This is a genomic window from Lysinibacillus fusiformis, from assembly GCF_003049525.1.
Taxonomy (GTDB): Bacteria; Bacillota; Bacilli; order Bacillales_A; family Planococcaceae; genus Lysinibacillus; species Lysinibacillus fusiformis.
Map to the genome: position 1 here is coordinate 230,686 of NZ_PYWL01000003.1, position 115,343 is coordinate 346,028.

Genomic DNA, 115,343 nt, shown 5'->3' on the forward strand with positions numbered 1-115,343 from the left:
GATACCATACTCATCTTTATAAATATCACTTGTTTGAATCGTTCCAGTGTTTATAGCTTCACGCATTTCTACACTAAATTCATAATCTTGTTGATGATTGTCCGTATCACTTAAAGCAACGATATGCTCTTTCCCATTTGCATTAGAAAGCACATAGGCATTTTCAATATCGTATTTTTTAACTGTTGCATTCAATTGATCTAATAATTTTTTATATTTATCAGGACTACCATTATCCGCAGCCTTGACATCATTTTTATCGATATTTTCAAATATAGTGCTCGATGTTATTTCTAATGTTGATTCAAATTGTTTAATAACAAAATTGTCGATAATGCGGTATGAAACAGCAAACATGACAATGCTAAATATCAACGAAATAATGGCTATCGGAATAGTAAAGCTAGCAATATATTTATAGAGTAAGGAACTCTTAAATTTATTGACGATACGCAATTTGAGACGCCTCCAATACTTGAAGCTTTTTCTGTAAGAATTGAATCATATTAGGGATATGCTCAGTCTCCGTATAAGGTGAAATGGAGAAGAACTTTGCCGCAGCCACTGGTACAAGTTGTGTTGTATCATTTGTACCAACTGTGCAAACTCGAGTTGTATCACCAAAGAATACTTCGTCTCGACCTTCTCCGATAATCTCAAATAAAGAAGCATTGATGGCATTAATACGTTCAATTTGATCTTGTGAATAGTGACCAGCCTGTTCTGCTTGCCAGTTCAAGCCATCTGGGTATAAACGGAAGGCAGTGACTGGACCAATATTCATTTCATTGACAACCTGTAGGCTTGGTATTTTAGCAGCTAATTGTGCACGGAATGCTAAATTCACGCGTACATAATTGGCTAGTATTTGTTGATAGCCTTCCTTACCGAATGCTTGTAAAGCAGCCAAAATGGCAATAGAGCTACCCATGCGAGAGCATTCTAACGTATAACCTGTATGATAGGAGCCGTAGCCACGATTACCAACATAAGGTGTGTCAAAGTCCTCAATATCTAATAGCTGTAAGCTTTTTCCGTCTTTAATTAAGAATAAGCTAGTTAAATAAGGGGTTTGTCCAAGCTTTTGGAAATCAAAGCAAAGGCTATCTGCAATTGCTAGATGCTGCATACGTTCATGGATTTGTGACAGACCTTGTAATACATCCTCTTCGAATTGAAGAGGGTTTTTTTTGAAATCATAATCATTGAAAAATGCATAAAAACCACCTAAAGCTGAGTCAGCGTGAATATGTACTGGTTGTAGGTTGTACTTTTGCTCAAGGCTAGTTGTAACTTCTTTTACAGCCTTTACATCATCAATGCCAAATTGATCTGTTGCCCCTGTAGTTGCTACGACATAGACAGGAATACCGCCTTTTTCAATGACCTCAGTCATGCGTGCACGTAAGTCTTCTACATCCATGGAGTGATCTTTGCCTGCTTTTACACGTACTAGATGTTTACTGCCAATTCCTACTGCTTCAATAGATTTTAAAAGACTATAATGCGCGTTTTCTGAAGCAAAACAATATAAATTATTAGGAATACCATCTTCTTTAGCGTGTGGGAATTGCTTTGCAATAGCTAGACGTAATCCACTGAAAACAGCCCCTTGTCCACCCCATGTAGTATAGCCGAAGCTTTTTGTGTAATCATAGCCTACTAATTTAGACATCATAGCTACTACCTTTACCTCACACTCAGCAGCAGCAGGTCCATAAACATCCCATAAGTTATTGCCATTCAGAAGGGCATTTGTAAACTGACCTAATACGCCAGGAATGCTGGCCATTGGCAAAACATTTGTGACAAAGTTACGTGTATGGTAGGGATGCCCTTGCATTAATTCTGTTAATTCTTCTACCACTTGATCGAGGCCAACGCCAGTTGTCGGTACTTGATGGTCCTGCATAAGCTCTTGATAAAAATTAGCAGAGCGGTCTTTCATTGGACCTAGTGTCGTCTTATTTGGATCCTTTAACTTATCTAATGAAGAAACAATTTTCTCTAATAAGGATAAAAAATTCTCTCTTTGTTGAATATTTCCATCTTCGCTCTGGAATAATTGTTGGATTTTTTGCATCATCATCATCCTTCGTAGTTCATATTTCCTCTATTTTCAATTAAATAAAAATAGGTCCTTATACTAAAAGTATAATAGCATATTTTAGCAGAGATGGTGATTATATTTTACTGAAAAAATATATATTAACATTTCCGAAAAATCTAACATTTAGGAATTTCGTTGTTTAACTTTGTAATAAGGGAATATAGGATGTGTAAAATTTGTAAAAGTGGAATGATAGGAGAGTAAATAATATAAAATACTATAATGTTAATATTATAGTGAATGAACATGATATTGCTGCTTCATGACTATTGTTGACTAAGGAATCTGTCCTATAGTAGGCGCAGACTCCTAAGTATTTTTTTATTAATCGTTTTTGATGGTTAAAAGTTCATTAATCGTTACAAATGTGTAACCTTCGTCCATTAATGTCTGTAAAATCTCCTCTATGGCCATTAATTCATTACCCGTAGAATCATACATAGGGTGCATTAAAATAATGGAACCTGGTCGAATGTTTTCTTTTACATACCTCACTTTTTCATCAGCCTGTGTGAAAAACGTATCAGGTTCTAAGTTCCATGTAATCGTCTCTCGCTTATGTTTATTTAAATAATAGGGGAATCCAATTAGTTTTTTGCCGTATGGTGGTCTTACTACGATTGATTCCGTATAGCCAATATCGGCTATTAAGTCATCGGTTTTTTCGATTTCATGTTTAATAAAGGCAGGACTTTTTAATACCATACGCTTGTGTGAATACGTATGATTTCCAATTTGATGACCAGCCTCAGCAATTTTTCTCGCCTCCTCAGGCTGTCCTTCGAGATCCTTTCCGATTAGAAAAAACGTTGCTTTCACTTGATAATCGTCTAGTAACGATAAGATAGCATCGGTATTTTTAGTTGGTCCATCATCAAATGTCAACGCAACAACTTTGTGATTTGTCTCAACATGAGAGGTTATGTTTCCAAACAATTGATAATTGCGGGCATTCATTAGTTTATAGGCTGAAAATGCTAAAGCGAGTATTATTACGATGACAATTCCACTATAGGCAAGCTTACGTTTCATTGATATCTCTCCTTCTGATATGAATTTGCGTAGCTGAATTAATTGTTTTAAATGTATGTGATCACGTATTCTTTTTCAACGACATTTTTTGTTTGAATAACAAAAAAGTAACCATACTATATCGGAGGTGAAGACATGTATAAATTACTATCACATAACGATTTAGATGGCGTAGGCTGTGGGATTCTAGCCAAGCTAGCGTTTAACGATCAGGTGAAAATACGATATAACTCTGTTACAGCACTTGACCGCGAAATCGAGTTCTTTTTGGAAAATGAACAGTCCAAATCTTTTTTATTTATTACAGATCTTTCTCCGAATGAGGGGAACGAAAAAAGAATTGATGATTACTTTCAGGCTACTGGGAATGTGCAGCTTTTAGACCATCACCAAACAGCCCTCCACCTCAATCAGTACGAGTGGGGTAAGGTTGTACTGGAAGATGAACAAGGCCTTTTAACGTCTGCCACATCTTTATTTTATCAATATCTTGTCATGCATGGACTATTAGAAAAAACAGATGTTCTTACAGAGTTTGTGGAGTTAGTGCGACAGTATGATACATGGGAATGGGAAAGGAACGGAAATTATCAGGCGCAACGATTGAATGCACTCTTTTTTTTAGTGTCTATAGAAGAATTCGAAGAGAAAATGCTGGATCGTTTAAAAGGTCAGTCTCATTTCCACTTTGATGAATTCGAAAAGAAAATTTTAAGCATGGAAGAGGAGAAAATAGAACGTTATATTCGCCGAAAAAAACGTGAGCTAATTCAAACAAATTTAGGTGACTTCTATGGTGGGGTTGTTTATGCGGAATCTTATCATTCTGAACTTGGCAATGAATTAGGAAAAGAAAACGTGCATCTTGATTATATTGCCATGATTAACATGGGGAGTAAAAGGGTTTCCTTCCGTACGATACATGATCATATTAATGTGGCGGCCATCGCAGCCTTGTTTGGTGGAGGAGGGCATCAAAAAGCAGCTGGGTGCTCATTAACAGTGGAGGCATACAAGCAATTTGTGCTAGAAACTTTCCACTTAGAGCCCATTCCTGAGGACGCAAAAAGAAATCGCTATAACCTTAAGGGCACCACCTTTGGAACCTTCTATAAAAATCACCACGATGAATTATTTCTTCTCTATTCAAATAATGAAATGGATTGGATTATTGAAATAAATAAAATTCCGCTTGAGCAAACCTTTATGAGCTTTAAAGATGCCGAATGGTATGTAAAGCGATATTACCAGGCTTGGCTAGTAAGGGATGATCTATTCGTGGACTATTTAATGCAAGAAGTAAATAAGGCTCGTCATCTAAAATAAAGGGATTGAATAATTCCTTTAAATACATATTGATTTTGTCCAACCTTCTTTCTATTCAGGTTATATAATGCTTCTTTCCTAACTACAATAAATCATAACTATTTATAAAAAAGAGGTGTACTTGTTGTCCGATGATATCTTTCGAGTTGTAGATTTAAATAAGGAAAATCGAGGACGCAAAAAATGGGGAATTGTTGTTGTATTCTTATTAGTCTTAGTAGTTAGTAGTTCTTCTTTGCTGTACTGGCTATGGGATAGGGAAGTGGATTTTGAAGCTTATAAAACAGAGGTAGGGGAAACAGCTAACAATAGTCTTGGGCGTTTAACGTTAAATGAAGTGATCATGGATGACAATCAAATTTTATTGAATGCGACCTTCGAGCCTGTTAAAGAGTTTAAGCCAGATCATCAGGTGTTTTTCTTTCCTCAAATACTTGTTAATGGTAAAGATTATATGGTTCGTAATGGAGGTCAGTCTATTGCAAAATCTGCAAATGTTTATACCATTTATAATAGCATCAAAATGGATGATTTCCCGACAGATGAAATTTTAGAATTGGACATTCGTTATAAAGATTGGAATGTAGAAACACGCATTGAAAAGCCGTGGGAATTTCAAGTAGAGGCATCACAAGAGCAATTACAAGAAGATCGACATGTTTTTTCAATCGATAAAAAAGTCAAACATATTGATCAGCAAGAGTTAATGATTGATCGTGTAGTTTCCACTCCTATCTCAACTACCATTTATTTTCATTCGGAGAAAAGTATCGTCAATGAGGCTCTGCTCTTTAAAATTCAGTCTAAAGGTGGGCAGTCATGGACTTTTGAAACACCCTATCCTTTAAATAAAGAAGGGACAAAGTGGGGAAGCCGTGTGGATGGACTATACTTATCTGAGAAAAATTATACGTTAGTTCCTGTCGATAAGGATGGGAGTAGACTTGATTCCACCATTAAAATAAAAAAAGATTAACGATGCATGAAAATTTACAAACTCTTAATTTGAAAGAATCACCTTTCCATGTATGATGAAAAAAAGATATGGAAAGTAGGTGAGAGTTTGCGAACGCTATGGGAGATTTTTTATGTTTCATTAAAGTTAGGTTGTACGTCGTTTGGGGGACCAACAGCTCATTTAGGTTATTTTCAACAAGAATACGTGCAAAAACGTAAATGGCTATCTGCCCAAGATTATAGTCAGCTTGTTATATTGAGTCAATTTTTACCAGGACCTGCATCTAGTCAGGTGGGTATGGGAATTGGTTTATTAAGGGGTGGTTTATTAGGGAGTGTACTTTCATTCCTGGGCTTTACACTACCCTCTGTGTTGTTATTGATGGTATTTGCCTATTTTTCCATGTATACAGAGTTAAAAATGGATTGGATACATGGTTTGAAGTTAGTAGCTGTGGCAATTGTGGCACAAGCAATATTTGATATGAGTAAAAAATTACTATCGACAAAATTACATGGGTTGATCGCTATAATGGCGCTTATCATCGTGCTATTATGGGTCCATCCGCTGGCACAAATAACAGCCATTTTACTAGCTGCTTGTATCGGCTTTCAACGAATAAAAAAAAGTAACGAGAGCAATGCACCTTTAGCGATTCATATGCCTATTTCTAAATCCACTGGTATTGCTTTATTAAGCCTTTTCTTAATATTGCTCTTTGGGTTACCGATAATGAGTACTTTGTGGAATCATGAATGGGTAACGATGCTTGAGAAGTTTTATCTAGCAGGGGCACTGGTATTTGGTGGAGGTCATGTAGTCTTACCCTTATTAGAGGCACAGTTTGTTCAAAGTGGACAAATGAGTACAGCGGACTTTTTAGCAGGCTATGGTATGACACAGGCAGTTCCAGGGCCATTATTTACATTTGCAGCTTATATTGGGATGGCTATTGCTGGTGTGCCAGGAGCGATTATAGCCATTTTGGCAATTTTCCTACCAGCATTTTTATTAGTAATAGGGGCCCTCCCTTTTTGGTTCAGCTTGAGCCGTAATATCCGACTAAAGGGAGCTATGTCAGGAGCCAATGCAGCAGTCGTCGGAATTTTGGTCGCTGCCTTTATCCATCCAATTGTGACACAAACTATTCAAAACGGATTAGATATTGTCTTTGTCGCTGTATTCTTATGGTGTTTGATGCGCTGGAAGATGCCACCATACTTATTGGTGCTTTTAGGTATAGTAGTCGGTATTGTTTGTTATACATGAATTGAACTAGTAGGCTAGAGGAATTTCTTTGGCATACTAGTTTTTAGTTTGTAGAAAAAATAATGGGGAAAAAATATGTGTAAACCCACTAGATGGTTTCATAGCGTTCCTTCTATTGATTCGTTATAATGTAGAAATGGAAAAGACTTAACGAGAAAGAAGGGAAAGCTATGGCACGAGGTGTTTACATTCATATTCCTTTCTGTCATCAAATCTGTAATTATTGTGATTTCAATAAATTTTACTTTAAAAATCAACCAGTGGATGAATATATAGAAGCACTTGGGAAAGAAATGGAGCTTGCAACACAAAAAAATCCCGAAAGCTTTTGTCATATCGAAACCATTTTCTTGGGTGGAGGTACACCAACAGCATTATCGCCACAGCAATTGGACAAACTTCTAACATTAATTCGTACGTATATTCCAATGAATAGTGTGACAGAATTTACATCAGAGGCGAATCCAGATGAATTGTCTGTGGAGAAATTGCAAGTTTTGTTTGAGGGCGGTGTCAATCGACTAAGTATGGGCGTGCAATCCTTCGATCAGGGACTGTTACAAAAAATCGGACGGACACATAGTAACGAGCATGTGTATGAAACAATTGCATTGGCTAAAGAAATCGGCTTCCAACATATTAGTATTGATTTAATGTATGGATTGCCAGGCCAAACAATGGTCCAATGGAAGGACTCTTTAGAAAAAGCATTAGCCCTTGATTTACCTCATTTCTCTGCTTATTCCCTTATTGTGGAGCCAAAAACGATTTTTTATAATCAGTATGCAAAAGGAAAGCTCCTTTTACCAACAGAGGATTTGGAAGCGGATATGTACGATGTTTTAATGCAGCAAATGGAACTGCATGGTCTTCAACAATACGAAATTAGTAATTTTGCAAAGCCTGGTTATCACTCGGAGCATAATAAGATCTACTGGGATAACGATGAATATGCTGGCTTTGGTGCTGGTGCCCATGGATATCTAGCAGGTGTACGTTATTCCAATCACGGACCATTAAAAAAATATATGGAAACTGTCTTCGCAGGGGAACTTCCAATTGTCCATGAGCATGAAGTATCACAGGCTGAAAAAAGAGAAGAGCAAATGTTTTTAGGACTGCGTAAAACTGAGGGAGTTAAGCACAAAATATATGTAGAGAAGTTGAAGGTACCGATCGTAGCTCATTATGATTCTGTCCTGAAAGAGCTAGTATCAAAAGGACTTTTAGAACATGATGATGTGGGTGTTCGCCTCACAAGAAAAGGGCGTTTTGTGGGTAACGAGGTGTTTCAACAATTTTTGCTAGAAGAATGAGCGATATCGTTGACATAAATTGTGGGATTTGATAATTTAATAATAGTATTAGCACTCCTCTTAGTTGAGTGCTAACAGAGGTGATAATCATGCTAACAAATCGGCAGTTACAGATTTTGCAAGTAATTATAGATGACTTTATTTTATCTGCACAGCCGGTAGGTTCTCGCCAAATCTCCAAAAAACAAGGGATTACATTTAGTCCAGCCACAATTCGAAATGAAATGGCGGATTTAGAGGAATTAGGCTATTTAGAAAAAACGCATACTTCCTCTGGTCGAGTGCCTTCGGAAAAGGGTTACAGATTTTATGTAGATCATTTGTTGAGTCCTCAAGGTATTAACTCGAGAGACATACAACAGATCCAATCGATTTTCAATGATCGACTTGTAGAAGTAGAGCATATTATCCGAAAGTCAGCCAATATTCTATCAGAGCTGACATCTTACACTTCCATACTATTAGGACCTGATGTTCAAAGACATCGTGTCAAAAGATTTTCGATTGTACCACTGTCTAGTGATACAGCAGTAGCAATTATCGTGACGAATAATGGACATGTTGAAAATCGCTTATTTAATTTACCACCTGATTTTACCGCTTCGGATTTAGAAAAAATGGTCAATATCTTGAATGATCGCCTAATAGGTGTGTCATTAGAAGAGCTCCATAAAAGCCTTGAAGCTGAAGTGTTGGCAGTTTTACAGCAACATGTTCGATCAGCGGATGATTTTATTCATGCACTCGTAACAGCGACCATGCAAAATCCAGAAAGTAAGATTTTCTATGGTGGTAAAACGAATATGTTTAATCAGCCTGAGTTTCATGATTTAAATAAAGTCCGCATGATATTGGACTTAATGGAAACGACCAGCCAAGTGCAGTCATTATTCCATCCAAATGAATCAGGCATTCATATTCGAATAGGCTCTGAAAATAAACAGCTAGAAATGGAAAATTGCAGTGTCATTACCACTACTTATTCTATTGGTGATGATCAACAGGGAGCCATTGCTATTATTGGCCCAACACGCATGGATTATAAGCGTGTGGTGGCATTATTAGACGTAATACGCTTGGACTTAACACAAGCATTTTTGAAGAATCGTAGTGAGTGATTATGAGGAGGATTCAAGTGACGGAAACAACTGAAAACAAAGAATTAGTACAAGATGATGTACAAGCTGAAACGACAGCAGAGGAAGTAGAACGCACAGAGGTTCAAGAAGAAGTTGAATTATCAGTGGAAGAACAATATGAGGCGAAACTTGCTGCATTACAAGCAAAGCTAGATGACGAGGAAAACCGACACCTACGTTTACGTGCAGATTTCGATAATATGCGTCGTCGTCAACAACTAGATCGTGAGGCTGCTGAAAAGTACCGAGCGCAAAGCTTATTATCGGATTTACTGCCAGTCCTTGATAATTTTGAGCGTGCATTACAGGTGGAGACAACTTCTGAAGAGACTGCATCTATTATTAAAGGAATTGAAATGGTGTATCGCTCGTTGCTAGACGCAACAGAAAAAGAAGGTCTGCAAGTGATTAAAGCAGAAGGTGAGCAATTTGATCCAAATATTCACCAAGCTGTTATGCAGGAACAGGATAGTGAAAAAGAGACGGGTGTAGTCTTACGCGAGCTACAAAAAGGATATATCTTAAAAGATCGTGTTTTACGCCCAACAATGGTATCTGTGAACGAATAGTCTTAGCACTATTTAGTCAATTAAAATTAGTGAAAAAACGCATCCCTTGCGTCGAATTAATAGGAGGAAATTTTAATGAGCAAAATTATTGGTATTGACTTAGGAACAACAAACTCTTGCGTTTCTGTACTTGAAGGTGGCGAACCAAAAGTAATTCCAAATCCAGAAGGTAATCGTACAACACCATCTGTTGTTGCATTTAAAAATGGCGAACGCCAAGTTGGTGAAGTAGCAAAACGTCAATCAGTAACAAACCCGAACACAATCATCTCTATTAAATCAAAAATGGGTACAGCTGAAAAAGTAACGGTGGAAGACAATAATTACACTCCACAAGAAGTATCTGCTATGATTCTTCAATACTTAAAAGGTTATGCAGAAGATTACTTAGGTGAAAAAGTTACGAAAGCAGTAATTACAGTTCCTGCTTACTTTAACGATGCACAACGCCAAGCAACAAAAGATGCTGGTAAAATTGCTGGTCTTGAAGTTGAGCGTATCATCAATGAACCAACAGCTGCAGCACTAGCTTATGGTTTAGATAAACAAGATCAAGATCAAAAAGTATTAGTATTTGACCTTGGTGGCGGTACATTTGACGTATCGATCCTTGAGTTAGGTGATGGTGTCTTTGAAGTATTAGCAACTGCTGGTGATAACAAACTAGGTGGGGATGACTTCGATGACGCAATTATCGAGTATCTAGTGGCTGAATTCAAAAAAGAAAACGGCATTGATTTATCAAAAGATAAAATGGCCATGCAACGTTTAAAAGATGCTGCTGAAAAAGCGAAAAAAGACTTATCTGGTGTAACATCAACACAAATCTCTTTACCATTCATTACAGCTGGTGAAGCAGGTCCATTGCACTTAGAGATTTCTTTAACACGTGCGAAGTTCGATGAAATTACTTTACCATTAGTAAATCGTACAGTAGGTCCAGTACGCCAAGCATTATCTGATGCAGGTCTTTCAACTTCAGAACTTGACCAAGTTATTCTAGTTGGTGGTTCTACTCGTATTCCTGCTGTACAGGAAGCAGTACGTAAAGAAACTAACAAAGAACCTCACCGTGGTGTAAACCCAGACGAAGTTGTAGCAATGGGTGCTGCAGTTCAAGGTGGCGTTTTAACAGGTGATGTGAAAGACGTTGTATTACTTGACGTAACACCACTTTCACTTGGTATTGAAACAATGGGTGGCGTGTTCACGAAATTAATTGACCGTAACACTACAATCCCAACATCTAAATCACAAGTATTCTCTACAGCAGCTGACAACCAACCAGCAGTAGATATTCACGTACTACAAGGTGAACGCTCAATGGCTGCGGACAACAAAACATTAGGTCGCTTCCAATTAGCAGATATTCCACCAGCACCACGTGGTGTACCTCAAATCGAAGTAACTTTCGATATTGATAAAAATGGTATTGTATCTGTAAAAGCGAAAGACCTTGGTACAAATAAAGAGCAAACAATTGTAATCCAATCTGATTCAGGTTTATCAGAGGCAGAAATTGAACGCATGGTAAAAGATGCAGAGGCTAATGCTGACGCAGATGCTAAACGTAAAGAAGAGGCAGATCTTCGCAACGAAGCTGACCAATTAGTATTCCAAGTGGATAAAACAATTACTGACCTAGGTGAGCAAATTACAGAAGACGAGAAAAAATCTGTAGAAGATGCTCGTGATGAATTGAAAAAAGCACTTGAAGCTGGCGAATTAGAAGGAATTAAAGCGGCTAAAGAAAAATTAGAAGGTGTTTTACAGCCATTAGTTATGAAAGTTTATGAACAAGCGGCAGCAGCTGCTCAAGCAGCACAAGGCGGAGAAGCAGACGCTGATGCTGGTAAAAAAGATGATGGTGTTGTAGACGCTGATTTCGAAGAAGTAAAAGACGATAAATAAGAATTAAACGCACAGTAAAGTGAAAAAGCCAAAGACCGCTTGCGGCTTTGGCTTTTGTCATGATGTAAGGTTATCTTCCTAGTAAAGGTACCAATTAAGAAATATGCATACGTTAACACCGGTAGGAAGTAAAGACCTCAAATTTATACAGACGAATACTCAAAAAATAAGGCAGTTTTATCGACTGCATGTTACAATAGATTTTATGCAAACAGAGCGGAGTGTGAATCATGGAGAAACGCGATTATTACGAGGTGCTTGGCCTAACAAAATCGGCAACAAAAGATGAAATCAAAAAAGCATACCGTAAACTATCAAAGCAATATCACCCTGACCTTAATAAAGAGCCGGGTGCAGATGAAAAATTCAAAGAAATCGCTGAAGCATATGAAGTATTAAGTGATGATCAGAAAAAAGCACGCTACGACCAATTTGGTCATGAGGATCCAAATGCTGGATTTGGTGGTGGCTTTGGAGGCGGCGGCTTTGGCGGCTTCGAGGATATTTTCAGTTCATTCTTTGGCGGTGGTGGACGTCGTCAGGACCCAAATGCTCCACGCAAAGGTGACGACCTGCAATATCGCATGAATATTAAATTTGAAGAAGCTATTTTTGGGAAAGAAACAGAAATTGAAATTCCTAAAGATGAAACGTGTGAAACTTGTCATGGCTCAGGAGCAAAGCCTGGTACACAACCTGAAACATGTTCGACATGTAATGGTGCTGGTCAAATCAACCAAGCAGTGGATACACCATTTGGTCGTATGATGAACCGTCGTTCTTGTACAACTTGTCATGGGACAGGGAAGATCATTAAAGAAAAATGTTCAACTTGTCGTGGAGAAGGAAAAGTTCAAAAACGTAAGAAAATTAAAGTGTCCATTCCAGCTGGTGTCGATGATGGTCAACAAATTCGTGTATCTGGTCAAGGTGAGCCAGGTATAAACGGTGGACCAGCAGGGGATTTATATATTATGTTCCGTGTTCAAGGTCATAATGATTTCGAACGTGATGGGGATGATATTTATTTCGAGTTGAAATTGACATTCCCACAGGCAGCACTTGGAGATGAAATTGAAGTACCAACTGTTCACGGTAAAGTAAAACTACGCATTCCAGCTGGAACACAGTCAGGTGCTCAATTCCGTTTAAAAGATAAAGGTGTAAAAAATGTTCATGGCTATGGTACGGGGAACCAGTATGTAACCGTGAAGGTGATGACGCCAGAGAAATTAACGGAAAAACAAAAGCAATTATTACGAGAATTTGCAGAAATTAGTGGCGATATCCCTGAAGAGCAAGGAAGTTCACTATTCGATAAAATTAAGAAAAAATTCCAAGGTGAATAATTAGAGGAGCTGAAGAGCTACGTGAAGTGGTCAGAATTATCCATTCATACAAAAAATGAAGCGGTAGAAGCAATTTCGAATATTTTGCATGAAGCAGGAGCAAGTGGTGTTGTTATTGAAGATTCTGCAGAGTTTGCGAAGCCACGTGAAGATCAATTTGGTGAAATTTATGCGCTAAATGAAGAGGATTTCCCGAAGGATGGCGTCATTGTAAAAGCTTATTTATCGGAGTCTAGTTTTTTAAATGAAACAGTCGAGGAAATTAAAGCAGCCATTACAAATCTAACGAACTTTAACATTGATATTGGTGAAAATGTAGTATCCATTGTTGAGGTTAATGAGGAAGATTGGGCAACTGCATGGAAGCAATACTACCATCCTGTCAAAATTTCTGAACGCTTTACCATTGTCCCAACATGGGAGCAATATACGCCTGTCTCAACAGATGAATTAATTATTGAATTAGATCCAGGTATGGCATTTGGTACTGGAACACATCCAACTACAGTGATGTGTCTACAAGGTCTTGAAAAGGTCATCAAAGAAGGCGATACGGTTGTTGATATTGGAACAGGGTCAGGCGTATTGTCTATCGGAGCGGCACTACTTGGGGCTAAAAATGTGCATGCCCTTGATCTAGATGAGGTCGCAGTTCGCTCTGCACAAGAAAATGTTGCCTTAAATAAAGTAGAGGACAAAGTAGCTGTTTTCCACGGTAACCTATTAGATACGGTTAAAGAACCAGCAGATGTGGTTGTCGCAAATATTTTGGCAGAAATCATTATGTCCTTCACTGACGATGCATTTACAATTGTGAAACCAGGTGGATTATATGTCACTTCAGGCATTATCGGTGCCAAACGCGATGATGTTAAAGTAGCTCTGGAAGCTTCAGGCTTTATAATTGAAGAAGTATTATTAATGGAAGATTGGGTAGCGATTATTGCTCGTCGACCACTATAACTTGATGGAGGAAGCGCCAAATCGTAAGCCATGTGCTGGCGATTTGGCGCTTTCATTTCTTGCTAGAAAGGATTGTGAAGCATATGCAACGATATTTTATTGAAACAGCCATAGAGAATGCACGGATAAGTGGAGAAGATGCACGGCATATCGAGCGAGTGATGCGCATGAAACAAGGCGATCAGATCGTTGTTGTTGCACAAAATATTGCTCATATTTGTATGATTACAGGATTTGAAGGTGATGAGGTAGTGGTTGACGCTACTGGCGAAACTATCCCTTCATCGGAGCTACCTATTCAAATAACAGTAGCTTGTGGCTTACCAAAGGGCGATAAGCTAGAGCTGATTACACAAAAAGCGACAGAGCTTGGTATGTTTGCCTTACAGCCATTTGAAGCGGAACGCTCGATTGTGAAATGGGACAAGAAGAAAGGGGCTAAAAAGCAAGAAAGATTGCAAAAAATTGCAAAAGAGGCGGCGGAACAAGCCCATCGTACACATATTCCAGCAGTGTATGAACCTGTTACATTTAAACAATTGTTACATGAAATAGACCAATTTGATGCTGTTTTTATCGCAGACGAAGAGGATGCAAAAGCTGAGAAACGCACACGATTTGCGGACAAGCTTAGACTTGTGCATGATCAAAAATTAACATCAATGCTTATTATTTTTGGTCCAGAGGGTGGCATTTCCCGTAAAGAGTCAGAGGCCTTGTTACAAGCAGGTGCTCAAACCATGTCGTTGGGACCAAGAATTTTACGTGCAGAAACAGCACCACTGTATGCGTTGTCTGCCATCTCATATGAATTTGAATAAATGCCATGTTAATGATGAGTAATAGGAAGCCACCTAATTTAGGTGGTTTTTTGAGTTCCTTTTTGAAAAGGAGTCAGTCAGATTTATAATTCAGGCTCAAAAGTTCCAAATAAAATATGGAAGAGAACAAGTTCAATGTCCATACATAGTTTTTATTGCTACATATTCTAGCGATAGGAGAGCTCACTAAAACTATAAATTGAAAAGAGGTAATTTTTTTGAGTGAACAATTTGATAGTCAGATTCAACCTTGTCCAGTAACATCAACTGAACAAATCCCATTAACGAATGATTTTACGCAACTAATAGCTACACCCGTAACAGCGCCAACTATTAAAATTCCAGTAGTATTGGCAGAGCCAACTTTACAAATCGTTGTAGAGTCAGATATTACACTAACTCCGGCAGCAACTGAGATCAAACGAGTGAAAAAACATGTCTTTCTCAATCAAGTGAAACTGGTACCAGTTAACTTTGCACGAATTGCTGGCACAGACTATTTCAGAGTAACAAGAGCTAAATTATTTGTAGCAGGCCATATTCGTAAAAATATCGAATATGCTTCATCAGCATGTAGTGGGGCACTTCGTGACAGAATTGCTGACGTTCCATTTTCTGGGTTTACAGATCTTACTTTCCCACAAACAATTGGGGGCTCTACACCAATCTTAGGAATTTCCGAGTTTGCGGAAGCGAACTTCCTTAATGAAGCGACTCAAATGGATGCTCGTCTTGATAAGGCTTTCTTCCAAAATCTTGTGAAATACAATGAACAACCATTTGGTGAATTAGTAGCAGCGAACTTCTTTGAACTTGATTTTTCACCAATAATGGCAGCCCCAGAATGTACATTTAGCACATTACGTGAAAAAATCGTATTAGAATTAACTGTAAAAGTACTGCAAGTTCAACAAATTCGTTTGGGAGCTGGAAGTAGCGTAGTAACTCCTGTTCTTCCAGGACTTACACCACCAGTTTCACCACCAGGTAATCCTACTCCTCCCTCTGAATTTTGTTAATCTCAAATATTGAGTAAAGTCATAATAAGGCACTGATCAAAATTCATCATTTTAGTGGGCAGTTGACAGTTCGGGTTTTATTCGGACTATTAACTGCCTTTTTACATCCAAAAACGTATGGACCATGCAAAACGTCTCAAGCAGAGACTTCTGTGACAAATAGAGAAATCAAGCATACTATAAATTGTAATTAGTATGGCAATCTTACCATTAAAAACGAATGGATATAAATGTACCTAATATTGTTTGGGAGTGAACGAATGAATACTCCATGGATTAACTTTAGAGAGATGAGAGAAGTATCCTCTAAGCAAAATAAATATTTGGATTGGGCGTATCAGACAAAAGATAACGAATCTCCAGGAGATGGAGAGGAAAGCAATCCTCGACTTAGTGAAATAGAAGATGAATCACCTACAACGGATTCTATAGCTATCCATCAGGACATACCTAGTCCAACAGAAACAACCTTTGAACCTCCACTAGGTAACGATAAGAATCCTTTGGAGGACCATGTAGCGTCCGATCAAGACTTAGTATTAGCTGAAGGAGAAATCGAATATTTCCTACATAGTGTTCAGAACCTTGAAGAGAAAATAGCTTTAACAGAGCGATCGGATGCCAATGAAGACCTACCTATTTCAGCAGAGACGAATATGGAGGGAGAAATCGCACCTTCGCCAAATATTGAAACTGGTGCTATAGAGGAATCGATTTTAACAAAACATGTACTCGTACCTACAGAAACGAATAGGGAGGACGTTGAAGAATTCCCATCTGATTATGATGAATCCCGTGTGGAAGAACATGATTTAGCAACTCACTCAGATGCTGAATCTACAGTAGAAAATAAAAGGCACTTTGAGGATACTGCGGATACGGAGAAAAACAATCCCATTCCAAAATCGTTGTATGGAGAGATATACTCTATCACTAAAAAATGCCCGTTTTCTACGTATGTAGAGATTAATAATTTTCTTCATGCTCCTATTTATGGTGAACATGTTCAAAATACTACATTCGAATTTCTGGATAAAAACGATCATCTAACTCCACAATTTGAAACAAAGCTTTTCCATACGACAGCAGATTATCCTGACCATCCTGAATGTCGTTTAGTTCGCTCAGACATTAATCAATTGATTTCAATCATGAAAACTGATACGGATGATAAAAATAAAATGAAGCCTCATCTTTTTCAATCAGTGGTCACTCCCGTACATTACTCACCATCAATCGAAAAAGGGGAAGCCAGCACTTACGCACCTAATTTAATACATATTCGAGCACCTGTTGTAGTTGGGGAATATAAAATTGAACTATGTCTTGAAGAGATTATGGCATTTGAAAAAGGGATTGTAGGGATGAAAGAAATCTCGAATAAGGTAATGATTACCAACTGTAGATTTATACCTATTCGTTTATCCCAATCATTAGGGAATGGAACATGTACAGCAATAAAGGGAAAGTTATTGATAGAAGGCTATATACAGCAGAATATTGAATATACATCATTGGATAAACAATATGAGTCAATAACTCATGCCAATCGATTATGTCAGAATATAGTATTAGAATTAATTATCCATATGTTACAAGTACAAAAAATCCGAGTTCTATATGACAGTCCACGCCTTGGGCAATAATAGAAGTTTTTTCACTCAGCATAAAAGTTCCTTTTCTAATATATACGTCTATATATAGTTTGGATTACTACATATTCTAGCGATAGGAGAGCTCTCTAAAACTAAAAATGAAAAGAGGAAATTTTTTTGAGTGAACAATTTGAAAATCCAAATTTACCTTGTCCTGTAGCATCAACAGAACAAATACCATTAACGAATGAATTTACACCAGTAATCACTACACCGGTTACGGCACCAACTATAAAAGTTCCCGTTGTACTGGCAGAACCAACATTGCAAATCGTTGTAGAGTCAGATATTACACTTACTCCAGCAGCAACTGAAATCAAACGAGTGAAAAAAAACGTATTCTTAAATCAAGTAAAACTAGTACCAGTTAGCTTTGCACGTATTGATGGTACTGACTTCTTTAGAGTAACTAGAGCTAAATTATTTGTAGCAGGACATATTCGCAAAAATATCGAATATGCTTCATCAGCATGTAGTGGGGCACTTCGTGATAGAATTGCTGATGTTCCATTTTCTGGGTTTACAGATCTTACTTTCCCACAAACAATTGGAGGTTCAACACCTATCTTAGGAATTTCCGAGTTTGCGGAAGCGAACTTCCTTAATGAAGCGACTCAAATGGATGCTCGTCTTGATAAGGCTTTCTTCCAAAATCTTGTGAAATACAATGAACAACCATTTGGTGAATTAGTAGCAGCGAACTTCTTTGAACTTGATTTTTCACCGATTATGGCAGCGCCAGAAGGTACGTTTAGTACTTTACGTGAAAAAATCGTATTAGAATTAACTGTGAAAGTATTGCAAGTTCAACAAATCAGATTAGGCGTTGGAAGTAGTGTCATAACACCAGTTCTTTTTGGGCTCACGCCTCCTACTAGCCCTTAATAATTGCTAGTTACCTTAAAAATTCAAATGAACCAATAAAATGGGTTGCCTTTATTACCAGGCAACCCATTTATTATTTAACTGTCTCTAAAACACGTACAAATTGTCCTTGTGAATGTGGGTAGCCTGCTTGTGTAATTTTCACCTTTACAAGCTGTCCGATGAGACTTTCAGGACCCTCAAACACTACTTTTAAGTAATTATCTGTATAACCCGTTAAAAGGCCTTCTTCTTCACTGCCATCATGTACAAATTCTTCAGGAATAACTTCTAGCACTTGATCTTCAAAGCGAGAAGCATACTCTTTAGCAAGTTGATCATTTAAGGAGATGAGTCGGTGTACACGCTCATTTTTTATGTCTTCATCAATTTGATCTTCCATACGTGCAGCAGGAGTTCCTGTACGTGGAGAGAACGGGAAAACATGTAGTTCAGAGAATTTATGATCGCGAATAAAGTTGTATGTGTCCATAAATTCTTCTTCTGTCTCACCAGGGAAACCGACAATTACATCAGATGTAACAGCTAAATCAGGTAAGGCTTCATGTAATTTCGTTAAACGTTCGCCGAAAAATTCCATTGTATATTTACGACGCATACGTTTTAACACCGTATCTGATCCAGATTGAATTGGAATGTGTAAGTGATTCACGACAATTTTAGATTCACGTAATACGTCAATTACTTCATCAGTCAATTGGCTAGCCTCAATAGACGAAATACGGAGACGCTTTAATCCTTTTACATTGGCTTCTAAATCACGTAATAATTGGGCAAGGTTATAATCCTTTAAATCTTGACCATAACCACCCGTGTGAATACCTGTCAAAACTATTTCAAGATAGCCTGCATCTACTAATTGCTGTGCTTGATGTAATACTTCTTGTGGATCACGAGAACGCATTAAGCCGCGTGCCCACGGAATAATACAAAACGTACAGAAGTTATTACAGCCCTCCTGTATTTTTAAGGAAGCACGTGTGCGGTCTGTAAATGCTGGTACATCTAATTCCTCATACACGCGATTTTTCATAATGTTACGTACAGCATTAATTGGCTGACGCTCAGCACGATATTGGTCAATATAACCAAGTAATTTTGTGCGGTCCTGCGTACCAACAACAATATCGACCCCAGGAATCGCCATAATTTCTGCTGGCGAGGTTTGTGCGTAGCAACCTGTTACACATATTACTGCATCTGGATTTTGACGAATTGCTCGACGAATCACCTGACGTGATTTCTTATCTCCAGTATTAGTAACTGTACATGTATTAATGACATAAACGTCCGCTTGTTGATCAAATTCAGTGCGATCATAGCCTTCATCTTTAAATAGTTGCCAAATGGCTTCTGTTTCGTAGTGGTTTACTTTACAACCTAGAGTATGGAAACTCACGATTTTTGATCGCTCGTTACTCATAATTTATATCATCCTTTCAACTTCACATTACCTTGTGTTTCTTCACATTTAAATTATTTTGTAGTGTACTTATTTTAGATACGTGATTTATGATAACATAATCCTTTTAAAATCAATACTTTAAAGATTTTTTTGTGAATGTTTTTGTCCTCTTTTTTAGGGGACTAATTGTTTTACTAGTGGGTAAACTATACGGAAATGAAAGCAGTTCAAGGATACCATTGCTTGAATAGAACTTCATGTATCTATGAACAAAAGCTAATTTCACAAGAACAACACCAGTAATCATTTAAATAGAAAGAAATTAGACGGCAACGTGAAAAAATGGTATGATTCGAAGAGGTACGTACATCTTGATTAAAGAAGGAGCGTTAAAAAATGGAACAAAATTTTGCGCGTATGATCGATCATACATTATTAAAGGCTGAGGCAACAAAGGAACAAATTGAAAAACTATGTGCAGAAGCGAAGCAATTTAATTTTGCCTCTGTATGTGTAAATCCTACTTGGGTAAAACAAAGTAGCGAATTATTACAAGGTTCAGACGTGTTGGTTTGTACGGTTATTGGATTCCCTCTTGGAGCCAATACACCAGCTGTGAAAGCTTTTGAAGTAAAAGATGCAATTGCGAACGGTGCAAATGAGGTAGATATGGTCATTAATATTGGTGCATTAAAAGATAAAAATTATGATCTTGTACAAGCTGACATTGCTGCAGTTGTGGAAGCAGCTAAAGGTAGTGCACTTGTAAAAGTCATCATTGAATCATGTTTATTAACAGATGAAGAAAAAGTAAAAGCATGTGAGCTTGCTGTGGCAGCTGGTGCTGATTATGTTAAAACATCTACTGGTTTTTCAACTGGTGGCGCAACTGCAGTAGATATTGCCCTAATGCGTAAAACAGTAGGTCCTGATCTTGGTGTTAAAGCTTCAGGTGGTGTTCGTAGCTTAGAGGATATGAAAAGCATGGTGGAAGCAGGAGCAACTCGTATTGGTGCAAGCTCTGGCGTAGCCATCATGAATGGATTAATCGCAGATTCTAATTATTAATTATTAATTATTTCTTTCAGTATATATAAGCTACTAGCTCAGTAAGAAGCTAGTGGCTTTTTTTCATATAGAATAATACCTTCAACGATCACATATACTCCACTGACGATTTTGAATACAGAAAGGAGGATGTCATGTTTACACAATATAAGTATTGGAAGCCTTATATTAGTCCCTTTGATCCCTGCAAACCCATCGAAGTAAAATATTATGCTACACCACCACAATTATATATGGGTTTTCAGCCACCTGGACTTCCCCAATTCCAAACTCCAAGAGAGGCACTTATGGCAGGAACACTATGGCCACAATTATTTAGTCCCTATCCATTTCCAACTAAAAGGAGGGATGAAGCATGACTAAAAAGATGCCGCCTGAATTTTATACCCTACTTGAAGAAATTCAGGCAATTGATTTCGTCATCGTTGAGTTAAATCTCTATTTAGACACACATCCACATGATTATGCAGCCATTCAACAATTTAATGAAAACACTGAAAAAAGTATGAAACTCAAAGTCAACTTTGAACAAAAATTTGGTCCATTAATGAATTTTGGAAGAAGTTATTCAGATTATCCTTTTAATTGGGTTGATACCCCATGGCCGTGGCAAGTATAACATATAATTAGGAGGAATTTATTCTTGTGGTATTATGAAAAAAAACTTCAATACCCGGTAAAGGTTAGTACTTGTAATCCTATGCTTGCAAAATTTTTAATTGAGCAATATGGGGGTGCTGATGGGGAATTAGCAGCAGCACTTCGTTATATGAATCAACGCTATACGATTCCTGACAAAGTGGTTGGTTTATTAACGGATATAGCGACTGAGGAATTTTCACATTTAGAAATGATTGCTACGATGATTTACAAGCTGACAAAGGATGCTACGCCAGAAATGCTAAAAGAAGCGGGATTAGGAGATCATTATGTAAATCATGACAGAGCTTTATTTTATCAAAATGCCTCTGGTGTGCCATTTACAGCAACTTATATTCAGGCAAAAGGGGACCCAATAGCAGATTTATATGAAGATATTGCCGCAGAGGAAAAGGCACGTGCCACCTATCAATGGATTATTGATTTATCTGATGATACCGATTTAAATGACAGTTTGAAGTTTTTACGTGAACGTGAAATTGTCCATTCCCAACGTTTTAGAGAGGCGGTAGAAATTTTAAAAGATGATAGAGATCAACAGAAAATCTTCTAAGAAAAAGTGGCTGGCTGTATCAAGGGGTCTTGAAACAGCCTTTTTGTTGTTATTGTATGTTTGAAAAATAAGCGAGATCTTTTCGATGGCCAATCATCACTAAAATATCTTCCTGTTCCATATTTTGCTCAGGGGAGGGGGAAATAATGATTTCTCCTTCTCGAACAATAGCAATAACACTAACGTTATATTTCGCACGCAAATCTAAATCTCGCAGATTTTGCCCAGCCATTTTTGAAGGGATCATAATTTCTTCTATACTATATTCCTTAGACAATTCGATATAATTCAGCATATTCGGAGACAATAGCTGATTTGCCACGCGCTCTCCCATATCTCGCTCAGGATAAATAATCCAATCAGCACCTACTTTATCTAAAACTTGACCATGTCTTTTACCGAGAGCCTTAGCAATAACTTTTTTTATCCCTAGTTCTTTTAATAAAGATACTGTTAAAATACTTGACTGCATATCGTTACCTATAGCCACTATAACGCAATCAAAATTTCCTATACCAATAGAGGTTAAAGCTTTTTCTTCAGTTGTATCAGCTACTACAGCGTGGGTAACATAGGGCTCTGCATCCTCCACTCTTTCTTCATTAATATCAATTCCTAAAATTTCTTGTCCAGCTTCATGTAATCTGCGGGCAACACTTGTGCCGAACCTTCCTAGGCCAATAACTGCATATTGTTTAATAGCCATAGCTATAGCACTCTCCTCTAATTTTTTATCCAATCATAATATTACCTTTAGGATGTCGAAAGGCTTCTGTTTTTCGTCGTTTTGTAATAGCGAAAGCAATGGTTAATGGACCTAGTCTTCCGGCAAACATCGTTAAAATAATGAGAATTCTACCAGTAGGGGATAACTCAGGTGTCAACCCCATCGAAAGACCGACAGTACCAAATGCAGAGGTTGCTTCAAATAAATACATCATGAAACTATGACGTTGTTCAGTAATGCTAAGAATGATTGTCACAACAACAACGATAAGTACGCCACACATTGTGACAGTCAAAGCCTTTAAGATAGTCTCAGTGACAATTCTACGTTTAAATAAAACAACATCTTCTTTCCCCCTGATTTGTGACCACATTGTAGCAACTAATACTGCGAAAGTTGTTATTTTTATTCCACCTGCAGTGGAACCAGATCCAGCTCCAATAAACATTAAGAGAATTATTAAAAATAATGTGGAATGTGTTAAGTCACCAATAGCAAGTGTATTGGAACCTGCTGTTCTTGGTGTAACAGCTTGGTAAAAAGAACCTAATACTTTGCCCCATTCAGTTAATGGACCGAGTGTTTTATCATTTCCAAATTCAAACACAAATATCAAAATTGTAGCGGTAACCGTTAAAAAAATTGTAAACGCTAATACAATTTTCGTATGGACGGATAGTCTTTTAGTAAATCGATATTCATATAGTTCATTCATGACAATAAATCCTAAGCCTCCAAGTGTAATGAGAGCGCAAATTGTTAAAACGACGAATGGGTCATCTACATAAGCTGTCATTCCGTTAAATCCGCCCATTAAATCAAAGCCTGCGTTATTGAAATTAGAAATTGCATGGAAAAAACCAAAATAAACAGCTTTTCCTATTGGCATATCAAAAGAAAAACGAATAGATAAAATAAGACCACCAATCATTTCAATCAATGCTGTAAAGAGCAGTATTCTCTTTACTAATTTTACAAGGCCGGCAATGGATATATTATTAAATGCTTCCTTAAGCAAAAGTCTTTCTTTTAAAGATATTTTTTTCCCAAGTAGTAAAAATAACAATGTTGCAAATGTCATGAATCCTAAACCACCAATTTGGATTAAGAATAAAATGACTACTTCTCCGAAAACTGAAAATGTATCACCTGTATCGACAACAATTAATCCCGTTACACAAGTTGCTGATGTAGCGGTGAACAATGCATCTAAAAACGAAAGTCCCTTTCCATCTTCTGTAGAAAGAGGTATCGTTAAAAGAAAAGTCCCGATGATAATAATAAGTGCAAAGCCAAGTACAAGAATTTTGGGAGGATTTAATGTGTTTCTAAAAGTGTTCATCTTGTTCTCCTCTATAGATGTAAAATAACTTGATTTTAAAAATGCATAAAAAAAGACCAACTAAAAAAGCATGTAAAGGATAGTAGAAAACATGCTAATAATGGTGGTCGAATAGGACCTCCTTCGCTTTAGCCGACGAAGTTAGCTGACGGGTAGGATGGCGAAAGAGTTTCTCATCCTTTCTGTATTTCAGAATTAACCCCAATATATTGGGTCCTCCGTTCTCAATGTTTGAGATTTGGCCATTATTAAATTGAATGTGATTATTCTACGCCCATATTCTATTTTCTGTAAACCCCTATATTAATAGAAAAATGCAATTTTTTTTTTATTGTGAGCAAAATTTGATCATCTAATTCCAATTAGAAATAAAACCAAAAATTCACTTGATATTTTCGCACACTTTCTATTGACCATTATTAGACAATACGATATAATTTTTTAGTACACAACAGAAGGTTATTTGCCTAATTGTGTATTGACGTGTGTTCGGAGGGAGGGAAAGAGAGATGTCAAAAACTGTCGTTCGCAAAAACGAATCGCTTGAAGATGCTCTTCGCCGCTTCAAACGTACTGTATCAAAAAGTGGTACAATTCAAGAAGTTAGAAAGCGCGAGTTCTACGAAAAACCTAGCGTTAAACGTAAAAAGAAATCAGAAGCTGCACGTAAACGTAAGTGGTAATTTAATTTCCCATTAAAAATCCCTACGTTCATAACACGCAATCGTATGATTCACTGAGCAGACAAAGATATACCTGGAATTAATTACAGCTGTAATTAATTTCAGGTATTTTACATTGCTCGTTTTACGTACATATGAAAAAGCCGGATGGATATCATGTAGATTCATTCGGCTTTTTTGTGTAATACTACGTAGTATAAGCAACAAGTACATATAGCTGAAATAATTTTTTAGATTTGTGAAACTTTTTACATGTTCGACCGTATATACAGAGGAGAAGCATGTTAGAAGGGAGGGAAAAAGGTGCGAAAACGGAGAATCCTTAGTTACTTACTAGTGATATGGGTGACTTTTTTGTTAGCGTTTCCATTAACTTCGGCTTTTGCAAGCAGTAAGGTCTACCACGTTCCTATTCATAATGAAGTGGAGCGAGGGCTTCACGCATTTTTAGAACGAGCTTTTAATGAGGCTAAAGAAAACAATGCGAAAGCGATTATCTTAGATATACATACGCCTGGCGGATTTGTAAATGCAGCAAGTGATATCGCCATGCTTATGGATGCAACGGATATACGGACGATTGCTTTTATTAATAAGGATGCCCATTCAGCAGGTGCTTTTTTAGCCTTACATGCGGATGAAATCTACATGGTACTCAATGGAACAATCGGTGCAGCAGCTGTTATCGATTCAGCAGGTAATGCGGCCGATTTGAAAGCAAATAGTGCATGGCTTGCTCAAATGTCGGCAGCAGCGGAGACATCAGGTCGAGATCCTAAGTATGCTTTAGCAATGGCTGATTCGAGTTATGAATTGCCGGAATACCGTGCGGAAGGAAAAAATCTATTAACGCTTTCAGCATCGGAGGCATTAAAGGTCCAATACTCAGAGGGTACCGTGAAAAATTTTCAGGAACTTTTAGAGAAAATAGACTTACAAGAAAGTGATGTCGTTCCAATCGAACCAACATTCTCTGAGAAATTGGCTCGTTTTATTACAAATCCAATTATTGTTCCAATTTTATTATCCATTGCAAGTCTAGGTCTTGTAATGGAACTCTATTCGCCAGGATTTGGAGTTCCAGGTATAATGGGATTATCAGCACTTGGTTTATTTTTCTTTGGACATATGGTTGCAGGCTTTGCTGGCTATGAATCCTTATTGTTATTAATTATTGGTTTAGCACTTGTAGTTGCAGAGTTTTTTGTTCCTGGTGGAATTGTCGGTATTTTAGGTGGTGTTCTCATAATACTAAGTTTATTACTGGCAGGTGCAAATATTATGCAAATGATAATAGCAATTCTCATTGCGCTTGTAATAGCGATTATAGGAATGGTGATTCTGATGAAATTTTTCGGGAAAAAACTGCATGTCTTAAACAGGCTGGTGTTAATGGATGCAACTACGACAGAAGAGGGCTATGTATCCAACGTCAATCGCACAGAATTGTTAGGAAAAGTAGGGACTACACTTACTCCTTTACGTCCATCGGGTACAATGGTTCTTGGCAGTGAACGCATTGATGTTGTATCAGAGGGCGGCTATGTCGATGCAAATAAACATGTAGAAATTATTAAAGTTGAAGGCTCACGCATTGTCGTGAGACAAACAGAAAAAGAGATGGAGGAATAGAAAATGGGTTTTGATTTAGCATTAATTGGTCCTATCGCTGGACTGGTTATTTTATTCATTGTACTAGCGGTATTCTTTACCTTTGTACCAGTAGCACTATGGATTTCTGCACTGGCTGCAGGCGTCCGTGTTAGCATTTTCACATTAATTGGGATGCGTTTACGTCGTGTAATTCCGTCTCGAATTGTAAATCCGTTGATTAAAGCACATAAAGCAGGTTTACCTGTTACGATTAACCAGCTTGAAAGTCACTATTTAGCTGGTGGTAATGTAGACCGAGTTGTCAATGCATTAATTGCTGCTCACCGCGCGAATATTGAATTATCATTTGAGCGCTGTGCCGCGATTGATTTAGCTGGGCGAGATGTATTAGAGGCAGTTCAAATGTCTGTAAACCCAAAAGTTATTGAAACACCATTTATTTCAGGTGTAGCGATGAACGGGATTGAGGTAAAGGCTAAAGCCCGTATTACGGTACGTGCCAACATCGAGCGTTTAGTCGGTGGTGCTGGTGAAGAAACTGTTATTGCCCGTGTAGGGGAAGGGATTGTTTCTACAATTGGTTCGGCAACTAGCCATACAGAAGTATTAGAAAATCCGGATATGATTTCACAAACAGTTTTATCAAAAGGTTTGGATTCAGGGACAGCCTTTGAAATCTTATCCATTGATATTGCTGATGTAGATATCGGTAAAAACATTGGTGCAGAATTACAAATTGAACAAGCGCAAGCAGATAAAAACATTGCCCAAGCGAAGGCCGAAGAGCGTCGTGCAATGGCTGTAGCGAATGAGCAAGAAATGATTGCCCGTGTTCAAGAGATGAAAGCGAAAGTTGTAGAAGCTGAAGCAGAAGTACCTCAAGCGATGGCGGAAGCATTACGCTCAGGTAATCTTGGTATTATGGATTACATGAACTATCGTAACATTCAAGCTGATACGGCTATGCGTGATTCCATTTCAAAAGTAAGCAACGACAAACCTGAAACAAACGAACCAAATGTTTAATAACGGAAAGGAGCGGAACTAACATATGGAACAATTAATTATTTTTGCAATAATTGCCATAGTCAGCTCTATTTTCGGAAAATCAAAAAATAAGAAACCACAAAAACCGATGCCTCCTTTTAATAATAAGGATACACGTGTAGAGTCACCTGTTTTGGAAGAAACTCCGCAACGTCATCAAAAACCGCAAAGTTTTGAAGATTTTGCTCGAGAATTTATTGGGGATTGGATTCCAGAAAATGAAAAGGTTCAAGACACTAAAAAAAATGTTGAGGAACAAGTGAAGAAGGAAGTACCAAGCTATGTTGCGCCACCTGTCATTCCAGCTGATGTGCCACACCGCTCGTCTACTCGAGAGCGAAAAGGACGATTAGCAGCTGGGAAGGAAGAAGTGAAAGCAACTGGGACTCATTCTCCTTTTCAAGTTCCACAATCTAAAACGGCTCTCATGCAGGCTGTGGTAATGGCTGAAATATTAGGTCCTCCAAAAGCAAAAAGAAAATAACTAGCATGTCCTCCTTTTTCGATGCATATATTGCCGAAGAAGGAGGCATTTTTTTTATGAAAAAATTATTTCAATTAACGCCACTACTTGAATTGTCCGAATTTGAATCATTAAAAATCATTGGACCTTATCGTTTTATTCATGCAGATGCAACGACATGTTCGTTTGCTTATGCAGATTATCATATTACTGTTACTGCGGATCTGGTGAAGATTCATGCACTAAAAGAAGAAATGCTTCATCTTTCTGTTGAAAATTTACAAGAGATTCATATGAAAATGACAAAGAATATGGGTGTGAGCTAAAATGTGGAATAATCGGCCAATCATTATACGTATAAAGCGCCATGAAAATGTTCATCCTTTTATTCAAGCATTGCACGCACAACATGTTCCATTAAAGCGTGTTGTCTTTAGAGAACAAGAGGTTTCATTTGAAACAACGATGCATCATTTACCAAAAATTCGCCGTATACGAAGAGGCTTTCGTTTGAAAATGGCTGTTTTTTATGCGGATGAGCTGCAAGTTTTCCGAGCTCAGGTTTGGACTTTGATTGGTTTGGCTTTAATGATTGCCATCCCAATAATTGGTGCGCAAGTGATTTGGAAAGTAGACATTGAAGCCGCGACACCTGAATTGGAGCAGCGCTTAGGTAAAACCTTTCATGATACATTTCAAATAGAAACACCACTTTCTAAAAAAAAATTACCTTCTAATACTGTTATACGCCAAAAGCTACTAGAACAGCATCGAGAACTTTCTTGGGTGCATATTGAAAAAAATGGAGGACGCGTGGTACTAAGACCACAGGAGTCACCTAAACAAACGAAGCAGACAAATGAAAAATTGGCATCGCAATTAGTAGCAACGAAAAGCGGTATTATTACTCACTTTGATATCCAAAATGGGGAGCGGAAAATTTCAGTAAATGATACAGCCTATGAGGGGGATGTTCTTGTTAGTGGTGTGATTGAAAGTGGAACAAATCATGTCTTTGTTGGCGCAAAGGGCGAGGTTTATGCAGACTATTGGCTAGAATGTACTTTTAAAATTCCTACAAAAATTACAATGGAAACCTTGCAACAAAAGCAATGGCGAGTATTGGTGAAAGGTATTCATCAAGAAAAAGTTGATTATGTGCAAAAAAAGGATTTACCGAATTGGCTAGACCCTTATGTGTCAATTGTGGAGGAACAGCAAACGAAAACGATGCAGGTGGAGCTTGATGAATCGAAAATTGAGACTTTACTCATCCCACTCCTGCATGAAAAAGTAATACGTTCGTTACCTGCTAAATCCATCATCAAAAAAGAAAACCTTTTACAGGCAAAGTGGGGTAATGGTACAGTTGAAGGGAAAGTTCTATTTTTAGTCAATGAAAACATTGCAAGTCCAATACATGGCCTACAAGGAGAATGATTATGTCAGAACAGTTAACTGTATTACAAGTGGATAATCCAAACGAAGCGGTTATGCTACTCGGAATTTCCGATGCAAATATGAAGCTGGTTGAGGAAGCACTTAATGTTCATATCATTACCCGTGGTGAACAAATTCAACTTGCGGGTGAAGAAAGTGCTAAGGAACAGGCAACATATCTGCTGCATGCATTATTGAAGGTCATTCGCAAAGGTATTAATATTGATCAACGTGATGTATCTACAGCTATTGAAATGACTCAAAAAGGTACCATTGAATATTTCGCAGAACTTTATGATGAAGAAATAGCACGCACGACAAAAGGTAAACCAATTCGTGCAAAAACAATTGGTCAACGAGAATACATACAAGCAATCCGTCATAAAGACGTTGTTTTTGGTATAGGTCCAGCCGGTACTGGGAAAACGTATTTAGCGGTAGTCATGGCAACGCAGGCACTTAAAAATGGGCATGTCAAGCGCATTATTTTAACTCGTCCCGCTGTTGAAGCAGGAGAGTCTCTAGGCTTCCTTCCTGGTGATTTAAAGGAAAAGGTAGATCCTTATTTAAGACCTCTCTATGACGCCTTAAACGACATCTACGGGTCTGAACAGACCCAACGATTGATTGAACGAGGAACGATTGAAATTGCTCCATTGGCTTATATGCGTGGCCGTACATTAGATGATGCTTTCGTTATTTTAGATGAAGCACAAAATACAACTCATCAACAAATGAAAATGTTTTTAACACGATTAGGCTTCGGTTCGAAAATGGTAATTACAGGTGATAAAACACAAATCGATTTGCCTAAAAATACGGAGTCTGGCTTAATCGTAGCAGAACGTACATTAAAATATGTAAAATCAATCCATTTCCAAGTGCTAGAACAGGGGGATGTTGTCCGTCACCCAATAGTAGCCAAAATCATCCAAGCCTACGAAGAACAGCAACTTTAGAATGGCAAAGCCTTTCTAAAGTCTGCCCCGAAAGCGAAGCGACAGGGGCAACAGGGTTAAACAAGTCTGCCCTGTAAATGTGAATGATTAAAATATGGAAAAAAATGTGACAGCTATACGAATTTGTATAGCTGTTTTTTGCTTTCTTATACATTTTTCGAGAAAAATGTATGTTGAATTGGTATGATAGAAGGTAGATAGAGGAGGTGCCAGATGGAGAAACAACTTCGAAAATTTACAGAGCTTATCGGTTTTCGCTATTTTATTATCATCATTCTCATTTTAACAGGATGCCTACAATTTGGATTGATGTATGGCAATGTTAAAGGAGTTACATATGATTTCAAACCTTTACAGTTAGCCCCTGAAACCGTACGATCTACTAAAACAATAGAAGATACCTACAAGACACAGCAAGAGCGGGAAAAAGCCGCAACTGCAGTAGGCCCGGTCTATCAATTTTCGGAGGATGTCGCCAAGCAAAGAGCAGCGATTGTCACATCGTTATTTGATTATGTACTTGAGGTAAAAAAGGATGTGGCAAATAGTAAGGAACCTATTGCAATTGCCGATCAAGTAGGGCAGCTTCGCAAAAAATTTGAATCGCTCGATGAAGATCAAATGCCACTCATCTTCACGGATTCACAGCTAGAAGGACTTTTAGTGCAGAGCGATGAGGATTTAAATAGAACAAGTATCCAATTATCCAAAACCGTAGAGGAATACTTACAAAAATCCATTCGACCTGAAAATGTCTTTGTTGCTCAAAATGACTTTGAGACGAAAATTCGAGGACAAAGAGGGTATCCAGATAAAATATTCAATACGGTTGTTTTAATTGGCCGTACAAGCATCATTGAAAATGAAACCGTTAACGAAGAGCAAACGAAAATAAGAAAAGAACAAGCGAAGGAAAGTGTAGAGCCTACAAGAATTTTACAAGGTCAAATTATTGTGCAGGAAGGCCAGATTATTGATAAAGAGGCATTTCGACAATTAGAGCTTTTAGGGATGATTAGTAATCAAGCTTCCTTAAAACCAATTGCAGGACTCATAATTTTAACACTGCTCCAAATGGTGTTTATGTATATTTTATTCGAGCGTTGGGAGGCTAACGAACGAAAAAAACGAAATGCATTATTGGTAACAGTGATTGTTTATAGTTTGTCCATCTTGCTAATGAAATTTATTAGCTTAGTTTCTGGCGGATTTGATGTGACCATTGCCTTCCTTTTCCCAACAGCATTGGCTACGATGCTTGTCCGTCTATTGGCAGATGATAAAGCAGCAGTGCTTGTTACAGTTATGACTGCTGCTTCGGCTGGCGTTATTTTTCAAGAAGGCTATTCATCCGTTATGCAAATGGAAATTACGCTTTATATCATTTTCGGAGGGTTTGCAAGTTTATTCTTTTTGCGTAGTGTTGAGAAGCGGTCCCATATTTTACAGGCAGTTGCGGTTATTTCTCTTGTAAATATGGCTTTTATCGCCTTCTATTTATTAATGACACAATCATCCTATGGTTTACCAGAATTAGTGTTTTACTTTGTAGCGGCTATGTTATCTGCATTGCTTTCTGGTGCATTGACAATGGGTCTTTTACCATTCTTTGAGTCAGCATTTAGTTTATTATCGTCATTACGTTTAATTGAGCTATCCAATCCAAATCATCCATTATTAAAAAAATTACTAATGGAAGCACCAGGAACATATCATCATAGTGTGATGGTCGCAAACTTAGCTGAAGCTGCCTGTGAAGAAATAGGAGCAGATGGGTTACTAGCTCGTGTAGGGTGCTACTATCATGATATCGGAAAAACAAAGAGACCAGCTTTCTTCATTGAAAATCAGATGTCAGGCATTAATCCGCACGATTCTTTGCCTCCTGAAACAAGTGCAGAAATTATCATTGCTCATACAACTGACGGTGCAGACATGTTAAGACGCTATAAAATGCCTCAGGAAATTATTGATATTGCGTTGCAGCATCATGGGACAAGTTTGTTAAAATTTTTCTTGTTTAAAGCGAAAGAGCAAGGGAAATCCTTTGATGAGGCTACGTTTAGATATCCTGGCCCAAAACCGCAAACGAAGGAAGCAGCGGTTATAAGTGTGGCAGATAGTGTAGAGGCAGCAGTACGTTCAATGAAAGAGCCGAATGCTGAGAAAATTCATAAGCTAGTACGAGCTATTATTGACGATCGAGTACAAGATAACCAGTTTGATGAATGCGATATTTCAATAAAAGAGTTAAAATGTATAGAGAGAGTACTTTGCGAAACGTTGAACGGGATTTTCCATTCACGTATTGAATATCCAAAGGCAGATAAGTAGGAGGATCTATGATTTTAACAATTGATTTTACAGATGAAACAAATGAAGTGGCGGCACAACATATAGAGCTTGTAGAAAAGCTTTTGCAACATGCAGCGAGTGTAGAAAACATCGAGCCAGAAACAGAGGTTTCTGTGACGTTTGTCACAAATGACACGATTCAAGATATAAATCGCGAGTATCGCGGGAAAGATCAACCAACCGATGTCATTTCCTTTGCATTGGAGGAACTAGGTGAAGGTGAAATGACTGTAACTTTTGAAGGAATGCCCCGTATACTAGGCGATATTATTATTTCGACAGATCGTGCAAAAGAGCAAGCTGAGGAATACACTCACTCCTTTGAAAGAGAATTGGGTTTTTTAGCTGTCCATGGCTTTTTACATTTACTCGGTTATGACCATATGGAGCCTGAAGAGGAAAAAGTGATGTTTACAAAACAAGATGAAATATTACAAACTTTTGGTTTAGGACGAGATTAAATGGATTTGCGTAAATACTTGCGATCATTTGGCTATGCGTTTGAAGGCATTATAACTGCAAGTAAAGAACAAAATTTAAGATCACATATTGTGAGTGCAGTCATTGTCATACTGGCTGGTTATTTTACAGGTTTGTCTCGAACGGAATGGTATATTGTGCTACTATTAATAGCACTTATGTTTGCATTGGAAATGATAAATACAGCTATTGAAAGAGTAGTGGATTTGGCATCGCCGAACCTTCACCCACTCGCCAAGCAGGCAAAAGATATCGCAGCAGGTGCTGTGCTTGTATTTGCGCTATTCAGTGCTATAATCGGATTACTTATCTTCTTACCAAAATGGTTGTAATCGAAGTGAGTATCTGATATGAAAAATTAACTGTATTATACTAACGTGAGGGAGAAATATGATAGATGACAATTGATATGCATGCATTACTAGAGGAATCTAAAAAAGCGCGTGAAAAAGCATATGTTCCATACTCAAAATTTAAAGTAGGAGCAGCTCTTTTAACGAAGGCCGGAGAAGTTATTCACGGTTGTAATATTGAAAATGCAGGCTATAGTATGACGAATTGTGCTGAGCGTACAGCATTTTTCAAGGCTGTGTCAGAAGGTACTTATGAATTCGAGGCTATTGCTATTGTTGCAGATACAGAAGGCCCATGCGCACCATGTGGAGCATGTCGTCAGGTGATGATGGAATTTTGCGCACCGACGATGCCTGTTTATTTAACGAATTTAAAAGGTGATGTTACGGTAACGTCAGTGGGCGAATTATTACCGTTTGCATTTACAACGGAGGATTTAGAGAATGCTGGAAACTAGAAGTGGCTATAAGTCAGGCTTTATCTCTATTATTGGTCGTCCCAATGTTGGTAAATCGACATTTTTGAATCGTGTCATTGGCCAAAAAATTGCGATCATGAGTGATAAACCACAAACAACACGAAATAAAGTACAAGGTGTACTGACATCAACAGATAGCCAAATGATTTTTATTGATACACCAGGTATCCATAAGCCAAAACATAAACTTGGTGATTTTATGTTAAAAGTTGCCAAAAATACATTGCGTGAAGTGGACGTGATTTTATTCATGGTGAATGCTGAGCAGAAGCTTGGCAAAGGCGATGAATTTATACTAGAAATGTTGGCGGAAAATTCGACGCCAGTATTCCTTGTTATTAATAAAATCGATCAGATTCATCCAGATGAATTACTTGGAATTATCGAAAGCTATAAGGAACGCTATGAATTTGCTGAAATTATTCCTATCTCAGCGTTACAAGGCAATAACGTAGAAAGCTTATTGGACACGTTGTCGAAATATTTACCAGATGGGCCACAATATTACCCAGCTGACCAAGTAACGGATCATCCAGAGCGTTTCATCATTTCTGAGCTTATTCGTGAAAAAGTATTACATTTAACGCGCGAAGAAATTCCACATTCCATTGCGGTTGTTATTGATAAAATCCGTCGAGATGAGGAAAACAATGATAAAATTCATGTCTCAGCCACTATAATGGTTGAACGTGATTCTCAAAAAGGTATTGTCATTGGTAAACGTGGTGCCCTATTAAAAGAAGTAGGGACACGTGCACGAAAGGATATCGAAATGCTATTAGGTTCTAAAGTCTATTTAGAACTATGGGTAAAAGTCCAAAAAGATTGGCGTAATAAATCAACACATTTACGTGATTTCGGCTTCCGTGACGATGAGTATTAAGATGCTTTGCTGACTAGGGTAACACCGTCAAAAAACTAAGGTCTACAGCATTGGCGGTGTGAATGCCCTCGGTCATATAGATTTTACTTTGAGCTGTCCAAAATATTTTGGAGAGCTCTATTTTCATGGACAGTTTATAGGAAAGGAGGGGGACTATGCTTCATAAATGGGAAGGAATTGTTTTAAAAGTACGCGCTTATGGTGAATCTAATAAAATTGTTACGTTGCTTACGCGGGAGGCAGGGAAGGTAGCAACCATGGCAAGAGGTGCGAAAAAGCCTTCTAGTAGATTAGCGTCGGTCACACAGCCTTTTACATATGGCATGTTTATGGTACAACACCATACTGGTATGGGGACATTGCAACAAGGGGAGCATTTGAATTCAATGCGCCATATTCGTGAGGATATCATAGCTACTGCCTATGCTAGCTATATTATGGAACTTGTGGAGCGGGTCGTAGAAGAGGGAAAACCAGAGCCTTTCGCCTTTGATGTCCTGCTGCAAGCGCTCCAAGCGATAGAGGATGGCTATGATCCTGAATCCATCACACTCTTTGCTGAATGGAAGATGCTACCCTATACAGGAGTCCAGCCTATATTACACGCCTGTGCCGCATGTGGGGCTGTAGATGGGGAATTTGCTTTTTCCTTTGCACAAGGTGGTTTTTTATGCCATCGTTGTTATCAGCATGATCCCTATATTATTCGCCTAACGCCGACACAACTTAAGCTTATTCGTATGTTCTATACAGTTCCCATCGATCAAATCGGGAAAATTGAATTAAAAAAGGAAACGAAATATTTTATAAAAAAAATTATAACAACAATCTATGAAGAACAAACCGGAATTCGTTTTAAGACGAGAAAGTTCATCGAGCAGTTAGAGAGAACCCCTGAATTACAAATACGCACTGTGAACGAAGAAAAGCCAGAAGAACCTTAACTGAACTGCCCCGTAAAAGTTAGACATCAATCTAACTTTTACGGGGGTTTTTTTTATGGCAAAAGTAAGTGTTGAACAACGTATTCAATCAGTTCAACGAAATTTAAATGGAAATGAAACCATGCTTGAAATTGCGAAAGATATCGGTGTGACAGCAGAGGTTGTCAGTGAATGGGTTCGCCGTTATCAAAAAAATGGCGTAGAGACTTTCTTAACGTCCTATACAAACTGTTCAGCTGACTGAACTAAAGGAAATCTATGAAGTAGTGGAATTAATCAAAGTCGCTGATATTCCACGTAGTACGTATTGTTACTGGAAAAAGCGTTTGAATCGTCATGATAAATACGCTGATGTGAAAATCGCAATTCAGTCCATTTATCATGAACATAAGGGACGTTATGGTTGTCGTCGGATCACCAAAGAACTAAAAAAAATCGGTATTCATCACGATCCAAAAACGATTAACTGCTTGATGAATGCCATTGGCATAAAGTGTGAAGTCCGCATGAAGAAATATCGTTCGTATAAAGGTAACGTCGGAAAAATTGTCCCAAACATATTACAACGCGATTTTACAGCGGAAAAAATGAACGAGAAATGGGTAACAGACGTGACAGAGTTCCATCTATTTGGTGAGAAACGCTATTTATCACCCGTCCTTGATCTATGTAATGGCGAAATCATTGCATACTCGGTTATGAAGCGTCCAGTGTATAAACTAGTCCATAATATGTTAGAACAAGCATTGGAGCGCCTTGAATCAAGTGATCAAGTTATTCTTCATTCAGATCAAGGTTGGCATTATCAAATGAAAAAGTATCAACAAACATTAAAGCAACATGGTATTACGCAGAGTATGTACCGTAAGGGTAATTGTTTGGACAACGCAGTCATCGAAAATTTCTTTGGCTTATTAAAATCTGAACTCCTGTATCTACAAGAATTTGAATCCATGGCACATTTTAAACAGGAACTCTAAGACTATATTCACTATTACAATCACAAACGAATGAAAGAAAAATTAAAAGACCTAAGCCCGGTGGAGTACCGAACTCAGGTCTTAGCAGCTGCTTAACTAAATATGTCTAACTTTTTTTGGTCAGATCATAACATTCCTCTGGCTTTTTTTATGATCTAATTCCCATTTATATTTTTACATGTACTAAAATTTTTAGGAAGTCCTCTGAATCATCTGAAAATCCAGTTATCACTAATTTTCCTGCCCCTTCAGCTAAGGGATGAATTATGATAGCCTCTGACATATCCTCATTTTCATCCCATGTGAGTAGGTTCAGTATTACCATAAATGGCCATCATATAATCCTGCTAAATTGACTAGCAATAACAAAATGTTACTGTGCTGATGCTATTGCTAGTTAGAATAAACGCTGAGACCTCAACCATATACCCCAAATAATAGTATGTAAAATTTTCTAGCATGAATGATATGGACTTTGTGAAAGGGATAGCTAAAATACCTAATTTATATAGAAATTTTATTAAGGATAATAGAGGGAACTATAACCTTTGTATGATGTAATTGGTAATGTGACCTCAAAGTCTTGAACCTGGTGTTCCTATTAAATTGTGTTGTAAATGAATAAAATTTCAATTTTTACAAAATAAAATTTTTACATGAATTTAGTTTTTTATATTAAATATTAAATTTATAAATTTTATTTATGAGTCTATATAACTTAATTTTTCGTTTTATTGTTTTTCTAAGAATGTGTTATTGTGAGAATAGTCTTGTGTTTTTATGTAGTTTTCAATGTATAAATAGTAGAAACTAATCACTCGAGTCCCATATACTAGTTGAAAAGGTATTTTAACCTATGATATTGTAAGTGATATAGATATTCTTATTTATATTTTTTTAATATAATTTAGTCGTTTAATCCCCTGTCGAAATAAATGTACTTAATATAGATCTGACATGCCTATGAAATAGAAAACAAGCCTCTATCAGCAAAGCGTATTTTTATACGTTTATCAGAATAACGCAGTCCTATGGAAGAAGGAGGGAGTCACATAGTGCTTAGTACATAGCGTATGTGGCAAAAATATGCTACGAAAAGTAACCTTAAGTATTCGTGAAGTTGAAGCGGATGATATTTTAGCGGAAGATATCTTTTCAGATTATCGTTTATTAGCTAAGAAGGATTTAGTTTTAACGGAGCGAATTATTGCTTTACTTAAACTTCGAAAAGTAGATGAATTATCTGTCTATCTACCATCGGATTCAGTTCGAATTGTCCATGATTTAAGTGCTCAGCGAACGAGAGAATACGAGGATTTATTTTCACCACTAATGGAGGAAAAAGATCCAATCGATGACTATAAAGAAACCGTCCATCAACTTTTTATGACAACTCTAGAGAATGTTGTCCATGAATTGCGTTATGGTCAAATTTTAAAAAGCATACAAGATACCGCTTATGTTCGCGGTGTTTTTGAAAAAATTTTAGAAGAAAAACATCGCTATGAGTTACTTATGCGTTTAAAGGAATGGGATGAGTATTCTTTTGTCCATTCATTTGATGTATTTGTATTAGGAACCATTTTTGCTAGATATTTGGGGTTAACAGATATCGAAACATTAGCAAGAGGTTATTTGTTCCATGATATTGGGAAGGTCTTTATCCCCCAAGAAATTTTAAATTTAAAGCGTAAGCTCTCAGAAGATGAGTTTGAAATTGTTAAAACACACACAACAAAGGGCTATGAGCTGCTTATCGAAAATGAAGAGGAAGATATCGCCTATTTAGCGCGAGATCATCATGAGCGCTTTGCTGGGAAAGGTTATCCTAATCAGCTTTGTGCGGATGATATGAGTGAAGGAGTACAGTTGCTACAAATTATTGATGTGTATTCTGCGATGACGTCTAAGCGAGTTTATCACGATGGTTATGGAGCAACGGATGCGTTAGCTGTTTTATACAAGGACCGGCATTTATATAACGAAAAATTCATGCATAAATTTGTAGAATGTTTAGGCATCTATCCCGTTAACTCTGTTGTGATGCTATCTGATAATCGTAGTGCACAAGTAGAGCTTGTTTACGATTTATTTCCTACATTGCCCAAGGTGAAATTACTAGATGAGCAAACATCAATGAACCTACCCTTGAACTATAGTGTTAAAATAGCCAAAATGATTGATTATCGTGCAAATAGCTTTGAAGAGATTTTTAACCTATTCGTGGAGCAATTAATCAGATGTGATGAAAATAATCTAAGAATGCATTTTAGTAAATTAATAGATCATTTACACCCGAAAGAAATTGTCCTAAGAATATTTTTACCAGCTTTTCGCATATTACGTCTGTTAACGAGAGAAATACAAACGGATATGACGAAATATAGAAATTCTATTACTATTTTAAAGAAATTATTAGAAGAACAATTAAACGTTCTGTATATGGATTATCAGCATGAAAAAACGACCATTCTAGTTGTGGAAACAACCCTTCGTGAAAACTTCTTCATTAAGCTTGTGCAAAGCATTCTGTATATTGATAAAATTGTGCCTTTCTTCATTAATCCAGGTGATGATCAACGTATTACACAGCTAATGGGGCATTGTGATGTCAATGTCGCTTATTTTATTGAAGATGAACAAACCGTTGAAAAGCGAGTTCGTCCAATGCGAGAAGGGGCCTTTCTCTATTATTCATTAGCCGATATAGAGGAATTACTTGTTAGCTTAATAGGTATGAGTGTGAAAAAGTTTTCATTTGAGGAAAAAATGCAAGAGCGTTTATTTTCAACTTACAAAGCATAAGAAGAGGGAGTTGCCAGTAATGGCGACCCCCCTCTTTATTTTAACTATTAAAATTGAAGATGTTTTTCAATATAGGCTTTAACTTCTGAAATTGGCATACGAACTTGTGTCATAGAATCGCGGTGACGTACTGTCACTTGGCCATCTTCTTTTGAGTCAAAATCGTATGTGATACAGAATGGTGTACCGATTTCATCTTGGCGACGGTAACGTTTACCGATTGATTGTGATTCATCAAAATCAACAGGGAACGCTTTGCGAAGTTCAGCCCAAACGTCTGTAGCTTCATCAGATAATTTTTTAGAAAGAGGTAGAACAGCGGCTTTAAATGGTGCAATTGCTGGGTGGAAACGTAAAACAGTACGTTTATCGTCACCTTCCAACTCCTCTTCATCATAGGCATCGCATAGGAATGCTAATGTCACACGGTCAGCCCCTAAAGATGGTTCGATACAATAAGGAATATAACGTTCATTTGAAACAGGATCAATATAAGTGAAATCTTCACCTGAATGCTCCATATGTTGTTTCAAATCATAATCTGTACGGTCAGCGATACCCCAAAGCTCTCCCCAGCCAAATGGGAATTTAAATTCGATATCCGATGTCGCGTTAGAGTAGTGAGACAGCTCATCATCCTCGTGATCGCGAAGACGCATAGAATCTTCTTTCATGCCTAGGTTTAATAACCAATTTTTACAGAATTCTTTCCAATAAGAGTGCCATTCAAGATCCTCGCCTGGCTTACAGAAGAATTCAAGTTCCATTTGTTCGAATTCACGTGTACGGAAAGTAAAGTTACCTGGTGTAATTTCGTTTCGGAAAGATTTACCAACTTGTGCAATACCAAATGGAGTACGTTTACGCATAGAGCGTTGAACATTTTTAAAGTTTACGAAAATACCTTGTGCTGTTTCTGGACGTAAGAAAATCTCGTTTGTAGAAGACTCTGTTACACCTTGGAATGTTTTAAACATTAGGTTGAATTGGCGAATATCTGTGAAATCATCTTTTCCACAATCAGGGCAAACTACATCGTATTTAATCATTGTTTCTTTCATTTGATCAAATGTCATACCATCAACAATGATTTCATCACCTTTTGCTAACGCTGCGTCTTCAATTATTTTATCAGCGCGATGGCGAGCCTTACATGATTTACAGTCGATCATTGGATCATTAAAGTTCCCAACGTGACCAGAAGCCACCCAAGCTTTTGGGTTCATTAAGATGGCAGCATCGATACCAACATTGTGCTCTGATTCCTGAACGAATTTTTGCCACCAAGCTTTTTTAATATTGTTTTTTAATTCAACACCAAGTGGACCGTAATCCCAAGTGTTTGCTAGACCACCGTAGATTTCTGAGCCTGGGAAGACAAAGCCTCGATGTTTTGCTAATGATACAATTGTTTCCATTGATTTGTTAGCCATAAAATAGCCTCCTTCAAAATTTTTCACCTTTTTAGCGGTAAAACGCTAAAGCTTTTCATTCAGTGTTGACTAAATGAAAATAGCACCCGTCTCCGGGCACAATGTATGCCCAGGGACGAGTGCTAATACCCGCGGTTCCACCCTGATTGTTTTAAACAAAACGTTTAAAACCTCTTTTCAAAAAGTTAGCTCAAGGAGTGCCTTTTCTCTGTTGCTATGTAGACTTTCACCATCTTCTACTCGCTCTTGAATGGAACAGATACTTTTTTCCCATCATCGCCTGTATAACGCAATTTGCTCGAAAATATAAATAGAGCCAGCGTATGTGTCAACATTGTAGCACGTAATTCATTGATTCGCAATCATTATTAAACTGTATAGAGAACATATGGTGTTCAGAAGGCCATAAACCAGTTTTGACGGTCAACAGCCTCGTCACACGAGGGGACTGTGAATTTTAGCTAAATATTGTTTGGGGCTTTTTCTAGTCCTCCAAAAAGCTGTCCCATACGGTCAATAATGACTGAAGGACAGTTTTTTAGATAAGCGGACATTTATTTTTTTAATGAAATCTCAAATTTGGCGTCTACTTCTCCTGCAAATACAACTCTACCGTTTTCTGGTAATAAGACTTCGTTTATACCACTAACGACAGTATAGTTCACGCAATTACCTGCTTGGTCGTATACAGCAAAGGAGCCATTGGACGGCATTTTAACTGTCATTATTTTTTCTTTTGCATTTGTTGGTACTAAAAACCATTTAGCATGGCCGTCCGCTTGGATCGTTGTCACAGATTGTTTGCCGGGGTAGAGCGGTTTTACAAGCTCCTCGTGACCGTATAAACCTCCTGCTACTGTAAAATATTCCACTCCATTTTTCTTGAAAAATTCAATTTCCATAGTATCTCGACCAGCCATGCCAGGGATTTGTAGCTGGTTAACTGCTTGGTTTGCTCCAATAATTTTATTAGTTAACAAATAGCCTGGAACATCTTTAATCGTATCAATTGTTACAGTTGGTGCAGAATTAGTGTAGAGCATCGATGAATATTTTTCATTCATCAAATAATATTTTTCCCCTTCACGTTTCTCCCATACGGAAGCTATGTCTTTCGTTAAGATATTGGCTTCTAGCTTTTCAGCTTTATACTCTGAGACAGCTGTTTGGGGAAGACCCGGTACATTAAAATACAAGCTGGACCATAAATAAGTGTGTCCATTTTTCTCCTCTATGAACTTTATCTTTTCTGTCCCTTCCTTGTTCACAAATGAACCATCTGCTGTATATGAATACGTTTGGATAGGGTTATTAGGGACCGTAAGCATAGATACAGACAATTCACCATGAGAATTAATTTCTACCTTCATTAACGCACTTGAAATACCACCATAAATACCTGCATGCTGCGATAACTCCTGTGGCATTTTAGCCTTTATAGGCACGCCATGGGACTTTTTCGGCTTCTGTTCATGAATAATCCCTTTTTCCTGAAGTGCACTAAGCAGAATTTCATTAGCTAACAGTTGATCTAATAAGCTTTGACCTCCTGAGGAGACAACAGCCGCAGCCATGTTGTATTCCGGAAGTACAACTAATGAAGAATGATAAGATAATGTATCTCCACCTTTCGTAAGTGCCTTGATGCCATATTCACTGAATGGGAACAAGCGTACACTATCCCAGCCTAGCCCGTAAGCGACGAAAGATGGATCAGCTTCCTCAGGCCACATGCCTCTTTTATACTCATCTTGTGCCATGGCTTCTACTGATTCACGAGTAAGAATATCACTCACCTGTCCTGTGAATATTTGTGAGAATTTAACGAGATCTTCAGCTGTGGAGTATATGCCGCCCGTAGCAATAATGTTAGTATTTTCTGCAGGTAGTTGTCCGTTAAAGGCAGGGGAGTAGATCCCCGCTAGTTTTGAAGAATCCACTAGATTCTTCGGTGTTTTCGTATGGCTCATTTCTAGAGGCTCTGTCAAATACTTGCTGATAAATGCGGTGAAGCTCATACCACTTACTCGTTCTATTAGAATTTCAGCTAACGTAAAACCATCGTTACAGTAAACCGAAAATGCTCCCGGATCAGCCTTTAAGTTTTGAGTGGCTAAATGCTCTAGCAAAGAATCATATGCATATGAATCGTTATCGTCATATAAAAAGGTATTTAGCGACGAAGTTCCTAGCAGGCCAGAGGAATGATTCAGGAGCATACGAGGTGTAATTTGTTTGTAACGGTCGTCTTTCATCTTAAAATCAGGTATATAGTTCACTACGGGCAAATCCAACTCTACCTTACCTTCGTCGACAAGCTTCATAACAGCCGCTGTGAGCATCATTTTGCTCGTAGAACCTATACCGTACATTGTATTAGCAGTAAGCGGTCTATTGCCATTTAAATCGTTTTTGCCAGCATGCCCTGAAATGACAATTTCTCCATCATCGATGAGTGCGTATTGCAAACTTGTAGCGCCGTACGTTTCAGTTAGGAGCTTAGCTTTTTCTATGCCTACTTCTTTGGTCGCCTCAAATGTAAGACTACCACTGTTATTGACGGCAGTTGTGGCCATTGTAGACGTGGGGGCTAGTATAGTTAGCATGAGGATTACAAGGATTGATGTTTTAGTGCCCATCCTCATTTTCATTGCCTTTCTCATTATCATTTAAATCTTCTCCTTTCATTAGCTGTTAATGGGACCTCTTAACGGGTCCTAAGGAAAGCTTATACAACGGAGATGTACTGCCAGTGACGATAGTATGAACAGAGTATGAACAAGTGAAAAAATGTTACAGTCGACAATGTGAATTTCGGAAGAGGTGCTTTTATATCAGCTTAGATGCAAAGTGGAGGAGGTTTTTTCAATACATTTAATTTATTCGTTTAAAATACGACCTGTTTTTACGATACCTTTTTATTTTGTATGATGTTACTCCAATGAAGCAATGATAGTCATTTGAACTATTATGGAGAACCAAAAAATACTACTTCTCCTCAGCAAGAATCCTTGCATGAGAGCCGTAGTATAAAGAATATTGGCTTGGACAATTTGAAGTGTTCAACAACCGGCCGTAAAGGCTTTTGATAATTGATTTTAGAACTTCCAGAGGAATACGAATAGTGTTAATAGCATGATTGATGATGCTCGTTTATAAGCGATTCAACAAGTCGTGTAGCCTTCATGACAAAAATACAAATTAAAGAAATTACCCTCAATCTAAAATCCTCTACACATATCCGCCATAACTTAATACAGATTACTGCTATTATATGCAGTATGTTGTATAATTGAAATACTGCTTTAATTATGCAAAGCATTAATATAACACCTTTTGTATAGAATTAGTGTAATACTTTGCATACCTATCATTCTATAGTATATAATAATTGAGCATAAGTATAACACTATTAGATTTGAGGCGGTGAGTCCAATCGAACTCAATAAACGTCAGGAAAACATTTTACAAATTGTGAAAGAAAACGGCCCTATTACTGGGGAACATATTGCAGAACGTCTCAATCTGACTAGAGCGACTTTAAGACCAGATTTAGCGATCCTTACGATGGCGGGATTTTTAGATGCAAGACCACGAGTTGGTTATTTCTATTCAGGGAAAAAGGCATCCGTTACATTGATGGATAGTATTCACAATTTAAAAGTAAAGGATTTTCATTCAGGCCCTGTAGTTGTCCCAGAAACAATGACGGTTTATGATGCAATTTGCTTTATGTTTTCAGAAGATGTTGGTACACTCTTTGTCGTAGATAAGAATGAGTTTTTGACAGGCGTACTATCTCGCAAAGATTTACTGCGTACAAGTATTGGCACGCAGGATTTAAATAAAATTCCTGTACATATAATTATGACACGTATGCCTAATATTTCGTACTGTGAAAGATCAGATTCTTTGGTTGTTGCCGCGAACAAGCTCATTGAACGAGAAGTTGATTCGCTACCAGTAGTTGAACCACAAGAGGGTGGTTTGACGATTATAGGCCGTCTTACAAAAACAACGATTACACGAGCTTTCTTATCTCTTGCGCAAAATGACTAAATTTGAAGGAGAGCTGCATGAAAAGACTACGCGTATTTGTTGTATCTGACTCTGTTGGTGAAACTGGCGACCAAGTTGCAAAAGCAGTAATTAGCCAGTTTCGACCCGGTCTAGAGAATACTGTTATCCGACGATTTCCACATATTCAATCGGAGGAGCTTATTCGTAAGATTGTTTTCCTTGCAGCACAACAACAAGCATTTATTGTTTACACACTTGTTCGTCAAGAAATGCGAAAGCTATTACGTGATTTATGTGAACAGGAAAAGATACATGCAGTCGATATAATAGGTCCTGCATTACAATCAATGGCAACCTTTATGGAAGAAAATCCATTGGAGACACCTGGAATTGTTCATATGCTTGACGATGATTATTTTAAAAAAATTGAAGCCATTGAATTTGCAGTAAAATATGATGATGGTCGTGATCCCCGTGGATTATTACAAGCTGATATCGTGTTGGTAGGCGTATCCCGAACATCTAAAACGCCCCTTTCACAATATTTAGCACATAAAAAGTATAAGGTGGCGAATGTTCCTTTAGTTCCTGAAGTAGAACCACCTGAAGAGCTATTACAGTTGGACCCTAAAAAATGTTTTGGGTTAATCATCTCTCCTGAGAAGTTAAATTCTATAAGGAAAGAAAGATTAATGTCTCTCGGATTAAATGATGATGCCATCTATGCGCAACATAATCGTATTTTAGAAGAGATTCAACATTTTGAAAAGATTGTCGGCAAAATAGGCTGTCGAGTAATAGATGTGACTAATAAAGCTGTGGAAGAGACAGCAAATACTATCATAGAACATATTTTGACTTGCAAATAAATTGTACGAAAATAAACCACCTCGGTGATAGAGGCGGTTTTTTTGAGTGGATTTTGAAATTAGTATAGATAAAAACTAATTTTTGTTTTATAATAATAAAATTGTGGTAAAAATATTTATAAGAGAAAAATCCTAATTTTTTGTCGAGAAATAAAGGAATTTTAAAACGAATAGCGAATTGTGTTTCTAGAACGTAATTATTAAAGATGGTGATGATGGATTTGGCAGGGAAGATTCCAGAGGAAGTAATTGAACAGATTCGTACACAATCAGATATCGTTGATGTTATTAGTGAATACATGCAGCTGACCAAGCGTGGGCGAAATTGGTTTGGCCTCTGTCCATTCCATGGAGAACAAACACCGTCTTTCTCTGTATCAACGGACAAGCAAATATTCCATTGCTTTGGATGTGGTGCAGGGGGAAATGCCATTACTTTTGTAATGGACATTGAAGGCATATCTTTTCCTGATGCAGTTGTGAAACTTGGAGAACGAGCTGGCATACATTTAGATGTTGAGCCAAGTTTTCCCGGGGGAACAAAAAAGATTTCTAAAGCGGAAGAAAGGATGAAAGAAGCACACGCTTTTACAGCAGATTTTTTCCACCATCTACTGTTAAATACAGAGGATGGCGAAGAACCTTTAAATTATTTGCTAGAAAGAGGATTTACAAGGGAGCTTATAGAATCTAATAACATCGGTTGGTCTCTCCCAAGCTTTGACGCCCTAACCATATTGCTTGAAAGAAAAGGTTATAACTTACAAGAAATGGCGGAAAGTGGGCTAATTATTAAGCGAGAGGGAGAAGAACGTTATTTTGATCGTTTTAGAGGAAGGATCATGTTCCCGATTCGAGATGAGAATGGTAAAATTATTGCCTTCTCAGGACGAATACTTTCATCAACGGGTGAGGAAGCGAAATATTTAAATAGTCCAGAATCACCAATATTTCAGAAAAGTGAAGTGCTCTATAACCTAGATAAAGCACGAACTTCTATCAGAAAAAATCGTCAAGTAGTATTGATGGAAGGTTTTATGGATGTGTTAGCAGCTAACTCTGTAGGTGTTATGAATGCCGTAGCAACAATGGGTACCTCGCTAACAAATCAGCATATCACAAAGCTTAAGCGCTTAGTTGAGCAAATTACGATTTGCTATGATGGTGATAATGCTGGATTTGATGCAGCGAAAAGAGCGGCGCAGCTTTTGCATACGGAGCGCATGAAAGTTGATATTGCTGTTTTACCAGAAAAATTGGACCCTGATGAATATATTCGCACGTTAGGCGGACAAGCATTTAAGGAACAAATTTTGGAAAACCCTCATGCGTATATTGCTTTTATGATGATGCATGCTAGACGAAATAAGAACTTTCAATTTGAAAATGATACGCTTCAATATATACAAGAAGTCCTTGAACAGCTCATAGGTAGATCGTCGCCAGTTGAACGAGATTTGTATATACGACAGCTATCAAATGAAACAAATATTTCGGAAGAAGCCATTTATGCCCAATTCCGAAAGCTGGAGGCGAATCAGGTACGTTCTGCAAAACCAGAAATGCCGACACAAACGCCTTCAATGCCAGTCACGCAACAACAAAAGCCTATGGATGCTGCTGAACGTGCCGAACGTTTATTACTGGCTCATATGCTTCATAATATAGATGTAGTGGACAGGGTATTACGGAGTGAGCAAAAAGAGCCATTTGTTCGAGATGCTTATATGGCTGTTTTTGTTCGCTTAGTAGGATTTTATGAGGAATATGGTCATCCTGATTATCAACGCTTTATGGAGGTTTTGGATGACGCTGAATTACGGAAAATTGTTATGGAAGCGGCTTTAGTCGAGCGAGATCCTGATCAAGCAGAGGCAGAGGTTGTGGACTCAATCCGTCAGCTTCAAAAATATAGAATTGAGCAAGAAATTTATCAAAAGATGCATGAGTCAAAGGAAGCGGAGAAGATGCATGAGTATGCACGTGCACTTGAAATCGCCCAACAGATTATTCATTTAAGAAAATCGTTATCGGCGATTTAACCCGATTCGGTTGTTTAGAAGGAGGAAGGTTTATGGCGGACAAGTCAGAACGTTCAAAAGAGATAGAAGTAGAAATTACATTAGATGATGCAAAAAAATTCCTACAAGAAAAAGCAAAAACAGAGGGTGAAATTTCTATGAAAGAAATTTCAGAGAAATTAACACCTTATGAATTGGAAAATGAAGAAATTTTCCATTTTGCTGAGGATCTTGAAAAGCATAAAGATATTCAAATCATTGGAAAAGAAGAATTTGAAGAAGAAAGTCTAATGAAAGAAGAAGCGAACGAAGAGACTTTCGACTTAAATGATTTGAGTGTACCACCAGGTGTTAAAATCAATGACCCTGTGCGTATGTATTTAAAGGAAATCGGTCGAGTTGATTTACTATCTGCAGAGCAAGAAATCGCACTTGCTGAGCGTATTGAGCAAGGTGATGAAGAAGCACGTAAACGTCTTGCAGAAGCAAACTTACGTCTGGTAGTATCTATCGCTAAACGTTATGTAGGTCGTGGAATGCTATTCCTTGATTTAATTCAAGAGGGGAATATGGGTCTTATTAAGGCCGTTGAGAAATTTGATTACCGTAAAGGGTTTAAATTCTCTACGTACGCAACATGGTGGATTCGTCAGGCTATTACGCGTGCCATTGCAGACCAAGCACGTACAATTCGTATTCCGGTTCATATGGTCGAAACCATTAATAAATTAATACGTGTACAACGTCAACTTTTACAAGATCTTGGCCGAGAACCTTCTCCAGAAGAAATTGGCGAAGAAATGGATTTAACGCCAGAAAAAGTACGCGAAATTTTAAAAATTGCACAAGAACCAGTATCTCTTGAAACACCGATAGGAGAAGAAGATGATTCCCATTTAGGAGACTTTATCGAGGATTCTGAAGCACAATCTCCATCTGACCATGCAGCTTATGAATTGTTAAAAGAACAGCTAGAAGATGTCCTTGATACATTAACAGACCGTGAAGAAAACGTACTTCGTTTACGTTTTGGTTTAGATGATGGTCGTACAAGAACTTTAGAAGAGGTAGGTAAGGTTTTTGGCGTAACACGTGAACGTATTCGTCAAATTGAAGCGAAGGCTCTAAGAAAATTACGCCACCCTTCTCGTAGTAAGCGTCTAAAAGACTTCTTAGAATAATTTAAATAGATGGAGCGATCCTACTAGTGTGAAAATACCTAGTTGGATCGCTCCTTTTTTATACCATTGAAAAGGTAAATAGCCCCGTTATTCCCCAATCTTGTTTCAGCTAATAATAGATAATTAGAATGAAGGGAATGAGAGATTTGCGACTTTATACAGATGTATTTCCGAAGGCTGTGAGATAAAATTGTAATGCAACCATTATTAAGCAATGTTTGGAGTTAACATGATGACGAATCCCCGGAAAAAAATTATTCTAAATGAAATTTTGTTTTGGAAGCAAAATAAGCTATTACCAGAGCACTATTGTGACTTTTTAGCAGCTCTTTATACAGAGGGGGCTGATATAGAGGAGTTAGAACCGGTTCAAGATCCTAAACAAGCAATCTTGCCATCTGAAAAAAGAAAGATGCTTCTTTTGGTAGCAAGTCTATGTATCGCTATAATAGCTGTTTTAGCTATCTATTTTACAATAAAATCATTAACACTGATTTTAACCGTTGTCGTAGGTATAGGTGCATGCATATTATTTATCGCTGCGTTCCAAATGGCGCAAAAAAAACATCTATTAGCTCCTATATTTCATTTACTTGCCGCCATCCTATTATTTAGTATATCTATCCGTGTGTGCACTACATATTTTAGTGGAGATAATATCGTTTTATTTTGCTTGATTGCAGCCAATTGTCTTATTTGGCTTTGGTCAGGTATTAAAATGAAGCTACTCTATTTCACAGTCTCCGGTGTTTTAGGATTACTAGCACTGATTGGCTATTATATCATAAACTTATTGTAATTTTTTGACCCTTATAAATGATCTGCACACTTTATATCATGTGTGCGGATTTTTTATTTTTTTGGTATATGAATGTATGCAAAGGGTATGATAACAGTATGAAAAAAAGTTGTGAAATTGCCCAAAATTTGGTTTGGCAAGACATATTTTATCCAATAGATACAGAAATGTCGAATTTGTTACAAACAAAGGACAACTTAGCGAATAGGGCTTTTCGTTTCTTTGTTAATGAAGTACAATATTAGATGTTGACTGATTCTATATTATAATAGAAGTAGACTTAAAATGAGGAGGGGAAACTTATGAAAAACAATCCAGTCGTTCCTTACATCTTAATTCTGGCATTTGGTATTGGTCTTATTTTCTTCATGTCTTTACAAGGTGCAGATAACAAGAAAGAAATTGCTGCTGAACATGAGGGCGGTGGCGAAACTACTGAAACTACAGACGCAAATGATGATGGTGCAGCTCTAGTACAATCTTGTATTGGTTGTCACGGTGGTGATTTAACTGGTAGTATGGGTCCAAACCTACATGGCTTAGATGAAGCCCATATCGTTGAAGTTTTAACAAAGGGTATCGAAGGTACTCCAATGCAACCAAACATGAAAACTGAAGCAGAAGCAAAAGCTATTGCTGAATACATTTCTACTTTAGAATAGTATGACTGACAAGTAGCTGTACTGAAATAGTACAGCTACTTTTTAAATGTAAAGAATCATGAAATGGGGTTGTCCACATGAATACTGTGAGACAACTCCATTTGTTTTTTTTCACGACATCATCCATACTAGTAATGGACTCTATTTAAGGTAGGCGGTATAAAATGAACGCACAAAAACTTTCGAAACGATTAGAAATGGTAGCAAAATTTGTTCCCACAGGAGCGGTAGTAGCGGATATAGGTAGTGACCATGCCTATCTGCCTTGCTATTTAATTCATCAAGGAATAGCTTCTTCAGCGATAGCAGGGGAAGTAGTAGCAGGCCCTTATGAATCAGCAGTGGGACAAGTACAAAAAGAAGGATTAAACAAAGAAATTACGGTACGTCTAGCAGATGGCTTAGCAGCAATAGAATTGAATGACCATGTCGATACAGTAACGATTGCTGGAATGGGCGGTCCCTTAATTGTCTCTATTTTAGAGAAGCATCCTGAAAAGCTGCAAGGAGTCACACGTCTCATATTACAACCGAATATTCATGCCAAGGTAATCCGTGAGTGGGCTTTAGCACATAATTGGGCTATTCTCGATGAAGAAATTTTAGAGGAAGATGATAAAATCTATGAAATTCTTGTGTTGCAAAGAGCACAAATGGAGCTTTCGCCAACAGAGATTTTATTTGGTCCTAAATTAAGTACCCGTAAAGCACCGGCATTTATAAAAAAATGGACGCGGGAAAAAGAAAATTGGCAACGTGTGTTACAATCCATAAAAGATGCAGAACAAACACCTGAAATTGAAGAAAAACGTGCAGAGTTATTGGCTCTTATTCAATTAGTAGAAGGAGTTTTGTAAAATGAAGTCGGTAAATGGTCAAGAAATTATTCAAGTATTTGAATCATGGTCGCCTAAAAAACTAGCTTGCATGGAGAATGATCCAATCGGTTTAGCGATTGGTACACTCAATAAACCTGTTAGCAAAGTATTAGTCACTTTAGATGTCAATGAAGCTGTTGCGAATGAGGCCATTGAAAAAGGATGTGAGCTGATCATTGCACATCATCCTCCAATTTTTAGACGTCTAGCGAATATTCGTACAGACGATCCAGCAGGGCGCTTATATGAAAAGCTCATTAAACATGATATCGCTGTTTATGCGGCGCATACAAATTTAGATGTAGCTGAAGGTGGAGTTAATGATTTATTAGCAGATGCGCTTCAACTACAGGACCGTACAATACTAGAAGAAACGTACTCAGAACATCTTTTAAAGCTTGCTGTTTTTATCCCGTCTGCAAATGCTGAGGATTTACGCGAGACGCTAGCAAAGGCTGGAGCAGGGCGCATTGGAGAATATGAAGCATGTAGTTATACAACTGCTGGTGAAGGACGTTTCCGTGCGTTAGCAGGTGCCAAGCCATTTGTTGGGTCAGTTGGTGAATTACATGTTGAAGAGGAAGTAAAGGTAGAAGTCGTATTTCCTGAATCAATGAAAAACCGTGTTTTAAAGGCAATGCTTACTAGTCATCCGTATGAAGAGCCAGCCTATGATGTCATTCGTCTTGAACAGCAAACGAATAAAATGGGATTAGGGCGTGTAGGTCACTTAGCTAAGGAAATGACCTTGCAACAATTCGCAGAGTTCGTGAAGCAGCAGTTACAGGTTCCAGCGGTTCGTGTCGTAGGTGATTTACAGTCGAAGATTAAGAAGGTTGCGCTTGTTGGTGGAGATGGTAATAAGTATATTTATGCAGCGAAACGTGCAGGAGCAGATGTTTTTTTAACGGGTGATATGTACTTCCATACAGCACAGGATGCTCAAGCGATGGATCTGCAAATTGTAGACCCTGGTCATCATGTAGAAAAAGTGATGATTGCAGGAGTAGCGGAGAAAATGACGAAGCTATGTGCGGATAAAAAATATGTGGTTGAATTTGTACAATCGACCATCCATACAGAACCATTTTTATTTGTTTAAGCGAGGGGAATAGATGTGGCTAATGAAAGACCTGCTGGTAATAAGGCTGGTAAACTGTGGATTATAATCGGTTTATTCATTGCTGTTTTTGGTATAGGGATGACGGTTATGACGAATATGATGAATGAAAAGAAAATTGATGCCATGACCGTACAATGTGAAGACGATGGGGGTCAAGCTATTATATCAAAGGAAAAAAACTTCCTTTCCACGAGTTATTCATTTGAATGTAAACAATAATATAAGGATGAACATTACTAGGTAGTGTTCATCCTTTTTGTAATAGAAGGATAATGATAAAATGAGCATGAAATCAATTAGCAGAAATGGAGAGATATATCTTGTTTATTCGTTTAACTAAAGATCAGCAAGAAATGATAGTGGCTGATATTCAGCGATTTTTCTACACGCATCGTGATGAAGACATTAGTGAATTTGAAGCAGAGCGTGTGTTAGATTTTATCAAGGAAAATATCGCCCCCTATATTTATAATGCAGCAGTATCTGACGCAAAATATGTAGTGGAAAGACAATTTACCTCCATGGAAGAAGAATTAGAGGCACTGGAGCAGCCCATTAAATTAAAGTAAGCTAGTTAAAAAAGCTACAAATTTAAATAATTGACAGAAAATAAAAAAATATGGTAATTTAATTTTGAATTAAAGATTGTTTAATTCAAAATATTCATAGCGACTACATAGAGGCCATGAATAAAGCTGTATGTATCTGACCAAAATGGTTACGAGTGTTGTTCGCGTACATGGAATGACGATGATTTCACAAAATGAATGGGAAAACGAGGAGGGTCATATGTTAAAAATCGGTATTATTTTAGGAAGTACGCGAGAAGGTCGTGTTAGTCCACAAGTGGGAGCGTGGGTAAAGGAAGTCGCAGAAAAACGCCGTGATGCGGAGTATGAAATAATTGATATCGCTGATTTTAAATTACCGTTTCTTGGAGAGCCAGGGGGAGATACTTCTGGAGTAGCGACATGGTCCGAGAAAGTAGCTGCATGTGACGGCTTTGTCTTTATTGTAGCAGAGTATAACCATTCAATTACAGGTGCACTAAAAAATGCATTAGACTTTTTACGAGTAGAATGGAACAATAAAGCTGCGGGTATCGTTTCCTATGGTTCAGTTGGAGGAGCACGTGCCGCGGAGCATTTACGAGGGATTCTTGGAGAATTACTAGTTGCCGATGTGCGAGTTCATCCAGCTTTATCATTATTTACTGATTTTGAAAACGGCTCAGTCTTTAAGCCAAAAGAGGTGCAGGCAGATTCCGTTCATCAAATGTTAGATCAGCTTATTCCTTGGTCAACAGCTTTGAAAACAATTCGATCATAATTTTTGACACTAGGCATATTAAAGTGCTTATTGTCTTCTTAAAAGCAAATATATAGACAGCCGCTTTCAGCTATATTCACAGCATGGAAGCGGTTGTTTTTGTTGGAATCACTCCCATTAATGTTCGATTTCTTCAATAACCTTTTCTTTTAAATCAGCATCCATAGAGGATAGTTTGACCGTATTTGAGAGTCGTTCCTTTAATTCCTTATCTGTTAAAATGCCACGCTCTTTTAGAATTTGTACGAGTAGATTCAAGGTCATAATATTTTTAATTTCTGCTGCTTTTGCATCCATTTAAAACCCTCCAAAAATATAGAATTACTACCCCTTAAGTGTACTCCTTTTTAAAAATCATGACATAAAAAGGACAAAACATAGCAAATTTATTTCGTGTTCCGGAATATGTGAGGGAAATTAAGCAATGTCAGAAATGGTCTATTTCATAGTAACGATAAAACAGTGATAGAAAACGGTGAATATTGTATTTGCAGAGCTCATACCTTCCTAACAGGGGGGATTTCATTGTGAAACGGATAGGAGTCGTTACAGGATTAATGCTGGCCATTATCGCGATCATCATCCTGTTTAATAAATATGTAGATGGTAAGCCTTTAGAAGCCAATATCGAGAAAGGACCAATAATTACGAAAGAAGAGTTGAGTTTATCACTATTAAAAGATAAGCTCCTTGAAAAATACGTCGGTATAGATGTTAAAACAACTGCGGAAAAGGAATTGGTCATCCAAATTGTAGGGGGAGAAGAGTATGTTCAGTCGGTTAAAACAGATATGGAAGCTATTGCAAAAAGTGCTATAAAAACTTCTGCCTTAAAGGATTACCCGATTGTCTTTGAAAGATGGGAATTTACGTCATTGCTGGATGGAAATAAAGCGATGGGGAATGATATTAATCTATTAATTGAAGATTTAATTAAAGGGCTACAATCATTTGATGTATACGAATATTTAATACTAGAGAATCGAACAACCATTACGATTCAAACAACTATAAAAGGTGACAATGCGGAGGCACTTCAACTAGCGACTAAGATGGAAGGTGCAGTAAAAAAAATTGTCCAAACAAATGTGAGTCAAAGCGATTCCTATGTCATTCATATATTAAATGGGGAGCGAGAAAAAATTAATTGAAAAGGCATCGAGACTTTAAATCTGGATGCCTTCTTTTTTGCTATGTAAGTTCTTAATGTGAAACTAAATTCATGACTCATTTACTTACTCATGGCAAATAAAGCTTGATAGAGTGTTGCGAGGAGTGCCACAAAGTGCATGTCGTCAGCGTGGAAAAGTTTAAACATTAGCCCCGCCCGTATGAGCTCAGTCTCTATTGGGCTTGCACTGGCAATTTTCTCATCATTACAATATAAATAGGCGGTAGCAGTAAAATCCTTTTCAAAACGGAATGCCAAATTGTCCATAGTAAAGGTGTACGAGGATTCTAATAATTGAACTGTTTTTCGGACAATCGGTATGGTGCTACCATCAGGCATAACAAGCTGATGACTGACCCCTTTTGTTAACAGAGTAGATTGTACTTGAAAAAGGGGGGCACCTAAAGTTGTTCGTGTTTCATAACGATAGGGTAAAGTTTGCTGTGCCGCAACTAATAATACGGCATTTAAAACTTTACCAGTAGAAGAACGCTCTACTTTCTGAAGCACACACACTGTTTCGTTGTTTTCATTTATAATAGGAATATCAGAAAAGCTTTTAAAGGCCTTTGGATAGTGAAGTGTAAATGTTGCCATAAAGAAACCTCCATTCATTATGTATACGAGTATGTCATTCCAGAGGTTTCACAAAATTACAGGAGGATAAAGTTTTGAGCTATTGTTTTCGACCCATTACACAAGAACAAGCTGAGGATATAGCTTATAACTGGCATTATGAGGGTGACTATTCTTTCTATGATATGGAGGCTGACCAGGAGGATTTACAAGCATTTCTCAATCCGTATACAAGAGGAAATATTTTTGCAGTCTTAAAAAAACAAGAACTAGCTGCTTATTTTAGTATTATGACGGTTGCTGACCAAACGATGGAGATTGGCTTAGGCATGAAACCTAGTCTTACAGGAAAAGGCCTAGGCTATGATTTTTTAAAAAATGCTATTGATTTTGTCTTGGCAAACTATCCATGCGAAATGATTACCTTATCGGTTGCCACATTTAATCTACGTGCAATCAAGCTATATCGCAAGGTAGGATTTAAAGACGCTCATACTTATATGCAAGCAACAAATGGTGGTGTCTATGAATTTCTAAAAATGGACTATATAAAAGGCTACTAAGGAGAGACAAGTATCTCGCTTTTAGTAGCCTTTTTAACTATTTAAGGTTGTGCGATTTGACCTGAGAGAGCACGTTTTTCCTGCTCTGTATCAAATTCCTTCTCCATTTTTGAAACAACTACCGTCGCCACACCATTACCAATAAGATTTGTAACAGCTCGAGCTTCGGACATAAAGCGGTCAACCCCGATTAGTAATGCAATTCCTTCTACGGGAATCATCGGGAATGCTGCTAATGTGGCAGCAAGTGTAATAAACCCAGAGCCTGTGACACCCGCAGCCCCCTTAGATGTAAGCATTAGAATGGCTAGTAATGTGATTTGATGCCAAATATCTAAATCAACACCGTAAGCTTGGGCAATAAATATAGCTGCCATCGATAAGTATATGGATGTTCCATCTAAGTTAAAGGAATAACCTGTTGGTATAACTAGCCCCACAACTTGCTTAGAACAGCCGTAGTTTTCTAATTTACGCATCATGGAAGGCAATGCTGATTCAGATGAAGATGTACCAATAACGATGAAAATTTCATCTTTAATGTATTTAATAAATTTAAAAATACTAAAACCGAAGTAATGTGAAATGAATCCGATGATAACAACGATAAAAATAAACATTGTAATATAGACGGAGAGCATTAAAAATCCTAAGTTGCCTAGAGATTTAAGTCCAAAGTTGCCGATTGTATAACTCATGGCACCAAATGCGCCAATAGGAGAAATTTTCATTACCATATTAACGATTTTAAAGAAGATATCCGCAACTTGTTCAAAAAATTTAATAACTGGCTTAGCTGGTTCCCCAATCGCCGCCGCTGCTAATCCAAATAATACAGCTGAGAATAAGACAGGTAGTAATTCACCATTTGCGAGAGCACCCACAACATTATCAGGGATAATTTGCATAATAAATGCACCCAAACCGTGTTCTGCCGCCGCTGCATTTATATATTGAGAGACATCTGCTCCGTTCGCGGCTTCTGTATTAAAGCCTTTACCTGGTTGTACAATATTGACAACGATAAGACCTATCGCCAAGGCAAATGTTGAAACAATTTCAAAATAGATTAAAGCTTTTCCACCGATTTTCCCAACCTTTTTGACATCACCCATACTACCAATACCAATTACAACCGTTAAGAAGATAATGGGTGCTATTAACATTTTAATTAGTTTAATAAATATATCCGCTAATATTTTTAGCTTTGCTCCGAACTCTGGGAACGTTGCACCTACTATAATCCCTAGTACAATAGCAATCAATACTTGTACTGTTAAGTTTTTAAAATTTATACGCATATATAGTTCTCCCCCTACAACATCTATGAAGATTGTGTGAACGTTTTCATGTCGTTATCATAGCTGAAATTTTCCGACAATAGTTTTTATGACCGTAATGTTTCTATTGTTCATTTTGTTCATTTTTCAATGAAAGGGTTGGTAAATGCAGTAATAGCAATGGTTTCAGGCTGTTTTATAGTAGTTTTGAATTTTGGTAATCTATTATAATACAAAAGAAAAGATCCTTACGATATGTAAGGATCTATCATTAATGACCAAAAGTATTATGGTGCAACTATTTTTTGAATCTCAGTTAGAATCTCATCATTTTGTGTTTGGGTTTTATAAAAATCATAGACAGGGGAGAGCTGCTCCTTAAAGCGCTGTCTTTCCTTAAGACTCATTGTAGTAACATCAAAATCATCTTGCTGTTTAAGCTTTAACATATCTTGTTCATTCATACGGGCAGCCTGTTCAAACTGCCAATCTGTTGTTTCCTTCATAGCCTCCGCCAATTGATGTTGAATTTTCGCTGGTAAGGAATCCCAAAAGCTTTCATTCATTAATACCGCATAGCCTAAAATACCATGCTGTGTGATGGTCATATGTTTTTGAACTTTGTAGAAACCTTTTGAGTAAATATTAGAGGCTGTATTTTCCTGTGCATCAATGGCGTGTTTCTCTAGATCTGTATAAACCTCACTAAATGAAATCGGAATTGGCGTTGCTTTCAAAACTTCAAATTGTTTTTCCAATGTTTTACTAGGCATTGTGCGAATGCGTAAACCCTGTAAATCTTCAAATGTATGAATAGGGTGATCAACAGAGGTTAGATGCTTAAAGCCGTTGTACCAAAAGCCCAGTCCTTTAATATGAATAGGTTCTAGCTCGTTTAATAATTGATCACCGATCGTTCCTGTCAGAACTTCTTGTACCTCTTTATTTGTATTAAACAGGAAGGGTAAATCAAGAACTTGCCAATTCGGCACATATGTTGTCATCTTAGAAAAGGTCGGGATAATCATTTCGACTTCTCCCTTTTGCAAAGCCTGAAACTCATTTTCATCATTAAATAAAGAGGAATTGGAGTATACATGCACTTTGACTTTGCCTTTCGTCTTTTCTTCTACTAATTCAGCAAATTTATTGGCAGCCTGTCCTTTTGGTGTATTTTCAGCTACTACATGACTTAGATGGATGGTAATTTGTGTGTCTAACCCCTTTTGCTCATCATCGTATGGAAGTGGCTTTGCGAAAAGCAAACCTTGCTGAACACTAATGGTGATCACTAAAAAGAAGACAGTTACAATCGTTCCAATAATAAATTTTTTCATTGAATACACCCAATTTATTCGTATTTTCTATTGTTTTTGTTATTCTAACATATGGAGTAAGCTAAAATATAGTAGGGGGGAGGCGATTATCTTGAAATTTCAGAAGTTATCGATGCAAAGAAAAATTATGTCGCTGACTTTTTTTATACTCATGCTTTCCTTTAGTATTGGTGGTACTTTTTTGTTGGGGTATGTGATGAATGAACAAAAGAGCAAGCTTAGTGACCAAGCATTACTAGTAGCCAAAACAGTCGCGCAGCTTCCTGAAATCAAAACCTATATTGCCCACGAAAACATTGAAATGGCCATACAACATATTAACCCTGTAGTGGAAGAAATCCGAGATATAAATGGTGCTCAATATATAGTGGTTTTGGATATGAAAAGACAGAAGTATTCTCACCCCAATAAAGCGGAACTGGGTAGCATTTCGCAATCTGCCGATTTAAATGCTGCTTTTTCCGAACATTACTATACGTCAATCGCGCATGGGGAGCATGGCAACATGGTTCGAGCGTTTGTACCAATCATGAACAATCAAGGACAACAAATAGGTGTTACGGTCGTTGGATATAGTGTTTTGACGGTGGCGGAATTACTGCAATCGATGCAAACGGAGCTGATCATTACTTTACTATTATCTTTAATCTTTAGCGTATGGGGTGCGCGAACATTAGGGCTTCATATGAAAAAGCAAATGTTTGGATTAGAGCCCCATGAAATTGCCAAAATGTATGTAGAACGAACGGAAACCTTTAATGCGATGCATGAGGGGATTATTGCGATCGATAATGATTTGACCATTACCATTTTTAATGAGAAGGCCTGCGAAATACTTGGGGTTGACGAAAAACCACCTAATTTGATTGGTCAGAAAATTTTTCACGTCTTACCGGATACAAGACTACCTGAAATTTTGGAACTTGATCAGCCTCTATTTAACCGAGAGTTGTATATAAATGATCATAGTATAATGAGTAATCGCATTCCCATACAGGTTAATGGAGAAACTGTTGGAGCAGTGGCCATGTTTAAAGATCGTACAGAAGTGAAAAAGCTTGCTGAAGAACTGACTGGGGTACGAGCATTTGTCCAGGCGCTTCGTGTTCAAACACATGAGCATAAAAATAAACTGCATACGATAGCTGGACTTTTACAACTTGGACATCATGATCAGGCTTTATCCTACTTAACGCAAGTAAAGGAAGAACACGATGAAATTACTAACTTTTTAAATGAACGTATTAAAAATGAAAATATATCAGGGCTATTACTTAGTAAAATTTCCTATGCTAAAGAACAAGGAATCCGACTGGAAATTGACCGTGAAAGTCGCTTAACATCTTTTCCACCAAATTTAGATCATCATGATTTCGTCATTCTATTTGGGAATTTAATAGAAAATGCTTTTGATGCATTAAGGGATACACAGGAGGAGGAAAAGGTTATTCATGTTTCTGTCGATGAAGACGAGGATGTCTTAGCCATTCTTGTCACGGATAACGGTGTTGGCATGACAGATGAGATCAAGAGCCATATTTTTGACAATGGCTATTCTACAAAAGAGAAAAAATACAGAGGAATAGGACTATTTTTAATAAAAGAGATTGTTGAAAAAGGACAAGGTGATATTGAAGTCATCAGTGAACCAAATAAAGGGACTAGTTTTTTACTAACATTTTACTATGCATAAGCATTAATTTTGGAATGGAGGGCTGATATTGGTACAAATCAAAGTATTATTAATTGAGGATGATCCAATGGTGCGTGAGGTGAATCGTCAATTTATTGAAAAGGTAGATCACTTTCAGGTGATTGGACAAGCATCTAATGGTTTAGATGGAGTGACGCAAATTCGTCAACATCAGCCTGACTTAGTATTTATGGATATTTTTATGCCGGAGCAAGATGGCATCACTAGTTTACATAAAATTCGCGAGCTGGACTTACCAGTAGATGTTATCACTGTCACGGCAGCGAATGATATGGACACGGTGAAACAAGTATTGCATCTAGGTGTTTTTGATTATATTATGAAGCCTTTTTCGTTTGAACGTGTCAAAGGGACACTTGAAAATTATTTACGCTTTAAAAAACAAACGCAAACGGAACGCCAGCTGACACAAGGTGAATTGGATCAGCTATTCCATTATCGTGATGGACAAAGCCCTTTGGAACAGTCTGCCTTATTACAAACAGAAAAAAACCTTCCGAAAGGCTTTAACCGTACAACGCTGGAAAAAGTGGTGCACTTTTTGCAATCGGTAGATGGTGCATCGGCAGAAGAAGTTGCAAGTGGCGTTGGTATTGCTCGTGTGACAGCTAGAAGATATTTAGATTATTTAGAGAAACAAGAGAAAATTACGATGGATGTCCATTATGGTGGAATTGGTCGTCCGATAAACTATTATTTTAGTAAATAAAGAAAAAAATCCTGTTTGTCATCATGACAAGCAGGATTTTTTTTAGTAATCAATGGGGCATAATTTTATCGACAGGTGTAGGTGTTTTAATCTTCGGTAGAATTTTATCTAATGTTACTGTACGTTTGATAACGTGTGTGGATGGATCATTTTCATCAAATTGATCCAAGAAGGCAATGACCTCTTTGACAATAGGTGTTGGTGTTGAAGCACCCGCTGTCACAGCAACTTTATCAATACCTTTTAACCAATCTATTTTAAGCTCTGAAACATCCGCGATACGATAGGAAGGAGTCCCAGCGATCTCAACAGAAACTTGCGTTAAACGATTGGAGTTATTCGATTTAGGGTCACCTACTACAATCAATAGTTCCGCTTCTCCTGCCTGCTTAGCAACAGCTTCTTGACGGACTTGAGTAGCTAAACAAATCTCTTTGTGTACCTCAATATGAGGGAATTTTTCTTTTAAACTATCCATTAAATGGGCGACATCCCATTGGCTCATTGTCGTTTGATTTGTGACAAGCAATTTATCATTCGTTAAGTTTAACGCATCAATATCATTGGAAGATTGAACTAAATGGACATGATCAGGTGCAACGCCAATGGCACCCTCAGGTTCCGGATGTCCTTTTTTCCCAATATAAATAATATCATAGCCTTCTGCAGATTTTTCACGAATTAAATCGTGAGTAACAGTTACATCAGGACATGTAGCATCAATGGACACTAGGCCTTTACGCTTCGCAATTTCACGAATTTCAGGTGAGACACCATGTGCTGTGAAAATCACAGTACCAGATTCAACTTGTTCGATAATTTCTAAGCGATTATCGCCGTCTAAAGTGATGATACCATCTTCTTCGAACGCGTCTGTGACATGTTTATTATGGACAATCATTCCTAGAATGTAGATAGGTCTTGGTAATGTTTTATCAAGTGCGGCGTTTCGTGCGATGACCATCGCATCAACAACACCGTAGCAATAGCCACGTGGATTAATTTTTAATACTTGCATGGTTGTGACTCCTTTCAAGCTTTACCTATCTACATTATAACGGACAGGGGCGGCGAATACAAAGAAACGTTCATTTACATTGGTGGCTGGAAAATACGTGGTTTAGATGGAATTGGTTCAGGAGGCGAAAATGATGCGGATGTACTTTGCCTTGCCGATCGCTTAGTTCCTGTAGCAGCCTTGCTTTCACTGCCTGCACGATCAGCGCCAGCCGCTCCGCCTCCCGTCGAAGGTAGTCCTTGGAATCCTTTATATAATTTTAATAAGGACGGTATATTTTTAACCATTGGCATCGCCTGTTGAATATAAGGGGTATAAGTTTTAGCGGAATTAAATAAACTATTTGCTTGTTGTAAGAATGAACCGATTTTAGATGCTTCTTGCACAGGTGGCATCGGCATTTGTCCTCCAAAGGAACCTATTCCATTTGCCATTGGAAAGCCGCCTGGAATTCGTGGTTGAGCAGGGAAGCCTCCAGGCGGGAAAAAGGACTGCGGTGACATCTGTGGTGGTGTTGGCATGGGCATTCTCATGCCACCGGGATACATAGGGTATGGATAAGGTGGTCGAAATACCATAATGATCTCCTTTCTACTTGTTTTTCATTGATGACATACCTGATTATAGCTATGATATGCAGAGGCTAATGGGAGGGTGCGATAATTTATAAGGCGAATTCATCAATGAAAGAGCAGAAGTGCAACTAAGCCTTCTGCTACGATCCTCTTATCTTATTCATCTTCATGATAGCGAAGCATACGATAACCGACCCGCACATGTGTCTGTATCAGTTTAGGCTGTGCTGGATCAGCTTCTATTTTTTTTCGAAGTGTCGCCATAAACACCCGTAAACTTGGAATATCTGATTGTAGAGCATTGTGCCAGATTTCCTTTAAAATAAAATTATGCGTTAGAACTTTCCCAACATGCTTGGATAAAACAACTAAAAGTTTATATTCAATAGGCGTGACATGTATTTCTTTGCCATTTATTAATACTGTTTGATCTACATAATTAATTTGAAGATAACCATTGGTAAAAGTTGAATTTTCCTGTTCTGGTGGATGTTCATAGGCTGCTCTCCTTAAAGCAACACGAATTCTTGCTAATAATTCTTCCACACTGAATGGCTTCGTGACATAATCATCTGCACCTGCATCCAGGGCGTTAATCTTATCATATTCTTCCCCGCGGGCACTGACGACAATAATGGGCGTTTGAGTCCAGCTTCTAATTTTTGTAATAAGCTCTACACCATCTATGTCCGGTAGTCCTAAATCCAAAATATAAACATCTGGTTTCATGGTAATAGCCTTTTGAAGTGCACGATTCCCATCTTGGGCAATGTCGAATTCATACTGCTGGGTAGCTAATGTCATTTTTATTAAATTAGCAATGGCCACATCATCTTCTACTACTAGAATTCGTTTATTCATCAAATTTTTTACTCCTTTTTCAGTGAAAAGTTAAAAATTGTTCCTTGAGGTTTATTATCTGTAACAGTGATGTGACTACCATGTAATTTTAAAATTGTTTGACACAGGGCTAAGCCTAAACCGAGCCCACGTCTACTATCACTGCGTTGTACCTTGCCAGTCGTAAACGGCTCAAACAAGCTACTCTTTAAGGAATCATCAATTCCTGGTCCATTATCTGAAATACTGAAATTTACTAAACCATCACATTCCTTCACCAAAATAGTAATGTCACTACCTGGGGGTGTGTAGGTCAATGCATTATCGATGATATTGATGAAAACCTGTATGATCAATCTAGCATCCATTAGGCTTAATAAAAATTCTGGTTCTATTTGATAGGATATTGTATGCGAGCTATTTTGGTGAACAACATGGGAAAGAGCCTCTTGAATAATATCTTCTACTAATTCTAATTGCATTTCTAAAGCAAATTGTCCATCCTCTAGCTTAGAAACCGCTAGTAGGTTTTCAACCATTTGTACAAGCCATTTCGAATTATTATAAATATCCTCATACAATTTATTTTTTTCACTATCGGGTATTAGAGGTGCGTTGTTTAGTAAGATATCCGCATTTCCAGAAATAGCAGTGAGCGGTGTTCGAAGGTCATGAGACACTGCCCGTAAAAGGTTAGCTCGCATCTGTTCCATTTCAGCTTCTCGCGCAACTTCTTCGTGGAGCTTCTGTAAATACCATTTATCCATTGCGAATGAAAAATCATTAATGATGGCATGCAAAATATTGCGTTCAAATGCAGGAAGTGGCAATAGTTTAGACAGTGCAATACCTATAACCCCTTTCACATTTCCATTAGAAATAACGGGTATATAGTAAGCATTCACTTCAGGAAATATATCTGTGGATACACCAGCTACATGCTTATTATTCGTCACCCAGCTCACAACGCCATGCTCATTTGGGTTATTAAAAAGCGTAGCTATTTTTTGATTTTCAATTGTAGAGATTTTCTCCGTACGAAAAAAAGTAGATTTCCCAATTACCTGATTGTCTATTTCAAAAAATTGCACTGGTTTTTCTACTAATTTGACAATTTGAGTCATGCCTTCCGTAATAATTTCCTCAATAGACTTTGCGTGTTGCAGTCTACGATTTGTTTCAAGTAGTACTTCCATTCGATAAGATTTTCGTATAGCTATAATCGTTTGCGCCTTGATCTTTTTCGTTAAGCTACTAGTAATTACGCCAGAGAGAAACATGATAAAAAAAGTCATAGGATAGTCACGATGATACGCATCAAATGAAAACCGTGGCTCTGTAAAAAAATAATTAAAAAGTAAAACAGCAACGATGGAACTAATAATGCTCATTATCCATCCTGATGACCAAATAGCAAGAATGAGAACACCTAGAATATAAATGGTTATGATATTAGGCTCGCTAATATCAATTGAATACAAATATAGGCCGACTATGGATATTACGCTAAATACGATAAACATTTTAAATAGATCCAGCCATTCAAATGCTAGTTTATTTTTGATATTAGGAAAGTAGAATTGTTCATTTTCTTGATCGGGCACTATGTGTATAGATAAATTCGGCACATATTCGTTCAGGCGATCACTAATTTTCGTGTTTGGCTGCCACCATTTTTTTCTCATACTTGATCGACCGATGACAAGTTTAGTAACACCACTAATTTGAGCATAGTTGGCAAGGGCGGCAGCTACGTCATCTTCTTGAACAATGACAACATGGCCGCCAAGCTGTTCTACTAGTTTGATATGTTGTTGTAGGCGTTCAGAATCAGCATGATTTCTTTCATGCGCCTGCATGTTTTGAACATAAAGAGCTGTAAATTTGCCATGCAATGCTTGAGCAAGTCTTGCAGTAGTCCGAATCACCTTTGCATTTGTAGGAGAACTACTGATACCTACGAGTAAGTGTTCTTCGATTTGTACATAGTTTCTGACAGATTCATTACTGTTTAATTGTTGATAGTTGATGGTATCGGCTGTTCGCCGTAATGCGATTTCACGTAGCGATACTAAATTTTGCTTACGGAAAAATGAATGCAAAGCTTTCTCTGCCTGTTGTTTACCATATACCTTCCCATTTTGCAGACGTTGAATTAATTCGTCTGGTTCAATGTCGACAACCTTTATTTGCGCGGCTTGATCGATTATATAATCAGGGATACGCTCCCGCACTTTAATCTCAGTGATTTCTTCCACTAAATCATGAAGACTTTCAATATGTTGAATATTTACAGTTGTAAAAACATGAATCCCTTTAGCAAGTAGTTCTTCTACATCTCCAAAACGTTTCTTATGCCGCATGGTTGGCACATTAGAATGGGCCAATTCATCGATCAGAACAATTTCTGGTTGGCGCTGCAACACAGCATCTATATCTAATTCCTGAAATGTTTTTCCCTTATAGGTTATTTTCTTTGTAGGAATTTGCTCAAGTCCTTCTAGTAATGCTAACGTTTCTGGACGAGGATGCGGTTCCACATAGCCAACCACTACATCTTTACCAAGTTTTTGTGCCTGATGTGCCGCATCTAACATGGCATAAGTTTTACCTACCCCTGCAGCATAGCCGAGAAAGATTTTTAATTTCCCTATAGATTGTTCCTCCTGTTGAAGCCTCGCAAGTAACATCTCTGGAGTGGGACGTATATTTTCCATCCTCTTTCACCTCATTTGTATTATAGCGTTAACTTACATTAAGAAAGTGTAAAGATTTTGCTTCTTTATCCTTTCTTAATAGAAAAAAGGATTTCCTAACACTACATTAATTTCAAAGTCAGTATGATGAGAGCATCCTTAAGGAGAAGGGGTGTTACGATTGATGGATTTTTTTATGATGGGCTTACTGATCATAAGCTTTGCATGTGTTTTGGCGTTAACAGTATGGTGCTACAAACTAGTAGAAAAGTAACGAGGAGGAAGTCAATTTGTGGATTTTTATGGGAGTAGTACTAGTATTTCTTTTTGGTTATTTAGGGCATGCATTACTGTACCCAGAAAATTATTAAAGGCAGGGAGGACACACTATGTGGCAAATAGCCATCGTATTGATAATTTATTTACCGCTCGTTATCTTAACGGGACATTATTTATATCGGGTTACATTACAACAAAAAACATGGCTTGATCCTCTATTAGATAAAGTAGACGCAGCAATTTATAAAGTTTGCGGCATTAAACGAGCTAATATGACGGGCAAAGAATATGTACTTTCATTAATTATTTCAAATGCCATGATGGTGTTTGTGGGATATATCATACTACGCATTCAAGCATTACTATTTTTAAATCCAAATAATATCAACAATATGGAAGCTACCCTTTCGTTTAACACGATTATTTCATTTATAACGAATACAAATCTTCAGCATTATAGTGGTGAATCTGGACTCAGCTATTTATCACAGATGCTAGTCATTACTTTTATGATGTTTACATCAGCAGCTACTGGCTATGCAGCTTGTATGGCTTTCTGTCGTAGGTTAGTGGCTAAAACAGATACAATAGGGAATTTTTTTGTCGATTTTGTTCGTGTTATTACTCGTATTTTAATGCCTTTTTCCATTGTTGTGGCTCTTATTTTAGTTTCTCAAGGATCACCACAAACCTTAAATGGCAATCAAACCGTACAAACAATTGAGGGCAAATTACAAGATATTGCACTTGGACCGATTGCTTCTCTTGAATCTATTAAACATGTAGGGACAAATGGTGGCGGTTTTAACGGAGCGAATTCAACAACACCTTTTGAAAATCCAACCGTTCTTTCCAATATAGTAGAGATGTTATCTATGATGCTATTGCCAGGGGCATGTGTTGTCGCGTTTAGTCTGATGGTTGTCTCTAGAAAAAAGAACACTATTTTTGGCAAACAAGGGCTGGCTATTTTTACAGCGATGAGTATATTGTTCCTCGTAGGATTAGTGACTGTGTACATAGCAGAGAAGGCTGGTAATCCATTCATTAGTGAACTCGGCATTACACAGGAGCTTGGAAGTATGGAAGGAAAAGAAATGCGCTTTGGGGTAGCACAATCAGCATTATTTACGACTGTTACGACTGCATTTACTACTGGGTCCGTTAACAATATGCATGATACATTAACGCCACTTGGTGGCCTCGTACCTATGTTTAATATGATGCTCAATGTTGTGTTCGGAGGTAAAGGCGTTGGGCTGATGAACATGATGATGTATGTTTTGCTGACCATTTTCATTGCCTGTTTAATGATTGGTCGATCTCCACAGTTTTTAGGTAAAAAAATTGAAGAAAAAGAAATGAAATTAATTGCTCTTTGTATTCTAATTCATCCTGCTATTATTTTGCTATTTTCAGCGCTTGCGGTTGCAACACCATCTGGGATAGCTGGAATAACGAATCCTGGGGCACATGGATTATCACAAGTTCTCTATGAATTCGCCTCTGCCTCAGCTAACAATGGCTCTGGCTTCGAAGGGTTAGCGGATAATTCAACTTTTTGGAATGTAACAACAGGACTGGCTATGTTCTTTGGTCGTTATGTAACCATCATCATGCAATTAGCTATTGCCTCTTTACTTGCTAATAAAGTAAGGCATAACGATTCACTAGGAACATTAAAAACAGATACGACTACCTTTACTTTTTTACTCGTTGCTATCGTGTTGATGATTGGTGCGCTGACATTTTTACCAGCTTTAGCACTTGGTCCGATTACAGAGCATTTACAACTTTATTCTTAATGAGGAGAGACACATATGGAAACAGCAAGAAATAGTTTGATGACTGGTGTCATACTAAAAAGAGCGTTAATAGATGCTTTTAAGAAATTCAGCCCCATATATATGCTGAAAAATCCTGTTATGTTTGTCGTAGAGGTAGGATTTTTGTTTGTGTTACTATTAGTTCTTTTTCCAAATATGTTTGGTAACGATGGTGGAGAACATGCACGATTATATAATGGGATTGTAGCGATTATACTCTTTGTTACGATTCTATTTGCAAATTTTGCAGAGTCGATTGCAGAAGGAAGAGGGAAAGCACAGGTTCAAACTTTAAAAAAAACAAAGACAGTGACAGAGGCACGTGTTTTGCTTAATGATGGCTCTGAAATTTTTAAACTGGCACATGAATTAAAAAAAGGCGACATCGTGTTAGTTCAAGCGGGAGAGATCATTCCTAATGATGGTGAAGTTATTGACGGAATTGCTACTGTAGATGAATCCGCAATTACAGGTGAATCTGCTCCTGTAGTGAAGGAACGTGGGGGAGATTTTTCGTCAGTTACCGGAGGGACGACGGTTACAAGTGATTGGCTGATAATTGAAATTACGTCCATGCCAGGTGAATCATTTCTAGATAAAATGATAACGCTTATTGAAGGAGCTAGCCGAAAGAAAACACCAAATGAAATAGCACTCAATACGCTTCTCGTAAGTTTAACGATTATCTTTCTATTAGTTGTAGTGTCACTCTATCCAATGACAATATATTTACATGTGCCGATTTCTATCGCAACATTAATTGCCCTGACAGTTTGTTTAATACCAACGACGATTGGTGGTTTATTGTCAGCGATCGGTATTGCAGGAATGGATAGAGTAACGCAATTTAATGTTATAGCGATGTCTGGTAGAGCGGTAGAGGCATGTGGAGATGTGGATACATTAATCTTAGATAAAACTGGAACGATCACGTATGGAAATCGCATGGCGGCTGAGTTTTTACCAGTAAAAGGGGTGGAAAGTAAGGATTTAATTCGAGCTGCATGGCTTAGTTCTCTAACCGATGATACACCAGAGGGGAAGTCTATTTTATCATTGGCCTGCGAATTAGGGGTAAATACGGACGGTGAAGAAACAATTATTAAGTCAAGTGAGCATATTCCATTTACCGCACAGACACGAATGAGTGGTTTAGATTCAGTGGATGGCACTAAAGTTCGAAAGGGAGCCTCTGATACGATAAAAAAAGAATGTATGAAAGCAGGACATAGTATTCCTAGCAATTTGGATCAATTGGTTCAACAAGTGTCTTCTGTTGGAGGGACACCACTGTTAGTAGCGTTAAACGATAAAATTTTAGGGGTCATTTATTTAAAGGATGTCGTCAAGGCTGGATTGAAGGAACGCTTTGATCAACTTCGTGCAATGGGCATTAAAACGATTATGTGTACGGGTGATAATCCACTTACTGCAGCAGCAATCGCAAAGGAAGCGGGAGTAGATAGCTTTATTGCAGAAAGTAAGCCAGAAGATAAAATTCAAGTGATTAAAGACGAGCAGGCACAAGGTAAAGTTGTAGCGATGACTGGTGATGGTACGAATGATGCGCCAGCACTGGCACAGGCGAATGTAGGGCTTGCCATGAATTCAGGTACAAATGCAGCAAAGGAAGCTGCGAATATGGTTGATTTAGATTCAAATCCAACTAAAATTATTGAAGTTGTCGAAATTGGCAAGCAGTTGCTAATGACTCGCGGTGCTTTAACTACATTTAGTATTGCAAACGATATAGCAAAATATTTTGCTATTATTCCAGCTATGCTAATGGTTGCTGTACCTGAGATGAAAGCATTAAATATTATGAATCTCAATTCACCTACTAGTGCCATTATTTCTGCCTTAATTTTTAATGCGGTCATTATTCCATTGCTTATTCCAATCGCCATGAGAGGCGTTAAGTATAAGCCAATGAGTGCCGCAAAATTATTAAATAAAAACTTACTTGTGTATGGTGTCGGTGGAATAATAGCCCCGTTTATTGGCATTAAAATCATTGATCTACTAGTAGGACCATTATTTCGTATAGTTGGATTATAGGGAGGAAGCTATATGCGGAAAATTTTTGAGAGCTCTAAGCAGGCATTACTTATGACAATAGCCATGTTCATTGTATGTGGTTTAATATACCCGTTCGCCGTGACAGCCTTAGCCCAAGGGGTATTTCATCAACAAGCAAATGGTAGTTTACTAGAATTGGACGGTCAAGCGGTTGGTTCTGAATTAATCGGTCAAAATTTTACTGCGTCAGAATATTTCTGGGGGCGTGTTTCATCTGTTAACTATAATGTTTATACGAAAGAGGATACGCTACCAGATGATAATGGCCAAGTGAACTACAGTGGTGTTAGCTCAGGTACATTTAACTATGCACCAACCAATCCAGAATTGAGAAAACGGATAGAGGCGGATATCGAGAAGTTTCTACTTGCAAATCCATCCGTACAACGACAAGATATACCTTCTGATTTAATGACTGCCTCAGGCTCAGGATTGGACCCACATATTAGTGTGAAGGCGGCACAAATACAAGTGGATCGAATTGCCCAAGCAAGTGGGCTTTCAAAGGAAGAAATTAATAAAATTATAGAGGCCAATATAGAAAAACGGACATTAGGCGTATTTGGAGAAGATAAGGTGAACTTCCTTATGGCGAATCTAGAAATTAGGGGAAAAATGGATAAAGCTAAAGATTAAAAAAACAGGTAGAGGGCTTCTCTACCTGTCACTCTATATATTAAGCTTGTGAATTTACAAGGATTTTAATATGGTTTTTCTCTTTCATTAATGCCTCGAAGCCCTCTGTTACGACTTCCTCAAGAGCAATACGTTTCGTCACAAGTTTATCAGCAGGGAAGTAGCCTTGCTTCATTAATTCCATCACCGCTGGGAAAATATCGCGATAAGCAATAATTCCTTTAACAGAACGCTCTGTTAGTACGATATTGTTTGGCAGAATAGAGGCGTCAGTTTCCCAAATAGAAACAATAATTGTTTCACCTTCAAATGTTGTAGAATCTATCGCTTGCTGTAATACGACTGGAACACCTGTTACTTCAAATGCTACATCAACGCCACCATTCGTTAATTCATGTAGACGAGCTACTGCATCTTCATCTTTAGGATTAATAACAGCTGTAGCACCAAGTTCTAATGCTTTAGCGGCACGCTCTGCTGAAAGCTCTACTGCATATATTTCGGACGCGCCTGCTGCACGTAACGCTTCAATAACAAGGAGCCCGATTGGACCTGTTCCAAAGACCGCTGCCTTATCGCCTGCTTTTAATTTGCTTTGGCGTACTGCATGAAGGGCTACCGCCGCTGGTTCGACCAATGCGCCTTGCTCGTAGGAAAGTCCTTCTGGCATTTTGTGAACCAATTTTTCGTCTACCATTGTATATTCAGAGAATCCTCCTCCACCGCCTGAAAGACCGTGGAAACCTAAATGCTTACAAATATTGTACTTACCTTTTTTACAGGCAGCACATTCGCCACATGATAGAATCGGTTCAACTACGACAGGATCTCCCACTTTTACGGATGTTACAGCATCACCAATTTCAACTACTTCGCCTGAGAATTCATGTCCCATTACAATTGGTGCGATATCTTTACTTACATAGTGAGGTTGCTCTACAGGAATAAAGATTGGACCAGCTGCGTATTCATGTAAATCACTTCCACAAATTCCTGTCCAATGTACTTTAATTTTTACTTTTCCAGGTGCAATGACTGGTTCTTCAATAGTTTCTACACGGATGTCTTTTGCTTTATACCATCTTGCTGCTTTCATAATCTATCAACCTCCTATAATATGTTACAGCCTCATCATAACATGTGGGAATAATGCTAATCATTAGCTCCCTATAAATTGACATAAAATTTACATATACCCAGCTTTTTCGAGTCTTGATACAGCGCTTTTTTGATTGCATATTCTTCGTATTTCAAGTACCTTTGATAAGGGCTTTGTTACGGTGATCATAAAACGATAAAATTATGTTTATGCTTGTAAGAATAGGATGTAAATATACCTTAAAGTTCGAATCATGGTACAATGAAAAAAGATGTTAGGAGGAACGAATGATGTCAAAATATACTGATTATAATTTTCAGCCATTTTTGCAGGACGCCATTGCAGAACTTGGCTTTACAGAACCGACACCAATTCAAAAAGAAATTATTCCATTATTACTAAAAGGGAAGAGTGCCATTGGACAGGCACATACAGGAACAGGGAAAACACATAGTTTTTTAATTCCGATTGTTCAACGTATCGATGTAGAGAAACAGGAAGTACAGGCCGTTATTACTTCTCCTACACGTGAGCTTGCACAGCAAATTTATGATGCATTAAGTCAATTAATAGAAGGAACTGCCATACAGGCAAAACTTTTTATTGGGGGTACGGACAAACAACGCTCTATTGATAAGTTGAAAACGCAACCTCAAATTGTTGTTGGAACACCTGGCCGTATTCGTGACCTTGTTTCAGCACAAGCGTTATTTGTGCATACGGCACCAATTCTAGTTGTTGATGAAGCAGATTTAGCTTTCGATATGGGCTTTATTGAGGAAATTGATGGATTTGCTTCCCAAATGCCAGAGAAACTTGAAATGTTCGTATTTTCAGCAACAATCCCAGAAAAGCTACAGCCTTTTTTGAAAAAATATATGGACGCACCTGTCCATGTTCACATGAATGATAAACGACCTGTGGCAGAGGGCATTGATTTTATGCTTGTACCAGTTCGTTCTAAATCACGAAATAAACGTTTATTAGAAGTCATCGAAGGCATCAATCCATTTTTGGCTGTTATTTTTACTAACACACGTAAAACGGCTGAGCATGTTGCTGGTTATTTAAATGAACATGGTATCCGTTGTGGACAAATCCATGGTGATTTAAGCCCACGTGACCGTAAGAAAATGATGAAGCAAGTTCGTGATCTCGAATATCAATATATTGTTGCTACAGATTTGGCGGCACGTGGAATTGATATTCAAGGAGTTTCTCATGTCATTAACTATGAAATTCCTGAGGACTTAGAATTCTTTATTCACCGTGTTGGACGTACAGCTCGTGCAGGTAATAAAGGAACAGCGATTACATTATTTGAGCCATCTGAAGAAGATGCAGTAGTACGTGTGGAAAAAATGGGTATCCCATTTGTACAAATGGACGTTAAAGATGGAGAATGGTCCGAGTTAAAAGAGCGTCATGCCCGTAAAAATCGTGTTAAACAAGAGAATGAAATAGATGTAAAAGCGAAGGCATTGGTCCGTAAACCTAAAAAGGTGAAACCAGGCTATAAGCGTAATATGAAATGGGAAATGGAAAAAATTAAAAAACGTGAACGTCGTTTAAAAGCGAGAGGAAAAAAATAGGGGGGCTTTTTACATGCTACTTGGCTCACACGTTTCGATGAGTGGGAAAGAAATGTTACTTGGCTCTAGTAAAGAGGCATTATCGTACGGAGCTAATACATTTATGATCTATACAGGAGCGCCGCAAAACACACGTCGGAAAGCGATTGCCGATTTGAACATTATGAATGGACTGCTTCATATGAAAGAGCATGGCATGACTAATATTGTCGTTCATGCTCCCTATATCATCAATATTGGCAATACGGAAAAACCAGAAACTTTTCGTCTTGGGGTAGATTTTTTACAGTCGGAAATTGAACGAACAGCAGCATTAGAGGCAACACAAATTGTCTTGCATCCTGGTGCACATGTGGGTGCTGGGGCAGATGCAGGGATTGCCAAAATTATTGAAGGCTTAAATGAAGTATTGTCGCAAGAATATCCCGTCCAAATTGCATTAGAAACAATGGCAGGGAAAGGAACAGAATGTGGCCGTTCCTTCGAAGAGTTAGCAAAAATCATAGACGGTGTCACTCATAACGAACGTCTTTCTGTATGTTTTGATACTTGTCATACACATGATGCTGGTTATAACATTGTCGAGGATTTCGATGGTGTTCTCAACGAATTTGATAAATTAATAGGTGTTGATCGTATCAAAGTTCTGCACATTAATGATTCAAAAAATGTGCGAGGCGCTGCTAAAGACCGTCACGAAAATATCGGTTTTGGTCACATTGGTTTTGATGCCTTGAACTACGTGGTCCACCATCCACAATTAATGGCGATTCCTAAAATTTTAGAAACACCATTCGTACCACTTGCTAGTGATGCCAAATCAAAATCAGCTCCATACAAAGCTGAAATTGATATGTTGCGAAGCAGTACATTTAAGCCTGAGCTTATCGAGGCTTTAAAAGGCTAACAAAGAAGCCCAACATCTAGCCACAGTGCTGATGTTGGGCCTTATTACGTTATTTTGTAAAAAGTGCGATTAGCTGACGAGAGCGCTTTCTTCCTAAAACAGCCTCCACTTCAACTAAAATATCTTTAGGAATGCCTAAGAAAAGCCAGGAGAATGAGAATTGCTCCAAATAAGGCCGAAGTTTTTTTACTTCAGAAGTTGTAATGTCAAAGCCCTCTTCACGAGCAATCGCGACAATTTCCTTATCCGTGCTTTGTGCCAATTGCTGTAAAAATTGAATACTCAAAGTCAATCCTCCTTTATAATGTGGTTGATCAAATGATTTAAACAGTCGCCATTTTCTCATTCAAAAAGTAGCTATCTTCTTTTCTTTACAAAAACTGCACTTTCCTATATACTTACAACTTGTAAATCGTAATGATTTTGAATTAGAAAGAAGCGATCATGCATGAAAACAACATTAATTGACATTGAAAATGTGTCATTTCAATATGACTATACACAAGTTTTAAAAAATATTTCCTTTCGTGTAGAAGAGGGCGATTTTTTAGCGCTACTCGGCCCAAACGGTTCGGGTAAATCAACATTATTAAAAATCCTTTTAGGTTTATTAAAGCCTCTTTCGGGAGAAATAAAGCTTTTTGGTGAACCAAGTGCAACTTTTAAACATCGAGAATGGATCGGTTATGTTTCGCAAAAATCCAATGCCTTTAATTCAGGGTTTCCAGCAACCGTGCAAGAGGTCGTGAAAAGTGGATTAACGAAAAAATTAGGGCTTTTTAAAAGACCAGGACGAGAAGCTAAAGGAAAAGTTCGAGAAGCATTAAAGGCAGTTGGTATGGATGCATTTGAACATCGTAATATTGGTGAACTATCAGGTGGACAACAACAACGAGTTTTTATTGCGAGAGCTTTAGTCAGTGATCCCAAATTACTTATTTTAGATGAACCGACTGTTGGTATTGATCACGAGAACGTGCAGTCATTTTATGATATGCTGGCGAAATTAAATCGGGAACAGGGAATTACAATGATTCTTGTCACACATGATGTCGATACCGTATCTAATCGCATTAGCCATGTGGCTTGTTTAAATCAAACCATTCACTTCCATGGCTACAAAAATGAATTTGATAATATTTCTCAGGGTGCGCTAGATGCTTGGTATGGCCATTCTGTAAGAAAGATTCATTAGAAGGAGAAGGCACAATGATTGAAGCAATTTTACATTATGAATTTTTACAAAATGCCTTTTTCTCTGGATTATTAATAGGCATACTTGCCCCTCTATTAGGCGTGTTTATTGTAGTAAGAAGGTTATCGCTTATTGCGGATGCTTTGTCACATGTCACACTTGCTGGAATAGCAGGGAGCTTATATATTAGCCAATCTGTGACCGCCTTCGCTTTGCTCAACCCTATTTATCTAGGAATTTTAGCATCTGTTAGTGGTTCTATATTAATTGAGCGTCTAAGACGTTTATATAAGCACTATGAGGAGCTAGCTATACCGATCATTATGTCAGGCGGCATAGGCATAAGCGCTATCTTTATATCGCTTGCCAGCGGCTTTAGCACAGATTTAATGAGTTATCTGTTTGGCTCAGTATCTGCCGTATCACGCCAGGATCTATGGGTGGTGATTGGAATTGCTGGAGTAGTTATCCTCTTTTTGTTTTTATTTTTTAAGGAATTATTCGTTCTATCCTTTGATGAAGAATATGCAAAAGCAAGTGGCCTTCCAGCACGTTGGGTGCATCTATTGTTTATGATTGTGACGGCTCTTGTCATTGCTGCAAGTATGCGCATTGTAGGAATTTTACTTGTATCATCATTAATGACGTTACCTGTTGCAGCTGCAATGCGATTGGCAAAGGGCTTTAAGCAAACTATCTTTTATGCTATTGTTTTTGGAGAAACGGCAGTATTAATCGGCCTGATTAGTGCGTTTTATTTAGATTTAGCGCCAGGAGGTACGATTGTTGTCACTTCGATTTTAATATTGCTACTTGTGATCCTTGGAAAGAAAGTAGCATTTAAAATGGCTGCGAAGCAAGAGGAGGTAGCACAATGAATGTTTCAAGAGCGTGGGAAATTTTAAAAGAAAATGGTTATAAAAAAACGGATAAGCGGGAGTTAATATTAGATATGTTTGCTGCAACAGATAAATATCTAACAGCCCGTGATTTATTGGATGTTTTAAAAAAAGATTTTCCGGGGATGAGCTTTGATACCATTTATCGTAACCTTGCTACATTTGTGAAGCTAGGGATTTTAGAGGAAACAGAGCTATCTGGAGAACGTAATTTCCGAATGCACTGTGAATCTGCACATCATCACCATCATTTTATTTGTATGGATTGTGGCAATGTTAAAGAGCTCAACCTTTGTCCGATGGAAATGCTAGGAGAAAAGCTTCCCGACTATGAAATTGAAAATCATAAGTTTGAAATATATGGGAAATGCCCGGATTGTAAGCATGAAACTCTGTCACATTAAAAAATGGACAGAGTTTTTTTTATGTAAGGCTCTGTTAAAGAATAATGTTGAAAATTAATAACTTTTAAAAGCTTGGCGGTAAATCTAAGCATAGAGGGATAAGTAATGAACAAGTCTGTGTTCTTGTCGCTAGAGACCGAACTAAAGCGACCGTTTCAAAAGTAGCGTGTTTGGGGCGTGTGGTGAAAACAAAGGTTGATGGTATGATAGGCTCTAAATTATCGCCTAATAATGTACTTATTACAGATGCTTGGAGAGCCTATAAAACTTATGCAAATGAAAAAAGAATAGAGCATTATCGCATTAAATTAGACGATGAAAATTACGTTATTAAAGGTTTGTACCATATTCAAAAGTTAACGGACTTCATTCGCGTGTAAAACATTTGATAAATCGTTTTAAAGGCGTAGCTACTAAATACCTTGATAATTACCTTGCTTGGTTCTTATTTATAGATAGTCATAGTAACGAAAGTACAAAACACAATATCAAAGAATTTCTATTGACATCATTTATTTTTGAAATGACTGAAACCTATCGAAGCTTGCAGATATCGAAATTCAATGTGTAATATTTAATTAATTCTTAGGCAATTTACTTGAACAACTAAACAGCAGGGAGTTTATGAAAATGAGTATGGCAACTTATATTGGATTAAATTTTACATTAAAACTAAATGAATATTATACAGAGGATGAGGTTGAAATAGATTATGTTTTCTCTAAAGAAAAAAATCGTAATGTAGTTAAGCAGAAGCATTTTACTACGCCCTATATTTATGAAGTATCTGAAAAAGGTCATCCTATTTGGGAGATGAATGAATATCAAAAGACTTATTCACCACACAACTACGAAAAATCCAAAATAACTTTTCTTTATTTATGTCACTTACTAAAAGGATTGCTTCCACAAGGCGATTTTTGTGAAGTTTTTATTTGTTGGTTAGGTGAAGAAGATGAAAAACGTGAGGATGAGTTGAAAATTAATTTAAATGACCTACAAATTGAAGCAATTGATATATATGAAAAATGCTTTATTCGAATAGAAAACTAAAGGCTCAACTCAAAATGAGCATAGCACTTTTTCTTATTAAAATTATTAAAGTAAGTAGTGTTAGTTGAATAAGAATGAGAAACCTCAACAAATCAGGTTCCCATAATAATTTTTAAAAAATCAACAATTAAATTTAACAGAGCCTTATGTAAAAGAAAGGGTAGTTCCTAATAGGATGTACCCTCTCTATTTTTATTAAGCTACTGCTACTTTACGAATCGCAACAATTTGATTGCAGTCTACAATTAAAGGAGAAGTAGCAGCCGCACCTGCTTCAAGGAAGTAAGCACAGCAATTGCGTGGATCGAAAGAAATGAAAGTCACACCTAAGAAGCTAATACCTCCAGATAAAAAGATATCTAGTCTAGTCGCAAGCTCTAATTTCCGTAATTGCTGACAAATACAGCCTCTACAGTTACTGCTCATTCTTGGTGTACATTTTTCTTCTTTTTGACAAGGGCATTTTTCTTCTTTACGTGGACAACATTTCTCTTCTTTTTTTGGACATTTACAGCCTTGCCAGTTCATCTGTGTTGTATATCGTCTATCTTCCATCGTCCAGACCTCCCTTCCTCTATTTTCGTAAGGGTATCCTTACAGTAATAATCTATGTTTGGTAAATAGATTGAGGCTGGTAATCTGTCCGATAGTCCGCTTAAAAATCTATATTTTTCTCAAAAGAATAGGCTATGTGCAAAGCCCTAAAAGAAAAATTTGCTATAAAAATTTTATAATGATAGTTGTATGGGGATAGATTATCATCGACAAACAAAAAAAGACGAGTCATTACAGAAACGTAAATCATCGTCATTTTTTATAAGATTATTGATGTTTTTGTTGGAAATCGACCATAAAGTCTCTTAAAGCTTCACAAGCCTCTAATGGCACAGCATTATATGTTGAAGCACGACAGCCGCCTACAGAACGATGGCCATTTAGCCCTACAAAGCCAGCTGCTTTTGCTTCCGCTAGGAATAGTTTTTCAAGTTCCTCATCGGCAACGCGGAATGTAATGTTCATAAGTGAACGGCTTTCTGGAGTTGCATGACCCTTATAGAATCCATTGCTATTGTCAATAGCATCATAAATAATGTTAGCCTTTAATTCATTGTGCTTCTCAACTGCAGCGACTCCACCATTAGATTCTACCCATTTCAACACTTCGCCTAGCATATAGATACCAAATGTAGGTGGTGTATTATATAAAGAATTACTATCAGCATGTGTTGTATATTTAAGCATTGTAGGGATATTTTTATTCGCTTTTTCAAGAAGATCTTTGCGAATAATGACAACTGTTACACCTGAAGGACCTAGGTTTTTTTGAGCGCCTGCATAGATGAGTCCAAATTTTTGAATATCAATTGGTTTTGAAAGAATATCACTAGACATATCGGCCACTAAAGGTACATTTCCTGTATTTGGATAATCCTTCCACTGTGTACCGTAAATAGTATTATTAGAAGTGATGTGCACATAGGCATCATCCTCATTAAATTGAATGTCTGCTAGGGAAGGAATATGGCGGTATTGGTTCTCTTTTGTACTAGCAGCTTCCACAGGTGTACCGAAAAACTTTGCTTCCTTGAATGCCTTCTCAGACCAAGAGCCTGATAATACATAACTTGCTTTTTGATCAGTAGATAGGAAGTTCATTGGCACCATTGTAAATTGCAGGCTAGCCCCCCCTTGTAAAAATAAGACCTCGTAATTTTCTGGTATCGCATATAGCTTTTTCAATAAGGCGATAGCTTCGTTATGTACTTCGTCAAAAATGGCACTACGATGGCTCATTTCCATAATCGACATACCTGAATCACGGAAGTCTACTAATTGTTGTTGAGCTTTTTCTAATACTTCTTGGGGCAGTGCAGATGGACCTGCGTTGAAATTGTATGCACGTTGTGTCAAAGTGGGTACACTCCTTGTTTGATTAATAAGTGAAATTTTTATCCAGTGGCTATAAACTGCTGAATATATATTGTCCTGATCGAGCTTTAATCGTCTAAGAGACATCATTAGCTATAGGACCATTAAAGCGGGATAACAGAACTTTACTGGATTATAACTTAATTTTCAAGAGAAAAAATAAAATTCTTAATATTTGAGCAGAATAGCGACAACCTCGCAACAAAATGTACACAATTAGCAGGAGTTTTTAATTCAAATACGAACGAAAAGTACAGTTTTATCAGGAATACAGTTGGAATTTTCGTAATTGAAATAAATTTTATCCGTTACAATCCATTTAATGTTCGGATTTTAATAGCTGCGGAAAAGGGCATGCTCGTGGAGATATGGAACGGCTAGAATATAAAATATAACGTTTATTTATGCAGACGATGAATCAATATGTACGATAGGATTTTAAATAAACCCATTTTAAAGTGAGTTTTTGTATAATAAATAAAGAATAGAAAAGGGGTGTTCACGATGTTTACAGTAGAAGAAGCTTGTTTAGTAGTCGTTGACGTGCAAGGAAAGCTAGCAACAATTGTTGATGAGAGTGAAGCAACGATTGCAAACATTGCTAAGCTGATACAAGCAATGCAAGCACTGGAAGTACCTATTTTATGGCTAGAACAAAATCCGAGTCGTTTAGGCGGTACAGCACTTGATATAGCACAACATCTTCAAGGACAAGCAATTGCTAAAATGGCTTTTAGTGCATGTGAGGAAGAGGAATTTGTGAAAGCGATGAAGGAAAGTGGACGTTCTCAATTTATTGTCACTGGTATTGAAACGCATATTTGTGTTTACCAAACAGCTAGACAACTAAAGGAACAAGGATTTGAAGTTGAGGTAGTGGTAGATGCTGTTTCATCTCGAACAAAAGCAAATAAGGAAGTCGGATTAGCTAAGATGAGTGCCCTTGGTATTTATCCAACTAGTATGGAGATGATTTTATATGAGCTTTTGCAACGAGCAGACCATGAACATTTTAAAACAATTTTACAGCTTGTGAAGTAATAGACATAAATGACCCCATTGGTCCGTGTTCAAAAAAATGGTAATAACAATTTTTGCTTTAAATAGGAAATTACCAAAAAATATAGCTTTTATAGAATAAATCCGGGATGCCTGATGGGTCTATAGACCTTTTTTGGGCATCTTTTTTTATAAAAAATATTTAAAGTATGACTCTACTCATATAAAAGCTTAGCCTTTCTAATTATTGTATACTATAATATAAAATCGGGATTTCATAATAGAAAAATAACTATTAATGAGGAAGATGACGATGATAAAAAATTTTAAATGGTTTTTGTTAATAGTTAGTGTTGTTTTTCTTTTAATATGCTGTACAGAAAAAGAGGTAGCGTTACAAAAAGTGCCTGCTACTTCACCGACGGAACAATTTGTCATCGAAGATTTAATGAATGGAAAAGGTTTATTACGCACAGATATAGATACCCAAAAGGATGTGTTTTTATCTGAATCGGTTGGTTTATGGCTTGCCTATCTAGTAGAAAAAGATGATCAGGCACGTTTTGATGAACAAGTCGATGTCTTGAAATCGTATTTTTTGTCAAACGACTTTATTGTTTGGCGATTAGATGGTACTAAAAAAGCTTCTGTCAATGCACTGATTGATGATTTACGTATCATCCGTGTTTTACTGGATGCCAGTGAGAAATGGCATGATTCAGATTATGAACAATTGGGTAAACAAATTGGAGATAATTTGATTCAGTATGGGATGAATCAAGAACTGTTTGTCGATTATGTCGATGTTAATAGCCATGATAAATCAACAGCTTTAACCATGAGCTATATTATGCCATCTGCTTTTTATGAAATGGAGCAGCATGGTCTATTATCCCAGCAACAAGTTCAACATCAGTTAGACATTTTACAAAATGCCCCAATAGCTGAGGCAGGATTTTTCCCAAAATATTTTGACCTTGCCACTAAAAGCTACGTGTTCGACGAGGAATTGCACATGATCGATCAATTATATACGGCCTATCATCTTGCTTCGATGGATGGGGACACAATGCCATTTAAAAACTGGCTATTAAACCTTTTGAAGAGAGACGGTACACTCTATGGTCGTTACAGTGCCCAAACGAATCAACCGACCGTTAACTTTGAATCGCCAGCTGTTTATGCCATGGCAGCAAGATATATGCTGGCATTAAACGAACAGCAATTAGCTCAGCAATTCATGGAAAAGATGACAGCTCTAAAAGATCCTTCATCAGGCTATGTCGATAAACATACAAAGTCAACGCATAGTTTTGATAATTTACTACCACTATTAGCAGAAAGGGAGGTAGAAAATGCGTACCACAATAAATAGAAATAAAGCTATTTTGGGTTATGGAATATTACTTATTTTATTGTTACAATTACCAGCTTATTTTTTACTCCGTCAGGATGCTGAAGGCTTATTATTGTACTCCTTTTTAATGATTCTCATCGTACTTACACTTTGGAGAGGGACAGTATTTGGTCTTGTGAGTAGCCTCGTCTTTATTTTTATTACAGGCTCGACATTACTATATACAGGAATAGCAGGAGCTGTAATTTTTCTAAATCCTACTTTTTCCATGCAAATGTTTTTCGCCTACGGGATTCTACTATTGATCCTCATTCTTTGTGCTGGAAAGGTGCATGAATTAATGAGTGAACAGGGAAACTATTTAAAAAAACTGCAAGAGGATGTTAGAAATTATGTAGCCATTGATGTGGAAACAGGATTTGATAATGAAACGAGAATGCGTATAAGCGTCAATGAAGAAATGCGTAGGGCAGACCGACATAAACATACTTTTGTTTTTATGGTTTTAAAGCTTGAAAATTATGATAAATTCCAAAAGCTGTATGGTGCAAAAGAGGTACAGCATTTATGGCAACAGCTTTCCCAACGAATTCAACAAACGGTCAGACAAACGGATAAAAAGTTTCGGTTTCGTGAAAATCATATAGGGTTGTTGCTAATCGATACAACAGACCAGCATATGGAAGTCATTTATGACAAACTAGATCAAGCATTAAAAAATCATCAATTGGTCAATGGCAAATGGGTCACACTCAATTATAAAACAAGCTTTATGACCTATCGACCATTGATGGAAACAACATTTGATGAGCTTTTAACAGAATTGGAAAGAGAGATGAAAACAAGTGCGCTCTAAATACAACTTATGGTTCGCCATTGGAATGCTTTGTTTTTATACTTTCATATCAAGTGAGACAGCATTTGCTGCACAAGATGACAAAGACATAGCATTAATCTTTGTCACAAGTACTCAGCAACCAAATGGTGATGTTATAGCATTGCAAGAGATGCTTCAAGTATATACGTCCGTGGATGTTTTAGCGATTGAAGAAATAGAAGAGCAGATGCTGCAACGTTATAAACGGATTGTTATTTTTAACGCGTATCCAACAGTTATTCCTGAGAAGGCTTTAGCTGCTGTGAATCATTTTCAAGGTTCTGCGATTTTGATTGGTGAAAATGCTCTGCAATTCAGCCCATTTGCTAAATGGCAGCAAGGTCAAATAATTGAGCTTCGAACAATTGGGGAAGAAAGTTTAGACAACCCTGTAAGATGGAAAAGTGTATTACCATCTGCTGATTTCGAAGTCTTGAAAAGAGCCTCCTCGATGAATGAATCCTATCCTTTTGTTGTTAAAAAGAACAATTGGTCGTATATCGGAGATTTTGTGAATAGAGGAACCTTACAATATCAATGGCCTACCCTCATGGGCGATTTATTGCAATTACCCAAGCCTCAGTCACATCCAGCTTTTATTGTTGTATCAGATATTAATATGAAAACAGATGTGGGAAAGTTAGAAAAGGTAGTGAAGGCATTCACTAAAAATAGGGTGCCGATTGCACTTGAAGTAACACCTATATTATTGGATGAATATGAAAAAAATATATATTACTTACATGATAATAAAAAATTATTAAGTTATTTGCAAAAGCTACAAAATGAAGGTTATCCATTTATCCTTTCTTCCACTACTTCACCTGAAAAGAATCTTGATTATTTAGCATTACGGAATATTTATCCATCTATAAGCCGTGATGAGAATAGCTTATTTAAAGGGAGTATCCCGGAAGATAGTTCATCATTATATATCACAAAAATGGACAACCGCACCATCTATCCAATGACGGTAGGGATCATTCCTGATACAGACAGCAATCCTTTATATACTGTCAAACGAAAAATAGACTTTTTATTACAGGTTCCTAGTTCCATTATCGGTATTCAATATCCTGCTTATGTAAATTCTTCTTATGCTCAAGAACTTGTTGATGTGCTAAAAAGACATCCGCAAATAGAACTCATGAATTTCCGACAAACAAACCAACAAGTAAAGTCAGAGAATGTTTCCATCGTCCAACATAAAGATGGTGAACAGACCATTGACTTATCTTTTTCTAAAAAAGAACGTTTAAAAATTTCATTTGATGAACGGCCATTCGAATTAATATTATGGATCCTTGTCTTTGTTGTATCCTTGTTTGTTACATTATTTTTTATAAGTACCTTACGATTACGAATTACATTGCGTAAGAGATTATTTGAGGAGAGGAAGACAAATGGCTAATCTATTATTTTTTATTTCACTTTTCCTCATTTGGATTATGCTGCTCTACCACATGTTTTTAATGGAGGGGGGCTATTTACATTTCCGTTCATTTGAAAAACCAATCGATGAGTGGTCTAAAAAAATGACTCATGTACCCTCTGTCAGTGTTTTTATACCAGCTCATAATGAAGCACTCGTAATTGAGCAGACTTTACGGGCTATGTCTCGTTTGTATTATCCTAAAGATAAATTAGAGGTGATTATCATTAATGATAATTCCTCTGATGAAACTGGTGATATCGCCAAGCAGTATGCTGAAAAATTTCCATTTATTCGAGTGATTGAAACCGTGGAGCCTAACAAAGGGAAGGGCAAATCTTCGGCATTAAACTCTGCGTTAGCTGATTCTACAGGGGACATTGTAGTGGTCTATGATGCAGATAATACACCTGAAAAAATGGCAGTTTGGTACTTAGTAATGGGTCTCATAAATGACCCAAAAGCTGCGGCCACTGTAGGGAAGTTTCGCGTCATTAATGCGACTGAAACTTGGTTGACAAGGTTTATTAATATAGAAACGATTTGCTTCCAGTGGATGGCTCAGGGTGGTCGTTGGAAATGGTTTAAGGTAGCAACCATTCCTGGTACTAATTTTGCCATTCGCCGTACAGTTTTAGAGCAGTTAGGTGGATGGGATGTAAAAGCATTAGCAGAGGACACAGAGCTGACTATCCGTGTTTATAACTTAGGCTATCATATTCGATTTTTCCCAAAGGCTATTACTTGGGAGCAGGAGCCCGAGACATTAAAAGTTTGGTGGAAACAACGAACAAGATGGGCAAGGGGCAATCAATATGTAGTTCTGAAGTTTTTAAGTCAATTTTTCACCTTAAAAAGAAAAAGTATTATATTTGATTTATTTTACTTCTTCTTTACGTATTTCTTATTTTTCTTTGGCGTTATTTTATCCAATGCTTTATTTATTATTAATTTATTTTATGACATTGGTTTGACCGTTGGCGATATTGCCCTTGTTTTATGGGTTTTAGCCTTTTTACTATTCTTAGGAGAAGTAATGATTACCTTAAGTATTGAAAAAACTGAAATGAATAGAAAGAATTTCTTATATGTCATTCTTATGTATTTTACGTATTCCCAAATGTGGATTGTACTAGTCGTATGGTCATTATTTTTAGAAATAAAGCGCATGTTTACTGGGCAAGAAGTGCAATGGTATAAAACAGAACGATTTTCAAAGCAAACAGATAAAGGAGCGGAATAATGAGAGCCAAATTTTTCTCTATACTTTTATTTTTTATAGGCTTTTTATGTATTACAAATGACGCTGTTGCGGCTACCATTACCGTAGATGATAAAACAATGGCGATAGAAGGCAATCAAAAGCAAAACAAGCCTTTATTATCACAGCCAATTGAATTACAGGGTCCATCCTCATCAAGAGATTTTTATTATAATCTAGTAGATGATGTGCAACAAAATGGCCAGCAAGCTACTTTTCAAATTCAACATTCAGAGCTACTTATAGCACCATCCTCGTTTACCGTGAAAGTGGATGATGTAGCGGTCAAAACGGTGCCATTGAAAGCAGATTTACTTAAGCAAACGATAGTCGTTAATCTTCCAAAAGAGGCTTTATTAAAAGGGACTCACAAGATTACTGCAAGTTTTTATGGAATTCTAAAAGAAGGTATTTGTGTGCCACCTGGTAATGCTGGTAATTGGTTACGTATCGATATACTATCTTCCATGTCAGCTTTTAGCGAGGAGAGCCAAGCATGGACATTAACTAGTTATCCAACTGCATTTTTGAGTTATGAGGGATATGCAACAACAGTTATTTTACCAAAGCAAGCTTCTGAAGCAACTTTAAACAGTGGATACCAGCTCTCTGCTTATTTATCAGAGCATGGTGATACAAATGTTCAGATTAAACGTGAAGATGCGGTCAATCAAGTGTCTGGGCCTATTGTTATCATAGGTGCACAAAAGGAATTTAGTACAAGCTTATTCAAAAATGTATTAGATAAAATCAATGTTAGTGACGACGCCATGACATTATCTATGCAGGAATTACTAAATACAGATTCAAATCAACGGGTACCTATTTTAGCTGTGACTTCAACGAATGGGAAAGCGATTGAGGAACGATTATCCTTTTTAACAGAATCTAGATTATCCGGGCAATTAATAGGAAATACATTAGCCATTAAAGATTTACCCAAAATAGACAGTACTTCAGATTCAACCATTTCCTTTCAGCAGTTTGGCTTTGAAAACCAAACCTTGTCTAGCCAATTAACTATGACCCCACATTATTATGTGTCCTTGCCACAATTAGAGGCCAATAAGGAAGCGGTCATGCGATTAGTGTTAAAGAAATCAGCTAGTATACCAGACAATCATGATGATGATCGAAAACTTGAATTGATTGCCTATATCAATAATGTCCCACATTCGGTAGATTTACGAAAGCTAAAGCAAACTACTACAGATATGTATGAGGCTTTACTACCTATTCAAACTAATGTTCTTAATCAACAATCTATGACAGATATTCAATTTGAAGTAACAGGCTTTCAATTAGAGGACCCATGTGAAACAACGAATGAACGTTATTGGTTATATATAGATAGTGCTAGTTCTTTATCGATCACTAAAGATGCCACTGAACCAACCTTTACTTTACGTGATTTTCCGAATTCCTTTCATGATCATACATTAATGGTGATTCCTAATAATGAAAGCATGGATGATGTAAAGATGCTATCTATGTATAAGGCATTAATGATGAATGGCAAAATGGCCAATATCACACTTATGAAGGACAAAGATGTCACCGAAGAAGCTTTACAAAAGCATGCGGTCATTTTTATGGGAGACATGAAGCAGCTGAAATGGCTATCCAAAAATGCTAGCCAAATTCCAAATTCTTCTGAACAACTAATTCAACAAGGCTTTTTACCTGAGGCAATTGGTCAATATGCTTATATGACTAAAAACTTTTGGCAGAACACTCAGCCATTATTATGGATACAATCGTTTGAGAATGCCTCTATTAAAGGAGACTTTTATGCACACTTGAAAGAGACTGATTCACAAGCAGGTGCAGCAATTGAAACAAAAGAGGGGCAATTTGTCGTAGCAGTAGATCAAAACGTTAATAATACTGATGTGAAAACAGATAAAAAAGGTGAAATTTCATTGGTCCTAATTGCCGAATTTATAGGATTAATAATTGTCATTGCAGTGATCCTATATGTCATCCTTCGCAAAAGAAAGAAAAATCAAGTGCAACAATAAAAGCAAAGTCGCGTTAAGCGTAGGCAAGCTCATTGAATGTTGAGTTTGCCGTTTGCCTACAGTCTTTTTTTACAATGTGGTAACTTATATTGAGATTGACAGTGGTTTACCGAATATTGGAAATGAAAGAGAAGGAAAAATGACAAAATCCATCGAGAATGAACTTCTCGATGGATTTTGCTTTTTTATGCCGGCATATCAGTTGGTGTTGGTTTTGCATAGCCTTCTTTATAAGTTTCATCAATGATTTGGCGAATTTCTTTTAGACTCTTGCCATCCTGATGCATTTTAGCCGATTGTACAGCAATTTCTAAGCAGACTAAACAACGAGTACCGTGATCATCCCAGACGATGGATCCATCCTCTCGTTTTTCCTGAATAAAGCAGTTTAAATTACTTTTATGACCAGAAGATTCGCCACATCCACAATAACATGGCATCCATTCAAGAATTTCTGTAGATTGTCCAGCAACTTGATAAACCAAGCGAATATTTTCTTGTTTACCCTCTAAAAACGTTGGAAGAACATTTGCTGAAGCTGTTTCTTCCTGAATATCGCCTGAAGCATGACTATCCCCTTCATGGGAAGTTTCACCTTCTGTAGCTACATGATCATTTTCAACATTTTTCTTATTTTCTCCACACGCACTTAATAACATTAACGCTAAAACAATAAAAATAGAAACCGTTTTCTTCAACAATAGCGCCTCCTACATGTTTACAATACTTCCATTATAACATCGCTCTCATAAACATTTACATGGAGCCTAGTTGAAAATCAATGAAATATATCTAAACCGCGTGTTTTGTTCATAAAATGTTCTATTTTCTCGCTCAGTAACTTTTTTAAGAAAAAGCCAAAGAGGATAAAGACGAACCAGAAACCAATTAAGAAGAGGAGATCTACCCATACAGTTGACCAGATAATGCCTCCAACCGCCTCACGCATCATTTCAATGGCATACGTAAAAGGCAAAAATGGGTTAATGATTTGGAAGAACTTTGGCAATAATTCCACAGGATATGTCCCACCAGAGCCTGCAATTTGTAAAACAAGCATCACAATCGCTAAAGCTTTTCCAACATTTCCAAAGACCGAGACTAACGTATACACAACGGTTACAAATACTATGCTAATCAAAAGTCCAAACAAGATAAAGTAAGCGGGCGCCTGAATAGAACCGTCAACTAAAAAGGTATCACCGATCGTAATGATGAGGGTTTGTATAATAGAAAAAGTTGCAAACGTTAGTAAGCGGCCAAAATAGATTTCACGGATACTATAAGGTGAATTTTCATGAAGATTTACGGATAATAGTGAAATTAATAATAAACAACCGACCCAAATGGATAGCACTGTGTAAAATGGTGTCATCGCTGTTCCGTAGTTGGCGATAGGGAATATTCGATGTTCCTTTAGTTTAATGGGCTCTTCAAAGAAATCACGCTCGGCATTGACATCATTCTTTAATAATTGCACAATCTCTGAAATATCTGCTTCATTTTCTAAAGTTCGAAGTTTATTCGCTAGGTCCTTGATTTTTGTACTTAGAGTAGGGAACTCGCTTTGGATTTTCTGGAGAGCATTATTAGCCGTACCTAACGTATTTTTTGCCTGTGTCAATTTATCTGTTGCCTGAGGTATGAATTGTTTTACATCCGTCAACATGGCAGAAGCACTTGTTAATGTACTTTTAGCACTAGACAATGTTGAGCGAATTTGTGGCTCCAATTTATCGTTATAGTAGACCAAGAATTTTTGTAAATTAGCCGTAGCATTTTGTGCGATGTTTTGAATCGCTGTAATATCTTGTTGAATGACGTTTTTATCAATGGGCTGTAATTGTTCAATTTTTGTAAGGATATCTGCATGTAATGTATTTAATTGTTGCAAGTCTTTTAGGGCGTTTAAAGTTGAATCGGTAAAGGTCGGATTATTTTGCAGGGCATCACGTATAGCTGTAAGCTGTTCAATAATTTGTTCATTATCTTGGGCATTACTTTGCTGTAAAGATGCGATGATACGATCTAAGGAATCCTGCAACTGATTTCGGGTTAAAGTATCTGCTTGAATCAACTTCTGTAGCGCCTCAAGTGTTTGAATACTATGCGTTATGTTTTCTTTGGACGTCGACAATTGATTTTTTAATGCTTCTTTTGTTTGGGTGATAGAGGCTGAATCAAGATCAATGCTGTTGAGTTTATTCATAATATCTGTGAAGTGCTGCGCAATATTTTGGACAGTTTGTACATCCTTTTTAATAAGGGGAGATAGCTCATTAAACAGAGCATCTGCTTCATTCACAAGAGTTAGACCTTTTTGAATAGTAGTCAAACCATTTGTTGTTAATTGTTCTACTTGTGGAATTTGTGTGATCGCACGATTGAGTAATTGATCGGCATCCTTCGCTTGGCTAGAAGCCTGTGCTAAAAATGAATTGATATCAGGTAAATGCTGCTCTATAGTAAAGACATAGTTTTCAAATTTTCGAAAGTCAGGAATTTCACGTTCCATTTCAAGCCCAATAGTATTAAAAATGGAGAATAGCGTCCCGTTGACCGTTGATACAAATTCACTAGAAACCTGCTGGGTAAGGACACTTGCTCCTTTACTTGTTATTTTAGGGGCAATCGGATTCTTTTTTTCATTTACATAATAATCAATATGCGCTTTAGTTGGTTGCTCTGTCAGAATGGAGGTGAGCTTTTGCGAAAAGTCATTGGGAATAACGATCATGGCAAAATAATCTCCATTTTTCAAATGCTCCATGGCTTGCTGTTCGTTTTCAAGCTCCCACGTAAAGCTTTCATTCGTTTTTAAATTCTCGATTACTTCATTTCCAACATTAATTGCTTCATTTCGAACGGTGGTTCCAGTATCCTCGTTGACAATAGCGATTTTCATATTGGATGTGTGGGCGTATGGGTCCATAGAGGCATAGATATTAAGCCAGGCGTAAAGTGAAGGAAGAAAAATCAATCCGCCCACAATGATAGCTACTACCCAGTTTGTGACAATGTTCCGGATATCCTTCGTATAAATTTGAAATACATGCTGAAACGAGTTTTTCATATAATCACCCCACGTTCAAATTTTGCATGAACTCTCAATATGTATGTTCCCAAATATACTTAAAATTATGTTATAAATGTGAAATATCTTTTTTTAAAGGCGAATTAGTTTACTAGGTTTTCAAAACAATTTATAATCAATCCGGATACACTAAAATTAGGATTTTAGTGTAAAAAAGGAGGTCACTATTCTAGTGAAAAAATTATTAATTATTGGTTCCGTTATTGTTGTATTATTTGCAGCAATTATTGTGCTTACCAATGTCTCAAACAAAAGTAAACTAGAGAGCGCAAACAACCCTTATGGCGATAAAAAGCTGAAACAAGAAACAATTGATCAATTAGATGACAAAAGCTATCAAAACATTATGTTACCAGATGAATTAGAGGCAAAGATTAAAGCAGGTGAACCTGTGAATGCGTATTTCTTCAGCCCGATTTGTGTACACTGTCAAGCATTTACACCTGAATTAATGCCAATTGCAGATGAACTGGGTGTCGACATTGCTCAATTGAATGTCTATGAATATGAAGATTTATGGGAGAAATATCATATTGAAGCAACACCAACGTTTATCCGTTTTGAAGATGGAAAAGAAGTGAACCGTTTTGTAGGGGCACTAAAAGAAGAGGACTTACGCAACTTCTTAAATACGGTAGTGTTAAAAAAATAATACTAAGGAGACTGTATCAACATTTTGATCAGTCTCTTTTTATGTTGTAGTGTATACTAAAAAGACTGAATAGCTATACACTGGAGGGATTTTTAAATGTCAATGGATGATTTTTTTTACAATGGCGAGCTAATGAAATGCTATGAAACTGCAAAAATGGTGACAAATGAAGAGGAACTAGCCCTTGCGCAAAAATATATAATTTTATTAGAAGAGTATGATTTCGCTCATTATCCAAAGCCGACTCTTTATGGAGAAATACAACATGCAGAACGTGCGGACGAAAGCTATCCAGAATCCGATGCGGTTGTAGGAATACGTGCGATCAAAGATGAAGAAGCATTTGCAATGAATATAAAGCAATTAAAAGAGGTAGCAAAGACAGGAACAGGTAATGAAAAAGCCCAATCCTTCTTTACTCAAGGAGAGCTGTTTTTATTCGCCCATCAATACAATGAAAGTGTCCATTGCTTTCAACAAGCCGTTAAGGAAAATCCAAATAAGGCCGTCTACTGGGGAATGACGGGCCAGACAATGCATCGCTTTGGCTGGATGCCTTTTGATGCGCTTGGTTATTTGGAGCAGGCGATCAATTTAGATCCAACTAACCCTCGTTGGAAATGGAATAAGGCATTGGTTCTTATTCAATTAGCCAAGGATTTGCAAATGGCACCGTTTATGGCGAATGCTGCAATCGCTTTGGAAGAGGCAGTAGTTTCCTGTGGTGAACATCAACGATCATTGAAAGATGCTATTCAAAATACGTTGGATACTATGGATAGCTATGTTTTCTCGTAATTCATTCAGGATGTCTTCCTTTACAAAGGAGACATCCTTTTGTGAAATGTCTATAGAGAGGGCTTCGTTGCCATATTTCACAATCATGGTATGATAAGATAGAAAAAAATGATTTGTAGATATAAAGGACGGATTTTTTATGGCACAAGAAGTGGCAAATAAGTTTATTGAAAACGTATGTAATCATTTAGTTCGCAATATGAATATTACTAAGGTAGAAGAACATTTTAAAGAAACTATAGCAATGCAACGAAATTCAGCAACTTCGGCTGTTGATTTCTGGGATATGCTAATGATTAATATGCTCTACTTTACTGAGAATGAACAGGCATGGGAACAAGAATTCCTGAACATGCTAAACGCTAAAAAATGGGTAAAGCCCTCAACTTTAGAAGAGGAATTATTGATGCATCAGATGCGTATCCGACAACAAGTAGCAGAGCAAATGGATACTGTAAAGGAATTGTTCCATCAACAATATGAGACAGAAGGCATGACAGAGGAAGCGATCATCTACGACTATGCATATAGCTCTGCGGGGCATTCTATGCGTATGGATTTATTAACGGTTCTGGTGTCCACACCTGAGCAATCACAAATACTTTTTGACGCAGATCCACTAGAGACCATTCGTGTTGTCAATGGGTATATTGCTTACCATACAGATGGATTAATCAATAAAACAAAATTACTATAGCTTTGTTACAAAGATTGACTGTGAAAGGAATTTGAAGACATGAATACACCATTTACTTTTAAACATACACCACCTACTAATATGGACACTACAAAAAAATACCCTGCTATTTTTTTATTGCATGGTATGGGAAGTAATGAAGACGACTTACCACAATTAGTACAGGACTTTCAAGAACAATGTCATATATTTAGTTTGCGTGGACCCATTACACAAAAACCAGGTTATGCTTTCTTCACTATTCAAGAGGTAGGGCAACCGGATCGTGCTATCTTCGATAAAGTATTAGTGGCTTTACAACGATTTATATTAGAGGCAATTGACGAATATCAAGTTGATCCCCATAAAGTATTTTTATTAGGCTTTAGCCAGGGAGCCGTACTAGCACAATCACTGGCCTTTGTAATGGGGAATTTAGTGACGGGCATTGTCGCATTAAGCGGCTATACACCTAAATTTGTAACAGAGGAATATTCTATTCGCTCTGTTGAACATTTACAAGCCTTTATTTCTCATGGTGATTATGATTATGTTATTCCATCACAATGGGGAATGGAAAGCAAAGAGGTTTTTGAACAATTTGGGGCTACTGTGACATTTAAGCAATATCCAGATGGACATGGGGTAACACCAGATAATATGCGTGATTTAGTGGCATTTTTGGCCCAGCAACTTCAGGGAGATCTTTAATAATAGAAGCCGAGGCAAAATTCGCCTCGGCTTTTTACTTTTCTTGAATAGTAATGATAAGAATCGAGCAAGAAGGTTCAAATTCATGTCAGTCGGTGGTATCATAGAAGATGTTGTGAATGAGCGTACTTTACTAGATAAAAACATGTACTTTATGTGAACTTAGAGACAGAACAGAACTAAAAGGGGTAAAATAATAATTTGATGTGCTAGATGCAAATTTTGTCGCTTTCTATCGATTGTGGCGTGCAGAAATTATGGAGAAAAGGAATTAAGATGAATGGAACAAAATCTGAACTCGGAGCATAAACCGCAATCCTCCGGAACAACACGAGGGAAATCGTCTCGCTCTACTATTTTAGCGCAAACAGTCAAAACAGGAATTATCAAATCTAATTTAATACCAATGTGGGCTGGTTTAACGCTAGGGATGTACAAAAATAAAATGACGTTCATAGACAATATACCAGAAATGATTTTTTCAACAGTTGGTTCTGCCCTTGTCATTGGAGCAGCAGGGGCCTTTAATAATGTGTATGACCGTGATATCGATGCGATTATGCCTCGTACACAAAGTAGACCGACCGTCACTGGGGAAATGTCAGCAAAATCGACTCTATCATTAGCGATAGCTATGTTAATTATCGGATTAGCCGTCTTGGCGCTTGCGTCACCATTAGCAGCGGCATTTGGTTTACTAGGAGTATTTTTATATGTAGTCCCTTACACAATGTGGACAAAACGTCGTACGATTTATAATACAGAAATTGGTAGTATAAGTGGTGCAGTACCGCCATTAATTGGCTGGTCTGCCGTATCGACAGATATTACACATCCTGCAATACTTGGTTTATTTTTTGTGATGGTTATTTGGCAAATGCCGCATTTTTATGCCATTGCAATCCGCAAACGTGTAGATTATGAAGCGGCAAGTGTGCCAATGCTTCCTGTTGTTAAAGGTATGCGCCGTACGTATTATCAAACAAATTTCTATTTAATTTTATTAATTCTATCAAGCTTTTTATTTGGTTCCTTAAGTGTGGGAATTATGCTTGTCGCATTACTATTAAGTATTGCATGGCTAGTAATGAGTATATATGGCTACCATAGTAATAAAGATCAAGTGAAGTGGGCTACTAAAATGTTTGTTTTCTCACTATTCCATATGACCATATTATTCACAACAGTTATTGTGTACTCTTTAGTAGGTGTTATCTTCAAGTTATATTAATAGAAAAACCAACAAGTTAATCGTTACTTGTTGGTTTTTTATGTTCGACTGAGAATATTTGACGACTTGGCCATTCGAATGCGTGTAATTGTCCACCAAATACAGCACCACCATCAATACCGATAATATTGTTTTCACCAAAGTAGACACTGTAATCAGTTGGGTTATGGTGAAGTCTATACGTAGGTGTATGTCCAAAGATAACGGTTTTATCTCCTTGATAGCCTGCATGAAATTCTTCTCGGATCCATATTAATTGCATGGGGTCTGTTTCTGACATCGCAACGCCTGGTACAACTCCACCATGTACAAATATAGCATCCTCTAATTCAATGTATGTTTCGAAGTTTTCAATTAATTGTAAATGCTCTTCTAGCTTTGGCAACGTTTTTATAAAGCTAGGCAATGTATGGCTAGCAATAGCATCCTCGAAATCGTTCAGCTGGTAGCCGTAGCTTGCTAATGTTGCATCCCCCCCACAAAGTCCTACCCAATGGTTCCATGGTTTAGCAAGGCCAGAACGGCATGCATTGAGCATGATGGCTTCATGGTTGCCGAGGAGAACTCGTGCTCCTTTTCCTTGTAATTCGCTCACTAAATTTAACACACCACTTGAAGCTGGACCTCTGTCGATGTAATCACCGAGTAAAAAAAGTTGATCTTCATCTGGATTATAGTTTGCTTTTAGTAATAGTTCTTCAAAAAGCGCTAATTCTCCGTGTATATCACTTATTGCTAGAATTCGATTCATTTATGCGCATCCTTTCCAATATCACAGCGGTTACTATTAAGTATAGAAAATATTTCTGCAAATTTCGACTTTCCTAGCTTCAACTATCTATCCTTTATAGAAATTTCACAGAATCCATTCTCTTTATCATATGACAAGTAATTTCTTTTCTTTATATATTTGTCTATAGTGTGTTGATGTAAGTGGGGGAAGGAGGGCATACAACTAACAACAGTAGAAGCAGGAATACCGCTTCTACTATTAGGAAGGAGTCTAGTAGATGGAGGAGAGTTACATCTGTAGCTTTTCCCATGCTTGTTTAGCTACTTGTTCATCAAATGTTGAGATTAGACGAAAATTGTTGTCGTCTAAAATACGGAAATGAAGGCTAATGATATTTTGCTGTAGTCGGAACCCTCCATGCTCATGTATATTTTTCCACCATATGTATCCACCCATTGTTTTATCTTTAGGCTGCAATGTTCCATTATTCGCAATCAAATCCACCACCTCTAATGGTTCACCACCTAGCTCATGTTGCAAAATAGTACTGTCACGACACAAGGTACAGACGGCAACAGTAGTTGTCCATCCCGCCAGAATACGCCCCTTTTCAATTTGGACAAGTGTTTTTTTAGATAATCCAAGTAAATCACTCATTTGATCCTGGGTAAAAGCTTTTTCAGTACGGATTAATTTCAGTTTTTCTGAAATGAGTGTGATTAATTGTTCACGATTCATTCTAAACACCCCTTTTTTTCAGATCATTAAGTCCCATTATACATGAAAGTTAAGAAGCATGTTTTTGTTTTAGCTGGGAAGGGAGGTGAAAAGAAAACAGACTGTCCAAAATGAACAGTCTGTGAGAGGTTAAATTTCATATTTTTTCGTATCAGAAATGACACGGAAATGGATGCCTTTTATTTGGGCACTTACTTTATGACGGAGTGTGTCAATATCGACTAGCTCATCTTTACTTTGAACGCACTCAGCGATTTGTTGTAATAACTTTGTAAAAGCTTCTTTAAATAAAGCGCGCATATTATCGAAATCTAGGCTACGGAAACTGCCATCTATATCAAATGCTTCTACAGAATTTAACTGCTTAGAGGCACCTGCAAAACGATCGTCGTACACTGTGTAGTTTTCATCTGTTACGACGATAATATATAATACTTCGCCTGTAATTGTTTTTAATTCAATATTTGTTTTATGTTTTTTTACGTCGGTAATAATGTGTATACCATCTGAATGATATAGTTTAAATAATGTCATGTGTATAGCCCCCTGAAACTAGAATCATATTCCTACTCTCATTATAGCTTGAAATGGCTAATAATGGAATAACGAAAATGGTTTCAAAATAATAAGGTTAGGGCTGTACCTTTGTAATGAGGGACGCCGGTGCACTAATTCGTAGAGGTCGAACCTCGATATAATGTATCTGATGTCCTTGTTGTTCATAAATACTGAAGATATAGGAGCCAAGCTCAATATTTGCGGATGCTTTTATCCCATTATTCACGGATAAGAACCAACCACCTAATGTTTCCACTTCCTCGGCTTCTAATGTTATATTTAGTAAATTTTCTACATCTTCAACAAGCATTTTTGCATTTAATATATAATGGTTTTCTGTGATTTTTCGAATATCTGCAATTTCATCATCGTCAAATTCATCACGAATTTCACCAACAATTTCTTCTAAAATATCTTCAACGGTTACGAGACCTGATGTCCCACCATATTCATCCATTAAAATGGCCATATGAATACGTTCTTTTTGCATTCGTACAAGTAATTCTTGAACAGGGATAGTTTCAATAACACGAATAACTGGATTAATGAAATCTTCGATGACTAATGTCTCGTCTGTAAGCTTCTCAAGTAAACCGTGTGTAAACAATTCCTTTGCATTGATAAACCCTAAAATATTATCGCGGTCGCCATCATAAATAGGGTAACGCGTATATTTTTCAGCGGCAAAATGATGGATGATAGTTGTAAACGAGTCATTTCGTTCAATCCCTACAATTTCTGTTCGAGGAACCATGATTTCACGAGCAATACGTTCGTCAAACTCAAAGACGTTATTTACATATTTAAGCTCTGTTTTATTGATTTCACCACTTTTAAAGCTTTCAGACAGTAATAGTCGCAGTTCTTCCTCCGTATGAGAAAGCTCATGCTCACTTGCAGGCTTCATACCGAAAAAACCAATCAAAACGCGTGCAGAGCCGTTCAAGAACCAAATAAATGGGTACATGATTTTGTAGAAGAACATAATCGGCTTTGCGAAAAGTAGAGTAATCGTTTCCGCTTTTTGAATAGCTGCTGTTTTTGGGGCTAGTTCGCCGACAACAACATGTAAGAATGTAGCGATAGCAAAGGCTGTACCAATGGTAAAGATCGTCATATATTTATCTGAAATTCCGATCATTTCGAATAGTGGGTGTAGCATAAATTCAAAAGTTTTTTCACCAACCATACCGATACCAAGAGCTGTTACTGTAATCCCTAATTGACAGGCAGATAAATATTCATCTAAATGACTGACCACTTGCTTAGCAGCAATGGCTTTTGTATTTCCCTCTGCAATAAGTTGATCAAGTCTTGAGGAACGAACCTTTACAATCGCAAACTCTGTTGCCACGAAAAAACCTGTTAAAGCTAATAAAATGGTAAAAATCGATAAGTTTATTATGGTATCCAAATAGTCGTTCTGTAAAAACAGAACGTCACCTCCTAATTATGAATAAGTAAAAGTAAGGATTGCATTAATGCAATACTTTCAGGCGAAACATTCTTTTTAATAGTTTCAATTTTTTTATCATCTTGCTGGTTCATTTGTTCTAGTAGAGAAGCTACATCATGCTCTAAATCTTGCATTTTTAAACGAAGCATTTGTACATCAATTTCTTCATAGGGAGTGATGTTTAATTCATGTTGGATTTCAACGAGTGAAAGCCCTTGTTGTTTGCGCTGTTCAATGAATTGAAGTCGTTCAATCATGAAGGGATCATAGTAGCGATAATTTGTTGCAGAACGTTCTGCAACCAACAAGCCTATGTTTGTATAATAATCGATTGTTCGTTTTGTAATGCCAGTTTTTTCAGCAAGCTCGCCAATTTTTAATTTCTCTGTCCCAATGCAAACACCTCCAAACCATCACGTTGTACTTTGATTATAACGTGATGGTTTTATTTTATTCAAATAAAAGCACCTAATATTTCAAAATTGTAAGACTTATTATAAAAACCGTTTCTGCCAGTTATCATGGCAGAAACGGTTTTAATGCGTTGACAGTAAATAGGTATCATATAGGTGATGGAGTGCTTCTTCACCATTTTTTTGTAAGAGATTTTCATTATTAAAAATAACGGTCGTTGTAGTTTGAGAGCTATCAATTTTATCATCAATTATTTTGCATGTAACGTCTACAATGCCTGACTCAGCAAGCTTTTCTTTCAACTCATCATCCCATGGCTGATCAGAAAATAGTGGGGGGTGCCAAGTGCCTCTCACATGTAGCTCATTTTTTTCCGGGTCATAATCCCAGCGTATGTCACGTAAAATAGTTTTAAATAGGTCATTAACCGTGAAAGATGTATCTTTATAGTTAATGTCTATAGCGCGTATAGCATGTACATCTCGACTTACTGCACTAGCTGCGGAGTTTGCCGCTGTGTTGATGCCAGAAGCTGCATCTTTAATTTCTGATAATCGATCTCCACAGCCGGTCAGTAGTGCGCAGATGCAAGTCATACAAGCTAATTTTGTCATCCATTTCACAAGTAGTCCCTCCAGTCTAGCAAGTTGTTACTACTATCTTATCGAAAAGAAAAATACGAAGAAAGGGCATGAAAGCGGAAGATTGTGACGGTTTTGCAACGATGCGACCTCCACTCGATTGTTCGTCATTTGGGAGTATAGAAGTATGAAAATTTGGTGAAAAACAAGTAGAAAGGGAGCGGTTTGTGATGAAAATTAATGATGAAATTCTTGATCGTTTAGGAACTTATTTTGTTTATCATGCCGTCTACGATAATTATGGCATTACCTTTGAAAACTTTGTGGAGCGTTGGATACGAGGAATTCTGGAAGTATAGTGAAAATAAGCAGGTCTATCGTCAAACGAACTTGTTTGAACGGCTTCTGCTCCAAGCCTTACCATCCGCTGGTGGCAAATAAAAGAGTCGTGTTCTTTATCTGAACACGACTCTCCTGTATATTATTTGAAATGATTTGTGATAAATTGATTGGCTTCTTGCCAGTTATATACCCTTACAACATTGTCAGGGACAGCAAGACGGTTATAAGGCGTATCAAATAACACGACAGGTATTTTTAGCTCCTCTGCCAGCATAACCGCATTATCGTGCTTATCCTCAAAGAAAGCCTCTACATGATGCTTTTTAGCAACTGCTAATTTATCATGGCTTCCTAAAAGTTCGATATGATCATAGGGGATAGCCTGAGTTTTAAACCAATTCATTGTAATGTCTGCTACATTTTCGCCTCGTGCCGAAATATAGTAGAGCTCATAAGAATTTTGCCAAGCAGTTAGAATGCTTTTTGCATCTTTTGCCACTTCCGACACTTCGTACATATAAGGCTCGTTTTCTTTAAACCAAGTGTTAAAGGCACTACGATCAACAGGGTGCGGAAAGGCTGATAAAAAATCATACTCACAAACATCATCAAGCGTAATATTTACGTTATATTGTTTATTAATATGTGGGATGAGTGTACTTGGACATGTTACAGTCCCATCAATATCAATACCAAAGCGGGGCCTTTTCATGCTAGTACCTCCTTAGGCATTCGCTTTTTGTGCTTCTTCTGCTGCGCGCTTTTCTTCCATCTCTGCCGCTAATTTATCAATTTCTTTTTTCAACTCTTCAACCATTGTTTCTTCAGGGACTTTACGAACAGTTTTCCCCTTCATGAATAACAAGCCCTCACCTCGTGCACCAGCAATACCGATATCTGCTTCACGTGCTTCACCAGGACCGTTTACCGCACAGCCTAATACTGCTACTTTTAAAGGTACCTTCAATTTAGAAATATATTCTTCTACTTCATTCGCAATGGAAATTAAATCAATCTCAATGCGTCCACATGTTGGACAAGAGATCAGTGTTGCCATATTTGAAGCTAGACCAAAGGATTTTAATAGTTCACGTGCTACTTTTATTTCCTCAACAGGGTCTGCTGAAAGTGAAATACGTAATGTGTTACCAATTCCTTTTGATAGGATGGCTCCAAGTCCAGCCGCTGATTTTACAGTACCAGCAAACAGTGTACCTGATTCTGTAATACCTAAATGTAGCGGATAATTAAAAGCCTTAGCTGCTTTTTCATAGGCTTCAATAGCAAGATTTACGTCAGATGCCTTCATCGATACAATAATATCGTGGAAGTCCAAGTCTTCTAAAATTTTAATATGGTGAAGAGCAGACTCAACCATACCATCAGCAGTTGGATAACCGTATTTTTCTAAAATATGACGCTCTAATGAACCAGCATTTACACCAATACGAATTGGAATACCTTTTGCTTTAGCTGCATTCACGACAGCCTCCACTTTTTCTTTACGACCAATATTACCTGGGTTAATACGTACTTTATCGATACCATTTTCAATGGCTTTTAATGCTAATCTATAGTCAAAATGAATATCAGCTACTAATGGAATATGGATACGTTTTTTGATTTCGGCAATTGCATCTGCAGCACGCTCATCTGGAACTGCAACACGAACTATTTGACAGCCTGCTTCTTCAAGTCGAAGAATTTCTGCCACTGTTGCATCTACATCATGTGTTTTTGTTGTACACATACTTTGAATGAATAATTCATTACTACCACCAATTGTTAAGTTACCGACACGTACAGGACGTGTATTTGTACGGTGACAAATTTCACTCATTAACTTTCTCTCCTTTTCGGGCCACTATTTTCAGCCGTCACTGTCATTTATTTTAGCAGTGTAAGAAAATAAGGACAAGGAAGAAACGCTAACTTTTCATTTTCCGCATTTGTTTTCGAATTCAAACGTAAGAGGAAGCTTAATATTTCCACCGGGAATCAATTCCTGTAATTGTAAGTGTGGGTTTAAGTTGTAAAATAATTGTAAGCGTTCTGGGAATGTCATAGGAACTTTTGCAGGGTGTAAGGCAAATAAACTATGAATGGTATCTCCTTCAATAGTTTGTACGGTGATATAATTTGGCTCACGTTGCTGTTCACATTGGCCATTAGTACTTTTGGTTTGTAAACCAGCAAGGGGGATCGAACCCTCAGTTAAATCTACTTTTACGACAAAAGCGATGACGATAATGATAGCTGTTAAGATGAATGCCCGCAAAAAAATCCCTCCTTTTCTACACTATATTTAGAAGAGGTGGGATTCATGCACATTATTTTGAAATTGGTTGTTTTGGATATTTTGTAAAGGCCACAATTAATAGAACGATCGTCAATAATAAAGAAAAAACAGAGATAATCGTACTGTTAATCGGTAAATATTCTGCTAGCATCGACAATAATGTTGCCCACGTAATGGCAAACGTTGTTGTCCGCCAAATATGACGGTATTCACCACGACGTTTCATCACTTTTAAGATAAATAAACCGGCTAAGGCATAGAGAGCAATTTGTGCAAAAATCAGCATGGTTGTAAAGACAAAAAGCATTAAGAACGTAAACGGATATAAGAGCCATTTAATGCCATCTATGTATTCAGTTAAACCATTTAAACTGTTCATATCAATCGTATCAACAGACATACCCGCTGCAAATCTACCTAAAGAGAATACAGTTACAAGGGTAATGAGTAGAAAAGTATATTGAATAACTTTTCCAATAGGTAGTAAACGATAGGCTGCTAGTTTTTTTGGATGAATGAGACTATCGATAAATAGCTGTGAGTGTTTCATACTATATCTCCTCCAAACAATATATTAACATGTTCAAAGAGCATAGGGTATGAAAGAAGTATGAATGAAGGGAGACTTGATGATAAAATGTTAACATTATGTAAAGAAATTAAAGGATTTCTTTACTTTTTGTTTGTAATCAATTAAAGATTAGAAATAGAGTAGTAGAGACGTAGGAATTGGAGCGAAAACAATTGACAATAGATTGGCAAAGCATACTCTTTCAGTTTTTAGGTGGGTTAGGAGTCTTTTTATTTTCCATTAAATTTATGGGTGATGGGCTTCAAAAATCAGCGGATGATCGATTACGCGAATGGTTAAATCGCTTTACAACTAACCCTATCATGGGAGTTTTAGTAGGCATATTTGTAACAATTTGCATTCAGTCAAGCTCTGCAACGACAGTCATTACTGTTGGGTTAGTGAGTGCCGGATTTTTAACGTTACGTCAAGCAATCGGCGTAATTATGGGAGCAAATATTGGTACAACCATTACAGCATTCATTATTGGTATTAATATTGGTATCTATTTTTATCCCTTATTAGCAATCGGGGCAGGCTGTTTATTTTTCTTAAAAAAAGCAACATATCAACATATTGGTCAAATTATATTTGGCTTTGGTGGCTTATTTTTAGGGCTAGAGCTAATGAGTGCAAGTATGCAGTCACTACATCAACTGGCAGATTTTGCATCTCTAACGCTTCATTTAAGTAATCAACCCATTTTAGGTATATTTTTAGGTACCGTTTTTACCTTGCTTGTACAAAGCTCTACGGCCACAGTTGGTGTGCTTCAAGGCTTATATGCTGAGCATTTGATCGGATTGAACAATGCCTTACCGATTTTATTTGGTGAAAATATTGGTACGACGATTACGGCGGTATTAGCGTCACTGGGCGCTTCTATTTATGCAAAACGGGCAGCCGCTGCACATGTACTTTTTAATGTGATCGGTACAATTATTTTCATGATTTTTTTCACCCCATTTATGCAATATGTTCAATGGGTCAGTGGTTTATTTCATTTAGAGCCTCGTATGCAAATTGCAATTGCTCACGGCTCATTTAATGTATTTAATATGATGATTCAACTTCCCTTTATTGCAGGGTTGGCAGCATTAGTTACGAAATTGATACCAGGACATGATGGGCATATCAATGTCACAACTAAGCATTTAGATCCTTCTTTTATTGATTCCTCCCCAGCGATAGCACTTGGCCAAGCCAAAGAGGAAGTATTACGAATGGGTGAGCATGCTTTACGAGGCTTAGAAGAAACATTTCTATATATGAAATCAGGGGAAGCCGAACATATTCCTACAGTTTTACAATTAGAGGCCGGCCTTAATCATCTAGATAATGAAATTACCGATTATTTAGTAATGGTGTCTAAGCAGCCCTTATCTCGTGCAGACTCAGTCAGACATCATACATTATTAACAAATGTGCGAGACTTCGAACGTATTGGTGATCACTTTGAGAATATATTAGAGCTTTTACAATACAAGGATCATCATGAAGTGAGCTTAAGTAAATCGGCACGCCAAGATTTAATTGGCATGTTTAGTTTAGCTATAGAGGCTGTCCGTAAAAGCATAGAGGCTTTAGATACGGCGAGCTTAAGTTTAGCTCAAGAGGTGACAGAGCTTGAAAGCTTGATAGACGATATGGAGGATAAACTTCGTCAGAAACATATTGCACGTTTGAATACGAATGAATGTAGTGGAGCGGCAGGGATTGTCTATATGGACATTGTAAGTAATCTGGAACGTATTGGTGACCATGCGGTTAATATTGCAGATTCAATTTTAGGTATTCGCCATTAACAAAGTGAAACCTTTCACTTTGTTTGTCCGTATGAAAGTCAATGTACGAAAAAGGAGAGAAACTTTATGGAAGTTGTTGGCTGGATTTTAGTAATAGCCTGCTTTATTATTTCATTTGTTGGTTTAGTCTATCCGATTATACCAGGTGTCTTATTTTTAGTCGGAGGATTCCTGCTATATGGCTTATTTTTCTCCTTCGCTGAGTTAAGCTGGTGGTTCTGGGTAATTGAACTATTATTTGTAGTGCTGTTATTTGGTGCGGACACATTGGCCAATGCATTTGGCATTAAAAAGTTTGGCGGCTCCAATGCCGGAATGTGGGGAAGTACTATTGGATTATTAATCGGCCCATTTGTCATCCCTGTGGCTGGGATTTTACTTGGTCCATTTTTAGGGGCAGTTATCGCTGAATTAATTGTAGAGAAGCGAACATTTAGTGAGGCTGTGAAAAGTGGTATTGGCTCATTAGTAGGCTTTTTAACTTCTACTATTGCAAAGGCTGTCATTCAAATCGTGATGATCATTGTATTTTTTATCGCGATTTAATGTTTACATGTGAGGTTTAATGAATGGCACAACCGGGTAAGATAGTAAACGTATTGGTTTTTCAGTCAAAAGGCTGAAATCTTCTAAATGAAGTATTTTTCATTGAATGGTTTGACCAATTTTGATAATCTATTGATGTACTAAATATTTCTTATTTTAGGGAGGAACTTAACAATGGCTTACGAATTACCACAATTAACTTACGCTTACGACGCATTAGAACCACATATCGATGCAAAAACAATGGAAATTCACCATTCTAAACACCACAATACTTATGTAACAAACTTAAACGCAGCAGTAGAAGGCACTGAATTTGCAGAAAAAGACATTAACGACTTAATCGCAAACCTTGATGCTCTTCCAGCTGATAAACAAACTGCTGTACGCAACAACGGTGGCGGACATGCTAACCATACACTATTCTGGGAAGTAATCGCTCCAGGCGGTTCTAATACTCCAGTTGGCGAAGTTGCAAAAGCAATTGATGCGAAATTCGGTTCTTTTGATGCGTTCAAAGAAGAATTTGCAAAAGCTGCTACAACTCGCTTCGGTTCAGGTTGGGCATGGTTAATCGTGGATGGTGACTCAGTTGCTGTTACTTCTACTCCTAACCAAGACTCTCCAGTAATGGAAGGTAAAAAACCAATTCTAGGCTTAGATGTTTGGGAGCACGCATACTACTTAAACTACCAAAACCGTCGTCCAGATTACATCGGCGGATTCTGGAACGTAGTAAACTGGGATGTAGTTGAAGCTAAATTCCAAGCTGCTAAATAATGATTGAATAGAGATGGCTATGCTAAGGTGAGAAATCACTAAGGCATAGCCTTTTTTTATTAGATAAAAGTGCAAAAGAAATGGATAGAACAAAAAGGGCAACCTTTCCACTTTAGATGCCGTCAAATAAATGATGTTTTCCGTAATAATTGTCAAGTGCATGCTTTCCTGTCAAACCTACGAATGGTATACTAAGTATCGTGTATTGAAATGAAAAAATATAAGGAGGGGAATACATATGCGCAAAGCACCAGGGAAAAATCGCGCAGCGAGTGTTAAAGCAAAACATCACTCTAATTTAACATTTCGTATGAATATCCTTTTCTTTGCAATATTTATCGTATTTTCAATGTTGATTTTTAGACTAGGTTATATGCAAATCGTGAAAGGGGAAGAGTATGTACGACTTTTAGAGAGTACAGAAGAAGTTCCTGTCAATACGAGTGTGCCTAGGGGTAGAATGTATGATCGTTACGGTCGTATTTTAGTAGATAATCACCCGGAAAATGCGATTACGTATACGAAAATGCAAACGACTACAACAGATGAAATGCTAAATATAGCTGAAAAGCTGGCACAATTAATTGAACAACCAACGAAACGCGTCACATTGCGTGATAAACAAGATTTTTGGATTATTAAAAATCATGACGCAGCCTACGACAAAGTGACAAAGGCAGAAGAAGCTGAAATTCGAGCAAAAGAAAATATTACGACAAGTCAAATCAATGCAGAGGTTGATAAACTAGTACGTGAACGCATTACGAATGAAGAACTTTTGCAATTGTCAGAGAAGGATTTAGAAGTATTAGCAATCTTTAGAGAGATGACATCTGGTTATAATTTATCACCTCAAATTATAAAAAGTGAAAATGTCTCTGCAGAAGAATTTGCACGTGTCTCCGAGCGTTTAACGGAACTGCCAGGAGTTAACACAACGACAGATTGGAAACGCGTAAAATTATCTTCTCTATCCATTCTTGGCCGTACAACTGTCCCAACAAAAGGGATACCAAAAGAGAAGCTGAATTATTATTTAGCCCGTGATTATTCACGAAATGATCGAGTAGGGGAAAGTTATATTGAGGCGCAATATGAAGAGCTACTACAAGGTCAAAAAACAGTTGTCAAAAATATTACCAATAAAAAAGGGCAGGTAGTCGATACTATTACAACTTATGAAGGTGAGCCTGGTAAAGATTTAATTTTATCACTGGATAGTGAGCTACAGGCTGAAACGGAAAAAATTGTAGAAGAAGAACTGCTTAGTTTAAAAGCTCTTCCTGGATCGTATTTATTAGATCGTGCCTTTTTAATTATGATGGACCCTAATACAGGGGATGTCCTATCTATGGTCGGTAAGAAAATAGAAAAGAATCCTGAAACAGGGAAAAGTGAAATTGTTGATTACGGATACGGAACATTTACGACAGCTTATGAGGCAGGTTCATCTGTTAAGGCAGCAACAGTTCTTACGGGGTACAATCAAGACGTTATCTCGATGGGCACTTCTATGGGAGATGAACCGATTAAATTAGCAGGTACGGATTTTAAAAGTTCGATTTTTAACCGTAGTGGCTATGTTCCAATGAATGATTTAATGGCGCTGGAACGCTCTTCTAACTCCTATATGTTTAAAATTGCACTATTGATTAATAGAACACCTTACAGCTATGGGATGCCATTACGTTTAAAGGATGACACATTCCCGAGAATGCGTAATAATTATGCGCAATTTGGGCTTGGTGTGAAAACAGGCATTGATTTGCCGAATGAATTTGGTGGGGTACGTGGTCCATCAGGTCCAACGATGGGTGGTAAAACACTAGACTTAGCGATTGGTCAGTATGACACTTATACTCCTTTACAATTAGCACAATATATTTCAACAATTGCTAATGGTGGCTACCGTATTCAGCCACATGTTGTGAAAGAAGTTCGTGATCCATCACAGGATGGCAAGCAACTAGGACAATTAGTGACTGAAATAGGACCAACTATTCTTAATCAAATAGATAATCCTAAAGAAGAGATTGACTATGTTAAACAAGGGCTACGTCGTGTATATACTGGATCATATGGTACAGCTCGTGGACAATTTTCAAATGCTCCATTTACTGCAGCAGGGAAAACAGGTACTGCAGAGGTAGTTTATTATGGTCCATTGCGCGAACACTTTGGTACAAATACGATTAACTTAACACATGTTGGCTTTGCACCTTATGAAAACCCTGAAATTGCTTATGCAGTTGTTATTCCTTGGGCAACAACTAATATGAATCAACATTTAGTCAATAACAACCTTATTGCTAGACGTTCTCTAGATAAGTACTTCGAATTAAAAGCAAAATATGAGGCTGAAAAAGTAACAGATAGTAAAGTGAATCAGCCAATTTTACCAGCTACTACAGAGGAAAAAATTGGTGAAGATGAGCAACAATAAGAAAACCGCTAGGCACTGGGATGCCTAGCGGTTATTTTTTTATGGACGAAAATAAGCTTCATGCAGATAACTGGCGGATGGCTAATTCAAATTGCTCTCTTGGTTTTACGCCATACAGCTCTAAATTATGATAGAAATAAGAAGCTACCATAAAATCAATCGCCTCTTGAAGTGTAAATTCTCGATGTTCCATGATTAGTGATAGATAGGTTTTAAAATAATCGGCATTTTGTACGTTTGCATGTTTCATGACAAAGGTCAAACTCCTCATTCATTACGCCTTACCAATATAATGTCCATATCTTCTCGTTGAAAATCTGTGACATCCTCTGAAGGCTTTATCTTTCCCTTCTGTAGAAAGGGGGTATACCTAGCTTATATGTTGGTACAAAAACTTTTACTGAATCAAGATAAAGTAATTCCTGACACAATTGATTATTATAGCATCTTTCAAATAAGAATCAAATTCTAACCTCTCTACACTCAGAAGGTCGCTTCCCTCAAACATAGAAGTGTATGGATTGATCGCTTTCATTGGATGTGGGTGCAGATGTAAGTAGGAAAAAATGCAAAATGTGGGCACAGCTATGACAAAGCGAAGATTAATTGTAAATGCGTCTTTACAATCGTTTACAAAGCATTACATTCCTTTACATCTCTTTTACGAACCGTTTATACGACTTCAACAATCAGTCATTATAGTAAAGATTGTAAGACAAATAACTATAAAACAGTTCATGACGGAGGCAAATGAGATGAAAAAGTGGAAGTACTTAACGATGACAGCAGTAATGGGTTCTGCATTAATGCTAGGTGCATGTGGTAGCGATTCTGCACAAAATGGAAACAATACTGAAACGAACGCACCAGCTAGTTCAGGACAAGAAGCTGCTGATGAAAAGCTACAAGGCTCTGTAGCTGGAGATGGCTCATCAACAGTTGCACCAATTATTGAGGCAGTTGTTGAAGAGTATGCAGGCGCACAACCAGATGTCAAAGTATCAGTGGGGGTTTCTGGTACAGGTGGTGGTTTTGAAAAATTCATCGCAGGTGAAACAGACTTTTCAAATGCATCTCGTAATATAAAAGATGAAGAGAAAGCGAAACTAGGAGAAGCTGGTATTGATTATACTGAGCTAGCTCTAGCATATGATGGTTTATCAGTAGTCGTGAATCCAGAAAATGATTGGGCGAAAGATTTAACAGTAGAACAATTACAAAAGATTTGGATTGAAGATGGGAAAGAGAAAAAATGGTCTGACATTGATCCATCTTGGCCAGATGAGAAAATCGTTTACTATTCACCAGGTACTGATTCAGGCACATACGATTACTTTGATGAAATCATTTTAGATGGAGCGGATCTAGTAAGCTCAGCAACACTATCAGAGGATGATAATATGCTAGTTCAAGGTGTATCAGGTGACAAAAACGCTATCGGATTCTTCGGTTATGCTTACTATCTAGAAAATAAAGATAAATTAAACATTGTCAAAGTAAATGGTGTAGAGCCAAATAATGAAACAATTGAAGCAGGCGAATATACGCCACTTTCACGCCCATTATTCACATATGTGAAAAATAGTGCTATGAAAGATAATGAAGCGGCATATGATTTCATTAAATTTACATTAGAAAACGCAGGTGATATGGCTGAAGCTGTTGGCTATGTTCGTTTACCAGAAGAAAAATATACTGAAGGCTTAAAAACTTTAGAAGGCTTAAAATAAGTAGACATGCATAGAGGGAAAGAGATGTATGCTCTTTCCCTCCCTTATTTGAAAGGAGCTCCCAATGGTTTCTCAAAAGGAAAATAAGACATCATCTGTGCAGCAATTAATTGCAAATTCGCGCAATCATAAAACTAAGAAAATAGTGGAAAAAGCAATGCCAGCTCTATTATTTTCTGCAGCAATTATCTCTATTTTAACGACATTTGGCATTGTTTTCACCCTTATTTTTGAAACGTTTGAATTCTTTAAACGTGTGTCGATAACGGATTTCCTGTTTGGAACGAAGTGGTTACCGTTTTCAGGGAATGAACCGTTGTTTGGGATTTTGCCGTTAATCGCTGGTACATTAAAAGTGACACTTATTGCAGTTGTAGTAGCCGTACCATTTGGAATTGCTTCAGCTATCTATTTAAGTGAATATGCAAGTGAAAAAACAAGACGTACCGTGAAACCTATTTTAGAAGTTTTAGCGGGTGTACCGACGATCGTTTACGGCTTCTTTGCTTTAACGTTTGTCACACCTTTATTACAAGAAATTGTGCCTGGACTTAAATTATTTAATGCACTGAGCCCAGGGATTGTTGTAGGGATTATGATTTTACCAATGATCACTTCTCTATCTGAGGATGCCATGTCATCGGTACCCAATAGTATGCGCGAAGGGGCTTTAGCTCTAGGTGCAACAAAATTTGAGGTAGCGATTAAAGTAGTACTACCTGCTGCACTTTCCGGCATTATCGCATCTATAGTATTAGCTATTTCCCGGGCAATTGGAGAAACGATGATTGTTTCGCTTGCAGGCGGATCAACACCGAAATTTGATCTCAATGTTACGGATTCTATCCAAACAATGACAGCATACATCGTACAAGTTTCAACAGGTGATGCAGGTTATGGAACAACTATTTACTACTCAATCTATTCTGTTGGATTTACACTATTCATCTTTACGCTAGTAATGAATTTACTTGCACACTATATTTCGAAACGCTTCAGGGAGGTTTACTAGATGCGCTATATGGATGACACAGTCGTCATGAAACGAATGACAAAGCGTATTACATTCAATAAAGTTTGGAAAACCTTATTTTTCTTAGCTACTACGTTTGCGCTTGTTACCTTAGCTATTTTGCTTTACCGCATTGTGACACAAGGAATTGATTATTTAAATATTGATTTCTTAATGAATTTTGCATCACGTTTTGCAGATAAAGCAGGTGTCAAAGCGGCCCTAATAGGTTCACTTTGGTTAATGGCAGTTGTAGCGCCAGTATCCATTATTTTAGGTGTAGGTACGGCAATCTATTTAGAGGAATATGCCAAGAAAAATAGAATTAACGACTTTATTCGTATGAATATCTCAAATCTAGCAGGTGTACCTTCCATCGTTTTTGGATTACTAGGTTTAACTATTTTTGTACGCATGATGGGACTAGGCAAAAGTGTTTTAGCTGCTGGCTTAACAATGAGTTTATTAATTTTACCTGTTATTATTGTAGCGGCACAGGAGGCCATTCGTGCAGTACCCAATGAACAACGTGAAGCTTCATATGGGATGGGCGCAACAAAATGGCAAACAATTTTACGAGTGGTTCTTCCAGCCGCTATTCCTGGTATTTTGACAGGAAGTATTTTGGCTATGTCCCGTGCCATTGGGGAGACAGCGCCACTTGTTGTCATCGGAATTCCAGTTATTTTACAATTTTTACCGAATGGTTTACTAAGCCAATTCACAGCCCTACCGATGCAAATCTATGATTGGGCAAAACGTCCGCAAGAAGCATTTCAGTATGTGGCCGCAGCTGGTATTTTAGTGCTTATGACTGTTCTTCTATTGATGAACTCTATTGCCATCTTTATTCGAAATAAATTCCAAAAACGTTATTAATGAGGTGACCTTATGGTACTGGATTTTAAAGAGGAAAAAACAATTGTCAAATTGAATCAAGCGACGACGAAATCTTCCGCTGATATAGCGAAAAATATTGTTTATGATACACGTAACTTGAATTTATGGTACGGTGATCATCAAGGCCTAAAAGATATTAATTTAAGTATTTATGAAAATGAAGTGACGGCAATTATCGGGCCTTCTGGCTGTGGTAAATCTACGTATTTAAAAACATTAAACAGAATGGTAGAGCTTGTTCCTAGCGTTCGTACATCTGGTGAAATTTTATACCGTGAGCGTAATATTTTAAATAAAAACTATACGGTAGAGGAATTAAGAACACGCGTAGGAATGGTGTTCCAAAAGCCAAATCCGTTCCCAAAATCTATTTATGATAATATTGCGTACGGACCAAGAATTCATGGCATTAAAAATAAAAAGATTTTAGATGAAATAGTTGAAAAGTCTCTGAGAGGGGCTGCCATTTGGGATGAGGTCAAAGATCGTTTAAATCAAAATGCCTACGGTTTATCTGGTGGTCAGCAACAGCGTATTTGTATTGCAAGATGCTTAGCGATTGAACCAGATGTCATTCTAATGGATGAGCCAACATCTGCATTAGACCCTATTTCTACACTAAAAGTGGAAGAGCTTGTGCAAGAGTTGAAAAAAGACTATTCCATTATCATTGTGACCCATAATATGCAGCAAGCTGCACGTATCTCTGATCGTACAGCGTTCTTCCTGAGTGGAGAAGTTGTAGAATACGATAAAACAGATATCATCTTCCAAACACCATCAGATCAACGTACGGAAGATTATATTTCAGGACGTTTCGGCTAAGGAGGAGCAATCGATGGTAGTACGTGAACGTTTTGAACAGGAGTTAAAAGAAGTTCAGGGGCAATTTATGGCACTTGCCAATAGCAGTATTTTCGCCTTAAAAACGTCCTTTGAGGCGTTAGTGGAACAGAATTTAGAAAAAGCTTTGAAAATACTTGAAGACGATTTAATCATAAACCGGCTTGAAGAAGAAATAAATGACCATGTAATCCTTATGATTGCTAAACAACAACCTGTAGCAACCGATTTACGTCGTCTCATGGTCCTTGTGAAAGCAGCAGCAGATATGGAAAGAGTGGGCGATTATGCGGTGAATATCGCCAAAGAAGCGATTCGAATTGGAAAAGAACCGATTGTGTTCCCTATGACAAATCTACAAACGATGTGCAATAAAACTGTAGAAATGCTAGAGAGCATCATGAAGGCCTTTACAGAGGAAGATACTGTTCGTGCTAAAGAAATCGCTGAACTAGATGATTATGTGGATGATTTATATGGAGCTACGGTTACACTCTTGCTACGTGCAGGCGTTGAAGACCCCGCACATATTTCTCAAATTACTCATCTAACATTTATTTGCCGATATTTAGAGCGTTCTGCCGATCATGCTACTAATATCGCTGAACACCTTTTTTACTTAGTGAAAGGCAAGCATTATGAATTAAATAATTAGGAAGAAGAGCTACTTGCTAGCTCTTCTTTTCTTTTGAAAAAAATGATTAGCAGCAGCAACATTGTGTTTTTATGTGGCGTCTATATAGCGAGTGTTTTGTATTGTCAAAAAAAATTTTTGGTTATACTATAGACAATATCCAAAAAAATGTGGTGCTTAGGAGGTGCTGCTTCGTGAAAGACCCGATAGAATCACTCATAGAAAAATTCGATCAAGATTTGTCACTAGAACAACGTAATTATTTACGATTTCTCTATGAAAACTTACATCTTGAGGAATTAAGCAAAAGGGAACAACATTATTTTATCGACTATTTTTTTAAGAGTGAACCATTACGAAATATGGCAGCATTTGCACTAGAATTGGCAGACATTCTGCATGAAATTCGGGAAAATATTCCTGCTATTGAGAAGGCTGAGAGAATGGCTAATGGTAAGGAGCAGCGTTTGTATTACGAACGGAAATGGTCAGAGCTGAGACGTCAAAAGCTTAAACAGCAAACAACAAAGAATGGCAATATTTTTTATGTACCCTTTCATGACTATAAACAGGATCCTGGGCCCATGATTATTTGTTTAGAGCAGACGACTGGGATGGAAGCTTATTCTGAGCTGTGTAAAAGCATGATATTACCGTTATTTATGGATGCCCATCGCGAAAATCGCGATTTATATATTATCCCTTATGGTCAGCAAATCGATGTTCACTATCGCTTTGAAAATGGTCATTTAAATTTAACGGATTTTAAGAGCTTTATTGAATATAAAGCTAAAGGCGAAGCTGAGCTTTTACCTGTTCTACAGTTTGTCAGATCATTACTGCATGAAAATCAACTTGGCTCTGAAGCGGAAGTCATTATATTTACAGAGGGCACTCCTATAGATGGACAGCATCTTGTCAGTAAGCAAGCAAAAGCGATGCTAGAGGAAATGAAACGAAAATACCTTGCTGAGTTTTCTGTCATTGCAATGCATGAAGATAATTTTAATAAACAACAATTTTGGTTTGCCAATAAGGCTTTTTTTGCGGATGATGCAATACAATAACAGAAAGGGGCTAACCTTTACGGAAGGTCAGCTCCTTTTTATTGGAGATACATAGGTATTAAAAGGAGACATACATGGATTCATTACATTGGATTTTACCTAAATTTACAGTCCCTACTTGGATGGATGTTTTAATAGCAATCATTATTTGTATAGTTGGCTGGCTGATTCAACGATTCATCATAAAAAAAATAATTAATCGTCTGGTCATCTTTTTAAGAAATCGTCAACGAAATTTCCAAGCAAATGTGCTTGCACAATTTAGTAAAGCCATTGGCTATGCATTTATGACGGCAGTCATTGTGCTAAGCTTATCTTATTTAATAGAAGTTCCTTTATTTACGCATAAATCAACGAAAAATTTTATACTGTCTATTATGGTGTTTTTTGCTTTTAAGGGCGTATATGATGTTTTAAATTTCTATACAAAGCAGCCACTTCAATTAACAAGTGAAGAGGACCAAAATGTACTATTACCTTTTTTCCTACGAATTGGTAAAGTAATCATTATGATTTTTGCCATGTTTA

The 115,343-nt window shown here is 37.4% G+C and carries 113 protein-coding genes, 2 pseudogenes and 1 riboswitch (2 of these 116 only partly in view); of the genes and pseudogenes, 81 read left to right on the forward strand and 34 right to left on the reverse strand.

All coding sequences use genetic code 11. The annotated features are described in order from the left end of the window. The 3 genes from C9J29_RS10025 to C9J29_RS10035 form a co-directional block, all read right to left on the reverse strand. Window positions 1-456 carry the beginning of a methyl-accepting chemotaxis protein gene (locus C9J29_RS10025; RefSeq protein WP_107922089.1) on the reverse strand. It extends 1,242 nt beyond the left edge of the window, so only the first 456 of its 1,698 coding nucleotides appear in the window; the start codon lies at window positions 454-456; the stop codon falls past the left edge of the window. Beyond that, window positions 440-2,083: a pyridoxal phosphate-dependent decarboxylase family protein gene (locus C9J29_RS10030; protein ID WP_107922090.1), complete on the reverse strand. Its 1,644-nt coding sequence runs from the start codon at window positions 2,081-2,083 to the stop codon at window positions 440-442. Before C9J29_RS10030 ends, C9J29_RS10025 begins: the two co-directional genes overlap by 17 nt. A 351-nt stretch (window positions 2,084-2,434) precedes the next feature. Continuing rightward, complete coding sequence (locus tag C9J29_RS10035; protein ID WP_107922091.1) at window positions 2,435-3,142, reverse strand: polysaccharide deacetylase family protein; 708 nt, start codon at window positions 3,140-3,142, stop codon at window positions 2,435-2,437. A 135-nt stretch (window positions 3,143-3,277) separates the two neighbouring features. On the opposite strand from C9J29_RS10035, the gene C9J29_RS10040 reads away from it, so the two are divergent. The 13 genes from C9J29_RS10040 to C9J29_RS10100 all read left to right on the forward strand — a co-directional run bounded on the left by C9J29_RS10040 (window position 3,278) and on the right by C9J29_RS10100 (window position 18,322). After that, complete coding sequence (locus C9J29_RS10040; RefSeq protein ID WP_008179496.1) at window positions 3,278-4,468, forward strand: DHH family phosphoesterase; 1,191 nt, start codon at window positions 3,278-3,280, stop codon at window positions 4,466-4,468. A gap of 115 nt (window positions 4,469-4,583) precedes the next feature. Further along, window positions 4,584-5,444, forward strand: coding sequence for a DUF4179 domain-containing protein (locus tag C9J29_RS10045; protein ID WP_237068799.1), 861 nt, complete (start codon window positions 4,584-4,586; stop codon window positions 5,442-5,444). A gap of 48 nt (window positions 5,445-5,492) precedes the next feature. Continuing rightward, window positions 5,493-6,695 (forward strand): chromate efflux transporter, encoded by a 1,203-nt coding sequence (gene chrA, locus C9J29_RS10050; RefSeq protein ID WP_008179491.1) that lies wholly within the window; start codon window positions 5,493-5,495, stop codon window positions 6,693-6,695. A gap of 170 nt (window positions 6,696-6,865) precedes the next feature. Further along, the gene (gene hemW, locus C9J29_RS10055) at window positions 6,866-8,011 is read left to right on the forward strand and encodes a radical SAM family heme chaperone HemW (protein ID WP_107922092.1); all 1,146 of its coding nucleotides are present in this window, start codon (window positions 6,866-6,868) and stop codon (window positions 8,009-8,011) included. Window positions 8,012-8,100: 89 nt separating this feature from the next. Beyond that, entirely contained in the window at window positions 8,101-9,129 is a 1,029-nt protein-coding gene (gene hrcA, locus C9J29_RS10060; RefSeq protein WP_008179487.1) for a heat-inducible transcriptional repressor HrcA, read from the forward strand. A 17-nt stretch (window positions 9,130-9,146) separates the two neighbouring features. Continuing rightward, window positions 9,147-9,719, forward strand: coding sequence for a nucleotide exchange factor GrpE (gene grpE / locus C9J29_RS10065; protein WP_008179485.1), 573 nt, complete (start codon window positions 9,147-9,149; stop codon window positions 9,717-9,719). A gap of 75 nt (window positions 9,720-9,794) precedes the next feature. Beyond that, the gene (gene dnaK, locus C9J29_RS10070; RefSeq protein WP_008179483.1) at window positions 9,795-11,630 is read left to right on the forward strand and encodes a molecular chaperone DnaK; all 1,836 of its coding nucleotides are present in this window, start codon (window positions 9,795-9,797) and stop codon (window positions 11,628-11,630) included. 230 nt (window positions 11,631-11,860) lie between these two features. Further along, window positions 11,861-12,979, forward strand: coding sequence for a molecular chaperone DnaJ (dnaJ, locus tag C9J29_RS10075; RefSeq protein WP_008179481.1), 1,119 nt, complete (start codon window positions 11,861-11,863; stop codon window positions 12,977-12,979). Between the two features lie 21 nt (window positions 12,980-13,000). Beyond that, entirely contained in the window at window positions 13,001-13,942 is a 942-nt protein-coding gene (gene prmA, locus C9J29_RS10080; protein ID WP_008179480.1) for a 50S ribosomal protein L11 methyltransferase, read from the forward strand. A gap of 83 nt (window positions 13,943-14,025) precedes the next feature. Next, a complete protein-coding gene (locus C9J29_RS10085) occupies window positions 14,026-14,763 on the forward strand; it encodes a 16S rRNA (uracil(1498)-N(3))-methyltransferase (protein ID WP_107922165.1) in 738 nt (245 codons plus the stop codon). A gap of 218 nt (window positions 14,764-14,981) precedes the next feature. Continuing rightward, window positions 14,982-15,782 (forward strand): CsxC family protein, encoded by an 801-nt coding sequence (locus tag C9J29_RS10090; protein WP_008179473.1) that lies wholly within the window; start codon window positions 14,982-14,984, stop codon window positions 15,780-15,782. Between the two features lie 260 nt (window positions 15,783-16,042). Then, window positions 16,043-17,428 (forward strand): BC_2427 family protein, encoded by a 1,386-nt coding sequence (locus tag C9J29_RS10095; RefSeq protein WP_237068800.1) that lies wholly within the window; start codon window positions 16,043-16,045, stop codon window positions 17,426-17,428. A 126-nt stretch (window positions 17,429-17,554) separates the two neighbouring features. Beyond that, window positions 17,555-18,322, forward strand: coding sequence for a CsxC family protein (locus tag C9J29_RS10100; RefSeq protein ID WP_008179469.1), 768 nt, complete (start codon window positions 17,555-17,557; stop codon window positions 18,320-18,322). A gap of 73 nt (window positions 18,323-18,395) precedes the next feature. Here C9J29_RS10100 and mtaB read toward each other — a convergent pair whose 3' ends face one another. Then, on the reverse strand, window positions 18,396-19,745 hold the full coding sequence (gene mtaB / locus C9J29_RS10105) for a tRNA (N(6)-L-threonylcarbamoyladenosine(37)-C(2))-methylthiotransferase MtaB (protein ID WP_008179468.1): 1,350 nt from the start codon (window positions 19,743-19,745) through the stop codon (window positions 18,396-18,398). A gap of 378 nt (window positions 19,746-20,123) precedes the next feature. Between mtaB and deoC the strand changes: the two genes are divergently transcribed. The 4 genes from deoC (at window position 20,124) to C9J29_RS10125 (ending at window position 22,008) form a co-directional block, all read left to right on the forward strand. Next, entirely contained in the window at window positions 20,124-20,795 is a 672-nt protein-coding gene (gene deoC, locus C9J29_RS10110) for a deoxyribose-phosphate aldolase (RefSeq protein ID WP_090002545.1), read from the forward strand. Between the two features lie 134 nt (window positions 20,796-20,929). Next, window positions 20,930-21,154: a spore coat associated protein CotJA gene (locus tag C9J29_RS10115; RefSeq protein ID WP_008179464.1), complete on the forward strand. Its 225-nt coding sequence runs from the start codon at window positions 20,930-20,932 to the stop codon at window positions 21,152-21,154. Next, window positions 21,151-21,414 (forward strand): spore coat protein CotJB, encoded by a 264-nt coding sequence (locus tag C9J29_RS10120; protein WP_008179462.1) that lies wholly within the window; start codon window positions 21,151-21,153, stop codon window positions 21,412-21,414. Before C9J29_RS10115 ends, C9J29_RS10120 begins: the two co-directional genes overlap by 4 nt. Before the next feature lie 24 nt (window positions 21,415-21,438). After that, window positions 21,439-22,008, forward strand: a complete 570-nt coding sequence (locus C9J29_RS10125) for a manganese catalase family protein (RefSeq protein ID WP_031417041.1) — start codon at window positions 21,439-21,441, stop codon at window positions 22,006-22,008. Between the two features lie 49 nt (window positions 22,009-22,057). Here the strand turns inward: C9J29_RS10125 and C9J29_RS10130 are convergent, their stop codons facing one another. Together C9J29_RS10130 and C9J29_RS10135 are read right to left on the reverse strand one after the other, a co-directional pair. Beyond that, window positions 22,058-22,714, reverse strand: coding sequence for a potassium channel family protein (locus C9J29_RS10130; protein ID WP_008179458.1), 657 nt, complete (start codon window positions 22,712-22,714; stop codon window positions 22,058-22,060). Window positions 22,715-22,739: 25 nt separating this feature from the next. Beyond that, window positions 22,740-24,077 carry a TrkH family potassium uptake protein gene (locus tag C9J29_RS10135; protein WP_107922093.1) on the reverse strand — a complete coding sequence of 446 codons (1,338 nt, stop codon included), beginning with the start codon at window positions 24,075-24,077 and terminating at the stop codon, window positions 22,740-22,742. 115 nt (window positions 24,078-24,192) lie between these two features. Then, window positions 24,193-24,331, reverse strand: a riboswitch (cyclic di-AMP (ydaO/yuaA leader). A gap of 255 nt (window positions 24,332-24,586) precedes the next feature. Here C9J29_RS10135 and rpsU point away from each other — a divergent pair. From rpsU to C9J29_RS10205, 15 genes and pseudogenes are all read left to right on the forward strand, one after another. Then, entirely contained in the window at window positions 24,587-24,760 is a 174-nt protein-coding gene (gene rpsU, locus C9J29_RS10140) for a 30S ribosomal protein S21 (RefSeq protein ID WP_004227078.1), read from the forward strand. Window positions 24,761-25,063: 303 nt separating this feature from the next. Beyond that, complete coding sequence (locus tag C9J29_RS10145) at window positions 25,064-26,392, forward strand: NfeD family protein (RefSeq protein WP_107922094.1); 1,329 nt, start codon at window positions 25,064-25,066, stop codon at window positions 26,390-26,392. A 3-nt stretch (window positions 26,393-26,395) separates the two neighbouring features. Continuing rightward, complete coding sequence (gene floA, locus C9J29_RS10150) at window positions 26,396-27,400, forward strand: flotillin-like protein FloA (protein ID WP_008179446.1); 1,005 nt, start codon at window positions 26,396-26,398, stop codon at window positions 27,398-27,400. Between the two features lie 25 nt (window positions 27,401-27,425). After that, entirely contained in the window at window positions 27,426-27,905 is a 480-nt protein-coding gene (locus C9J29_RS10155; protein ID WP_089986149.1) for a hypothetical protein, read from the forward strand. A 56-nt stretch (window positions 27,906-27,961) separates the two neighbouring features. Next, on the forward strand, window positions 27,962-28,210 hold the full coding sequence (locus tag C9J29_RS10160; protein WP_043990604.1) for a hypothetical protein: 249 nt from the start codon (window positions 27,962-27,964) through the stop codon (window positions 28,208-28,210). Between the two features lies 1 nt (window position 28,211). Beyond that, window positions 28,212-29,324, forward strand: coding sequence for a sporulation protein YqfD (locus C9J29_RS10165; RefSeq protein WP_107922095.1), 1,113 nt, complete (start codon window positions 28,212-28,214; stop codon window positions 29,322-29,324). 2 nt (window positions 29,325-29,326) lie between these two features. Beyond that, window positions 29,327-30,283 (forward strand): PhoH family protein, encoded by a 957-nt coding sequence (locus tag C9J29_RS10170; protein ID WP_008179439.1) that lies wholly within the window; start codon window positions 29,327-29,329, stop codon window positions 30,281-30,283. Window positions 30,284-30,496: 213 nt separating this feature from the next. Beyond that, window positions 30,497-32,617 (forward strand): HD family phosphohydrolase, encoded by a 2,121-nt coding sequence (locus C9J29_RS10175; RefSeq protein ID WP_008179437.1) that lies wholly within the window; start codon window positions 30,497-30,499, stop codon window positions 32,615-32,617. 8 nt (window positions 32,618-32,625) lie between these two features. Continuing rightward, window positions 32,626-33,099 (forward strand): rRNA maturation RNase YbeY, encoded by a 474-nt coding sequence (gene ybeY / locus C9J29_RS10180; RefSeq protein ID WP_089986148.1) that lies wholly within the window; start codon window positions 32,626-32,628, stop codon window positions 33,097-33,099. After that, the gene (locus C9J29_RS10185; RefSeq protein ID WP_008179433.1) at window positions 33,100-33,450 is read left to right on the forward strand and encodes a diacylglycerol kinase family protein; all 351 of its coding nucleotides are present in this window, start codon (window positions 33,100-33,102) and stop codon (window positions 33,448-33,450) included. 65 nt (window positions 33,451-33,515) lie between these two features. Next, window positions 33,516-33,929 carry a cytidine deaminase gene (locus tag C9J29_RS10190; protein ID WP_008179431.1) on the forward strand — a complete coding sequence of 138 codons (414 nt, stop codon included), beginning with the start codon at window positions 33,516-33,518 and terminating at the stop codon, window positions 33,927-33,929. Then, window positions 33,916-34,833: a GTPase Era gene (gene era, locus C9J29_RS10195; RefSeq protein ID WP_107922096.1), complete on the forward strand. Its 918-nt coding sequence runs from the start codon at window positions 33,916-33,918 to the stop codon at window positions 34,831-34,833. Before C9J29_RS10190 ends, era begins: the two co-directional genes overlap by 14 nt. A 155-nt stretch (window positions 34,834-34,988) precedes the next feature. Continuing rightward, on the forward strand, window positions 34,989-35,777 hold the full coding sequence (gene recO, locus C9J29_RS10200; protein WP_090002542.1) for a DNA repair protein RecO: 789 nt from the start codon (window positions 34,989-34,991) through the stop codon (window positions 35,775-35,777). 55 nt (window positions 35,778-35,832) lie between these two features. Further along, complete coding sequence (locus C9J29_RS25120; RefSeq protein ID WP_171365476.1) at window positions 35,833-36,021, forward strand: helix-turn-helix domain-containing protein; 189 nt, start codon at window positions 35,833-35,835, stop codon at window positions 36,019-36,021. Next, window positions 36,020-36,853, forward strand: a pseudogene (locus C9J29_RS10205) (IS3 family transposase); the annotation flags it as partial. The gene C9J29_RS25120 and the pseudogene C9J29_RS10205, both read left to right, overlap by 2 nt. 70 nt (window positions 36,854-36,923) lie before the next feature. Here the strand turns inward: C9J29_RS10205 and C9J29_RS10210 are convergent. Then, window positions 36,924-37,082, reverse strand: a complete 159-nt coding sequence (locus C9J29_RS10210; protein ID WP_174804740.1) for a hypothetical protein — start codon at window positions 37,080-37,082, stop codon at window positions 36,924-36,926. Between the two features lie 761 nt (window positions 37,083-37,843). On the opposite strand from C9J29_RS10210, the gene C9J29_RS10215 reads away from it, so the two are divergent. Beyond that, window positions 37,844-39,562 (forward strand): HD-GYP domain-containing protein, encoded by a 1,719-nt coding sequence (locus tag C9J29_RS10215; RefSeq protein ID WP_089986145.1) that lies wholly within the window; start codon window positions 37,844-37,846, stop codon window positions 39,560-39,562. A 47-nt stretch (window positions 39,563-39,609) separates the two neighbouring features. Here C9J29_RS10215 and C9J29_RS10220 read toward each other — a convergent pair whose 3' ends face one another. Together C9J29_RS10220 and C9J29_RS10225 are read right to left on the reverse strand one after the other, a co-directional pair. Next, window positions 39,610-40,995: a glycine--tRNA ligase gene (locus tag C9J29_RS10220; protein WP_107922097.1), complete on the reverse strand. Its 1,386-nt coding sequence runs from the start codon at window positions 40,993-40,995 to the stop codon at window positions 39,610-39,612. 554 nt (window positions 40,996-41,549) lie between these two features. After that, window positions 41,550-43,664 (reverse strand): serine hydrolase domain-containing protein, encoded by a 2,115-nt coding sequence (locus tag C9J29_RS10225; protein WP_164908730.1) that lies wholly within the window; start codon window positions 43,662-43,664, stop codon window positions 41,550-41,552. Between the two features lie 757 nt (window positions 43,665-44,421). Here C9J29_RS10225 and C9J29_RS10230 point away from each other — a divergent pair. The 11 genes from C9J29_RS10230 (at window position 44,422) to C9J29_RS10280 (ending at window position 53,877) form a co-directional block, all read left to right on the forward strand. Next, window positions 44,422-45,054 carry a transcriptional regulator CcpN gene (locus C9J29_RS10230; RefSeq protein ID WP_008178461.1) on the forward strand — a complete coding sequence of 211 codons (633 nt, stop codon included), beginning with the start codon at window positions 44,422-44,424 and terminating at the stop codon, window positions 45,052-45,054. 17 nt (window positions 45,055-45,071) lie between these two features. Next, window positions 45,072-45,884 carry a pyruvate, water dikinase regulatory protein gene (locus C9J29_RS10235; RefSeq protein WP_008178459.1) on the forward strand — a complete coding sequence of 271 codons (813 nt, stop codon included), beginning with the start codon at window positions 45,072-45,074 and terminating at the stop codon, window positions 45,882-45,884. A 215-nt stretch (window positions 45,885-46,099) separates the two neighbouring features. Continuing rightward, window positions 46,100-47,926: a DNA primase gene (gene dnaG, locus C9J29_RS10240; RefSeq protein WP_237068801.1), complete on the forward strand. Its 1,827-nt coding sequence runs from the start codon at window positions 46,100-46,102 to the stop codon at window positions 47,924-47,926. A gap of 32 nt (window positions 47,927-47,958) precedes the next feature. Continuing rightward, complete coding sequence (gene rpoD / locus C9J29_RS10245) at window positions 47,959-49,086, forward strand: RNA polymerase sigma factor RpoD (protein WP_004227165.1); 1,128 nt, start codon at window positions 47,959-47,961, stop codon at window positions 49,084-49,086. A 232-nt stretch (window positions 49,087-49,318) separates the two neighbouring features. After that, entirely contained in the window at window positions 49,319-49,885 is a 567-nt protein-coding gene (locus tag C9J29_RS10250) for a hypothetical protein (RefSeq protein ID WP_025115975.1), read from the forward strand. 302 nt (window positions 49,886-50,187) lie between these two features. Then, on the forward strand, window positions 50,188-50,547 hold the full coding sequence (gene cccA / locus C9J29_RS10255) for a cytochrome c550 (protein WP_008178451.1): 360 nt from the start codon (window positions 50,188-50,190) through the stop codon (window positions 50,545-50,547). Window positions 50,548-50,711: 164 nt separating this feature from the next. Then, window positions 50,712-51,404: a tRNA (adenine(22)-N(1))-methyltransferase gene (locus C9J29_RS10260; RefSeq protein WP_107922098.1), complete on the forward strand. Its 693-nt coding sequence runs from the start codon at window positions 50,712-50,714 to the stop codon at window positions 51,402-51,404. Between the two features lies 1 nt (window position 51,405). Further along, window positions 51,406-52,527 (forward strand): Nif3-like dinuclear metal center hexameric protein, encoded by a 1,122-nt coding sequence (locus C9J29_RS10265; RefSeq protein WP_008178447.1) that lies wholly within the window; start codon window positions 51,406-51,408, stop codon window positions 52,525-52,527. A 15-nt stretch (window positions 52,528-52,542) separates the two neighbouring features. Then, complete coding sequence (locus C9J29_RS10270) at window positions 52,543-52,767, forward strand: hypothetical protein (protein ID WP_008178444.1); 225 nt, start codon at window positions 52,543-52,545, stop codon at window positions 52,765-52,767. Between the two features lie 101 nt (window positions 52,768-52,868). Next, complete coding sequence (locus C9J29_RS10275; protein WP_090002538.1) at window positions 52,869-53,117, forward strand: DUF2164 domain-containing protein; 249 nt, start codon at window positions 52,869-52,871, stop codon at window positions 53,115-53,117. Between the two features lie 220 nt (window positions 53,118-53,337). Continuing rightward, on the forward strand, window positions 53,338-53,877 hold the full coding sequence (locus C9J29_RS10280; protein WP_085961723.1) for an NADPH-dependent FMN reductase: 540 nt from the start codon (window positions 53,338-53,340) through the stop codon (window positions 53,875-53,877). 117 nt (window positions 53,878-53,994) lie between these two features. On the opposite strand, the gene C9J29_RS10285 is transcribed toward C9J29_RS10280, so the two are convergent. Continuing rightward, window positions 53,995-54,174 carry a hypothetical protein gene (locus C9J29_RS10285; protein ID WP_008178439.1) on the reverse strand — a complete coding sequence of 60 codons (180 nt, stop codon included), beginning with the start codon at window positions 54,172-54,174 and terminating at the stop codon, window positions 53,995-53,997. A gap of 230 nt (window positions 54,175-54,404) precedes the next feature. Here C9J29_RS10285 and C9J29_RS10290 point away from each other — a divergent pair, with 230 nt between their 5' ends. Continuing rightward, entirely contained in the window at window positions 54,405-55,028 is a 624-nt protein-coding gene (locus C9J29_RS10290; protein ID WP_237068802.1) for a hypothetical protein, read from the forward strand. Between the two features lie 80 nt (window positions 55,029-55,108). On the opposite strand, the gene C9J29_RS10295 is transcribed toward C9J29_RS10290, so the two are convergent. Further along, window positions 55,109-55,645 (reverse strand): tubby C-terminal domain-like protein, encoded by a 537-nt coding sequence (locus C9J29_RS10295; RefSeq protein WP_107922099.1) that lies wholly within the window; start codon window positions 55,643-55,645, stop codon window positions 55,109-55,111. 74 nt (window positions 55,646-55,719) lie between these two features. Here C9J29_RS10295 and C9J29_RS10300 point away from each other — a divergent pair, with 74 nt between their 5' ends. Continuing rightward, window positions 55,720-56,187, forward strand: coding sequence for a GNAT family N-acetyltransferase (locus C9J29_RS10300; RefSeq protein WP_008178433.1), 468 nt, complete (start codon window positions 55,720-55,722; stop codon window positions 56,185-56,187). 41 nt (window positions 56,188-56,228) lie between these two features. Here the strand turns inward: C9J29_RS10300 and C9J29_RS10305 are convergent, their stop codons facing one another. Together C9J29_RS10305 and C9J29_RS10310 are read right to left on the reverse strand one after the other, a co-directional pair. Beyond that, window positions 56,229-57,488, reverse strand: a complete 1,260-nt coding sequence (locus tag C9J29_RS10305) for a dicarboxylate/amino acid:cation symporter (protein ID WP_107922100.1) — start codon at window positions 57,486-57,488, stop codon at window positions 56,229-56,231. Window positions 57,489-57,754: 266 nt separating this feature from the next. Beyond that, the gene (locus C9J29_RS10310) at window positions 57,755-58,804 is read right to left on the reverse strand and encodes a TRAP transporter substrate-binding protein (RefSeq protein WP_089986140.1); all 1,050 of its coding nucleotides are present in this window, start codon (window positions 58,802-58,804) and stop codon (window positions 57,755-57,757) included. Window positions 58,805-58,916: 112 nt separating this feature from the next. Between C9J29_RS10310 and C9J29_RS10315 the strand changes: the two genes are divergently transcribed. Together C9J29_RS10315 and C9J29_RS10320 are read left to right on the forward strand one after the other, a co-directional pair. After that, window positions 58,917-60,497 carry an ATP-binding protein gene (locus C9J29_RS10315; RefSeq protein ID WP_427422511.1) on the forward strand — a complete coding sequence of 527 codons (1,581 nt, stop codon included), beginning with the start codon at window positions 58,917-58,919 and terminating at the stop codon, window positions 60,495-60,497. Window positions 60,498-60,525: 28 nt separating this feature from the next. Further along, the gene (locus tag C9J29_RS10320) at window positions 60,526-61,227 is read left to right on the forward strand and encodes a response regulator (RefSeq protein WP_107922101.1); all 702 of its coding nucleotides are present in this window, start codon (window positions 60,526-60,528) and stop codon (window positions 61,225-61,227) included. A gap of 49 nt (window positions 61,228-61,276) precedes the next feature. Here C9J29_RS10320 and C9J29_RS10325 read toward each other — a convergent pair whose 3' ends face one another. The 4 genes from C9J29_RS10325 to C9J29_RS10340 all read right to left on the reverse strand — a co-directional run bounded on the left by C9J29_RS10325 (window position 61,277) and on the right by C9J29_RS10340 (window position 66,377). Next, on the reverse strand, window positions 61,277-62,245 hold the full coding sequence (locus C9J29_RS10325; RefSeq protein WP_008178424.1) for a 4-hydroxy-3-methylbut-2-enyl diphosphate reductase: 969 nt from the start codon (window positions 62,243-62,245) through the stop codon (window positions 61,277-61,279). A 74-nt stretch (window positions 62,246-62,319) separates the two neighbouring features. Then, on the reverse strand, window positions 62,320-62,823 hold the full coding sequence (vrrA, locus tag C9J29_RS10330) for a VrrA/YqfQ family protein (RefSeq protein WP_089986138.1): 504 nt from the start codon (window positions 62,821-62,823) through the stop codon (window positions 62,320-62,322). A gap of 153 nt (window positions 62,824-62,976) precedes the next feature. Further along, window positions 62,977-63,681: a response regulator gene (locus C9J29_RS10335; RefSeq protein WP_107922102.1), complete on the reverse strand. Its 705-nt coding sequence runs from the start codon at window positions 63,679-63,681 to the stop codon at window positions 62,977-62,979. Between the two features lie 8 nt (window positions 63,682-63,689). After that, window positions 63,690-66,377: a sensor histidine kinase gene (locus C9J29_RS10340; RefSeq protein ID WP_107922103.1), complete on the reverse strand. Its 2,688-nt coding sequence runs from the start codon at window positions 66,375-66,377 to the stop codon at window positions 63,690-63,692. A gap of 368 nt (window positions 66,378-66,745) precedes the next feature. Between C9J29_RS10340 and kdpA the strand changes: the two genes are divergently transcribed. Genes kdpA through kdpC form a run of 3 tightly spaced genes read left to right on the forward strand, consistent with a single transcriptional unit; the run spans window position 66,746 to window position 71,176 of the window. Next, window positions 66,746-68,440 carry a potassium-transporting ATPase subunit KdpA gene (gene kdpA / locus C9J29_RS10345; protein ID WP_107922104.1) on the forward strand — a complete coding sequence of 565 codons (1,695 nt, stop codon included), beginning with the start codon at window positions 66,746-66,748 and terminating at the stop codon, window positions 68,438-68,440. A 15-nt stretch (window positions 68,441-68,455) separates the two neighbouring features. Then, window positions 68,456-70,519, forward strand: a complete 2,064-nt coding sequence (kdpB, locus tag C9J29_RS10350; protein WP_107922105.1) for a potassium-transporting ATPase subunit KdpB — start codon at window positions 68,456-68,458, stop codon at window positions 70,517-70,519. Window positions 70,520-70,531: 12 nt separating this feature from the next. Next, window positions 70,532-71,176 (forward strand): potassium-transporting ATPase subunit KdpC, encoded by a 645-nt coding sequence (kdpC, locus tag C9J29_RS10355; RefSeq protein WP_107922106.1) that lies wholly within the window; start codon window positions 70,532-70,534, stop codon window positions 71,174-71,176. 40 nt (window positions 71,177-71,216) lie between these two features. On the opposite strand, the gene C9J29_RS10360 is transcribed toward kdpC, so the two are convergent. Then, complete coding sequence (locus C9J29_RS10360; protein ID WP_090002533.1) at window positions 71,217-72,272, reverse strand: 2,3-butanediol dehydrogenase; 1,056 nt, start codon at window positions 72,270-72,272, stop codon at window positions 71,217-71,219. A gap of 293 nt (window positions 72,273-72,565) precedes the next feature. Here C9J29_RS10360 and C9J29_RS10365 point away from each other — a divergent pair, with 293 nt between their 5' ends. After that, the gene (locus tag C9J29_RS10365; RefSeq protein ID WP_089986133.1) at window positions 72,566-73,867 is read left to right on the forward strand and encodes a DEAD/DEAH box helicase; all 1,302 of its coding nucleotides are present in this window, start codon (window positions 72,566-72,568) and stop codon (window positions 73,865-73,867) included. A 13-nt stretch (window positions 73,868-73,880) separates the two neighbouring features. Then, on the forward strand, window positions 73,881-74,774 hold the full coding sequence (locus C9J29_RS10370; protein ID WP_008178406.1) for a deoxyribonuclease IV: 894 nt from the start codon (window positions 73,881-73,883) through the stop codon (window positions 74,772-74,774). Window positions 74,775-74,823: 49 nt separating this feature from the next. On the opposite strand, the gene C9J29_RS10375 is transcribed toward C9J29_RS10370, so the two are convergent. Continuing rightward, on the reverse strand, window positions 74,824-75,060 hold the full coding sequence (locus tag C9J29_RS10375) for a Nif11 family protein (protein ID WP_012295215.1): 237 nt from the start codon (window positions 75,058-75,060) through the stop codon (window positions 74,824-74,826). Between the two features lie 162 nt (window positions 75,061-75,222). Here C9J29_RS10375 and C9J29_RS10380 point away from each other — a divergent pair, with 162 nt between their 5' ends. The 5 genes and pseudogenes from C9J29_RS10380 to C9J29_RS10400 all read left to right on the forward strand — a co-directional run bounded on the left by C9J29_RS10380 (window position 75,223) and on the right by C9J29_RS10400 (window position 78,325). Then, complete coding sequence (locus C9J29_RS10380; RefSeq protein ID WP_089986131.1) at window positions 75,223-75,969, forward strand: metal ABC transporter ATP-binding protein; 747 nt, start codon at window positions 75,223-75,225, stop codon at window positions 75,967-75,969. A gap of 14 nt (window positions 75,970-75,983) precedes the next feature. Continuing rightward, window positions 75,984-76,847 carry a metal ABC transporter permease gene (locus C9J29_RS10385; RefSeq protein WP_107922107.1) on the forward strand — a complete coding sequence of 288 codons (864 nt, stop codon included), beginning with the start codon at window positions 75,984-75,986 and terminating at the stop codon, window positions 76,845-76,847. Further along, window positions 76,844-77,272 (forward strand): Fur family transcriptional regulator, encoded by a 429-nt coding sequence (locus C9J29_RS10390; RefSeq protein ID WP_008178397.1) that lies wholly within the window; start codon window positions 76,844-76,846, stop codon window positions 77,270-77,272. Before C9J29_RS10385 ends, C9J29_RS10390 begins: the two co-directional genes overlap by 4 nt. A 68-nt stretch (window positions 77,273-77,340) precedes the next feature. Further along, a pseudogene (locus tag C9J29_RS10395) lies at window positions 77,341-77,843 on the forward strand (IS1595 family transposase); the annotation flags it as partial. 59 nt (window positions 77,844-77,902) lie between these two features. After that, window positions 77,903-78,325 (forward strand): hypothetical protein, encoded by a 423-nt coding sequence (locus C9J29_RS10400; protein ID WP_107922108.1) that lies wholly within the window; start codon window positions 77,903-77,905, stop codon window positions 78,323-78,325. Window positions 78,326-78,520: 195 nt separating this feature from the next. Here the strand turns inward: C9J29_RS10400 and C9J29_RS10405 are convergent, their stop codons facing one another. Further along, window positions 78,521-78,880, reverse strand: coding sequence for a hypothetical protein (locus C9J29_RS10405; protein ID WP_008178390.1), 360 nt, complete (start codon window positions 78,878-78,880; stop codon window positions 78,521-78,523). A 267-nt stretch (window positions 78,881-79,147) separates the two neighbouring features. Further along, window positions 79,148-80,236, reverse strand: a complete 1,089-nt coding sequence (gene serC / locus C9J29_RS10410; protein ID WP_107922109.1) for a 3-phosphoserine/phosphohydroxythreonine transaminase — start codon at window positions 80,234-80,236, stop codon at window positions 79,148-79,150. A gap of 522 nt (window positions 80,237-80,758) precedes the next feature. Here serC and C9J29_RS10415 point away from each other — a divergent pair. The 6 genes from C9J29_RS10415 to C9J29_RS10440 all read left to right on the forward strand — a co-directional run bounded on the left by C9J29_RS10415 (window position 80,759) and on the right by C9J29_RS10440 (window position 88,201). Beyond that, window positions 80,759-81,295: a hydrolase gene (locus tag C9J29_RS10415; protein ID WP_008178386.1), complete on the forward strand. Its 537-nt coding sequence runs from the start codon at window positions 80,759-80,761 to the stop codon at window positions 81,293-81,295. A 271-nt stretch (window positions 81,296-81,566) separates the two neighbouring features. After that, window positions 81,567-82,628, forward strand: a complete 1,062-nt coding sequence (locus tag C9J29_RS10420; protein ID WP_237068803.1) for a glycosyl hydrolase family 8 — start codon at window positions 81,567-81,569, stop codon at window positions 82,626-82,628. Then, a complete protein-coding gene (locus tag C9J29_RS10425; protein ID WP_008178382.1) occupies window positions 82,609-83,466 on the forward strand; it encodes a diguanylate cyclase domain-containing protein in 858 nt (285 codons plus the stop codon). Before C9J29_RS10420 ends, C9J29_RS10425 begins: the two co-directional genes overlap by 20 nt. After that, complete coding sequence (locus tag C9J29_RS10430) at window positions 83,456-84,898, forward strand: polysaccharide deacetylase family protein (protein ID WP_237068804.1); 1,443 nt, start codon at window positions 83,456-83,458, stop codon at window positions 84,896-84,898. The genes C9J29_RS10425 and C9J29_RS10430 overlap by 11 nt, the downstream gene beginning before the upstream one ends. Next, entirely contained in the window at window positions 84,891-86,162 is a 1,272-nt protein-coding gene (locus C9J29_RS10435; RefSeq protein ID WP_107922111.1) for a glycosyltransferase family 2 protein, read from the forward strand. The genes C9J29_RS10430 and C9J29_RS10435 overlap by 8 nt, the downstream gene beginning before the upstream one ends. Continuing rightward, window positions 86,162-88,201 carry a cellulose biosynthesis cyclic di-GMP-binding regulatory protein BcsB gene (locus C9J29_RS10440; RefSeq protein ID WP_107922112.1) on the forward strand — a complete coding sequence of 680 codons (2,040 nt, stop codon included), beginning with the start codon at window positions 86,162-86,164 and terminating at the stop codon, window positions 88,199-88,201. Before C9J29_RS10435 ends, C9J29_RS10440 begins: the two co-directional genes overlap by 1 nt. A 185-nt stretch (window positions 88,202-88,386) precedes the next feature. On the opposite strand, the gene C9J29_RS10450 is transcribed toward C9J29_RS10440, so the two are convergent. Together C9J29_RS10450 and C9J29_RS10455 are read right to left on the reverse strand one after the other, a co-directional pair. Next, complete coding sequence (locus C9J29_RS10450; protein ID WP_008178374.1) at window positions 88,387-88,899, reverse strand: PCYCGC motif-containing (lipo)protein; 513 nt, start codon at window positions 88,897-88,899, stop codon at window positions 88,387-88,389. An 80-nt stretch (window positions 88,900-88,979) separates the two neighbouring features. Beyond that, window positions 88,980-91,274, reverse strand: coding sequence for a YhgE/Pip domain-containing protein (locus C9J29_RS10455; RefSeq protein WP_107922114.1), 2,295 nt, complete (start codon window positions 91,272-91,274; stop codon window positions 88,980-88,982). Between the two features lie 193 nt (window positions 91,275-91,467). Here C9J29_RS10455 and C9J29_RS10460 point away from each other — a divergent pair, with 193 nt between their 5' ends. From C9J29_RS10460 to cyoE, 5 genes are all read left to right on the forward strand, one after another. After that, window positions 91,468-91,947 (forward strand): thioredoxin family protein, encoded by a 480-nt coding sequence (locus C9J29_RS10460; protein ID WP_008178370.1) that lies wholly within the window; start codon window positions 91,468-91,470, stop codon window positions 91,945-91,947. A gap of 96 nt (window positions 91,948-92,043) precedes the next feature. Further along, window positions 92,044-92,745: a tetratricopeptide repeat protein gene (locus C9J29_RS10465; protein ID WP_107922115.1), complete on the forward strand. Its 702-nt coding sequence runs from the start codon at window positions 92,044-92,046 to the stop codon at window positions 92,743-92,745. 139 nt (window positions 92,746-92,884) lie between these two features. Further along, window positions 92,885-93,442, forward strand: coding sequence for a hypothetical protein (locus tag C9J29_RS10470; RefSeq protein ID WP_008178366.1), 558 nt, complete (start codon window positions 92,885-92,887; stop codon window positions 93,440-93,442). 39 nt (window positions 93,443-93,481) lie between these two features. Then, window positions 93,482-94,132, forward strand: a complete 651-nt coding sequence (locus C9J29_RS10475; protein WP_089986123.1) for an alpha/beta hydrolase — start codon at window positions 93,482-93,484, stop codon at window positions 94,130-94,132. 280 nt (window positions 94,133-94,412) lie between these two features. Continuing rightward, on the forward strand, window positions 94,413-95,363 hold the full coding sequence (gene cyoE, locus C9J29_RS10480; protein ID WP_036127120.1) for a heme o synthase: 951 nt from the start codon (window positions 94,413-94,415) through the stop codon (window positions 95,361-95,363). A 16-nt stretch (window positions 95,364-95,379) separates the two neighbouring features. On the opposite strand, the gene C9J29_RS10485 is transcribed toward cyoE, so the two are convergent. From C9J29_RS10485 to C9J29_RS10510, 6 genes are all read right to left on the reverse strand, one after another. Then, complete coding sequence (locus tag C9J29_RS10485; protein ID WP_107922116.1) at window positions 95,380-96,114, reverse strand: metallophosphoesterase; 735 nt, start codon at window positions 96,112-96,114, stop codon at window positions 95,380-95,382. Window positions 96,115-96,384: 270 nt separating this feature from the next. After that, a complete protein-coding gene (locus C9J29_RS10490) occupies window positions 96,385-96,834 on the reverse strand; it encodes a helix-turn-helix transcriptional regulator (RefSeq protein WP_008178359.1) in 450 nt (149 codons plus the stop codon). Between the two features lie 129 nt (window positions 96,835-96,963). Further along, entirely contained in the window at window positions 96,964-97,368 is a 405-nt protein-coding gene (locus C9J29_RS10495; protein WP_008178358.1) for a hypothetical protein, read from the reverse strand. 97 nt (window positions 97,369-97,465) lie between these two features. After that, on the reverse strand, window positions 97,466-98,806 hold the full coding sequence (locus tag C9J29_RS10500; protein WP_090002526.1) for a hemolysin family protein: 1,341 nt from the start codon (window positions 98,804-98,806) through the stop codon (window positions 97,466-97,468). Between the two features lie 32 nt (window positions 98,807-98,838). Beyond that, complete coding sequence (locus C9J29_RS10505) at window positions 98,839-99,243, reverse strand: MerR family transcriptional regulator (RefSeq protein WP_307723792.1); 405 nt, start codon at window positions 99,241-99,243, stop codon at window positions 98,839-98,841. A 141-nt stretch (window positions 99,244-99,384) separates the two neighbouring features. After that, window positions 99,385-99,876 (reverse strand): hypothetical protein, encoded by a 492-nt coding sequence (locus tag C9J29_RS10510; RefSeq protein WP_216604735.1) that lies wholly within the window; start codon window positions 99,874-99,876, stop codon window positions 99,385-99,387. A gap of 197 nt (window positions 99,877-100,073) precedes the next feature. Between C9J29_RS10510 and C9J29_RS24945 the strand changes: the two genes are divergently transcribed. Then, on the forward strand, window positions 100,074-100,202 hold the full coding sequence (locus C9J29_RS24945; RefSeq protein ID WP_008178349.1) for a hypothetical protein: 129 nt from the start codon (window positions 100,074-100,076) through the stop codon (window positions 100,200-100,202). A gap of 122 nt (window positions 100,203-100,324) precedes the next feature. Here C9J29_RS24945 and C9J29_RS10515 read toward each other — a convergent pair whose 3' ends face one another. From C9J29_RS10515 to C9J29_RS10530, 4 genes are all read right to left on the reverse strand, one after another. Next, complete coding sequence (locus C9J29_RS10515; protein ID WP_107922118.1) at window positions 100,325-100,897, reverse strand: 5' nucleotidase, NT5C type; 573 nt, start codon at window positions 100,895-100,897, stop codon at window positions 100,325-100,327. A 12-nt stretch (window positions 100,898-100,909) separates the two neighbouring features. Next, complete coding sequence (gene ispG / locus C9J29_RS10520; protein WP_008178346.1) at window positions 100,910-102,025, reverse strand: flavodoxin-dependent (E)-4-hydroxy-3-methylbut-2-enyl-diphosphate synthase; 1,116 nt, start codon at window positions 102,023-102,025, stop codon at window positions 100,910-100,912. 96 nt (window positions 102,026-102,121) lie between these two features. Further along, window positions 102,122-102,463: a hypothetical protein gene (locus C9J29_RS10525; protein ID WP_008178345.1), complete on the reverse strand. Its 342-nt coding sequence runs from the start codon at window positions 102,461-102,463 to the stop codon at window positions 102,122-102,124. Between the two features lie 52 nt (window positions 102,464-102,515). Next, the gene (locus tag C9J29_RS10530) at window positions 102,516-103,034 is read right to left on the reverse strand and encodes a DUF1189 family protein (protein ID WP_008178344.1); all 519 of its coding nucleotides are present in this window, start codon (window positions 103,032-103,034) and stop codon (window positions 102,516-102,518) included. Window positions 103,035-103,228: 194 nt separating this feature from the next. Between C9J29_RS10530 and C9J29_RS10535 the strand changes: the two genes are divergently transcribed. From C9J29_RS10535 to C9J29_RS10550, 4 genes are all read left to right on the forward strand, one after another. Further along, window positions 103,229-104,860: a Na/Pi cotransporter family protein gene (locus C9J29_RS10535; protein ID WP_036127105.1), complete on the forward strand. Its 1,632-nt coding sequence runs from the start codon at window positions 103,229-103,231 to the stop codon at window positions 104,858-104,860. A 66-nt stretch (window positions 104,861-104,926) separates the two neighbouring features. Next, window positions 104,927-105,406, forward strand: a complete 480-nt coding sequence (locus tag C9J29_RS10540) for a DUF456 domain-containing protein (protein ID WP_036127103.1) — start codon at window positions 104,927-104,929, stop codon at window positions 105,404-105,406. 174 nt (window positions 105,407-105,580) lie between these two features. Then, on the forward strand, window positions 105,581-106,186 hold the full coding sequence (locus tag C9J29_RS10545; protein WP_008178341.1) for a superoxide dismutase: 606 nt from the start codon (window positions 105,581-105,583) through the stop codon (window positions 106,184-106,186). Window positions 106,187-106,424: 238 nt separating this feature from the next. Next, on the forward strand, window positions 106,425-108,629 hold the full coding sequence (locus tag C9J29_RS10550) for a peptidoglycan D,D-transpeptidase FtsI family protein (RefSeq protein ID WP_107922119.1): 2,205 nt from the start codon (window positions 106,425-106,427) through the stop codon (window positions 108,627-108,629). 58 nt (window positions 108,630-108,687) lie between these two features. On the opposite strand, the gene C9J29_RS10555 is transcribed toward C9J29_RS10550, so the two are convergent. Further along, window positions 108,688-108,879 carry a hypothetical protein gene (locus tag C9J29_RS10555; protein WP_036221493.1) on the reverse strand — a complete coding sequence of 64 codons (192 nt, stop codon included), beginning with the start codon at window positions 108,877-108,879 and terminating at the stop codon, window positions 108,688-108,690. Between the two features lie 505 nt (window positions 108,880-109,384). Here C9J29_RS10555 and C9J29_RS10560 point away from each other — a divergent pair. The 7 genes from C9J29_RS10560 to C9J29_RS10590 all read left to right on the forward strand — a co-directional run. Next, window positions 109,385-110,359 (forward strand): PstS family phosphate ABC transporter substrate-binding protein, encoded by a 975-nt coding sequence (locus C9J29_RS10560; protein ID WP_031416968.1) that lies wholly within the window; start codon window positions 109,385-109,387, stop codon window positions 110,357-110,359. 64 nt (window positions 110,360-110,423) lie between these two features. Beyond that, complete coding sequence (pstC, locus tag C9J29_RS10565; RefSeq protein WP_008178337.1) at window positions 110,424-111,371, forward strand: phosphate ABC transporter permease subunit PstC; 948 nt, start codon at window positions 110,424-110,426, stop codon at window positions 111,369-111,371. After that, window positions 111,372-112,250 carry a phosphate ABC transporter permease PstA gene (pstA, locus tag C9J29_RS10570; protein ID WP_036127097.1) on the forward strand — a complete coding sequence of 293 codons (879 nt, stop codon included), beginning with the start codon at window positions 111,372-111,374 and terminating at the stop codon, window positions 112,248-112,250. A gap of 12 nt (window positions 112,251-112,262) precedes the next feature. Continuing rightward, window positions 112,263-113,096, forward strand: coding sequence for a phosphate ABC transporter ATP-binding protein PstB (pstB, locus tag C9J29_RS10575; RefSeq protein WP_008178335.1), 834 nt, complete (start codon window positions 112,263-112,265; stop codon window positions 113,094-113,096). A gap of 13 nt (window positions 113,097-113,109) precedes the next feature. After that, window positions 113,110-113,769, forward strand: a complete 660-nt coding sequence (phoU, locus tag C9J29_RS10580) for a phosphate signaling complex protein PhoU (protein ID WP_008178334.1) — start codon at window positions 113,110-113,112, stop codon at window positions 113,767-113,769. A gap of 173 nt (window positions 113,770-113,942) precedes the next feature. Beyond that, entirely contained in the window at window positions 113,943-114,815 is an 873-nt protein-coding gene (locus C9J29_RS10585) for a vWA domain-containing protein (RefSeq protein WP_089986120.1), read from the forward strand. 74 nt (window positions 114,816-114,889) lie between these two features. Continuing rightward, window positions 114,890-115,343: the beginning of a mechanosensitive ion channel family protein gene (locus tag C9J29_RS10590; protein ID WP_107922120.1), read on the forward strand. It continues 617 nt past the right edge of the window; 454 of the gene's 1,071 nt are visible here — the first part of the coding sequence; it begins with the start codon at window positions 114,890-114,892; its stop codon lies off the right edge, out of view.

What these genes read in the sequence shown, in the direction of transcription:
- C9J29_RS10030 (WP_107922090.1), bottom strand. Translation starts at nt 2,083, where the DNA reads ATGCAAAAAATCCAACAATTATTCCAGAGCGAAGATGGAAATATTCAA.
- C9J29_RS10035 (WP_107922091.1), bottom strand. Translation starts at nt 3,142, where the DNA reads ATGAAACGTAAGCTTGCCTATAGTGGAATTGTCATCGTAATAATACTC.
- C9J29_RS10040 (WP_008179496.1), top strand. Translation starts at nt 3,278, where the DNA reads ATGTATAAATTACTATCACATAACGATTTAGATGGCGTAGGCTGTGGG.
- chrA (WP_008179491.1), top strand. Translation starts at nt 5,493, where the DNA reads ATGTATGATGAAAAAAAGATATGGAAAGTAGGTGAGAGTTTGCGAACG.
- hemW (WP_107922092.1), top strand. Translation starts at nt 6,866, where the DNA reads ATGGCACGAGGTGTTTACATTCATATTCCTTTCTGTCATCAAATCTGT.
- hrcA (WP_008179487.1), top strand. Translation starts at nt 8,101, where the DNA reads ATGCTAACAAATCGGCAGTTACAGATTTTGCAAGTAATTATAGATGAC.
- dnaK (WP_008179483.1), top strand. Translation starts at nt 9,795, where the DNA reads ATGAGCAAAATTATTGGTATTGACTTAGGAACAACAAACTCTTGCGTT.
- dnaJ (WP_008179481.1), top strand. Translation starts at nt 11,861, where the DNA reads ATGGAGAAACGCGATTATTACGAGGTGCTTGGCCTAACAAAATCGGCA.
- C9J29_RS10085 (WP_107922165.1), top strand. Translation starts at nt 14,026, where the DNA reads ATGCAACGATATTTTATTGAAACAGCCATAGAGAATGCACGGATAAGT.
- C9J29_RS10095 (WP_237068800.1), top strand. Translation starts at nt 16,043, where the DNA reads ATGAATACTCCATGGATTAACTTTAGAGAGATGAGAGAAGTATCCTCT.
- mtaB (WP_008179468.1), bottom strand. Translation starts at nt 19,745, where the DNA reads ATGAGTAACGAGCGATCAAAAATCGTGAGTTTCCATACTCTAGGTTGT.
- deoC (WP_090002545.1), top strand. Translation starts at nt 20,124, where the DNA reads ATGGAACAAAATTTTGCGCGTATGATCGATCATACATTATTAAAGGCT.
- C9J29_RS10115 (WP_008179464.1), top strand. Translation starts at nt 20,930, where the DNA reads ATGTTTACACAATATAAGTATTGGAAGCCTTATATTAGTCCCTTTGAT.
- C9J29_RS10120 (WP_008179462.1), top strand. Translation starts at nt 21,151, where the DNA reads ATGACTAAAAAGATGCCGCCTGAATTTTATACCCTACTTGAAGAAATT.
- C9J29_RS10130 (WP_008179458.1), bottom strand. Translation starts at nt 22,714, where the DNA reads ATGGCTATTAAACAATATGCAGTTATTGGCCTAGGAAGGTTCGGCACA.
- C9J29_RS10135 (WP_107922093.1), bottom strand. Translation starts at nt 24,077, where the DNA reads ATGAACACTTTTAGAAACACATTAAATCCTCCCAAAATTCTTGTACTT.
- rpsU (WP_004227078.1), top strand. Translation starts at nt 24,587, where the DNA reads ATGTCAAAAACTGTCGTTCGCAAAAACGAATCGCTTGAAGATGCTCTT.
- floA (WP_008179446.1), top strand. Translation starts at nt 26,396, where the DNA reads ATGGGTTTTGATTTAGCATTAATTGGTCCTATCGCTGGACTGGTTATT.
- C9J29_RS10155 (WP_089986149.1), top strand. Translation starts at nt 27,426, where the DNA reads ATGGAACAATTAATTATTTTTGCAATAATTGCCATAGTCAGCTCTATT.
- C9J29_RS10160 (WP_043990604.1), top strand. Translation starts at nt 27,962, where the DNA reads ATGAAAAAATTATTTCAATTAACGCCACTACTTGAATTGTCCGAATTT.
- C9J29_RS10165 (WP_107922095.1), top strand. Translation starts at nt 28,212, where the DNA reads ATGTGGAATAATCGGCCAATCATTATACGTATAAAGCGCCATGAAAAT.
- C9J29_RS10170 (WP_008179439.1), top strand. Translation starts at nt 29,327, where the DNA reads ATGTCAGAACAGTTAACTGTATTACAAGTGGATAATCCAAACGAAGCG.
- C9J29_RS10175 (WP_008179437.1), top strand. Translation starts at nt 30,497, where the DNA reads ATGGAGAAACAACTTCGAAAATTTACAGAGCTTATCGGTTTTCGCTAT.
- ybeY (WP_089986148.1), top strand. Translation starts at nt 32,626, where the DNA reads ATGATTTTAACAATTGATTTTACAGATGAAACAAATGAAGTGGCGGCA.
- C9J29_RS10185 (WP_008179433.1), top strand. Translation starts at nt 33,100, where the DNA reads ATGGATTTGCGTAAATACTTGCGATCATTTGGCTATGCGTTTGAAGGC.
- C9J29_RS10190 (WP_008179431.1), top strand. Translation starts at nt 33,516, where the DNA reads ATGACAATTGATATGCATGCATTACTAGAGGAATCTAAAAAAGCGCGT.
- era (WP_107922096.1), top strand. Translation starts at nt 33,916, where the DNA reads ATGCTGGAAACTAGAAGTGGCTATAAGTCAGGCTTTATCTCTATTATT.
- recO (WP_090002542.1), top strand. Translation starts at nt 34,989, where the DNA reads ATGCTTCATAAATGGGAAGGAATTGTTTTAAAAGTACGCGCTTATGGT.
- C9J29_RS25120 (WP_171365476.1), top strand. Translation starts at nt 35,833, where the DNA reads ATGGCAAAAGTAAGTGTTGAACAACGTATTCAATCAGTTCAACGAAAT.
- C9J29_RS10210 (WP_174804740.1), bottom strand. Translation starts at nt 37,082, where the DNA reads ATGGTAATACTGAACCTACTCACATGGGATGAAAATGAGGATATGTCA.
- C9J29_RS10215 (WP_089986145.1), top strand. Translation starts at nt 37,844, where the DNA reads ATGCTACGAAAAGTAACCTTAAGTATTCGTGAAGTTGAAGCGGATGAT.
- C9J29_RS10220 (WP_107922097.1), bottom strand. Translation starts at nt 40,995, where the DNA reads ATGGCTAACAAATCAATGGAAACAATTGTATCATTAGCAAAACATCGA.
- C9J29_RS10225 (WP_164908730.1), bottom strand. Translation starts at nt 43,664, where the DNA reads ATGATAATGAGAAAGGCAATGAAAATGAGGATGGGCACTAAAACATCA.
- C9J29_RS10235 (WP_008178459.1), top strand. Translation starts at nt 45,072, where the DNA reads ATGAAAAGACTACGCGTATTTGTTGTATCTGACTCTGTTGGTGAAACT.
- dnaG (WP_237068801.1), top strand. Translation starts at nt 46,100, where the DNA reads ATGGATTTGGCAGGGAAGATTCCAGAGGAAGTAATTGAACAGATTCGT.
- rpoD (WP_004227165.1), top strand. Translation starts at nt 47,959, where the DNA reads ATGGCGGACAAGTCAGAACGTTCAAAAGAGATAGAAGTAGAAATTACA.
- C9J29_RS10250 (WP_025115975.1), top strand. Translation starts at nt 49,319, where the DNA reads ATGACGAATCCCCGGAAAAAAATTATTCTAAATGAAATTTTGTTTTGG.
- cccA (WP_008178451.1), top strand. Translation starts at nt 50,188, where the DNA reads ATGAAAAACAATCCAGTCGTTCCTTACATCTTAATTCTGGCATTTGGT.
- C9J29_RS10260 (WP_107922098.1), top strand. Translation starts at nt 50,712, where the DNA reads ATGAACGCACAAAAACTTTCGAAACGATTAGAAATGGTAGCAAAATTT.
- C9J29_RS10265 (WP_008178447.1), top strand. Translation starts at nt 51,406, where the DNA reads ATGAAGTCGGTAAATGGTCAAGAAATTATTCAAGTATTTGAATCATGG.
- C9J29_RS10280 (WP_085961723.1), top strand. Translation starts at nt 53,338, where the DNA reads ATGTTAAAAATCGGTATTATTTTAGGAAGTACGCGAGAAGGTCGTGTT.
- C9J29_RS10285 (WP_008178439.1), bottom strand. Translation starts at nt 54,174, where the DNA reads ATGGATGCAAAAGCAGCAGAAATTAAAAATATTATGACCTTGAATCTA.
- C9J29_RS10295 (WP_107922099.1), bottom strand. Translation starts at nt 55,645, where the DNA reads ATGGCAACATTTACACTTCACTATCCAAAGGCCTTTAAAAGCTTTTCT.
- C9J29_RS10305 (WP_107922100.1), bottom strand. Translation starts at nt 57,488, where the DNA reads ATGCGTATAAATTTTAAAAACTTAACAGTACAAGTATTGATTGCTATT.
- C9J29_RS10310 (WP_089986140.1), bottom strand. Translation starts at nt 58,804, where the DNA reads ATGAAAAAATTTATTATTGGAACGATTGTAACTGTCTTCTTTTTAGTG.
- C9J29_RS10315 (WP_427422511.1), top strand. Translation starts at nt 58,917, where the DNA reads ATGCAAAGAAAAATTATGTCGCTGACTTTTTTTATACTCATGCTTTCC.
- C9J29_RS10325 (WP_008178424.1), bottom strand. Translation starts at nt 62,245, where the DNA reads ATGCAAGTATTAAAAATTAATCCACGTGGCTATTGCTACGGTGTTGTT.
- vrrA (WP_089986138.1), bottom strand. Translation starts at nt 62,823, where the DNA reads ATGGTATTTCGACCACCTTATCCATACCCTATGTATCCCGGTGGCATG.
- C9J29_RS10335 (WP_107922102.1), bottom strand. Translation starts at nt 63,681, where the DNA reads ATGAATAAACGAATTCTAGTAGTAGAAGATGATGTGGCCATTGCTAAT.
- C9J29_RS10340 (WP_107922103.1), bottom strand. Translation starts at nt 66,377, where the DNA reads ATGGAAAATATACGTCCCACTCCAGAGATGTTACTTGCGAGGCTTCAA.
- kdpA (WP_107922104.1), top strand. Translation starts at nt 66,746, where the DNA reads ATGTGGCAAATAGCCATCGTATTGATAATTTATTTACCGCTCGTTATC.
- kdpB (WP_107922105.1), top strand. Translation starts at nt 68,456, where the DNA reads ATGGAAACAGCAAGAAATAGTTTGATGACTGGTGTCATACTAAAAAGA.
- kdpC (WP_107922106.1), top strand. Translation starts at nt 70,532, where the DNA reads ATGCGGAAAATTTTTGAGAGCTCTAAGCAGGCATTACTTATGACAATA.
- C9J29_RS10360 (WP_090002533.1), bottom strand. Translation starts at nt 72,272, where the DNA reads ATGAAAGCAGCAAGATGGTATAAAGCAAAAGACATCCGTGTAGAAACT.
- C9J29_RS10365 (WP_089986133.1), top strand. Translation starts at nt 72,566, where the DNA reads ATGTCAAAATATACTGATTATAATTTTCAGCCATTTTTGCAGGACGCC.
- C9J29_RS10370 (WP_008178406.1), top strand. Translation starts at nt 73,881, where the DNA reads ATGCTACTTGGCTCACACGTTTCGATGAGTGGGAAAGAAATGTTACTT.
- C9J29_RS10380 (WP_089986131.1), top strand. Translation starts at nt 75,223, where the DNA reads ATGAAAACAACATTAATTGACATTGAAAATGTGTCATTTCAATATGAC.
- C9J29_RS10385 (WP_107922107.1), top strand. Translation starts at nt 75,984, where the DNA reads ATGATTGAAGCAATTTTACATTATGAATTTTTACAAAATGCCTTTTTC.
- C9J29_RS10390 (WP_008178397.1), top strand. Translation starts at nt 76,844, where the DNA reads ATGAATGTTTCAAGAGCGTGGGAAATTTTAAAAGAAAATGGTTATAAA.
- C9J29_RS10400 (WP_107922108.1), top strand. Translation starts at nt 77,903, where the DNA reads ATGAGTATGGCAACTTATATTGGATTAAATTTTACATTAAAACTAAAT.
- C9J29_RS10405 (WP_008178390.1), bottom strand. Translation starts at nt 78,880, where the DNA reads ATGGAAGATAGACGATATACAACACAGATGAACTGGCAAGGCTGTAAA.
- C9J29_RS10415 (WP_008178386.1), top strand. Translation starts at nt 80,759, where the DNA reads ATGTTTACAGTAGAAGAAGCTTGTTTAGTAGTCGTTGACGTGCAAGGA.
- C9J29_RS10420 (WP_237068803.1), top strand. Translation starts at nt 81,567, where the DNA reads ATGATAAAAAATTTTAAATGGTTTTTGTTAATAGTTAGTGTTGTTTTT.
- C9J29_RS10425 (WP_008178382.1), top strand. Translation starts at nt 82,609, where the DNA reads ATGCGTACCACAATAAATAGAAATAAAGCTATTTTGGGTTATGGAATA.
- C9J29_RS10435 (WP_107922111.1), top strand. Translation starts at nt 84,891, where the DNA reads ATGGCTAATCTATTATTTTTTATTTCACTTTTCCTCATTTGGATTATG.
- C9J29_RS10440 (WP_107922112.1), top strand. Translation starts at nt 86,162, where the DNA reads ATGAGAGCCAAATTTTTCTCTATACTTTTATTTTTTATAGGCTTTTTA.
- C9J29_RS10455 (WP_107922114.1), bottom strand. Translation starts at nt 91,274, where the DNA reads ATGAAAAACTCGTTTCAGCATGTATTTCAAATTTATACGAAGGATATC.
- C9J29_RS10465 (WP_107922115.1), top strand. Translation starts at nt 92,044, where the DNA reads ATGTCAATGGATGATTTTTTTTACAATGGCGAGCTAATGAAATGCTAT.
- C9J29_RS10470 (WP_008178366.1), top strand. Translation starts at nt 92,885, where the DNA reads ATGGCACAAGAAGTGGCAAATAAGTTTATTGAAAACGTATGTAATCAT.
- C9J29_RS10475 (WP_089986123.1), top strand. Translation starts at nt 93,482, where the DNA reads ATGAATACACCATTTACTTTTAAACATACACCACCTACTAATATGGAC.
- cyoE (WP_036127120.1), top strand. Translation starts at nt 94,413, where the DNA reads ATGGAACAAAATCTGAACTCGGAGCATAAACCGCAATCCTCCGGAACA.
- C9J29_RS10485 (WP_107922116.1), bottom strand. Translation starts at nt 96,114, where the DNA reads ATGAATCGAATTCTAGCAATAAGTGATATACACGGAGAATTAGCGCTT.
- C9J29_RS10490 (WP_008178359.1), bottom strand. Translation starts at nt 96,834, where the DNA reads ATGAATCGTGAACAATTAATCACACTCATTTCAGAAAAACTGAAATTA.
- C9J29_RS10495 (WP_008178358.1), bottom strand. Translation starts at nt 97,368, where the DNA reads ATGACATTATTTAAACTATATCATTCAGATGGTATACACATTATTACC.
- C9J29_RS10510 (WP_216604735.1), bottom strand. Translation starts at nt 99,876, where the DNA reads ATGACAAAATTAGCTTGTATGACTTGCATCTGCGCACTACTGACCGGC.
- C9J29_RS24945 (WP_008178349.1), top strand. Translation starts at nt 100,074, where the DNA reads ATGAAAATTAATGATGAAATTCTTGATCGTTTAGGAACTTATTTTGTT.
- C9J29_RS10515 (WP_107922118.1), bottom strand. Translation starts at nt 100,897, where the DNA reads ATGAAAAGGCCCCGCTTTGGTATTGATATTGATGGGACTGTAACATGT.
- ispG (WP_008178346.1), bottom strand. Translation starts at nt 102,025, where the DNA reads ATGAGTGAAATTTGTCACCGTACAAATACACGTCCTGTACGTGTCGGT.
- C9J29_RS10530 (WP_008178344.1), bottom strand. Translation starts at nt 103,034, where the DNA reads ATGAAACACTCACAGCTATTTATCGATAGTCTCATTCATCCAAAAAAA.
- C9J29_RS10540 (WP_036127103.1), top strand. Translation starts at nt 104,927, where the DNA reads ATGGAAGTTGTTGGCTGGATTTTAGTAATAGCCTGCTTTATTATTTCA.
- C9J29_RS10545 (WP_008178341.1), top strand. Translation starts at nt 105,581, where the DNA reads ATGGCTTACGAATTACCACAATTAACTTACGCTTACGACGCATTAGAA.
- C9J29_RS10550 (WP_107922119.1), top strand. Translation starts at nt 106,425, where the DNA reads ATGCGCAAAGCACCAGGGAAAAATCGCGCAGCGAGTGTTAAAGCAAAA.
- C9J29_RS10555 (WP_036221493.1), bottom strand. Translation starts at nt 108,879, where the DNA reads ATGAAACATGCAAACGTACAAAATGCCGATTATTTTAAAACCTATCTA.
- C9J29_RS10560 (WP_031416968.1), top strand. Translation starts at nt 109,385, where the DNA reads ATGAAAAAGTGGAAGTACTTAACGATGACAGCAGTAATGGGTTCTGCA.
- pstC (WP_008178337.1), top strand. Translation starts at nt 110,424, where the DNA reads ATGGTTTCTCAAAAGGAAAATAAGACATCATCTGTGCAGCAATTAATT.
- pstA (WP_036127097.1), top strand. Translation starts at nt 111,372, where the DNA reads ATGCGCTATATGGATGACACAGTCGTCATGAAACGAATGACAAAGCGT.
- pstB (WP_008178335.1), top strand. Translation starts at nt 112,263, where the DNA reads ATGGTACTGGATTTTAAAGAGGAAAAAACAATTGTCAAATTGAATCAA.
- phoU (WP_008178334.1), top strand. Translation starts at nt 113,110, where the DNA reads ATGGTAGTACGTGAACGTTTTGAACAGGAGTTAAAAGAAGTTCAGGGG.